99 protein-coding genes, 1 tRNA gene and 3 pseudogenes (1 of these 103 cut by a window edge) are annotated in these 113,304 nt (G+C 69.4%); 56 read left to right on the top strand and 47 right to left on the bottom strand.

Features of this window, described 5'->3' with window-relative positions; all coding sequences use genetic code 11:
• The 4 genes from Aco04nite_RS35725 to bioD form a co-directional block, all read right to left on the bottom strand.
• Positions 1-685: the 5' portion of a diacylglycerol/lipid kinase family protein gene (locus tag Aco04nite_RS35725; protein WP_244876531.1), read on the bottom strand. 212 nt of this gene lie to the left of the window's left edge; 685 of the gene's 897 nt are visible here — the first part of the coding sequence; the start codon lies at positions 683-685; the stop codon falls past the left edge of the window.
• A 36-nt stretch (positions 686-721) separates the two neighbouring features.
• The gene (locus Aco04nite_RS35720) at positions 722-1,300 is read right to left on the bottom strand and encodes a GAF domain-containing protein (protein ID WP_213001642.1); all 579 of its coding nucleotides are present in this window, start codon (positions 1,298-1,300) and stop codon (positions 722-724) included.
• 100 nt (positions 1,301-1,400) lie between these two features.
• Positions 1,401-2,687 (bottom strand): hemolysin family protein, encoded by a 1,287-nt coding sequence (locus tag Aco04nite_RS35715; protein ID WP_213001641.1) that lies wholly within the window; start codon positions 2,685-2,687, stop codon positions 1,401-1,403.
• A gap of 21 nt (positions 2,688-2,708) precedes the next feature.
• Complete coding sequence (bioD, locus tag Aco04nite_RS35710) at positions 2,709-3,542, bottom strand: dethiobiotin synthase (RefSeq protein ID WP_438874973.1); 834 nt, start codon at positions 3,540-3,542, stop codon at positions 2,709-2,711.
• 870 nt (positions 3,543-4,412) lie between these two features.
• On the opposite strand from bioD, the gene Aco04nite_RS35705 reads away from it, so the two are divergent.
• Complete coding sequence (locus tag Aco04nite_RS35705; protein ID WP_244876530.1) at positions 4,413-4,970, top strand: GNAT family N-acetyltransferase; 558 nt, start codon at positions 4,413-4,415, stop codon at positions 4,968-4,970.
• Here Aco04nite_RS35705 and Aco04nite_RS50095 read toward each other — a convergent pair.
• From Aco04nite_RS50095 to Aco04nite_RS35680, 5 genes and pseudogenes are all read right to left on the bottom strand, one after another.
• Positions 4,936-5,064: pseudogene (locus Aco04nite_RS50095) on the bottom strand (DUF2716 domain-containing protein); the annotation flags it as partial. The gene Aco04nite_RS35705 and the pseudogene Aco04nite_RS50095 overlap by 35 nt on opposite strands.
• 3 nt (positions 5,065-5,067) lie before the next feature.
• Positions 5,068-5,238 (bottom strand): hypothetical protein, encoded by a 171-nt coding sequence (locus Aco04nite_RS35695; protein WP_213001640.1) that lies wholly within the window; start codon positions 5,236-5,238, stop codon positions 5,068-5,070.
• Between the two features lie 165 nt (positions 5,239-5,403).
• Positions 5,404-6,471, bottom strand: coding sequence for a GNAT family N-acetyltransferase (locus tag Aco04nite_RS35690; RefSeq protein WP_213001639.1), 1,068 nt, complete (start codon positions 6,469-6,471; stop codon positions 5,404-5,406).
• A 94-nt stretch (positions 6,472-6,565) separates the two neighbouring features.
• On the bottom strand, positions 6,566-7,324 hold the full coding sequence (locus Aco04nite_RS35685; protein ID WP_213001638.1) for an ACT domain-containing protein: 759 nt from the start codon (positions 7,322-7,324) through the stop codon (positions 6,566-6,568).
• Positions 7,325-7,471: 147 nt separating this feature from the next.
• Positions 7,472-8,488, bottom strand: coding sequence for a LacI family DNA-binding transcriptional regulator (locus tag Aco04nite_RS35680; protein WP_213001637.1), 1,017 nt, complete (start codon positions 8,486-8,488; stop codon positions 7,472-7,474).
• A gap of 70 nt (positions 8,489-8,558) precedes the next feature.
• On the opposite strand from Aco04nite_RS35680, the gene Aco04nite_RS35675 reads away from it, so the two are divergent.
• From Aco04nite_RS35675 to Aco04nite_RS35655, 5 genes are all read left to right on the top strand, one after another.
• Positions 8,559-9,326, top strand: coding sequence for a pyrimidine reductase family protein (locus Aco04nite_RS35675; RefSeq protein ID WP_438874969.1), 768 nt, complete (start codon positions 8,559-8,561; stop codon positions 9,324-9,326).
• A gap of 96 nt (positions 9,327-9,422) precedes the next feature.
• Positions 9,423-11,183, top strand: a complete 1,761-nt coding sequence (locus Aco04nite_RS35670; protein ID WP_438874819.1) for an ATP-binding protein — start codon at positions 9,423-9,425, stop codon at positions 11,181-11,183.
• Between the two features lie 9 nt (positions 11,184-11,192).
• On the top strand, positions 11,193-12,344 hold the full coding sequence (locus Aco04nite_RS35665) for an exonuclease SbcCD subunit D (RefSeq protein ID WP_213001636.1): 1,152 nt from the start codon (positions 11,193-11,195) through the stop codon (positions 12,342-12,344).
• Complete coding sequence (locus tag Aco04nite_RS35660) at positions 12,341-14,830, top strand: AAA family ATPase (RefSeq protein WP_213001635.1); 2,490 nt, start codon at positions 12,341-12,343, stop codon at positions 14,828-14,830. Before Aco04nite_RS35665 ends, Aco04nite_RS35660 begins: the two co-directional genes overlap by 4 nt.
• Positions 14,827-15,798, top strand: coding sequence for a hypothetical protein (locus tag Aco04nite_RS35655; RefSeq protein ID WP_213001634.1), 972 nt, complete (start codon positions 14,827-14,829; stop codon positions 15,796-15,798). The genes Aco04nite_RS35660 and Aco04nite_RS35655 overlap by 4 nt, the downstream gene beginning before the upstream one ends.
• Before the next feature lie 106 nt (positions 15,799-15,904).
• Here Aco04nite_RS35655 and Aco04nite_RS35650 read toward each other — a convergent pair whose 3' ends face one another.
• Positions 15,905-16,807 (bottom strand): aldo/keto reductase, encoded by a 903-nt coding sequence (locus Aco04nite_RS35650; RefSeq protein WP_213001633.1) that lies wholly within the window; start codon positions 16,805-16,807, stop codon positions 15,905-15,907.
• Between the two features lie 87 nt (positions 16,808-16,894).
• Here Aco04nite_RS35650 and Aco04nite_RS35645 point away from each other — a divergent pair, with 87 nt between their 5' ends.
• The 9 genes from Aco04nite_RS35645 (at position 16,895) to Aco04nite_RS35605 (ending at position 25,883) form a co-directional block, all read left to right on the top strand.
• Positions 16,895-17,596: a TetR/AcrR family transcriptional regulator gene (locus Aco04nite_RS35645; protein WP_213001632.1), complete on the top strand. Its 702-nt coding sequence runs from the start codon at positions 16,895-16,897 to the stop codon at positions 17,594-17,596.
• Between the two features lie 938 nt (positions 17,597-18,534).
• Positions 18,535-19,212 (top strand): sigma-70 family RNA polymerase sigma factor, encoded by a 678-nt coding sequence (locus Aco04nite_RS35640; protein WP_203838873.1) that lies wholly within the window; start codon positions 18,535-18,537, stop codon positions 19,210-19,212.
• Positions 19,212-19,988, top strand: a complete 777-nt coding sequence (locus Aco04nite_RS35635) for an anti-sigma factor family protein (RefSeq protein WP_213001631.1) — start codon at positions 19,212-19,214, stop codon at positions 19,986-19,988. Before Aco04nite_RS35640 ends, Aco04nite_RS35635 begins: the two co-directional genes overlap by 1 nt.
• 279 nt (positions 19,989-20,267) lie before the next feature.
• Positions 20,268-20,984 carry a COG4315 family predicted lipoprotein gene (locus tag Aco04nite_RS35630; RefSeq protein WP_308161712.1) on the top strand — a complete coding sequence of 239 codons (717 nt, stop codon included), beginning with the start codon at positions 20,268-20,270 and terminating at the stop codon, positions 20,982-20,984.
• Positions 20,985-21,152: 168 nt separating this feature from the next.
• Positions 21,153-21,941 (top strand): DUF4142 domain-containing protein, encoded by a 789-nt coding sequence (locus tag Aco04nite_RS35625; RefSeq protein ID WP_213001629.1) that lies wholly within the window; start codon positions 21,153-21,155, stop codon positions 21,939-21,941.
• Between the two features lie 118 nt (positions 21,942-22,059).
• Complete coding sequence (locus Aco04nite_RS35620; protein ID WP_213001628.1) at positions 22,060-23,157, top strand: Pecanex-like protein 1; 1,098 nt, start codon at positions 22,060-22,062, stop codon at positions 23,155-23,157.
• Positions 23,158-23,477: 320 nt separating this feature from the next.
• Positions 23,478-24,383: a DNA-3-methyladenine glycosylase family protein gene (locus Aco04nite_RS35615; protein ID WP_438874968.1), complete on the top strand. Its 906-nt coding sequence runs from the start codon at positions 23,478-23,480 to the stop codon at positions 24,381-24,383.
• Between the two features lie 22 nt (positions 24,384-24,405).
• Positions 24,406-25,158 (top strand): ROK family protein, encoded by a 753-nt coding sequence (locus Aco04nite_RS35610; protein WP_213001627.1) that lies wholly within the window; start codon positions 24,406-24,408, stop codon positions 25,156-25,158.
• Positions 25,158-25,883 carry an HAD-IA family hydrolase gene (locus Aco04nite_RS35605; protein WP_244876542.1) on the top strand — a complete coding sequence of 242 codons (726 nt, stop codon included), beginning with the start codon at positions 25,158-25,160 and terminating at the stop codon, positions 25,881-25,883. The genes Aco04nite_RS35610 and Aco04nite_RS35605 overlap by 1 nt, the downstream gene beginning before the upstream one ends.
• A 575-nt stretch (positions 25,884-26,458) precedes the next feature.
• Here Aco04nite_RS35605 and Aco04nite_RS35600 read toward each other — a convergent pair.
• From Aco04nite_RS35600 to Aco04nite_RS35570, 7 genes and pseudogenes are all read right to left on the bottom strand, one after another.
• Positions 26,459-26,593 (bottom strand): annotated as a pseudogene (locus Aco04nite_RS35600) (IS481 family transposase); the annotation flags it as partial.
• Positions 26,594-26,725: 132 nt separating this feature from the next.
• Positions 26,726-27,367 carry a GntR family transcriptional regulator gene (locus Aco04nite_RS35595; protein ID WP_213001626.1) on the bottom strand — a complete coding sequence of 214 codons (642 nt, stop codon included), beginning with the start codon at positions 27,365-27,367 and terminating at the stop codon, positions 26,726-26,728.
• A gap of 34 nt (positions 27,368-27,401) precedes the next feature.
• Entirely contained in the window at positions 27,402-28,256 is an 855-nt protein-coding gene (locus Aco04nite_RS35590) for a 5-oxoprolinase subunit C family protein (RefSeq protein ID WP_244876541.1), read from the bottom strand.
• A gap of 2 nt (positions 28,257-28,258) precedes the next feature.
• Entirely contained in the window at positions 28,259-28,870 is a 612-nt protein-coding gene (locus Aco04nite_RS35585; RefSeq protein ID WP_213001624.1) for a 5-oxoprolinase subunit B family protein, read from the bottom strand.
• A complete protein-coding gene (locus tag Aco04nite_RS35580; RefSeq protein WP_213001623.1) occupies positions 28,867-29,628 on the bottom strand; it encodes a LamB/YcsF family protein in 762 nt (253 codons plus the stop codon). Before Aco04nite_RS35580 ends, Aco04nite_RS35585 begins: the two co-directional genes overlap by 4 nt.
• Before the next feature lie 4 nt (positions 29,629-29,632).
• The gene (locus Aco04nite_RS35575; protein ID WP_213001622.1) at positions 29,633-30,883 is read right to left on the bottom strand and encodes an NRAMP family divalent metal transporter; all 1,251 of its coding nucleotides are present in this window, start codon (positions 30,881-30,883) and stop codon (positions 29,633-29,635) included.
• 94 nt (positions 30,884-30,977) lie between these two features.
• The gene (locus Aco04nite_RS35570) at positions 30,978-31,631 is read right to left on the bottom strand and encodes a class I SAM-dependent methyltransferase (RefSeq protein WP_203838884.1); all 654 of its coding nucleotides are present in this window, start codon (positions 31,629-31,631) and stop codon (positions 30,978-30,980) included.
• Positions 31,632-31,709: 78 nt separating this feature from the next.
• Between Aco04nite_RS35570 and Aco04nite_RS35565 the strand changes: the two genes are divergently transcribed.
• Positions 31,710-34,775 carry a putative bifunctional diguanylate cyclase/phosphodiesterase gene (locus Aco04nite_RS35565; protein WP_213001621.1) on the top strand — a complete coding sequence of 1,022 codons (3,066 nt, stop codon included), beginning with the start codon at positions 31,710-31,712 and terminating at the stop codon, positions 34,773-34,775.
• 49 nt (positions 34,776-34,824) lie between these two features.
• On the opposite strand, the gene Aco04nite_RS35560 is transcribed toward Aco04nite_RS35565, so the two are convergent.
• A complete protein-coding gene (locus Aco04nite_RS35560; RefSeq protein WP_213001620.1) occupies positions 34,825-34,977 on the bottom strand; it encodes a hypothetical protein in 153 nt (50 codons plus the stop codon).
• A gap of 70 nt (positions 34,978-35,047) precedes the next feature.
• On the opposite strand from Aco04nite_RS35560, the gene Aco04nite_RS35555 reads away from it, so the two are divergent.
• From Aco04nite_RS35555 to Aco04nite_RS35535, 5 genes are all read left to right on the top strand, one after another.
• On the top strand, positions 35,048-35,812 hold the full coding sequence (locus tag Aco04nite_RS35555) for a DUF6338 family protein (protein WP_213001619.1): 765 nt from the start codon (positions 35,048-35,050) through the stop codon (positions 35,810-35,812).
• Positions 35,809-39,291, top strand: coding sequence for a CHAT domain-containing tetratricopeptide repeat protein (locus tag Aco04nite_RS35550; RefSeq protein ID WP_213001618.1), 3,483 nt, complete (start codon positions 35,809-35,811; stop codon positions 39,289-39,291). Before Aco04nite_RS35555 ends, Aco04nite_RS35550 begins: the two co-directional genes overlap by 4 nt.
• Before the next feature lie 102 nt (positions 39,292-39,393).
• A complete protein-coding gene (locus tag Aco04nite_RS35545; protein WP_213001617.1) occupies positions 39,394-40,368 on the top strand; it encodes a hypothetical protein in 975 nt (324 codons plus the stop codon).
• A 21-nt stretch (positions 40,369-40,389) separates the two neighbouring features.
• The gene (locus tag Aco04nite_RS35540) at positions 40,390-42,021 is read left to right on the top strand and encodes a GMC oxidoreductase (RefSeq protein ID WP_213001616.1); all 1,632 of its coding nucleotides are present in this window, start codon (positions 40,390-40,392) and stop codon (positions 42,019-42,021) included.
• Between the two features lie 222 nt (positions 42,022-42,243).
• Complete coding sequence (locus Aco04nite_RS35535; protein WP_203838887.1) at positions 42,244-42,591, top strand: histone-like nucleoid-structuring protein Lsr2; 348 nt, start codon at positions 42,244-42,246, stop codon at positions 42,589-42,591.
• A 51-nt stretch (positions 42,592-42,642) separates the two neighbouring features.
• Here Aco04nite_RS35535 and Aco04nite_RS35530 read toward each other — a convergent pair whose 3' ends face one another.
• The 3 genes from Aco04nite_RS35530 to Aco04nite_RS35520 are packed head-to-tail and all read right to left on the bottom strand — an operon-like array spanning position 42,643 to position 46,138.
• Positions 42,643-44,697 (bottom strand): xanthine dehydrogenase family protein molybdopterin-binding subunit, encoded by a 2,055-nt coding sequence (locus Aco04nite_RS35530; protein ID WP_213001615.1) that lies wholly within the window; start codon positions 44,695-44,697, stop codon positions 42,643-42,645.
• Positions 44,694-45,671, bottom strand: coding sequence for an FAD binding domain-containing protein (locus Aco04nite_RS35525; RefSeq protein WP_213001614.1), 978 nt, complete (start codon positions 45,669-45,671; stop codon positions 44,694-44,696). Before Aco04nite_RS35525 ends, Aco04nite_RS35530 begins: the two co-directional genes overlap by 4 nt.
• Positions 45,668-46,138: a 2Fe-2S iron-sulfur cluster-binding protein gene (locus tag Aco04nite_RS35520; protein WP_213001613.1), complete on the bottom strand. Its 471-nt coding sequence runs from the start codon at positions 46,136-46,138 to the stop codon at positions 45,668-45,670. The genes Aco04nite_RS35525 and Aco04nite_RS35520 overlap by 4 nt, the downstream gene beginning before the upstream one ends.
• 59 nt (positions 46,139-46,197) lie before the next feature.
• Between Aco04nite_RS35520 and Aco04nite_RS35515 the strand changes: the two genes are divergently transcribed.
• The gene (locus Aco04nite_RS35515; RefSeq protein WP_213001727.1) at positions 46,198-47,277 is read left to right on the top strand and encodes an NAD-dependent epimerase/dehydratase family protein; all 1,080 of its coding nucleotides are present in this window, start codon (positions 46,198-46,200) and stop codon (positions 47,275-47,277) included.
• Here Aco04nite_RS35515 and Aco04nite_RS35510 read toward each other — a convergent pair.
• The 5 genes from Aco04nite_RS35510 to Aco04nite_RS35490 all read right to left on the bottom strand — a co-directional run bounded on the left by Aco04nite_RS35510 (position 47,271) and on the right by Aco04nite_RS35490 (position 51,101).
• Positions 47,271-48,182, bottom strand: a complete 912-nt coding sequence (locus Aco04nite_RS35510; protein ID WP_213001612.1) for a pyridoxamine 5'-phosphate oxidase family protein — start codon at positions 48,180-48,182, stop codon at positions 47,271-47,273. The genes Aco04nite_RS35515 and Aco04nite_RS35510 overlap by 7 nt on opposite strands.
• Before the next feature lies 1 nt (position 48,183).
• Entirely contained in the window at positions 48,184-48,741 is a 558-nt protein-coding gene (locus Aco04nite_RS35505) for a TetR/AcrR family transcriptional regulator (RefSeq protein ID WP_213001611.1), read from the bottom strand.
• A gap of 31 nt (positions 48,742-48,772) precedes the next feature.
• Positions 48,773-49,372 (bottom strand): hypothetical protein, encoded by a 600-nt coding sequence (locus Aco04nite_RS35500; RefSeq protein WP_244876529.1) that lies wholly within the window; start codon positions 49,370-49,372, stop codon positions 48,773-48,775.
• A gap of 28 nt (positions 49,373-49,400) precedes the next feature.
• The gene (locus tag Aco04nite_RS35495) at positions 49,401-50,123 is read right to left on the bottom strand and encodes an SDR family oxidoreductase (RefSeq protein ID WP_213001610.1); all 723 of its coding nucleotides are present in this window, start codon (positions 50,121-50,123) and stop codon (positions 49,401-49,403) included.
• A 66-nt stretch (positions 50,124-50,189) separates the two neighbouring features.
• Positions 50,190-51,101, bottom strand: a complete 912-nt coding sequence (locus tag Aco04nite_RS35490; RefSeq protein ID WP_213001609.1) for a LysR family transcriptional regulator — start codon at positions 51,099-51,101, stop codon at positions 50,190-50,192.
• Between the two features lie 161 nt (positions 51,102-51,262).
• On the opposite strand from Aco04nite_RS35490, the gene Aco04nite_RS35485 reads away from it, so the two are divergent.
• Positions 51,263-51,634: an ankyrin repeat domain-containing protein gene (locus Aco04nite_RS35485; RefSeq protein WP_244876528.1), complete on the top strand. Its 372-nt coding sequence runs from the start codon at positions 51,263-51,265 to the stop codon at positions 51,632-51,634.
• Here the strand turns inward: Aco04nite_RS35485 and Aco04nite_RS35480 are convergent.
• Positions 51,601-53,208 (bottom strand): AMP-binding protein, encoded by a 1,608-nt coding sequence (locus Aco04nite_RS35480; protein ID WP_213001607.1) that lies wholly within the window; start codon positions 53,206-53,208, stop codon positions 51,601-51,603. The genes Aco04nite_RS35485 and Aco04nite_RS35480 overlap by 34 nt on opposite strands.
• Positions 53,209-53,255: 47 nt before the next feature.
• Between Aco04nite_RS35480 and Aco04nite_RS35475 the strand changes: the two genes are divergently transcribed.
• Positions 53,256-54,269 (top strand): zinc-dependent alcohol dehydrogenase, encoded by a 1,014-nt coding sequence (locus Aco04nite_RS35475; protein ID WP_213001606.1) that lies wholly within the window; start codon positions 53,256-53,258, stop codon positions 54,267-54,269.
• Here the strand turns inward: Aco04nite_RS35475 and Aco04nite_RS35470 are convergent.
• Both Aco04nite_RS35470 and Aco04nite_RS35465 read right to left on the bottom strand, forming a co-directional pair.
• Positions 54,256-54,654, bottom strand: a complete 399-nt coding sequence (locus tag Aco04nite_RS35470; RefSeq protein WP_213001605.1) for a peptidase inhibitor family I36 protein — start codon at positions 54,652-54,654, stop codon at positions 54,256-54,258. The two genes, Aco04nite_RS35475 and Aco04nite_RS35470, sit on opposite strands and share 14 nt — an antisense overlap.
• A gap of 83 nt (positions 54,655-54,737) precedes the next feature.
• A complete protein-coding gene (locus Aco04nite_RS35465; protein WP_213001604.1) occupies positions 54,738-55,349 on the bottom strand; it encodes a TetR/AcrR family transcriptional regulator in 612 nt (203 codons plus the stop codon).
• A gap of 100 nt (positions 55,350-55,449) precedes the next feature.
• Here Aco04nite_RS35465 and Aco04nite_RS35460 point away from each other — a divergent pair, with 100 nt between their 5' ends.
• On the top strand, positions 55,450-56,187 hold the full coding sequence (locus tag Aco04nite_RS35460; RefSeq protein ID WP_213001603.1) for an SDR family NAD(P)-dependent oxidoreductase: 738 nt from the start codon (positions 55,450-55,452) through the stop codon (positions 56,185-56,187).
• A gap of 4 nt (positions 56,188-56,191) precedes the next feature.
• Here Aco04nite_RS35460 and Aco04nite_RS35455 read toward each other — a convergent pair whose 3' ends face one another.
• Positions 56,192-56,488, bottom strand: coding sequence for a DUF1905 domain-containing protein (locus Aco04nite_RS35455; protein WP_213001602.1), 297 nt, complete (start codon positions 56,486-56,488; stop codon positions 56,192-56,194).
• A 220-nt stretch (positions 56,489-56,708) separates the two neighbouring features.
• Between Aco04nite_RS35455 and Aco04nite_RS35450 the strand changes: the two genes are divergently transcribed.
• The 6 genes from Aco04nite_RS35450 to Aco04nite_RS35425 all read left to right on the top strand — a co-directional run bounded on the left by Aco04nite_RS35450 (position 56,709) and on the right by Aco04nite_RS35425 (position 62,101).
• A complete protein-coding gene (locus Aco04nite_RS35450) occupies positions 56,709-57,626 on the top strand; it encodes a MurR/RpiR family transcriptional regulator (RefSeq protein WP_213001601.1) in 918 nt (305 codons plus the stop codon).
• The gene (locus Aco04nite_RS35445; RefSeq protein ID WP_213001600.1) at positions 57,623-58,372 is read left to right on the top strand and encodes a sugar isomerase domain-containing protein; all 750 of its coding nucleotides are present in this window, start codon (positions 57,623-57,625) and stop codon (positions 58,370-58,372) included. Before Aco04nite_RS35450 ends, Aco04nite_RS35445 begins: the two co-directional genes overlap by 4 nt.
• Positions 58,373-58,548: 176 nt before the next feature.
• The gene (locus tag Aco04nite_RS35440; RefSeq protein ID WP_213001599.1) at positions 58,549-59,724 is read left to right on the top strand and encodes a glycosyl hydrolase; all 1,176 of its coding nucleotides are present in this window, start codon (positions 58,549-58,551) and stop codon (positions 59,722-59,724) included.
• A 90-nt stretch (positions 59,725-59,814) separates the two neighbouring features.
• A complete protein-coding gene (locus Aco04nite_RS35435) occupies positions 59,815-60,333 on the top strand; it encodes a hypothetical protein (RefSeq protein WP_213001598.1) in 519 nt (172 codons plus the stop codon).
• Complete coding sequence (locus tag Aco04nite_RS35430) at positions 60,330-61,451, top strand: sensor histidine kinase (RefSeq protein WP_213001597.1); 1,122 nt, start codon at positions 60,330-60,332, stop codon at positions 61,449-61,451. The genes Aco04nite_RS35435 and Aco04nite_RS35430 overlap by 4 nt, the downstream gene beginning before the upstream one ends.
• The gene (locus Aco04nite_RS35425) at positions 61,448-62,101 is read left to right on the top strand and encodes a response regulator (RefSeq protein WP_213001596.1); all 654 of its coding nucleotides are present in this window, start codon (positions 61,448-61,450) and stop codon (positions 62,099-62,101) included. The genes Aco04nite_RS35430 and Aco04nite_RS35425 overlap by 4 nt, the downstream gene beginning before the upstream one ends.
• A gap of 52 nt (positions 62,102-62,153) precedes the next feature.
• Here the strand turns inward: Aco04nite_RS35425 and Aco04nite_RS35420 are convergent, their stop codons facing one another.
• From Aco04nite_RS35420 to Aco04nite_RS35405, 4 genes are read right to left on the bottom strand one after another with little or no spacing between them, the layout of a single operon-like run.
• Positions 62,154-62,471: a YrhB domain-containing protein gene (locus Aco04nite_RS35420; RefSeq protein ID WP_213001595.1), complete on the bottom strand. Its 318-nt coding sequence runs from the start codon at positions 62,469-62,471 to the stop codon at positions 62,154-62,156.
• A gap of 17 nt (positions 62,472-62,488) precedes the next feature.
• A complete protein-coding gene (locus Aco04nite_RS35415; protein WP_213001594.1) occupies positions 62,489-65,227 on the bottom strand; it encodes a toxin glutamine deamidase domain-containing protein in 2,739 nt (912 codons plus the stop codon).
• Positions 65,228-65,255: 28 nt separating this feature from the next.
• Complete coding sequence (locus Aco04nite_RS35410) at positions 65,256-65,738, bottom strand: type VII secretion system-associated protein (RefSeq protein ID WP_244876527.1); 483 nt, start codon at positions 65,736-65,738, stop codon at positions 65,256-65,258.
• Positions 65,739-65,748: 10 nt separating this feature from the next.
• On the bottom strand, positions 65,749-70,209 hold the full coding sequence (locus tag Aco04nite_RS35405) for a DUF6531 domain-containing protein (protein ID WP_213001593.1): 4,461 nt from the start codon (positions 70,207-70,209) through the stop codon (positions 65,749-65,751).
• Between the two features lie 192 nt (positions 70,210-70,401).
• Between Aco04nite_RS35405 and Aco04nite_RS35400 the strand changes: the two genes are divergently transcribed.
• The 3 genes from Aco04nite_RS35400 to Aco04nite_RS35390 all read left to right on the top strand — a co-directional run bounded on the left by Aco04nite_RS35400 (position 70,402) and on the right by Aco04nite_RS35390 (position 71,602).
• Positions 70,402-70,623, top strand: a complete 222-nt coding sequence (locus Aco04nite_RS35400; protein WP_244876526.1) for a hypothetical protein — start codon at positions 70,402-70,404, stop codon at positions 70,621-70,623.
• 4 nt (positions 70,624-70,627) lie between these two features.
• On the top strand, positions 70,628-71,239 hold the full coding sequence (locus Aco04nite_RS35395) for a hypothetical protein (protein ID WP_203839334.1): 612 nt from the start codon (positions 70,628-70,630) through the stop codon (positions 71,237-71,239).
• A 66-nt stretch (positions 71,240-71,305) separates the two neighbouring features.
• Positions 71,306-71,602 carry a WXG100 family type VII secretion target gene (locus Aco04nite_RS35390; protein WP_203839333.1) on the top strand — a complete coding sequence of 99 codons (297 nt, stop codon included), beginning with the start codon at positions 71,306-71,308 and terminating at the stop codon, positions 71,600-71,602.
• Positions 71,603-71,650: 48 nt separating this feature from the next.
• Here the strand turns inward: Aco04nite_RS35390 and Aco04nite_RS35385 are convergent, their stop codons facing one another.
• Positions 71,651-76,027, bottom strand: a complete 4,377-nt coding sequence (locus tag Aco04nite_RS35385) for an FtsK/SpoIIIE domain-containing protein (protein WP_213001592.1) — start codon at positions 76,025-76,027, stop codon at positions 71,651-71,653.
• 152 nt (positions 76,028-76,179) lie between these two features.
• On the opposite strand from Aco04nite_RS35385, the gene Aco04nite_RS35380 reads away from it, so the two are divergent.
• The 3 genes and pseudogenes from Aco04nite_RS35380 to Aco04nite_RS50295 all read left to right on the top strand — a co-directional run.
• Positions 76,180-77,685: a LysM peptidoglycan-binding domain-containing protein gene (locus Aco04nite_RS35380; RefSeq protein ID WP_213001591.1), complete on the top strand. Its 1,506-nt coding sequence runs from the start codon at positions 76,180-76,182 to the stop codon at positions 77,683-77,685.
• 3 nt (positions 77,686-77,688) lie between these two features.
• Entirely contained in the window at positions 77,689-78,126 is a 438-nt protein-coding gene (locus Aco04nite_RS35375; protein WP_213001590.1) for a hypothetical protein, read from the top strand.
• A 377-nt stretch (positions 78,127-78,503) separates the two neighbouring features.
• A pseudogene (locus tag Aco04nite_RS50295) lies at positions 78,504-78,601 on the top strand (IS481 family transposase); the annotation flags it as partial.
• Positions 78,602-78,666: 65 nt separating this feature from the next.
• Here Aco04nite_RS50295 and Aco04nite_RS35370 read toward each other — a convergent pair.
• Genes Aco04nite_RS35370 through Aco04nite_RS35360 form a run of 3 tightly spaced genes read right to left on the bottom strand, consistent with a single transcriptional unit; the run spans position 78,667 to position 81,841 of the window.
• On the bottom strand, positions 78,667-79,485 hold the full coding sequence (locus Aco04nite_RS35370; protein ID WP_213001589.1) for a hypothetical protein: 819 nt from the start codon (positions 79,483-79,485) through the stop codon (positions 78,667-78,669).
• Entirely contained in the window at positions 79,482-80,054 is a 573-nt protein-coding gene (locus Aco04nite_RS35365) for an RNA polymerase sigma factor (protein WP_244876525.1), read from the bottom strand. Before Aco04nite_RS35365 ends, Aco04nite_RS35370 begins: the two co-directional genes overlap by 4 nt.
• Before the next feature lie 44 nt (positions 80,055-80,098).
• Entirely contained in the window at positions 80,099-81,841 is a 1,743-nt protein-coding gene (locus Aco04nite_RS35360; RefSeq protein ID WP_213001587.1) for a pyruvate dehydrogenase, read from the bottom strand.
• 265 nt (positions 81,842-82,106) lie between these two features.
• Here Aco04nite_RS35360 and Aco04nite_RS35355 point away from each other — a divergent pair, with 265 nt between their 5' ends.
• Complete coding sequence (locus Aco04nite_RS35355) at positions 82,107-82,295, top strand: hypothetical protein (protein ID WP_213001586.1); 189 nt, start codon at positions 82,107-82,109, stop codon at positions 82,293-82,295.
• On the opposite strand, the gene Aco04nite_RS35350 is transcribed toward Aco04nite_RS35355, so the two are convergent.
• A complete protein-coding gene (locus Aco04nite_RS35350) occupies positions 82,273-83,007 on the bottom strand; it encodes a dienelactone hydrolase family protein (RefSeq protein WP_213001585.1) in 735 nt (244 codons plus the stop codon). The two genes, Aco04nite_RS35355 and Aco04nite_RS35350, sit on opposite strands and share 23 nt — an antisense overlap.
• Before the next feature lie 117 nt (positions 83,008-83,124).
• Here Aco04nite_RS35350 and yiaA point away from each other — a divergent pair, with 117 nt between their 5' ends.
• Positions 83,125-83,574 carry an inner membrane protein YiaA gene (gene yiaA / locus Aco04nite_RS35345; protein WP_213001584.1) on the top strand — a complete coding sequence of 150 codons (450 nt, stop codon included), beginning with the start codon at positions 83,125-83,127 and terminating at the stop codon, positions 83,572-83,574.
• Here yiaA and Aco04nite_RS35340 read toward each other — a convergent pair.
• Together Aco04nite_RS35340 and Aco04nite_RS35335 are read right to left on the bottom strand one after the other, a co-directional pair.
• Positions 83,571-84,569, bottom strand: coding sequence for a TAXI family TRAP transporter solute-binding subunit (locus Aco04nite_RS35340; protein WP_213001583.1), 999 nt, complete (start codon positions 84,567-84,569; stop codon positions 83,571-83,573). The two genes, yiaA and Aco04nite_RS35340, sit on opposite strands and share 4 nt — an antisense overlap.
• On the bottom strand, positions 84,538-86,529 hold the full coding sequence (locus Aco04nite_RS35335; RefSeq protein ID WP_213001582.1) for a TRAP transporter permease: 1,992 nt from the start codon (positions 86,527-86,529) through the stop codon (positions 84,538-84,540). Before Aco04nite_RS35335 ends, Aco04nite_RS35340 begins: the two co-directional genes overlap by 32 nt.
• Positions 86,530-86,625: 96 nt before the next feature.
• On the opposite strand from Aco04nite_RS35335, the gene Aco04nite_RS35330 reads away from it, so the two are divergent.
• The 8 genes from Aco04nite_RS35330 (at position 86,626) to Aco04nite_RS35295 (ending at position 92,951) form a co-directional block, all read left to right on the top strand.
• Positions 86,626-87,474 carry a CDP-alcohol phosphatidyltransferase family protein gene (locus tag Aco04nite_RS35330; RefSeq protein WP_213001581.1) on the top strand — a complete coding sequence of 283 codons (849 nt, stop codon included), beginning with the start codon at positions 86,626-86,628 and terminating at the stop codon, positions 87,472-87,474.
• A gap of 53 nt (positions 87,475-87,527) precedes the next feature.
• Positions 87,528-89,204 (top strand): AMP-binding protein, encoded by a 1,677-nt coding sequence (locus Aco04nite_RS35325; RefSeq protein WP_213001580.1) that lies wholly within the window; start codon positions 87,528-87,530, stop codon positions 89,202-89,204.
• A gap of 51 nt (positions 89,205-89,255) precedes the next feature.
• Entirely contained in the window at positions 89,256-89,909 is a 654-nt protein-coding gene (locus tag Aco04nite_RS35320) for a TetR/AcrR family transcriptional regulator C-terminal domain-containing protein (protein ID WP_213001579.1), read from the top strand.
• 63 nt (positions 89,910-89,972) lie between these two features.
• Complete coding sequence (locus Aco04nite_RS35315; protein ID WP_213001578.1) at positions 89,973-91,094, top strand: FAD-dependent oxidoreductase; 1,122 nt, start codon at positions 89,973-89,975, stop codon at positions 91,092-91,094.
• Positions 91,095-91,167: 73 nt separating this feature from the next.
• Positions 91,168-91,638, top strand: a complete 471-nt coding sequence (locus Aco04nite_RS35310; protein WP_213001577.1) for a hypothetical protein — start codon at positions 91,168-91,170, stop codon at positions 91,636-91,638.
• Between the two features lie 9 nt (positions 91,639-91,647).
• On the top strand, positions 91,648-92,091 hold the full coding sequence (locus Aco04nite_RS35305) for a hypothetical protein (RefSeq protein ID WP_213001576.1): 444 nt from the start codon (positions 91,648-91,650) through the stop codon (positions 92,089-92,091).
• Positions 92,092-92,352: 261 nt separating this feature from the next.
• Positions 92,353-92,425: transfer RNA gene (locus Aco04nite_RS35300), tRNA-Lys, on the top strand.
• 88 nt (positions 92,426-92,513) lie between these two features.
• Entirely contained in the window at positions 92,514-92,951 is a 438-nt protein-coding gene (locus Aco04nite_RS35295; RefSeq protein WP_213001575.1) for a hypothetical protein, read from the top strand.
• Here the strand turns inward: Aco04nite_RS35295 and Aco04nite_RS35290 are convergent.
• On the bottom strand, positions 92,920-93,960 hold the full coding sequence (locus tag Aco04nite_RS35290) for a fatty acid desaturase family protein (RefSeq protein ID WP_213001574.1): 1,041 nt from the start codon (positions 93,958-93,960) through the stop codon (positions 92,920-92,922). The two genes, Aco04nite_RS35295 and Aco04nite_RS35290, sit on opposite strands and share 32 nt — an antisense overlap.
• Positions 93,961-94,069: 109 nt before the next feature.
• Here Aco04nite_RS35290 and Aco04nite_RS35285 point away from each other — a divergent pair, with 109 nt between their 5' ends.
• A complete protein-coding gene (locus Aco04nite_RS35285) occupies positions 94,070-95,356 on the top strand; it encodes a sensor histidine kinase (RefSeq protein WP_213001573.1) in 1,287 nt (428 codons plus the stop codon).
• Complete coding sequence (locus tag Aco04nite_RS35280; protein WP_203839313.1) at positions 95,308-95,943, top strand: LuxR C-terminal-related transcriptional regulator; 636 nt, start codon at positions 95,308-95,310, stop codon at positions 95,941-95,943. Before Aco04nite_RS35285 ends, Aco04nite_RS35280 begins: the two co-directional genes overlap by 49 nt.
• A 284-nt stretch (positions 95,944-96,227) precedes the next feature.
• On the opposite strand, the gene Aco04nite_RS35275 is transcribed toward Aco04nite_RS35280, so the two are convergent.
• Together Aco04nite_RS35275 and Aco04nite_RS35270 are read right to left on the bottom strand one after the other, a co-directional pair.
• Positions 96,228-96,959 (bottom strand): hypothetical protein, encoded by a 732-nt coding sequence (locus tag Aco04nite_RS35275; protein WP_213001572.1) that lies wholly within the window; start codon positions 96,957-96,959, stop codon positions 96,228-96,230.
• Positions 96,952-98,004 carry a WD40/YVTN/BNR-like repeat-containing protein gene (locus Aco04nite_RS35270; RefSeq protein WP_244876524.1) on the bottom strand — a complete coding sequence of 351 codons (1,053 nt, stop codon included), beginning with the start codon at positions 98,002-98,004 and terminating at the stop codon, positions 96,952-96,954. The genes Aco04nite_RS35275 and Aco04nite_RS35270 overlap by 8 nt, the downstream gene beginning before the upstream one ends.
• On the opposite strand from Aco04nite_RS35270, the gene Aco04nite_RS50090 reads away from it, so the two are divergent.
• Together Aco04nite_RS50090 and Aco04nite_RS35260 are read left to right on the top strand one after the other, a co-directional pair.
• On the top strand, positions 98,003-98,575 hold the full coding sequence (locus Aco04nite_RS50090) for a nuclear transport factor 2 family protein (RefSeq protein WP_369076662.1): 573 nt from the start codon (positions 98,003-98,005) through the stop codon (positions 98,573-98,575). The two genes, Aco04nite_RS35270 and Aco04nite_RS50090, sit on opposite strands and share 2 nt — an antisense overlap.
• A 99-nt stretch (positions 98,576-98,674) precedes the next feature.
• Positions 98,675-99,265 (top strand): antibiotic biosynthesis monooxygenase, encoded by a 591-nt coding sequence (locus Aco04nite_RS35260; protein WP_213001570.1) that lies wholly within the window; start codon positions 98,675-98,677, stop codon positions 99,263-99,265.
• 70 nt (positions 99,266-99,335) lie between these two features.
• Here the strand turns inward: Aco04nite_RS35260 and Aco04nite_RS35255 are convergent, their stop codons facing one another.
• Complete coding sequence (locus Aco04nite_RS35255) at positions 99,336-100,277, bottom strand: MerR family transcriptional regulator (protein WP_213001569.1); 942 nt, start codon at positions 100,275-100,277, stop codon at positions 99,336-99,338.
• 92 nt (positions 100,278-100,369) lie between these two features.
• On the opposite strand from Aco04nite_RS35255, the gene Aco04nite_RS35250 reads away from it, so the two are divergent.
• The 5 genes from Aco04nite_RS35250 (at position 100,370) to Aco04nite_RS35230 (ending at position 111,259) form a co-directional block, all read left to right on the top strand.
• Positions 100,370-101,668, top strand: coding sequence for an MFS transporter (locus Aco04nite_RS35250; protein WP_244876523.1), 1,299 nt, complete (start codon positions 100,370-100,372; stop codon positions 101,666-101,668).
• 136 nt (positions 101,669-101,804) lie between these two features.
• Positions 101,805-104,996: a diguanylate cyclase domain-containing protein gene (locus Aco04nite_RS35245; protein ID WP_213001568.1), complete on the top strand. Its 3,192-nt coding sequence runs from the start codon at positions 101,805-101,807 to the stop codon at positions 104,994-104,996.
• Positions 104,997-105,218: 222 nt separating this feature from the next.
• Positions 105,219-106,187, top strand: a complete 969-nt coding sequence (gene ligD / locus Aco04nite_RS35240; protein WP_213001567.1) for a non-homologous end-joining DNA ligase — start codon at positions 105,219-105,221, stop codon at positions 106,185-106,187.
• Between the two features lie 657 nt (positions 106,188-106,844).
• Positions 106,845-110,336, top strand: coding sequence for a S8 family peptidase (locus Aco04nite_RS35235; RefSeq protein ID WP_213001566.1), 3,492 nt, complete (start codon positions 106,845-106,847; stop codon positions 110,334-110,336).
• 179 nt (positions 110,337-110,515) lie between these two features.
• The gene (locus Aco04nite_RS35230; protein WP_213001565.1) at positions 110,516-111,259 is read left to right on the top strand and encodes an SDR family NAD(P)-dependent oxidoreductase; all 744 of its coding nucleotides are present in this window, start codon (positions 110,516-110,518) and stop codon (positions 111,257-111,259) included.
• Positions 111,260-111,268: 9 nt separating this feature from the next.
• Here Aco04nite_RS35230 and Aco04nite_RS35225 read toward each other — a convergent pair whose 3' ends face one another.
• Positions 111,269-112,249, bottom strand: coding sequence for a helix-turn-helix transcriptional regulator (locus tag Aco04nite_RS35225; RefSeq protein WP_213001564.1), 981 nt, complete (start codon positions 112,247-112,249; stop codon positions 111,269-111,271).
• Positions 112,250-112,272: 23 nt separating this feature from the next.
• The gene (locus Aco04nite_RS35220; protein WP_213001563.1) at positions 112,273-113,256 is read right to left on the bottom strand and encodes a helix-turn-helix domain-containing protein; all 984 of its coding nucleotides are present in this window, start codon (positions 113,254-113,256) and stop codon (positions 112,273-112,275) included.
• Between the last annotated feature and the right edge of the window lie 48 nt (positions 113,257-113,304).

Here is a 113,304-nt window from a genome sequence, read left to right as displayed (position 1 = left end):
TGCGCGCCCACTGAGCGGCACCCCGCGCGGTCGCCACCCCGACGTCCAGCCAGCCGTCGTCCGGCTTAGCGTCGTCGAAAGCGTGGATGCCGCCGGTCACCGTGCCCACGTTGCCGACCAGCACGCAGCTGGCCTCCTCGTCGAACCAGGCGGTGCCGTCCACCTTGATCTTCGCCCGCGGGGACTCGCCGTTGACGTTGCGCAGGCCGGTCCAGACGTACGCCAGCTTGCCCATCCGGTCCTTCAGCTTCCCGTCCGCGTCGTGGATCATGGCCCCGTCGAAGCCGATGCCCGCCATCACCGCGAAGTGCTCGCCGTTGAGAACACCCAGGTCGAGCTTGTGCCGCTCGCCGTGGAACGCGTTGTCGACCGCACCCGGCAGATCCGCCGGCACGTGCAGGTTGGTGGCGAGCAAATTCGCGGTGCCGGCGGGGATGATGCCGACCGGGATCTTCGCCTTGGCGCCCGCGATCGCGTCGAGGCTGCGCTGGACCATCCCGTCCCCGCCCCACACGATCAGCAGGTCGGGCTCCTTCTTGATCGCCTTGCGCACCTGCTTCGGGGCGTACTTGCTCTTCGGCACCTCGTACCAGAACAGGTCCTCGACGCCCTGGTCAGTGATGAGCCGGCGCAGCTCGTCGAGGCCGCCGCCGAGGGTCTTGCGCTGATGGGCGATCACAGCCACTTTCCGGGGGGTCCGCATGGGACGCCGACTTACCCGTTAGTTGACGCTCTCACGCATGCGCTGCTCGGCGGCGGCGCTGCGAATGACCATCAGCCGCAGCTCCAGCTCGTCGGAGACCATCGATGCGAGATGCTCCAGGGCGGTGAGCTGGCGCTTCGTCGCCTCGCGGGGCTTGTTGTCGATCACGTTGACCGTGCCGAGCCGATAGCCGTCGTGCGTGCGGATCGGGGCGGCGGCGTAGAAGCGCAGGCCCAGCTCGCCGCGGACCAGGGGATGCTCCAGCGTGCGCGGGTCCACCGCCGCGTTGTTGATCACGTAGACGTCGTCCTGGGCGATCACCGACGCGCACAACCCGGGCTCCTTGCCGACCTGGCGGATGCCGTCGAGCCCCTGACACGCGGCCAGCCAGACCCGGTCCTGTTCGACCAGCGACACGGTGGAGATGGGAGTGTCGAAGATGGCGCCGGCGACGAAGGCGATCCGGTCGTACGCGTCCTCGCCGGGCTGGTCCACCAGCCGGTAGCGCCGCACGGCGTCCAGGCGCCGCCGCTCCTCGGGGCTGACGTTGTCGAGGTACTCGTAGGCCCCGCCGGACACCGGGTTGCTGTTGGTCATATTTAGACCCTAGTGAAACTTCCGGGGGTCTCCGCAATGGTGCGACGCGCCAATCTCGCTCCGGGGGTGTCCCGGCGCGGGAATGTCGCACAAGCTGTGCTCATTCCGAGGGTTCCCGCTCGCCGGCCAGCGCCCGTAGCCGTACCCGTGTGATCGCCCGGCCGGTCACCTCGACCACCTCCGCGGTGAACTCCGGCAGCGTCACCACCTCACCCGGAGCCGTCGGGATGTGCCCCAGCGACGCCAGCACCTTCCCGGCGATCGTGGTGTAGTCGCCGTCGTCGTGCCCGTTGCCGTCGAACCCGATGTCCGGCAGGTCATGGATCGGGAACGAACCCGGCATCAGCAGCGCGCCGTCCGGCTCGTGCACCACGGACTGCACGTCCCGGTCGGTCTCGTCGTAGATCTCCCCGACGATCTCCTCGACCAGATCCTCCATCGTGACGATGCCGTCGATCGCGCCGCGCTCATCCACGACCAGGGCCAGCTGCGCGCGTTCCAGCCGCAGCTGGCGCATCGCGTCGGAGACCCGCAGCGTCTCGGGCAGGAACAACCCCGGCCGGGCGAACCCGTCCACCGGTCCCTGCGCGTTGACCAGCTCCCGCAGATGGACCACGCCGACCACGTCGTCCAGCCCGGCCGGCCCGACAACCGGCGCCCGTGAGTGGCCGCCCGCGATCAGCTGGGTCAGTGCCTCGCTCGCCGGCAACCCCGTCGCCAGCGTCAACACGTCCCGGCGCGGCACCAGGATCTCCCGCAGGATCCGGTCGGCGATCTCGAATGCCCCGGAGATGATGGTGCGCTGCTCCGCCGAGAAGTCCTGCTGCGCGGCGACCATGTCGCGGATCTCCTCGGTGGAGACCTCCTCACGCTGTGCTTTCGGATCCACCCCGGCGAGCCGCACCACCATGTCGGTGGACTTGCTCAACAGCCAGATCGCCGGGCGCGAGATAGTCGAGAGCAGGTCCAGCGGGCGGGCCACGAGCAGGGCCCATCCCTCCGTACGCTGCATGGCGATCCGTTTCGGCGCCAGCTCACCGATCACCAGCGTGATGAACGTCAGCGCGATCGTCACCAGCACGATCGAGACCGGCTCCGCGGCTGCCCCCAGAAACCCGAGCGGCTCGACCAGCGGCTTCGACAACGACACGGCGGCCGCGGCGGAAGCCAGGAACCCGGCCAGCGTGATGCCGATCTGGATCGTGGCGAGAAACCTGTTCGGGTCCCTCGTCAGCCGGCCCAGCACCGGACCCGCCCTCGTGCTGCGCTCCAGCTTGTGCACCTGGCTGTCCCGCAACGAGACCAGCGCCATCTCACTGCCGGAAAAGGCCGCGTTCACCAGCACCAGGACCAGCACGAGCACAATTTGCCCGCCTATGCCATCCACGCCCAGCCTCGCTCCGTGATGTCAGCCGGCCTCTTCGGCCCAGACCCGCCAATCATCCAGTACGCCGTAGAGCGCGGGCGTGAGCCACCCCGGCGCCGACCGGTGAAATACCCCCGGATCCATCCGGCCGGCATCAGCGGGCAGCGCCCCGATCAGATTCGGCACCAGCTCGGTCAGGTTCGCCCAGTGCACGAGCTGCGGCTCGGCCGGCCACGCCCCGAGCACCACCTTCGTCGCGACACCCCGGCGGGCCAGCGCCTCCAGGGTCAGCGCGGTGTGATTCAACGTCCCCTGCCCGGCGTGGGTCACCACGATCGTCGGCGCCCCCAGGCTCGTCGCGAGATCCGCCATCGTCCAGGCATCACCCGACGGCCGTACGCCCATCGGCACCAGCAACCCGCCGGCCCCCTCGACCAGCACCAGGTCGTGCTTCTCCGCCTCGGCCCGGACGGCGTCAACCACCTCGTAGAGCTCCAACGGCTCCACCCCGGCGATCCGCGCCGCGGTCAACGGCGCCAGCGACTCCGGATAGGACGCCATCGTCCGGCAGGTGTGCGGAGCCGCCAGCCGGGTGATCAGCTCGGTATCGGTGAGGCCGCCCTGAGCCGTACCCGTCTGACCCGGCTTGACCACCGCCACCCGCAGCCCGGCCGCCTGCGCCGCCACCACGATGGCCGACGTCACCACCGACTTGCCGACCTCGACATCGGTCCCGGTGATCAGCACGATCCCGCGCCACTCCCCGGCTTCCGCGGGCCGGGCCGTCGGACGCGCCGCCGGGGTGGCTCCAGCTTCTGCCGCCGACGCGGGCTTGCCAGTCGTCTCAGCCGCTGTGGAGCCGGGCCTGTCGGGCATCTCGGCCGGTGTTGCGCCGGGCCTGTCGGGCGTCTCGCCCGGTGTTGCGCCGGGCTTGCCGGGCATCTCGGCCGGTGTGGAGCCGGGCTTGTCGGGCATGGAGCCGGGCTCGCTGGGTGCAGGGTCTGGTTCGTTCGGCGTCGGGTTGGGGTCGGTCCGCCAAGGTTCGCTCGGCGTCGGGTTGGGGTTGGCCGGCCAAGGTTCGTCCGGCGAGGGGGAGACCGGGATGGGGCCGCCCGGGCCGGAGGGTGTGGGTTCTTCCACCGGGTCTGGCTCCGGTTCGCCCAGCGACCACGCCGGGGTCTGTGCGTGGGAGTGCGGGCGGGGTTCCGGTCGCGGCCAGTCGGTGTCAGCTCGGGACCAGGCGGCTTCGGCCCTGGCCCGCGCGGTTCCGGCCCGAAGCGGTGCGGTGCCGGTCCTGGGCAGGGCGGTGCCGGTCCTGGGCAGGGCGGTGCCGGTCCTGGGCGGGGCGATATCGGTCCGGGGTGGCGCGGTATCGGCTTTCGGGCGGGGAGGTGGGGAGAGGAGCTGGAAGGTGGGGTCGGGCTGGGCTTCTGGTTGGAACCAGACGTCGGGCCGGGCGGGGGTGGTCCGGTCGGTTGTCACGGTGCGTACTCCACGATCACGTTCGAGGCGCGCCCGAGGCCGCGGGCCGGGGTGCCCGGGCTCGAGAGTTGGGGATGGTCCGGCCGGTTGCGGGCGTGGGGCCCGGGCGTCGCGTGCCAGCCCGTCACCGCACCCTCGCAATCAAGACACCGAACCGTTTCGCGGGCGAAACTACCACTCCCCGATGAGTAGGGTACGGGTACGGCGGCGCTGCCCCTCGGCGCCCGGATCGACCTCGCCGGGGCGCGACCACGATGGAGCGACATGCCGGAAATCTCACCGACCGGGCTGCTGCGCGGAGCCCAGGTAATGCTGCGTCCCGCTACGCAGAGCGACGTCCCGGCTCTCGCCGCCATCCGCGCTACCCCCGAGGTCCGCGCCCGGTGGCGTGGCGACGATGACACCGCGCCGGAGATCCACGCCGCGATCGGGGACGCCGGGCTGCAGCTCCTGACCATCCTGCTCGGCGAGCGGGTGGTCGGCGCGATCCAGTGGTCCGCCGAGGAGGATCCGGAATACCGGCACGCGAGCATCGACATCTTTGTGGACCCCGGTGTGCACGGTCGTGGGGTCGGCACGGATGCGGTGCGGGCGCTCACGGCGTACCTGACAGAGGTTGAAGGTTTTCATCGTCTGGTGATCGACCCGGCGGCGGACAACGCTGCCGCGATCCGGTGTTACACCAAGGTCGGCTTCCGGCCGGTCGGCATCATGCGCCAGTACGAACGGTCCGCCGACGGCACCTGGCACGACGGCCTGCTGATGGACCTGCTCGCCACCGAATTCGTCAGCCTGCCGCCGGATGGTCATTCACCCGTCTGACCGGCAGCCAACCGGTCAGCATCGGCACCAGGACGGGCATCAGCCGCGCGCCGAAAACGCACAGCGTCTGCTCCCAGGGATGGCCGAACGTGCCCTCTCAGTCCAGGACGAGCAGGCGCTCGCTGGGTGGGAAGGTCTGGGTCATCGCGTAGAGGGCGATGGCGTTGACCGCTGAGTGCCCGGCGGCGAACCTCGGGCCCGGGTTGGTGAAGAGCGGGCTGAGATCGATCGTGACCGAGGGCGTGGGTTCGATGATGGCCCGGCGCACTGCGGCGAATGGGCCGGATACCCATCGGCGACGGTGGACCCGGGCGGGGTCCACCGTCGCCGCTCTCACCCGTCACCCGAAGGTGGCAGGAGCGTGTCGCCGTCGCCCTCAGAGCGACGGCAGTCTGTCACCGCCGCCCAAGGAGGCGGCGGAAGTTTGTGGTCGTCAGCCGGACGTGGCGCGGGTTGTTCTGGTCGCCGGGTGGCGTTCGGTGACGGGGAGGGTGACGCTCAGCAGGTTGCCGTCGCGGTCGCCCTGGGCGGCGCCGAAGCGGCGCAGGGTGCGTAGGGCGGCGACGTTGTCGGCGGCGATGTGGGCGACGATGGCTTCGAGGTCGGCGCGGCGGGCCCAGGCCAGGACGCGGCGGAGCAGGGCCGTGCCGATGCCGCGGCGTTGCCAGTCGTCGCCGACGAGGAGGGCTGTCTCGCCGAGGTCGCCTTCGGTGAGGAGGTTGGCCATGGCGGCGACTCGTTCCTCGCCGGTGGCCGGGTCGAGGTGCATGGCCAGCAGGGTGAGGCCGGTGGCGGGCTCGAGGAGGCGGCGCAGGCGGGCGTCGGCCGGGACCGTGAGGCCGGTGAGGTAGCGGCGCTGGCGGGACTGGTCGGAGCTGTCGGCGTGGAGGCGGCGGACGCCGTCGAGGTCGTCGGCGGTGGCCTCGCGGATGAGGAGCTCGCTGCCGTCGGGGAGCAGCAGGGTGGCCTGCTCGGCGCCGCGGCGCAGGACCGCGCTGCCGACCTCGACCAGGGCCTGGGCGCGGGCGTATTCGGCCGGGGTGAAGGCGGGGGCCGGGCGGATGACCTCGTAGGTGCCGCCGGCCGGGTCGATCAGCGTCATGTGCTGCTCGTCGTAGCCGTGCAGCACCACCGTGCCGGCCGGGCGCCAGCGGACCTCGGCCGCGTCGAGCAGGGCGACCAGGGTCTCGCCGAGCGAATCCGGGTCGTGGACCAGGCGGCCGGCCAGCGCGAGTGCGCGCGTGGGCTGGTCGGCCAGGCCCTGGGCCTCGGCGCGGGTGACGAAGGCCTCGCGGCCGCGGCCGCGGGCGATGGCGGCCTGCAGCTCGTGCTCCGACATGGTGTCGGGGGCGTCGACGAGGAAGTCGTCGACGGCACCCTCCTCGGTGGTGTGCACCTGGACGGCAAGGATGTTGACCGATCGCAGGGCGAGGCTCGCTGTCAGCACCGACAGGTAGCCCGGCCGGTCATCGACTGTTGCCCTGATCCGCCACAACGCCATGCGTGGGCACTCCCCTCCGGATCGAGACGCTCCCTTGAATCGAACTTAAGCGTCTCTCGCCGGTGTTACCTGCACATTGCCTGAGCTGCGGGAACTATGAGGGGTCAATCACAGCCGATGCGACCGGAGGCACACCGGCCCGGTCGAGGCGGTCGCCGAGGATCACGGCGGCGGCACGGACCAGCTGCGCGACCCGGTCGACCTCGGTGATGTGGAACGCCGCGGCGGGCAGTCCGTCGTCGTCCGAGCGGGCGAGCACCAGGACCAGGCCGGCCCGGCCGAACGGCGCCACGGCGTACTTGGTGGTGTCGGGGCCGAGCATCGGGCGGGCGCGCAGCGGGGTGACCTCGGGCAGGTGCAGCGGGGACGGGGCGCGCCAGCTCGCATACGCCACCGCGGGCTCGCTGTCCATGTGCATCCGCAGCGACGGCTCGTCGGCGGGCGGCCGGGGCGCGGCGGAGCGTGCGGCCCAGTCGGCCGGGACCACGGCGGCCGCGGCCCAGTCGGCTGCCAGCAGACCCGGGACGGCGTCGATCAGGGTGGCCAGGCCGTCCGCGGGGTTCGCGGCGACCTGGGCGAGCAGTTCGGCGTCGTGGCCGCCGGAGACCGGGGCGCCGATCGCCTTCCAGACGCCGTCGACCTGGACGCCGGGGATCGCCGCGAGGCCGGCGAGGAGCCGCTCGACGCGGGACGCCCCCGGCCAGACGACGGTGAAGTCGTCGACGGCCCGGCCGCCGAGCCGCTCCAGCACCACGACCTGGACGATGTCGGCTCCGGCGACGCCAAGCGTGCGCGCCACCTGGCCGAGCGCGCCAGGACGGTCCGGCAGAGTGACCCGTACCCGCAGCAACATGCAGCTCCTCCCGTCTGGAAGACGGCACGGCGGTGCCGTCCGAGATGCGCCCAGCTTGCCGGGGTGGCATTTCGCGCCGGTTGCGCCGCCATGTCTCGGCCGTCAAGACGCATAGATATGCGCTGAATCACATTCAGCCTAAGACAGTCAGGCAGTGCCGCGACGCACCAGGTGGGTGTCGAGCAGAACGTGAGAATTCTCCACCGGCTCGCGGCGGATGCGGCTGACCAGGAGCTCTGCCATGCGCCGGCCCATGTCCTCGACGGGCTGGTGCACCGTGGTGAGCGGGGGCTGGGTCTGGCGGGCGACGGGCGCGTCCTCGAAACCGACGACCTGCACGTCCTGCGGCACCAGCCGGCCGGCGTCACGCAGAGCGCGCATGGCACCGCTGGCCATGAGGTCGGAGGCGGCGAAGACCGCGTCGAGGCCCGGCTCGCGATCGAGCAGGGCCCGCATCGCGCTCGCGCCGCCCTCCTCGCTGAAGTCGCCGACCTCGATCAGCTCGCCGCCGCGCACGGCCGCGCGGTATCCGGCGAGCCTGCCCCGGCCGACCTCCATGTCCTGCGGACCGGCCACCGTGGCGATCCGCGAGGCGCCGTTCGCCTGCAGAAACTCGACCGCCTGGCGGGCGCCGGAGACGTTGTCGACGTCGACGAAGAAGTCCTCGGGGTGCGGGTCCACGGGCCGCCCGCCGAGCACGAAGGGCATGCCGCGGTCGCGCAGGATCCCCGGCAGCGGGTCCTCGTCGTGCAGCGACAGCAGCAGTACGCCGTCCACGTGGTGACCCGTCAAGTGATTCACGACACGTTCACGCTGCTCGGGCGAGGCGGCCATCGCGAGCCACAGCTGCAATGGCGTCTCCATCAGGGCGGAGTTGATGCCACGGAGCACGCCGGCGAAGAAGGGCTCGCCGAAGAGCCGCTCCTGAGACTCCGAGACGACGAGCGCCACCGAGTCGGTGCGCTGGGTCACGAGGGAGCGGGCGGCGCGGTTGGGCACGTAGCCCAGCTCCACGATGGCGGCCTCCACAGCGGCCTTCGCCTGCGGGCTGACCTGCGAAGAGCCGTTGAGGACGCGGGAGGCTGTGCCCCGGCCCACCCCGGCTCGAGCCGCGACGGCGTCGAGCGTCGGGCGTCCCGCGGAGCGGACAGGCTGCCTGGTCATGGGCGCATTATTCTCCAGCCGAACGTCGTGTGTCTGCCCGGTCCGCGTACGTACCGAATAGGGTTGGTCCATGATCTGTCCTGCCTGCCGGGAGCTGCGGCACGAGGACTGCCGGGGTGGTTCCTGGTGCGACTGTCAGCACCGGACCGGCCTCGCCATGATCCCTGATCACCTCGCGGACCGCTACCCACGGATGGCGTCCCCGACACTGCGGGTCAACTTCATCAGCAGCGTGGACGGGGCGGCGACGGTCGACGGCAAGTCCGGCGCGCTGGGTGGCCCGGGGGACAAGAAGATCTTCGACACGCTGCGGATGGTCTGCGACGCGCTGGTCGTCGCGGCCGGCACGGTGCGCGCGGAGAACTACGACGGGCTGCGCCTGAACGAGCACAGCCGTACCTGGCGCAAGGGCCAAGGTCTGCCCGAGTTCCCCCTCATGGTGATCGTCTCGGGCAGCCTCGATCTCGATCCGAAGCAGTTGGTCTTCGCCGACGCGCCGGTCCGCCCCCTCGTTTTCACCCGCGCGGGCGCCGAGCCACCGCCGGGCCTCGCCGAGGCCGCCGAGATCATCGTGCTGACCGATCTCGCCGGGATGATCGCCGAGCTGCACAAACGTGGGGCCACGCAGATTCTGTGCGAGGGCGGGCCGCACCTGTTCGGGGCCCTTCTCGCGGAGGACCTGGTCGACGAGCTCTGCCTGACAATCGCTCCGATGCTCGCCGGCGGCAGCGCAGGCCGCATAGCAACGGGAGAAGACGGCCCGCCGCGCAAGATGTCACTGCTCAGCTCGCTCTCCGAGGACGACTATCTTTTTCTTCGGTACGCCCGGAGCCGCTAGAAGTTGTGGATAAGTCTGTGGATGACCCCCATAACTTGTGGACAACGCATGCCAACCGACGTGCCGTCCGTCAACTTGTCAGACCCCTGGTGCAACATGATCGGCGTGTCTGACGAAGTTGAACTGGCAAATGACCCCGTGGGCCGCGTCCTGGGCACCGCCGACGCGACCCCGTTGCAGTTCTGGACGGCCGTGACACCTGGCAGCTACCTGCAGCTCGACGACGTGGTCGTGACCAAGCGTGACCTGCCCGACCGCGAGCCGGTGACGATCGCCGGCGTGGTCACCCAGGTCCGGGCCCGCCACGAGGGCGCCCAGTTCGACTCGGACGTGTTCGCCATCGCCGAGGGCACCCTGCCCGCGCTGGTGCAGGAGGCAGCCGAGATCACCACCACCCGCGTCGACCCGGAGCTCTACGTGCCGCCGGCCCCGGGCGCCGTGGTGCACCGCGCGACCGGTGCGGCCCGCGACGCCGCGCTGCACTTCGACCGGATGGAGCGCCGGGTGCCGATGGGCACCGGCCGCGACGGCGTGCCCGTCTTCCTCAACGCCGACTTCCTCGACGGCACCCGCGGCGCGCACGTGTCGATCTCCGGCATCTCCGGGGTGGCGACCAAGACGAGCTTCGCGACGTTCCTGCTCTACTCGGTGTTCCGTTCCGGGCAGCTCGGCGCCGACGGCACCAACGCGCGGGCGCTGATCTTCAACGTCAAGGGCGAGGACCTGCTCTTCCTCGATCACCCCAACACCAAACTCGACGATCGGACGCGGGCCGCGTACAAACTGCTCGATCTGCCTGCGACGCCCTTCCCGGACGTCCGGGTCTATGCGCCGCCGCGGGCCAACGACTCCTCGGGTGCGCCCGACGTCGCGAGCCGGCTGACCGGGGTCGACAGCTTCTACTGGACGATCGAGGAGTTCTGCGAGAAGCGGCTGCTGCCGTATGTCTTCGCGGACGCCGACGACGAGCGCCAGCAGTACACGATGGTCGTCCACTCCGTCACCGCCCACCTGGCCCGGCACGCGGTCCCCGCCGAGGGCGGCATCAGCATCGACGGGCGCCGTCTCGGGTCCTACGGCGACATGGTCGACCACATCGTCGATCAGCTCACCGACGACGAGACCCGCTCCACCTGGGCCGGCAGCGCGGTCAACATGGGCACGGTCAACGCGTTCGCGCGCCGGCTGATCGGCAGCAAGCGCGACCTCTCCCGGCTGATCCGCGGTGACCTCGCCGCCCGCCGCCCGCACCAGATCAAGACCGCGGAGAGCGCCCAGGTCACCGTCGTCGACCTGCACAACCTGCCCGACCGGGCGCAGCGCTTCGTGGTCGGTGTCACCCTCAAGACGGAATTCGAGGACAAGGAGAAGGCGGGCACCGGTCGCCCGCTGCTCTTCGTGGTGCTCGACGAGCTCAACAAGTACGCCCCTCGCGAGGGCTCCTCGCCGATCAAGGAGGTGCTGCTCGACATCGCCGAGCGGGGCCGCTCCCTCGGCGTGATCCTGATCGGCGCCCAGCAGACCGCCAGCGAGGTCGAGCGCCGCATCGTCACCAACTCGGCGATCCGCGTGGTGGGCCGGCTCGACCCGGCGGAGGCCTCCCGCCCCGAATACGGCTTCCTGCCACCGGCGATGCGCCAGCGCGCCCTGCTGGCCCGGCCCGGCACGATGTTCGTCAACCAGCCCGACATCCCGGTGCCGCTGTGCGTGGAATTCCCGTTCCCGGCCTGGGCCACCCGAAAGTCCGAGTCCGGGCCGCCGCCGGCCGAAACGATGCGCTCGATCGTGCAGGGCGTCGACCCGTTCGCGGTCGTGGGCGGCCGCAGCGGCTCCTCGGACGACGACATTCCGTTCTAAGGTTCTGCGATGCGCATCCTGCACACCTCCGACTGGCACGTCGGGAAGGTCCTCAAGGGACGCACCCGGCACGAGGAACACATCCGGGTCCTGGGCCAGGTCGTCGACGTCGCCCGCGCCGAGCGGCCCGACCTCGTCATCGTGGCCGGTGACCTCTACGACACCGCCGCGCCCTCGCCCGACGCGACCCGCGTGGTCACCCGGGCGCTGTCGGCGCTGCGCCAGACCGGGGCCCGGGTCGTGGCCATCGGCGGCAACCACGACAACGGCCAGGCCCTCGACGCGCTGCGGCCCTGGGCCGACGCTGCCGGCATCGAGCTGCGCGGTTCCGTCCGCGACAAGCCCGAGGACCTGATCCTCAAGGGCGAGACCGAGGGCGGCGAGAAGTGGCAGCTCGCTGCCCTGCCGTTCCTCTCCCAGCGGTACGCGATCCGCGCCGTCGAGATGTACGACCTGACCGCCGCCGAGGCCAACCAGACGTATGCGGATCACATCGCGCGCCTGATCGCGCGGCTGAGCGAGGGCTTCTCCGAGCCCGGCGTGGTCAACCTGCTCACGGCCCACCTGACCGTGGTCGGGGCCAGCGCGGGCGGCGGCGAGCGCGAGGCGCACACCATCATGGGGTACGCCGTCCCGCCGACCGTCTTCCCGCAGAACGCGCACTATGTCGCCCTCGGTCACCTGCACCGTTCCCAGCGGGTCATCGGCCCGGGCCCGGTGCGTTACAGCGGCAGCCCGCTCGCGATCGACTTCGGCGAGGAGGAGAACGTCTGCTCCGTGGCGATCGTGGACGTCGGCGTCGACAAGGCGGCCCAGACCCGCGACGTGCCCATCACCTCGGCAAAGTCGCTCCGCACGGTGCGCGGCACCATCGAACAGCTCGCCACGGTGAACCTTCCGGATGCCTGGCTCCGTGTCTTCGTCCGTGAGACGCCCCGGGTCGGCCTGCGCGAGGACGTGCAGGAGTTGCTGCCCAACGCGCTCGAGGTGCGGATCGATCCCGACATGATCCCCGACAAGTCCGGCGAGCGGATGGCCCAGCGCGCCGGGCGGTCCCCCCGTGAGCTCTTCGGCGACTACCTCGACAACAAGGGCACCGCCGAGGAAGGCGTCCGGGAACTCTTCGACGAGCTCTACGACGAGGTGAGCAGCACCAAATGAGGCCTTTGCGGCTCGACATGGCCGGGTTCACCGTCTTCCGGGACGAGACCACCGTCGACTTCACCGACGCCGACTACTTCGCGCTGGTCGGGCCGACCGGCTCGGGCAAGTCGACCGTGCTCGACGCGATCATCTTCGCCCTCTACGGCACCGTCCCGCGCTGGGGCGGCAGCCGGGGGATCGTCAACGCACTCGCGCCCTCGTCCACCGAGGCGCGGGTCCGGCTCGTCTTCGAGTCCGCCGGCTCGCGTTACGTCGCCACCCGGGTGGTGCGCCGCGACGGCCGGGGCAACGTCAAGACCGCCGGCGCCGGCCTGCAGCTGATGCCGCCCGGCTTCGACGTGACCCGGCTCGACACCGGGATGAGCCTGGACGACCTCGGCGACGTGCTGGCCGGCACCCCCGCCGAGATGGACTCCGCCGTCGTCGAGGCGGTCGGCCTGCCCTACGAGCAGTTCACCAGCTGCGTGGTGCTCCCGCAGGGCCAGTTCGCCGACTTCCTGCACGCCAAGCCGGCCACTCGCCAGCAGATCCTGGTCAACCTCCTCGGGCTGCACGTCTACGAGGAGGTGCAGGCGCGGTCGACGGCGCGGGCGAGCAAGGCCGAGGCGCAGCTGCAGGTCGTCGACGGGGCGCTCGCCAACCTCGCCGACGCCGACGACGAGGCAGTCGAGGTGGCTGCGACGAGGCTGGCCGCCATGCGGGAGCTGACCGCCGCGGTGGAGCAGGCCGTGCCGCGGCTCAAGGCGGTCCGCGATCGGGAGGCCGAGCTCGCGGCCGCCCGGGATGCCGTCGCTCAGGAGCTCGCTCTCCTGGGCCGCGTGCGTACCCCGGAAGGAAGCGCACAGATCTCACGAGCCGCAGCCGAGGCGCGGGTTGCTGCCGAGAAGGCGGTCGCCGGCGTGCGGTCGGCCGAAGAGCTCGAGGAGAAAGTACGCGGTGAGCTCGCGGCCGCGGGTGACGCGGGCTCGCTCGGGCTGATGCTCGACCGGCACATCGAGTTCGACCGCCTCACCGACCAGGCCGAATGGTTCGCGGGGCAGGTCTCCGTCGCCGAGGTCGAGTGCAAGGACGCCGTGGCCTCCGCCGAGCTGGCCCACCACGCCAAGCTCGGCGCCGAGCAGCTGCTGGAGCAGGCGCGCCTCGACTACGCCGAGGCGCAGGCGCTCGACCGGGCCGCCGCGCTGCGCGCCCACCTCACCGCCGGCCATGAATGCCCGGTCTGCGAGCAGCAGGTGACCACCGTGCCGCCGATGCCGGCCGGTTCCGCGGTCCAGACCGCCGAGCAGCAGGGCAAGGCCGCCCGATCGGCCTCCGACGTCGCCGCCAACGCCTGGAAACAGCGCGACGCCGTGGCCCGCGAGCTGGAGCGCGGCCTCGACCGCAAGCGCGCCCAGTTCGAGCATCACAAGTCGCGCCTCGCCGAGGTCAAGGTCGCGCTGGCCGACTCGCCGGGCCAGGACGCGCTCAAGACCCGGCTCGCGGAGCTGACCAAGCTCCAGCGCAAGCTCGACAACGCCGGCGCGGACGTGCGTACGACCCGGGAGGCCCAGCGCCGCGCCCAGGCCGCGGTCGCCGCAGCCGAGGAGCAGCAGCGCACGGCCTGGCGGTCCTTCGACGCGGTCCGCGACGCGGTCGCCCGGTTCGCGCCCCCGCCGGCCGACCGCGACGACCTGGCCGCCGCCTGGGCGACGCTGGTCGAGTGGGCCCGGCAGTCCGCCAAGGAGCGCGAGGTGGCCCGGGGCGAGGCCGCCACCGCGGTCGAGGCAGCCAACGCCGAGACCCGGCGCGCCCGCACCGAGGTGGTCGCCCTCTTCACCGACGCGGAGCTCCCGGCGCCCGCCGGTGGCGCCGACGCGGACCTGATCCGGGCAGCGGCGGTTGCGGCGGAGCGGGCAGAAGCCGCGTGGCAGCGGCTCAGCGACCGGCGCGAGGAAGCCCAGGCCTACGCCGAGCAGCGCGCCGGTCTGGTCCGCGACAACCGGGTCGCCAAGGCCCTCGCCGGTCACCTGCGCGCCAACAACTTCGAGCGCTGGCTGCTCGAAGAAGCGCTGGACCTGCTCGTCGACGGCGCCTCGCGGATCCTGCGCGAGCTCACCGGTGGCCAGTACGACCTCATGCACGACAAGGGCGAGTTCTACGTCGTCGACCATCACGACGCGGGCCTGCGCCGGGCCGTGCGCACGCTGTCCGGCGGCGAGACGTTCCAGGCCTCCCTCGCGCTCGCCCTGGCCCTCTCCGAGCAGCTCGCCGGCATGTCGACCACGGCGGCCAGCCTGGAGTCGATCGTGCTGGACGAGGGCTTCGGCACCCTGGACGCCGCCACGCTCGACGTGGTCGCGGCCACCCTGGAGAACCTGGCGGCCCGCGGTGACCGCATGGTCGGCGTGGTCACCCACGTGCACGCCCTCGCGGAACGGGTCCCGGTCCGCTTCGAGGTGCACAAGGACGCCCGTACGGCACACGTGGAGAGGCTTGGCCTTTGACCAGAATGTTCGTCGACGCGTGGGACCCGTCCTACGGAGCCTCCTTCGAAGGCGGCGACGCAGCGGACGGCCCCGGCTCACCCAGCAGCGCCCAGGTCAACACCGACGTCGAGGTCCCCGCCGACCAGTGGGCCCCCGTCGACGTCCCGGCCCGCCTGAAACCCCCGGACGTCGTCTTCCTGGTCGACGGTGTGCGCCGCAACGACGCGGGCCTCTGGACAGCCGAGGAGGACGGCCAGTCCTACGCGGGCCTGGCCGCCTCCTACGCCGCCGGCGTGGTCCGCTGCGACCTCCACAACGGCCGCGCCGAGCTGGCCGGCGCCCGCGTCGCCCGCGGCCTCTTCACCGCCAGCCCCTCAGCGGAGGACGTCACCGCGGGCTCGGTCCGCTACGAGGTCCACCGCGTCAGCGGCACGGGCGAGGCCAGCAAACTCCCCGCGGCCGTCCAGCCCCCGCTGACCGCCCTGGAGATCGACATCTCCAGCGAAGCCCGCAACCACGGCTCCGACGGCGCGGACCTCCTGGTGGTCGACGGCCCGCTGCGCAACCGGCGCCAGCTGCCCCGCACGATCGGCTACATCAAGACCCAGCAGAAGCAGTACCTCTCGGCGGCCCTGACCACGGTCGTCACCTCCCTCAAACCGGCCCAGCGCACCCCGGTCTTCGGCATGGGCACGGTCTGGGGCGGCTGGTCCTGGTACCTCCGCCTCCCCGGAGCCTCGGGCGCACCCTGGGCCGGCATCGTCCGCATCGAATGCTCCCCGGACCTCACCCCGGACCAGGCCATCGAGCTGGCAGAGCTCTCGGCAGCCACCCTGCCCCGCTTCGCCTCCTCGGCCTACAAGGACCCCCGCGCCCCGCAGAACCTCGTCCCCATCGCCGGCCTCGAACGCCGCCTCCGCGGCATGCTCGGCGACTCCCGCGTCCTCCACCGAGCCCTCACAACAGCCACCTCGCGCCTCCGATAGCGCCCGGCTTGTCACCGCTTTGGTAGCGCCGTCGCTAGCCGCTTGCCTTTGGTAGCTCTGGGCAAGCGGTCTGGGCCGTCGGCCGCTGCCTTTCCTCGCCCTCTGGTCAGCTCGTGCCGAGGGTGGCTGTCCGGAGGATGGTGAGGGTGGACTGGTCGGGGCGGTCGAGGGCGGCCTGGGATTCGTCGGCGATGGCGGTCAGCTGGGTGACCTCGGCGTCGGTCAGGTCGGCGGCGATGTCGGCTGCGGTGAGGTTGGCGCGCAGGTGGGCCGGGTCGGCTGTGCCGGGGATGAGGACGATGGCGGGGGAGCGGCGCAGGAGCCAGGCCAGGGCGATCTGGGCCGGTGTCGCGCCGAGGCGCTGGGCGGGGGCGGTCAGCGCGGCGTGATCGGTGAGCTGACCGGAGGCCAGCGGGTAGTACGGCACGAACATGATGTCCTGGGCCTCGCAGTCGGCGAGGACCTGGACGCCGCTGCGGTCGAGCAGGTTGAAGCGGTTCTGCACTGCGGCGATCGGGGTCAGCTTCTGCGCTCGGGCGAGCATCTCCGGGGACGCGCCGGACAGTCCGATCCGGCGGATGAGGCCCTGGTCGCGCAGCTCGACGAGGACGCCGAGTGACTCCTCCAGCGGCACGTCGCTTTCGAGGCCGCCGTAGTCGCCGCTCAGCCGCAGGTAGGTCAGGTCGCTCACGTCCGTACCCAGATCGGTCAGGGACTCGTGGACCTGCTGCCGGATCGTGTCCGGGTGATCGGTGACGATCCACGATCCGCCGGGGCCGCGGCCCGCGCCGACCTTGTTGCCGATGATGACGTCCTCGGGGAAGGGGCGCAGAGCCTCCCCGATCAGCTGGTTCACGGTCCGGGGCCCGTAGGCGTTCGCGGTGTCGAAGAACGTGACTCCCAGCTCGACCGCCAGGCGCAGCACCCGCCGCGCCGAACCGGGGTCCTCCGGCAGGCCCAGGACGTTGGGGCCGGCGAGCTGCATGGCGCCGTATCCGACTCGGTTCATCGTTCACTCCCTGCTCGTATCAGTGCCACGCCGAATCGCGTATCACTGTCTGAGTCAGTGATACGCCAACTGGCGTAGCATTGCAACGTGGATGACGCGAAGACCCGTACCCGGCGGCAGATCCTCGAGGTGGCGGCCGGGATCCTGGAGCGGGAGGGGGCCCAGGCGGTCTCGACCCGCTCGGTCGCCGCCGCGGCCGGCATCCGGGCCGCGTCGCTCTACCAGCTGTTCGGCGACAAGGACGGGCTGCTGGCGGCCCTGGCGATCCACGCCTTCGACCTCTACCTGGCCGAGAAGAGCACGCTGGCGCCCAGCGGCGATCCGGTTGACGACATGCGCCGCGGCTGGGACAGCCACGTCGATTTCGGGCTGCGCCACCCGGCGTTCTACCTGCTGATGTTCGGCACCGACCGGCCCGGTCGCCGCCCGCCCGCCGGCGAGGAGGCCAACCGCCTCCTCCTGAGGTTCATCGGCCGGATCGCCGACGCGGGCCGGCTCCGGGTCCCGGTCCCGCTGGCCGCGAGCCTCTCCCAGGCGGCCGTCATCGGCGTGACGCTGTCCCTGATCGGTGCCCCGGCCGGCGAGCGTGACCCGGACGTCTCCATCCGGATGCGCGACACTCTCATCGACTCCCTCATCACCGACCCGTCCCCGATCGTGGACGCCACCGTCGCCGCGCGAGCCCTTGCCCTCGACGCGGCCCTTGCCGCCGCGGGCGACCCGGCCCTTCCCCTCCGCCCGACCGAGGCAGCCCTCCTGCGCGACTGGCTCCAGCAACTCGCTCGATAACGGCGCACCGCCCCGCCGTGCCTGGATGGGGCGGCGCGGTCCCCTGGCCGTGTCTGCACTTGGGTGGTGCGGTGCCCTGGCTGAGTCTGGATGGGCGGCGCGGTGGCTCTGGCTGTGCCCGGATCGGGGCTGTGAGGCGTCCCCCTCATGCCCGGATCGCCGCTGTGAGGCCTCCCCCTCATGCCCGAATTGGGGCTGTGGACCTCCCCGTTATGACCGGATTGGGTGGCGTGGTGCCCTTGTCATGCCCGGGCTGAGTGGTGCGGCGCGCTCGCTGATCCGGATCGGGTGACGGTGCGGTCGGATTGGGCCGCGCGGCGTGCCCGGTGGGGCTTACAGGGGGGTGGTGCGGCGCGCCGTGGGATCGATCGGAAGGCGCGGCGCGCCCGGGATGACCGCGCTGGGCTGCTTGTGTTGATGACTATCCAGATTGCGCGGTGCGGGGGTTAGCGGATCGGATGGTGGTGACTCTCCGAAACGGATCATCTCGGGGATTGTGGCTTTCGCACCTTTTGGCGGTGGGTGGGGGGACCTGCTCAGGGTGGCTTTTGGATTACTCAGTGATGACGCCGGAGGGGCTTTTGCGACGCACTGTAAAGAGTGCGTAACGGGCTGCTGATGCGGCATCGTCCGAGCGTGTGGGATGCGCACTGCGCGTCTGTCGTTGCAGCCGTTTCGCTGAGTATTATTCGCGTGCCCCGGGGGTCGTATCGGCTCCCATGGATGTAGCGCCCCCTGTTGCGCGTCCTGGACAGCCCGTGTTCGGCGGGTTGACCGGTCGTGCCCATACGCGCTTTGAACCGGAGGAATCTCTTGCGACTGCGCGTCCATGCTCCCGCGCCTCCGCACTGCCCGGAAATTTTCCCGATCGCTTTGATCCCGGCGGGCCCGCTGGCCCGTACTAGGGGCGACGGGGAAAGCACCGGCAGGAGGAATCGATGCATGCGACGGTCATGGAGCGGCTCGCGCCGGAACGGGTGGGCGTCATGACACAGCAGCGTTCCGGAGGCCGGTGGCAGGCTCTCGACGGAGGCCGTAGTGCTGGCAATGATGACGGCGTGATGCCGCGGCAGGCCCGCCATGAGGCCGGGTCCGCGACCGCGAGTCACGAGGACACGCTTGTCCGGATGCTCTACGAGGAGCACGCGGGACCGCTGTTGATGTTTGTTCTGCGCCTCACCGGCGGGGACAGGCAGCGGGCCGAGGACATCGTTCAGGAGACGCTGCTGCGGGCGTGGCGCAATGCCCACCGGCTCGGCGCCCAGGGGCAGCAGTCGCTGCGGCCCTGGCTGGTGACGGTGGCCCGGCGGATCGCGATCGACGACCACCGCAGCGTCAGTGCCCGCCCGCCGGAGACGTACGACCGCGAGCTGGAGAGTTTCCCCAGCACGGCCGACGACACCGACCGGGTGCTGCAGTTGATGACGGTGACCGACGCGCTCAAGACGCTCAGCCAGTCGCACCGCGAGATCCTTGTTGAAACGTACTTCCGGGGCAAGACGGTCCCGGAGGCCGCGGATGTGCTCGGCCTGCCTCTCGGCACGGCCAAGTCGCGGGTGTACTACGCCCTGCGGGCCCTGCGTACGGCTCTGCAGCAGCGGGGGGTGACCGAGTAATGACGCAGGAACAGCACTTCGACGTCGCCGCGTACGCCTTGGGCGTGCTCGACGAGCGTGACGCGGAACGGTTCGAGGATCATCTGATCGACTGCCCGGCCTGTGCGATCGAGCTGGAGTCGCTGCTGCCGGTGGTGGACATCCTCAGCGATGTCGACGCCGACGCACTGGTGGCCACCGAGCAGTCGCGCAAGGACGGCCTGGTCCTCAAGCAGATGATCGGCGAGGTCCGCACGGAGCGGCGCAGGGCGAACAGCCGGCGGCTCTACACGCTGGCCGCCGCGGTTGTCGTCTTCGCGATGCTGTCGGTCGGCGCGCTCTTCGCCGGTGGCCAGTGGTTCGCCCCCGAGAAGTCGAGCGGTACGACGGTGGCGGAGGGGTCGAGCAAGACGCTGGACCCGCTGCCCGATCCCGGAGACGGCATCGGTGTCGGTGGCCCGGACCTCAAGGGTGAACTGGTCGGTGGCCAGGATCCCCGCACCGGCGTGAAGCTCCAGGTGGCGTATGAGGAGAAGGACTGGGGCACCCAGGTCTCCTTCGCGGTCGCCAACATCTCCGGGCCGAAGGCGTGCCGGCTCGTCGCCGTGCGCCAGGACGGCACCACCGAGGTCCTCTCCACCTGGACCGTGGGGGAGAAGGGCTGGGGCACCGCCGCGCAGAAGGAGCCCCTGCTCCTGCAGGCTGCCACGGCTCTGCCGAAGAGCGACATCGCGCATGTCCAGGTGCAGGAAGTCGACTCGAAGGGCGATGCGGAGACACTGGTCCGCGTTCCCTGATCCAGCACTGAAACAAGCCCAGCACTGCAACAGGCCCGGTCACCCGAAAAGGTGGCCGGGCTTTTGTGTTCCCCCGAATGGGACGCAGCGAAATCAGGCAATTACAGCCCGCGACGAAAGCTGTGGAAGTCCAATCAATTACGGATCGCGGCGGCGAAGGGTTCAAAGAAAAAACTGGGAAATTGATCGGTGGATTTCTTCAACCATGGCGGCACCGGCGCCGTACTACAGCGCGGACACGGAGATGAATGATCACAGTGGAGGGCTCTCGTGGTACCGGTGAAGCGAAAGTTGATCGTCGTCAGCGCTGCGATCGCGGCGGCGTTCGCGCTGCCCGGTTGTGCCCCGGCCGGATATGGCGGCGGGGACACCGCCGCCGCTGACTATGGCGCGGAGCCCGCGGCGAACGCCGTGGCTGCCACCCCCGGCGCGACCGAGGGGGCCACCCCCGGCGCCACCGCCTCACCCGGTGCGGAGACGGAGGAAGGCGCGGACGAGTCCGGCGCCCCCGAGCTCAGCGACGACGAGGTCACCTCCACGCTCAAGGCCACGTCGGTCAAGCGGATGGGCGAGACGGTCCAGAACCAGGACGGCTTCGTTCTCTACCGCTTCGACAAGGACAAGGCGAAGCCCGAGGCGGTCTCCAATTGCAAGGGTGACTGCGAAAAGGTGTGGCCGGCCGCCGTGATCAACAAGGGCGAGACGCCCAAACTGGAGGGTGTGGACGCGAAGCTCGTCGGCACCGTCGAGCGCGAGGACGGCACGCTGCAGCTGACCCTGGACAACTGGCCCCTCTACACCTACATCGGTGACAAGGAGCCGGGCCAGTGGAAGGGCCAGAACGTCGCGGCCGCCTGGTTCGTCATCACCCCCGAAGGCAAGAAGAACCTGACCTGTCTGCCGGCCGTCTCGAAGGCCGTTGCGCCGCCGAAGGAAGAGGCCGCGGACACCAGCGGTGACGCCGGTTCTGACAGCGGGTCCGACTACAGCTACTGAGTGCTCGCGCACTCGTGAGTGCATCGAATCAGCGCTCATAAGTCTTCTTTAAATCGGCTCGGCACCAGCCTTGTTCCATTGCGACACAGCACTGATTGCTCCTAGCGTTTCCAGCGTTCCGCACGTTCGCCGGAATCGTTTCCCCATCCGTTGTCGGAGGTGTAAAAGATGATTGCCGCCCGCTCCTCACGCCGGCTTCGCCGCTCGTCTGTGGGCGTACTGGCAATGGCCCTGGCGTTCGTGCTGGCTCCCGCCGGCGTCGCCCGGGCTGCCGACGGTGTCCCGGTCCCGCCCAACACCGGGCTGACCGACGACGGTGCGGGAACGGTCTCCGCGGCCGACAAGGACTTCGTCATCAAGGTCCGGCTCGCCGGGCTCTGGGAGATCCCCGCCGGGAACATGGCCCAGGAGAAGTCGGACGACGAGAATCTCCGGAAGTTCAGCAAGTCGATCTCCGAACAGCACGTGATTCTCGACAAGTTCGACATCGCGGTCGCCAAGAAGCTCGGGATCGAGCTTCCGAACGTGCCGAACAATGACCAGCAGGGCTGGCTCGACGAGATGGCAGCGGCGAAGACCAGCAAGCAGTTCGACCAGATCTACGTCGATCGGCTGCGCGCTGCTCACGGCAAGATCTTCCCTGCCATCGGAACGATCCGGGCAAGTACCCGCAACGACTCGGTCCGCAAGCTGGCGCAGCAGGCCAACCAGTTCGTCATGACGCACATGACGCTGCTGGAGAGCAGCGGGATCGTCGACTACGGCGCACTGCCGACGGCGGCCGCCCCGGCCGTCACGGGCAAGGGCCCGGTCCCGGTCGACAACGCGATGCTGGCGGCGGCGAGCAGCTCGGGCGGCGTACCCGGAGTGAGCACCTCGGTCATTCTCCTTGTCCTCGCCGGAGCTCTCGTGGCCGGCGTAGTGACCACGATGCGCATCTTCCGGCGCGGCAGCTAGAGCAGCTGGAGCAACGAGCAAGTCGCAGTTCCCGATCCGGTCAACACAGACCTGGTCAAAGGCATAACCCCCGGCGGCTCCACCGTCCGCCACCTGTGGACACAGAAAGGTGTCAGCAATGCGAAGGTCGCACTACCGGAGCGAATCCAGGTTCCCCGCATGGTTCACCGGTCGGCGCCGGATCATCGCCGCCGTTGCCACCGTGGTTGCTTTCGGCAGCATCGTCACCGTCACGCAGGTGTCGGACGCGAGCACCAAGAGCCGTAACCAGCAGCGCGCTCTCGCCGCCTGTAACAACATTCAGGCGCCGAAGAAGTCGAAGCTGTCGACGGAGACGAAGACCGGCACGTACACCACCGGAAACGGCAAGGTGACCCAGCACGCCGACGATGGTGCGGGCGACGTGCCCACCACCGAGACGCTGCGCAAGCGTTGCCGCGACTGGATGAACGGCAACACGGGCGGCAACAACGGCGGCAACAACGGCGGCGCTGCGAGCCCCGCCCCCTCCGGCAGCACGGCAGCCGGTGGCGGCAACAACGGTGGCGGCAACAACAACGGCGGTGGCAACAACGGCGGTGGCGCGACCACGGCCCCGACCACCCCGGCCACCCCGCCGCCCGGTGCCGGCCTCGGCATCCTGACCAACAGCTGCGACACGAGCAACCTCGACGCGCACACCGGTTTCCAGGACGGCAACCGCTGTGTCTCCACCGAGTTCGGTGAGGTCGGCGTCGCCGCGAACAACCCGTCGCTGCTGATCACCGAGATTCCGACCAACGTCGCCGTCGGTCAGGCGTTCACCATCAAGGTGAGCACCCGCAACCTGATCCGTGACCGCTTCCTCGCGGCCGGCCAGGGTGGCTACTACGTCGAGTCGTCGGTGCTGCAGAACGGTCTCGTCCGCGGTCACTTCCACACCGCCTGCCGCGTGCTGGACAGCACCGACGAGGCTCCGGACCCGGAGCCCGTGCCCGCGTTCTTCGTCGCCACCGAGGACAGCAAGGGTGGTGCCGCCCCCGACGTGGTGAACATCCAGGTTCCCGGCCTGCCGACCGAGGGCACCTTCCAGTGCTCCTCGTGGGCCGGTGACGGCTCGCACCGTATCCCGATGATGCAGCGCGCCAACGAGACCCCGGCCTTCGACTCCGCCCGGGTCCAGGTCGGCGGCAACGGCGGCGGCGACAACGCTGACGGCGGGAACAACAACAACTGAGTACGGAGCCCTTCCGCTATCCGGGTAACCGACCCCCTCGGGGCGCGCCAGTTCTGACATGGCGCAGCCCCGGCGGGGACCCCCCATCGGGAACCGGGCGTCGTCCATCCCCCTGAGGACGGCACCAGCGGCAGGCGATCCGAGTGCGGAAACGGCTGACGAAAGGAGGCGCGGGACCGGCTCGGATCGAGATTCCAGCTCCAACACTGGGTGATGCGCGGACCGACTCGGGTGTCCGTGTCCACCCACCCCGATGGCCCTGACCGGGAGCGCGGTCAGGGCCATCGGCATTTCCGCGTCCCGGTCGTATAGTGGCGCAGGTGAAGACGGTGGTCAGGCGGCTGAGAGCGCCGGAGCACTACCACTTCACCCGAACCCTGCGAACGCTGCTCGTCGTGTCGTACGACCCCTGCGGGAAGCTGGCCGACGGCGAATTCCGGCTCTCCGCGCGTACCCCACAGGGCCCTGGATCTCTGCACCTCAGCAGAGCGGGCGCGGAGCTGACCGCGACCACGCACGGCCCCGGCGCCGACTGGCTGGCCGAACACGCCGACGCGATCGCCGGGCTCCGGGACGACCTGGGTGACTTCCCCGGGCTGGCCGCCGCCCATCCGCTGGTCGCCAGGCTGGCCCGCACGTTCTCCGGGCTGCGGTTCCCGGCGACGTTCCAGGTGTTTCCCCGGCTGATCCGGGCGGTGCTGGAGCAGAAGGTCACCGGCATCGAGGCGCACCGCGCCTACCGGGCCATGGTCAAGCATTTCGGCGAGCCCGCACCCGGCCCGGGCGGGCTGCTGCTCCCGCCGGACCCCGCGGCGGTCGCGGCCACCGCCTACTGGGTCTTCCACCCGTTCGGCGTCGAGCAGCGCCGCACCCAGGCCCTGCTGCGTTGCGCTGCCGAGGCGGCCCGGCTGGAACGCTGCACCGACAGCGCCGAGGCGACCCGCAGACTCGTCGCCATCCCCGGGATCGGCCCCTGGACGGCGGCCGAGACGGTCCGCACGGCCTACGGCGACGCGGACGCCGTCAGCGTCGGCGATTTTCACATCCCCAACACGGTGGCGTGGGCGCTGGCGGGGGAGGCCCGCGGCACCGACGCGCGGATGCTCGAGCTGCTGGCGCCGTTCGCCGGGCATCGTGGCCGGGTCTGCGAGCTGCTCGCCGCCGGCGGCATCATGGCACCTAAATTCGGTCCGCGGATGCCCATCCGGAGCTTTGCCCGCTTCTGAGAAAAAAGGCAGACTGCTAGGCGTGGCTTTCACGTTGACGATCGACTGCGGTGGCGGCGGCATCAAAGGCTCGGTTCTGGATGACGCCGGCACGATGCGCGCGCAGCCGCTACGCGTGCCTACGCCGTACCCGTTGCATCCCGATCTTTTTGTCAAGACGCTCCTCGCGCTCGGGGAGCAGCTCCCCACTGCCGACCGGGTGACCGTGGGCATGCCGGGGATGCTGCGGCACGGGGTGGTGGTGGCGACCCCGCACTACATCACGCGCAGCGGGCCGCGTACCAAAATCGATCCTGACCTGCAGGAAGCGTGGTTCGGCTTCGACGCGCGCACCGCCCTGGCCGAGGCTTTCGGCCTGCCCACCCTGGTCCTCAACGACGCCGAGGTGCACGGCGCCGGGGTGGTCGCCGGCACCGGCTGCGAGCTGGTCCTGACGCTGGGCACGGGCCTGGGCTGCGCGTTGTTCGACGGCGGTCAGCTGGCACCGCACCTGGAGATGTCGCAGGCGCCGGTCCGCTGGGGGATGAGCTACGACACCTACATCGGCGAGCACGAGCGGCGCCGGCTGGGTGACGCGCTCTGGTCCCGCCGGGTCCGCAACGTGATCGAGGGACTGCGCCCGGTCTTCCTCTGGGACCGCGTGTATCTCGGCGGCGGCAACTCCCGGCTGATCACCCCGGCCCAGCTCGCCCGGATGGGTGACGACGTCGTGGTCGTCCCGAACACCGCCGGCATCGTCGGCGGCGTCCGGGCCTGGACCCTCAACGCCAAGTGATCACGCCCGCCGCGTTGCTGCTCGACTTCGGTGGGGTGCTGGCCGACTCGCCGTCACCGGGTGCCGCCCCGCCGGAGCTGGTGCTGCGGCTCTACAACCTGACCGAGGGCAGGCTCACCCCGGGTGAGATCAGCCGGGCGCTGACGGCGGGCTCCGACGCGTACGCTGCCTGGCGCGACCTCGACGAGCCGGCAGAGCTCGGCCATGAGGAGGTCTGGTCCCGCTTCGTCACACCGTCATGGCCGCTCGCCGCGCAGGAAGCCGTCCGGCTCAACGCCACCCGGCTGAGCTACGACTGGACCTGGCGCTCGACGTGGGCGCTGCGCCCCGGCATCCCCGAGGCGTTACACGCGGCCCGGGCGATCGGCCTGCCCCTGGCGGTCGTGAGCAACACCCTCTGCGGCGCCGCCCACCGCGACTTCCTCGCCAACGCCGGCGTCGGCAGCCTCTTCACCACGCAGATCTACAGCGACGAGGCCGGCGTCCGCAAACCCAACCCCGAGATGATCTGGCACGCGGTCCGCACTCTCTCCGTCCCGACCGAAGCCTGCTGGTACGTCGGCGACAGCTACCGCCGCGACATCGCCTGCGCCCGCCGCGCGGGAGCGGGCGCCGCCATCCTCTTCCGCTCACCCCGCACCGCCAAGGAGATCCCCGCCGACCACCCCGAACCGGACGCCATCGTCGACGACGGGTTCGGCCTGCGCGACCTGCTCCCGGTCTGACAAGGCCACCTCACCACCACCGGCGTGCGCTCCGGCCGAGGTCACCCATACCGACCTCCGGGACACCGGCGGCGGCTGGGCGGCTGGGCCGCTGGGCCGCTGGGGCAACTGGGTGGCTGGGTGGCTGGGCTAGATGTTGCGCTGGGTGCCGGGATGCCGCAATTTCATGCGGTGTTGTTGGTCAGGTCTGGGCAATCGTTTCTGAGCACAGAACCGTATGTTCTCTGGCCAGACGTGATCGGCCCACGCTTGACAACCAACGCCGCAGAAGGTTTCGCCATCGCGGGTTTCCGCGCAACTTCGTGCCATCAGTGAACTGCCGACGGACATTGGTGACAGCGCACTCCACACGGATGATCTTGCGGGTTGGCACGGAACGAGGTGAGGCCCTCGGGCTCGATGTGGATTGCGACGTCCCACCGACCTGCCCGGGCGCCCTCATGACCCACCGTAATGTCCCGTGTCCGATACCGGCGGGCTGCGGCCGGCTCAGGGGTGCCGTCGAGCGGGGCCGGCCGTTACACCGGGCCGCGGATCGTTTCCAGGTATCGGTCACCACAGCGCAGCTACCTCACCCGGCGCAGGACCCGGACCTTGACGATCCGGTGTTCGGGGCGGGTCGGAGTCCGGGCCGGGCTGTGCAGTGGGCGCGAGGATGGATCGGTCATACCTGCTTCGCCGTCGGTGCGGTGACGGCCGGCCCATCGCGGTCCCGCACGCATTGCGTCCCTGCTCGGGTTGACCCCCCTGCCACCGTCCACCGCGTCCTGACCCGCTACCAACTCGCGAAGCTGACCCACCGCACCCGCCGCCCGCGTTCCCAGCCTCACGGGACAGGACACCTAGGGAAGGTTCCCGAGGACAACGCGTTCGGAGGTCAGCAGGTAGTCGCGGAGCATGTCGGCGGCCCGGTTCGCGTCGCCGGCCTCGTACGTGCTGGTGATGGCGTCGTTCATTGCGACGAACGGGCGGTGGAGCGCTTCCGGGTCCGGTGCGGCGACGAAGGCGAGCCGTAGCTCGGCGGTCAGCTGGCGCATCCAGGAGTCGAGGCGGGGGCTGCCGGCCAGCGCGACGATCTGCTCGTGGAAGTGCATGTTGGCCGTGCCCACGGCGCGCCAGTCACCCGCGGATGCCGCCCGGCCTGCGTCGTCGACCGCGGTGCGCAGGCCCGCTGCCCGCGGCGGGTCGGTGGGTGCCTGGCTGAGGGCAGAACATTCCAGCAGCACCCGTACGCGATAGATGTCCGCGATCTGCGCCGGGCTCAGCGACGCCACGAACACCCCGCGATGCGGCTGCCGGACTAGCAGCCCCTCCTCGATCAGCGTGGAGAAGGCCTCGCGGAGTGTGTTGCGGGAAACCTTCAGGGGGCCGGTCAGCGAGGTCTCCGAGAGCCGCGTGCCGGGCGCCAGCTCGCCGTTGATCATCGCGTTGCGCAGCTGCTCCACGGCCCGTGCGGCGGACCCCGGCTTCTCCACGGTCGTCACGCACCCCAGTCAACCAGTCCGGCCCGCGGGCGGGTCAGGCGGGAGCGCGGACGAATCGGACGCGGGCGCCGGGCCGGGCCTGGGCAGCGCGGTCGGCGGATTCCGGGGTGAGTACGGCGATGACCGGGTAGCCGCCGGTCACCGGGTGGTCCGCCTGGAAGATGATCGGTCTGCCGTCCGGCGGGACCTGCACCGAGCCGCGTACGACGCCTTCGCTGGGCAGCTCGTCGGTGATCGCGCGGGTCAGGGCGGGACCGTCGAGACGCAGGCCGACCGAGTCGCTCGCCGGGGTGATCACGAACTCGCTGCTCAGGAACGCCTCGATCGCCTCGGCCGTGAACCAGTCATCCCGCGGCCCGAGATCAACCTCGAGCGGCCCCTCGGAAAGCCGCGACAACGAGGAGTCGAGCGAGGCGGTGTCCGGCTCGTGATCAGAACCCGGTGAGCCGATGGGTAGGACAGCGTCGACGCTCACCGCGAACCCGATTCCGGCGAGCCGATCCGTCGACCGTGACCCCAGCACGGGCGGCACGTCGAAGCCACCCCGCACGGCGAGGTAGCTTCGCAGCCCCCGCTTGGGCATGCCGACCGAGACGACCGCCCCGGCGGCGACAGACACGATCTCCTCCGGCGAGGCCCTGACGCCGTCCACGGTGAGCACCGCGTCCGTCCCGGTCAGGACGATCATCGCGGGCGAATCGAAGCTCACCCGCAGCCCACCGAGCGTGCACTCCAGCACCGCGGCCCCCGGCGGGTTACTGACCAGCGCATTCGCCCGTGCGTACGCCCCCCGGTCGACAGCCCCGGAAGGCGCCACCCCCAGATGGGTGTGCCCGAACCGCCCCTCGTCCTTGATTACCGTCAGCGGCCCGGTCCGCACGATCCGCATGCTCACGACTCCACCGCCGTGAAGGTCACCTGCACGCCCGGGACGAGCAGTGCCGGCTCCGGCCGGTCGAGGTCCCACATGCGGATGGTCGTGGTGCCGATCAACTGCCAGCCTCCCGGGCTGTCGTGCGGGTAGACGCCGGAGAAGCGCCCGGCGAGGCCCACCGAGCCGGCCGGGATCCGGGTCCGCGGCGAGTCGCGCCGGGGCACGTCGAGATCCGGCCCGGTGAGGTAGCCGAAGCCGGGTGCGAAGCCCGAGAATGCCACTGTCCATTGGGCGGACGTGTGCAGCTTGATCACCTCGGCGGGCGTGACACCGAGGTGGGCGGCCACGTCGGGCAGGTCGGGGCCGTTGTAGGTGACGGGGATCTCGACACTTCCCGCGTACCCGCGGCTTGGTCCTCTGAGTGGCAGCGCCGAGGCCGCCTCCCGCACCTCGGCGGGTGAGGTGATCGCGGGATCGAGCCGGATGAGCACGGTCCGGGCCGCCGGGACGAGATCGATCACCCCCGGCAGCCGCGCCTCGCGCAACGCCGCGTACAACCCGAGCGCCGCGTCGAGATCATCAACCTCGACAAGCAAGGCCTCCCGCCCACAGCTGAGAAATCTGGTCACTGTCCGCTTCCCGCAAAAGCATTGATAGATACGCCCGAAGCAGCCAATTTCTCAGCGACAGCGCGCGCCATGGCCACTGCCCCGGGCGAGTCGCCGTGCACACAGAGCGAGTCCGCCTCGATCTTGATGACGGACCCGTCGACGGCCACCAGGGTGTGCTCGGTGACCAGCCTCAGCATCCGCTCGGCGACCTCGTCGGGGTCGTGCAGCAGCGCCCCGGGCAGCCGCCGCGGGACGAGCGTGCCGTCCGCGTGGTAACCCCGGTCGGCGAACGCCTCACGCACGGTGCGCAGTCCCGCGTCCTCGGCCAGCTCCAGGAACACCGAGCCGGGCAGCCCGAGCACCGGCAGATCCGGGTCGTAGCGCCGGACAGCGTCGACGACGGCCGCCGCCTGCTGCTCATGGTGCACGATCGTGTTGTAGAGCGCGCCGTGCGGCTTGACGTAGAGCACCCGGTCACCGGCCGCCCGGGCCAGCCCGTCGAGCGCCCCGAGCTGATAGATCAGATCGGCGACGAGGTCATCGGTCTCGTAGTCGATGAACCGCCGCCCGAACCCGGCCAGGTCCCGGTACCCGACCTGAGCACCGATCACCACACCCCGCTCGACCGCCCGTTCACAGGTGGCCAGCAGACTCCGCGGATCACCGGCATGAAATCCACAGGCGACGTTGGCACTACTGACGACGTCGAGCATCGCTTCGTCGTCCCCGAGCGTCCAGGCCCCGAACCCCTCACCCAGATCACTGTTGAGATCCACCCCGTCACCCCGCCAGATAGTCGAAGATCGTCCGCGCCGAAACAACGCCCATATACCAGGTCAACGCCGCCACGACCCCACCCAGCACCAGCAACCACACCGGATACTTGTACCCCCGCAGCAGCTCCCGCCTGCGCCAGGCGGCGTACAGCAAGATGGTGAACCCGATCGGCAGGATGAGGCCGTTGAAGCCCCCCGCGAAGACCAGCAGAGCCGACGGCGCGGTCCCGATCAGCAGATAGATGACCGTAGACAAGGCGATAAACCCAACGGTTGCCCAGGACATGAACCGATCCTCTGAGCGAACGGCCCGCCGAGCGAAGCGAGGCCAGAAACACAGCAAGAATGAGACCGAGGTGTACGCGGCCCCGATGACCGACGTGATCGCAGCGGCCCAGAGCACCACCCCGAACGCCCGCATCCCGAACTCACCCGCCGCAGACTCGAACGCCTGCGCCGTGGAGTTGCCGCTGGTGTCGAGCACGACGCCGCCCGCGACCACGCCCAGGATGGCGAGGAAGAGCAGATACCGCATCAACCCGGTGACCGCGATGCCGGTCAGCGCGCCCCGGGTGACCTCGCGGATGTGCTCAGGACCCGTGGTGCCGCTGTCGAGCAGCCGGTGTGCGCCGGAGTAGGTGATGTAGCCGCCGACCGTGCCGCCGATGATCGTGGTGATCGCGGCGAAGTCGATGTCGTCGGGCAGGACCGTCTGGGTGAGCGCGTCACCGACCGGCGGCCCCGACACGATCGCGACGTAGAGCGTGAGCGCGATCATCAGCAGGCCGAGCACGATCAGCAGCCGGTCCATCGCCAGCCCGGCCCGTTTGATGACGAAGATCGAGATGGCGAGGACCGCGCTGATCAGCCCGCCGAGCTTGGGGTTGAGCCCGAGCGCGGCGTTGAGGCCGAGCCCCGAGCCGGCGACGTTACCGATGTTGAAGACCAGGCCGCCGATGATGACCAGCGCGGCCAGCAGGTAGCCGGCGCCCGGGACCACCGCGTTGGCGATCTCGTGGGCCCGTTTCCCGCTGACCGAGATGATCCGCCAGATGTTCATCTGGACGACGAAGTCCACGAGGATCGACATCAGGATGCCGAAGGCGAACGCCGCGCCCAGCTTCGCGGTGAACGTGGTGGTCTGGGTGATGAAACCGGGGCCGATGGCGCTGGTGGCCATCAGGAAAATTGCCCCGATCAGGGCGGTACGGCGGCTCCGGGCAGCTGTCGGCTGAGTGGTCTCGGTCTTCGACATGGGCTCTCCTGAATCGTGAACGTTCGATGGGAGGCGCACGTCTGACGCTAGGGATTGTTCAACGATTACACAAGAGTTGTTGAACAATCTGCGGTTACCGGTATGTAAAAACCACCTGCCACACGCTCGTGCGGCGCATGGGAACGCTTTCCAGTGCCTCGACCACGGGTACGTCGTACGTGTGCCGCAGCACCATCCCCTCGCCCGGCAGGTACGCCCGGCCCGGATCGCCGACCAGCACCAACGCGCCCCGGCCCGCTGCCTGTCGCAGGAACGGCAGCACCTGAGCGGCCATCTCGCGGCTGTAGAAGACATCTCCGGCCAGGATCACGCCGGCTTCGGCGTACCCCTCGGAAAGAAGGTCTCCCTCGTAGAGCTGGATCTTGACGTCGTTGGCCTCGGCGTTGGCCCGGGTGGCAGCCAGCGAGAACGGGTCGATGTCGTTGGCGAGCACGGACCGCGCCCCGGCCTTGGCCGCCGCGACCGCGACCAGACCGCTGCCGGTCGCCAGGTCGAGCACGTCACGACCGGCCACCAGCTCCGGCTCGTCGAGCACGCAGCGGGCGAGCGCCTGACCGCCCGCCCAGGCGAAGGCCCAGAACGGCGGCGGCTGCTCACCACCGGCCGCCTCGGTGCGCTCCCAGAGCTCGATCGGCTCCTCGGCCTGGTGCAGTACCAGTTCGGGGAGGAAGGGTACGGGCGCGACGCGGGTGTTCGCGCGGACGAAGTCGGTTGCAGTGTCGGACACAGTGCGATTCTGCTCAGTTGACCCGGCAAGTAACCGATCAGGGGGGCGTCGCCTGCACGAGCCCGGAAAGGGGGCACCATGCCGACACGGCTGGTTGCTGCCCTTTTCGGGGGCTGGATGGTCGTTCTCGGCATCCTCTTCGCGTCGGTGGACGCCCTGCAGATGCCCGTCCGCGTGCTCGCCGGCGGGTCCGCGCTCGCCGTCATCATCCTCGCCCTGCGCCGCTACACCCCGGACCGCCGTGGCCCGTGGCAGCTGCTCGCCGCGACCGTCGTGGTCTCCTCGGTCGGCGCGATCAGCTACAACGCGGAGAGCGACTCGGTTCCCGCACTGACCGTGATCGCCACGGTGCTGCTGATCGCGGTCTACCCGATGCTGGCCGCCGCGCTGGCCCTCTTCGCGCGGCACCGCACCAGCGGGCGCCGGGACCGCGGCGGGCTGCTCGACGCGCTCACCCTGACCTCCGGCGTGGCCCTGCTCGCCTGGACGTTCGTGATCGGCCCGCACATCCGCGACCCCGGCATGTCGACCGGCGACATCTGGCTGGCGATCGTGTTCCCGATCTGCGACCTGGTCTGCCTGGCCGTGCTCGCCCGGCTGCTCATCGCGTCCGGCCGGCCACCGTTCGCCGCGGCCTGGCTCGCCGCCGGCATCCTCGCCATGCTCGCCGCGGACATGGTCAACAGCGTGGTCGCCTCGCACAGCACACCCACGTTCCTCGCCAGCTTCGGGCGCATCCCGTTCTACGCCGCACTGGGCCTCGCCGCGCTCGACCCCACGATGACGGCGATGACCCGCCCGACGCTGGTCGGCCCGAGTGAGCTCGGCCGGGTGCGGCTCGCCCTGCTCACCCTCGCCTCCCTGGTCGCCCCGGCCGTGCTGGTCTTCCAGGTGGGCCTCAACGGCGAAGTACCCGACATCTACGTCATCGCGGCGCTGAGCGCGCTGACGTTCCTGCTCGTGCTGGCCCGGATGGCCGGCGTGATGGCGAGCAACCGGCTCGCCGTCACCCGCGAGCGGGGCCTGCGTGAGGCCTCCGCGGCGCTGGTCTCGGCCGCCGACTCGGACGAGGTGGCCGACGCCGTACGCCGATCCGTCGCCGCACTGCTGCCCGCGGAGACCCCGCACCGGGTGGTCCTCGCGATGGCGTTCACGGGCCCCGACGCCCAGGTCTCGCAGGAAGCCGCCGTGCAGAACGCCGCCGACCGGATGGCCGGCACCGCGGCCCGGCTCGTGGCTGTCCGTGACGTCGACTGGGCGGTGGCGACGCGGCTCAACCAGTTCGCCATGGTGCTGCGCTGCCCCCTGGTGCTCGCCGACCGCCCCGGTGGTGACCCGCTCGTCGGTGTCCTGCACGTCGGCGCCCCCACCTGGGCGCTGCTCGACCTGCAGCAGGCGCTCGAGGTGCTCGCCACCCAGGTCGCCCTCGCGCTGGAACGGATCGTGCTCAGCCAGGAGGTCATCCGGCGCAACAGCGAGGCGTACTTCCGGACCCTCGTGATGAACACGTCCGACGTCATCCTCATCGTCGACGACGAGAACAAGGTCCGGTACGCGAGCCCGTCCGCCGTCCACGTGCTCGGCACCGACCCGGCGGGCCTGCTCCTGCCCGAGCTCATCCACCCCGGCGACCGGCAGCGGCTCGACGAGGTGCTCGCGACCGTACGCGTCGGCGACTCCCCGGCCGAGGGGCTCGACTTCCGGGCGCTGGGCCGGCGGCGTACCGAGGTCCTGCTCGAAATGCACTGCCGTGACCTGCGTACCGACCCGACCGTCGCCGGCATGGTCGTGACCCTGCGCGACGTCACCGAGCGCCGCCGCCTGGAACGCGAACTGATCCACCAGGCGTTCCACGACTCGCTCACCGGTCTGGCCAACCGCACCCTCTTCGCCGACCGCCTCCAGCACGCCCTGGCCCGCGGCGCCCGGGACGGCTCGGTCGTCGGTGTCCTCTTCATCGACCTCGACGATTTCAAGATCGTCAACGACACCCTCGGCCACGCCGTCGGCGACCAGCTGCTCATCGCGGTCGCCGAACGCATCTCCGCGGCCCTGCGCGCCGACGACACCGCGGCCCGGCTCGGCGGTGACGAGTTCGCCGCGCTCGTCGAGAACGTCCAGGACCCGGGCGCTGTCGAGGAGACCGCGACCCGCATCCTCGCCGCCCTGGCCGAACCGATCATCGTCGACGGCGCGACCCTGCAGGCCAACGCGAGCGTCGGCATCACCACCACCCCCGAGGCGGACAACGCCGACGAACTGCTGCGCCAGGCCGACCTCGCGCTCTACGTCGCCAAGGGGGCCGGAAAGAACCGCTGGCGCCGATACCAGAACCACCTGCACAGCGCGATGGTCGAACGCCTCGAGCTGCGTTCCGCCCTGGACCACGCGGTCAACGAGGGCCATTTCATCCTGCACTACCAGCCTATCGTCAAACTGGCCGGCGACGACGTGGTCGGCTTCGAGGCCCTCGTCCGCTGGCACCACCCGACCCGCGGCATCATCGCCCCCGACCAGTTCATCGAGGTCGCCGAGGAGAGCGGCCTGATCGTCCCGATGGGCCGCTGGGTCCTCGACCAGGCCCTGCACACGGTCGCCCAGTGGTGGCGGATCCTGCCCCGCGTGCGCCGCCCGTACGTCAGCGTGAACGTCTCCGTCCGGCAGTTCCGCCAGCAGGGCTTCGTCGACCAGGTGCGCACGTCGCTCGAATTCGCGGGCGTCCCCCCGCACGCCCTGATGCTCGAGATCACCGAGACCCTGCTCATGGGTGACGACGAGAAGATCTGGACCGACCTGGCCACCCTCCGCGAGCTGGGCGTCAAGATCGCCATCGACGATTTCGGTACGGGCTACAGCTCCCTCGGCTACCTGCGCCAGCGCCCCATCGACGTCCTGAAGATCGACAAGATGTTCATCGACGACATGCTCGGCGACACCCAGCAGCTCGCCCTCGTCAGCGGCATCGTCAGCCTCGCCCAGTCCCTCGGCCTGACCGTCGTCGCCGAGGGCATCGAGGACGCCCGGCACAAACGCATCCTCACCCGTCTGGGCTGCCCCCTCGGTCAGGGCTACTTCTACTCCGAACCCATGGAAGCCACTGAAGCCCTCTCCTGGCTCCGCAACCCCATCCCCGTGGCGGCCTGACCCGGCCTGGAGATGTCGCAGTCCGGGTCCCGTGTTCTCTGATACGACCTCAGGAGGACTTTTTGGGCGGTGCTGGGGGCGGCGCCTCGCCTGTGGTCAGTGGCGGCTTCTCGTCCTGATCGAGTAGCACTTGACCGCGAAAAATGTCTGGCGGGTCCTCGTCGGACGGCACCCGGTCATCGGTCTCGTCGCCCTTGGTCATCGCGACCGCCTTCTGCGCTCCGTGTTGCTGATATGACGCAAATGCCTACTGTCGTTGACAATATCTCGCCGTGGAGGTCGCGCCCTTGAGTGTGCCGGTCACTTTTCTCGGTTTGCTGTTGTTCGTAGTGCTGCTATGGCCTGGCTTTCTCTACTCGTCCATCCAGGCCAGGGTCCGTCCGGAACGCCAGCTCACACCGCTGCGCGAGGTAGTCGGCATCGTCTCCGTCAGTTTGACGGCCGATGCGATCGCCCTGCTGGTCTTCCTTCTGGCGAGGGTCCTGCTTCCGGGTGACACACCAGTCATCGGGGACATGATCAAAACCCCTGCACAATACGCGTCCGAGCACTACCGCTTGCTCATCGCTTGGGGTCTGGGGTTGCTCGTGTTCGCCCTCCTGGTCGCCGCTGTGATGGCGGCCCCGCGGTTGCGCCGCCGGTTGGCCCGGACATCCCACCTCGGCCGAATGGTCAAAACACGGCCGCACCCGTCGGCAATGTCCGCGTGGTGGTTGGCATTCACCGAGTACCCACCGGAGGTAGCCCGGTGTCACCTTGGCGCGGTGCTGACTGATGGCTCCTTCTACTCCGGCTGGCTGCACTCCTTCTCGCAAGCGGGTGGCGACGGCCCGGACCGGGAACTCACCCTTCGGGCGCCGATCGGTTACCGGGCGCCGGGCACCGACACTGTCGAGGTCCTCGACGGTGTCGGTATGGTCGTCCTCAGTGCCCGGCAGATGAGCAGCCTTCTGGTCAGTTATCGCGCACGTGAACCGCGGCCGTCCCCGGCTGCGGTGAGCCAATCGGCCGACCCGGCTGAGGTCGTTGCACCGTGACCGGCGATCCGCTCGAGCGATTGAGCGATGCCGCTGCCGACCTGTACGAGCAATACCGTGCGACCCGCGACGAAGCGCCACTGTGGCAGGCAGTGGATCTGCTGCGCCACGTCACCACTGCGGAGCCGGATCCCGAGGTGGCGCGGCCCTACCTGTCGAATCTTGGCGCGGTTCTGATTGAGGCTTACGTCCTTTCAGGCAGGGGCGCTCTGCAGGACGAAGCCGCGACGGCATTGCGTGCAGCCGTTGCCGGCGCGACCACGCCGAGTGGGCCGGCTCTGGTCAACCTGGCTTCTCTGCTGCTCAACGTCGGACGACGCACCGGCGCCCTGGAGTCGTTACTCGAGGCGGTGACAGTGGCTCGGCGCGCGGCCGAGGTGCCCGGTGACGACCGGCGAGCCGGACTCGACACCCTTGCTAACTGCCTGATGGAGATCTACCAGCAGACAGGCGATGAGAATTCTCTGCGCGAATCGGTTGGCCTGTCCCGAGCTGTGATTGCGTTGCTGCGCAATACCGATCCTTCCTATGTCATCGCTCGGCTGTTGAACAATCTGGCGGTATCGCTCGGAATGCTGGCTCAGCACGACGTGGGCCATGCCGCGCTGGACGAAGCCGAGAGTTTGATGCGCAGGGCCGTGGCAATCGAGCCGGTGTCGCACGTCGACATGGCAGCTCGGCAGGGCCAGCTAGCGCTGCTGTTGATGCAGCGTCACGATCAGACGGGTGATGTGGCGGCCCTGGCCGAGGCAGTCCAGCTGTACAGGGAATGCGAGCGGCGCAGCGGCGACCACGAGCGTCTCCAGGCGACCGTTGATCTGGCTCTGGCACTCCTGACCGACTACCGGAGAACCAGCACTCTCGCCACCCTTGATGAGGCGATCGCGCTGCTGGAGGCCGCGGACGATACTGTTTCCGGCGGGCGCAGTCGGGCTGGACGAGCCCTGGGTACTCTGCTTGCAGTGCGCTACCAGCACACGGGGGAATCGGAAACGCTGCAGCGTGCACTTGCGATGTTCCGCGCCAGCGAGCCGGATAAAAGCACGGCTGGCACCGGTGACGCCGCAGTGATGGATTTCAATACCCATGGCGCGGCTCTGATCGAGGCATACGAACGCACCGGCGATACCTTTTTGCTTGATCAGGCGGTCGACTTGCTGGCACATGCGGTAGCGATCGCAGGCAGCCGAAGAACGACCGTCGTCCAGCATGCGATGGCGAACCTCGGTGCGGCCGACCTCGCCCACCACCACCGCCTAGCTGATCAGGAATCGCTGGACCGTGCAATACGAATGTTCGAATCCGTCTTGGGGATCTCCGCAGCAGGCGATCCCTCCCGCCCGGGACGGTTGCTGAACGGTGCTGTCGCCTACGTGGCCCGGTACGAGCTGCTCAGGCAGAATGCCGATCTTGTCAAGGCCGAACAGTTGTCCCGGGAAGCCATTGTCTCCGGTCATGATGCATACATTTCAAATGCGGCCCGGTCGGCCCTGGGCGAAGTCCTTCGCCTGCGCTCCGAGGAGCCGGCCCTCAACACCGGCGTTCGGCTCGGTCTACTGAACGAGGCAATAGCACAGTGGCGGGAGGCTCTGCTTCTGGTCGTTGACGAGCCGCTGACCACAGCCCGCTACCTGAACAATCTCGGCAGCGGGCTCCTGGACCGCTACGGTTTCGACGGCATGCCGCCGACGCTGCAGGAAGCCCTGACCGCCCTGCGGGAAGCGGTCGAACTGCTTCCTTCCGACCATCCCAGCCGAGTGGTCTACCTGTCCAACCTGGCGTCGGCGTTGTTCACCACTGCGGATTCTCCTGAGTCGCCAGTCATCGTCGACGCGATTGATCGATTGCGCGCCGCAGAAGCCATTTCTTCGGGGGCGCCGCAGCACCGGCTGTGGGCTGCTTACACCTGGGCGAAGCTTGCCGCTCGCTACGGTGATCTGAACTTGGCCCTCGACGGATTTGACGCTGGATTCGCAGTTCTCCCAAGGCTGACCGGTAGCGATCTCGACCGCCGTGACCGCGAGCAGCGTTTGGCCGAGCTCTCCGACCTGGCACGAGACGCCGCAGCTTGCGCCCTGCAGCGCGGCACGCCGGGCGACGCCCGACGTGCTCTCGACTACCTGGAACAGGGTCGCGGCGTACTGCTCCGGGAGGCACTGGCCGGACAGATCGAGCGCGGATTGCTGGAGCGGCACCGTCCCGACATGGCGACTCGGTTCGATGAGCTGTTCGGCTCACCGGACGTCGCCGATCGAGGTCGGCTGGCATTACCGACTCCCGGCGAATCGGCTCTTAGGCGAGCCCGCGTTCGACAACGGGAAGCTTTGGTTCGCGAGATCCGCGACAGCGGCGTCCCGGAACTGGCATCTTTACTTACTCCCCCGCGACCGGATGATCTGGCGACGTCCTTGAATCATGAAGCGGTCGTCTTCATCAACGTCAGCGGATACCGCTGCGACGCGTTGGTGGTCACCATGCACGGTGTACGAGCGGTGTACTGCCCGAAACTAGATGCTACCGACATACACGATCGGACTACTACATTTCGCAAGGCAATGTCGCAGTACCTGGTCCTGGCGGCAACCGCTTCACCACATCTGCGGGATGCCTGGCGGGAGCTCCGCCGCCAGTTCACCGAGATCGCCAAATGGCTGTGGGATGCAGGGATCGGCAAGATTCTCGACGTTGTCGACGGCCGGGTGCCTGGTTGCGAACGCATCACCTGGATTCCGACCGGACCGCTGGCGGGCTTTCCGCTGCATGCCGCCGGTCGCCACGGGAGTGGCGACACTGTCTTCGACCGGGTGATTTCGTCCTACGCTCCTACCCTCGATGCACTGGCCCGGTCGCGGTTGGCGAGAGGTCGGCCTCTAGCGGCACCCAGTCTCGTGGTTGCCGTGCCTCAAGGCCATCACATTGACCAGGCGCACATGCTGCCGCAAGCGCTCGTCGAAGCCGAGTTCGCTGCCGAACACCTGCCGCAGGCTCTGCCGCTCAACGGATCTAACGCGACGGTCGCGGATGTTGCCGGCAAGCTGGCCGTCAGCGAGGCCGTCCACTTGGCCTGTCACGCTGTCGATGTGCCGGCGGATCCATCCGCCAGCCACCTGGTGCTTCACGACGGAGTGCTCACCGTCGCCCAACTCGGCCAGCTGTCCGCCCGCAGCCGTCGGCTTGCGTTCCTGTCGGCTTGTGGAACGGCCGCAGCCTCGGAACACGTCCCGGACGAATCGATCAACCTGGCGGCTGCCTTCCACGCCCTCGGATATGAACACGTCATCGCCAGTATCTGGCCAGTGCCTGACGCGACCGCCGTGATGGTCACCCGCGGCTGGTACGAGCATCTCAGTCGATCTGACCAGGGAGCCGGCCCGGATCCGGATGCCGCTGCCCACTGCCTGCACGAAGCAGTACGCAGCCTTGTTGAGCGTGACCCCACTAACCCGTTCCCTTGGTCCTTCATACACACCGGCCGCTGAGTGGAGTTGTGCTGGAGCGGCCGGGTGACGATGCGGTGGATTTCTTGAGCGGGGGCGGGGGATGCCGATACATGCGGTATGTCGTCGCAGACGCTTGTGAGCTTGCCGGATCGGGTGGCCGGGGCCAGGCCGCACGGCTTTGAGCTGTGGGATGTTTCCGGGTTGCATTCGATCGCGCATCTGGTGCCGAGGTCGAAGGGGCGATGCGGGATCTATGTGGCCGGGTTCCGCAACGGGGACCGGTACGTAGGACAGGCGCTGGATGTCGCCGCGCGGTTCCGGGCGCTGCGGCTGCGGTTCGGGGATGAGCTGGCGTCGCTGGCTTTCCGGCGGGTGGCGGCTGACGAGCTCGACGGTGTGCAGCGGGAGGCCGTCAGGCGCCTGGAGTCGCTCGGGGTGGTGTTGCGGAACGTCGTGCATGCGGGTGGGCGGCTGGATGCCGGTGATTTCGAGCTGCTGGTGAGCCCGGCTGAGCAGCGGCTGTTTCTCGCGGCGCCGCGGGGCGGGGTGCGGACCGCTGACCGGCGGGTGGAGCAGTCCGAGCAGCGGGAGCGGTTCGCGGAGAGATTCCGGCGGCTGAGCGCCGATCCACGGTTCGCGGCTTATCAGGAGACGCTGCGGCGCTACGTCAACGGCGCGGTGCCTTTCCCGGTGCGGACGGAGTTGGCGTACTGGTCGCTCAGTGCGATGCCGTCGACGAACGCGGCGTCGTACCCGCGGCTCTTCACCCTTTCCGTCAACTCGCTCGAGACGCTTTTCCTCTACGCGCCGAAGGGCGAGCCGGAGCGGCCGGAGCTCTGCCTCAACGTGGATCTGGGGACCCTGCTGGAGAAGTGGGGCAGCCTGGAACAGTTGATGGCACGCCTGCCGGGAGTCGACGCCGGCGAGGCGGACTACGCGACGCGGCCGCAGGTCGCCACGCTCACCGCCTTCGGTGCCCGGTCGGCTGCGCGCCTGCTCGGCAGCCGGGGTGTGCTCGCCGCGGCCCGGAAGCTGAACCTGGATCTGATGCGTAAGGGCCCAACCATGCACTGGCGCAGTCACTGTTTCGACCTCGCCGATCTGGCCGTTGCCTGAGCGGTCGTTTAGGTTGCAGGGATGGACTACGACGTGGTGGTCGTGGGCAGCGGGTTCGGTGGGAGTGTGACCGCGCTGCGGCTGACCGAGAAGGGTTACCGGGTCGGCGTGCTCGAGGCGGGCCGGCGCTGGGATGCGGCGAGCCTGCCGAAGACCTCGTGGGATCTGCGCGGATTCCTGTGGGCACCCGCGTTGGGGCTGCGCGGCATTCAGCGGATCACCCTACTCAAGGATGTCGTTGTGCTCTCGGCCGCGGGGGTCGGCGGCGGGTCGCTGGTCTACGCGAACACGCTGTACCGGCCGCCCGCCGCATTCTTCGCCGACGAGCGCTGGGCCGGGATCACCGACTGGGGCGCCGAATTGGCGCCGCACTACGACCAGGCCTCGCGGATGCTCGGGGTCACCGTCCAGCCGACCATGACGCCGTCGGACCGGGTCATCAAGGCGGTCGCGGACGAGATGGGCGTGGGCGGCACGTTCCGGCGTACCCCGGTGGGAGTTTTCTTCGGTGAGCCCGGCAGGACCGTGCCCGATCCGTATTTCGGGGGTGCCGGGCCGGAACGGACGGGGTGCACCGAGTGCGGCAACTGCATGATCGGGTGCCGGGTCGGCGCCAAGAACCGCCTCGACCTCAACTATCTGTACCTCGCGGAGAAGAACGGCGCGGTCGTGCATCCCGACACCGAGGTGACCGGGCTGCGGCCGGTGCACGGCGGCTGGCGGGTGGAGACACCACGCCGGGTTTTCACCGCCGAGCAGGTGGTGCTGTCGGCCGGGGCGCTCGGCACGCAACGATTGCTGCACGCCATGAAAGGGACTCTGCCGGCGCTTTCCGATCGGCTCGGGGCGCTGACCCGGACCAATTCGGAGGCTCTGCTCGGCGCGCAGACCAAAGGGGTTCCCGGGGAACCGTTCTCCCGCGGCGTCGCGATCACGTCGTCGTTCCATCCTGACGCCGACACCCACATCGAGCCGGTGCGTTACGGGCCGGGCAGTAACGCGATGGGCCTGCTGACCACGCTCCTGGTCGACGGCGGCGGCCGGTTGCCGCGACCGCTGCGCTTTCTCGCTCAGGCGCTGCGCCATCCCGGGCTGCTGGCCCGGTCGCTGTCGAACCGGCGCTGGAGCGATCGCACGATCATCGCGCTGGTCATGCAGACCCGGGACAATTCTCTTACCGTACGCAGAAAGCGCAGTGGACGCCTCACCACCGGCCCCGGACACGGCCCCGCCAATCCGACCTGGATCCCGGTCGGCCACGACGCCGTACGCCGGATGGCGAACCGGATCGGCGGGCATCCGGGCGGCTCCATCGGGGACGTGTTCGACATTCCGATGACCGCGCACATTCTCGGCGGCGCGACCGTCGGGGACAGCCCGGCAACCGGCGTGGTCGACGCCTATCAACGCGTTTTCGGGTATCCGGGGCTGCATGTCGCGGACGGCTCGGTGATCCCGGCGAATCTCGGTGTCAATCCGGCGCTGACGATCACCGCGCTCGCCGAACGGGCGATGTCCCTATGGCCCAACAGGGGCGATGCCGATCCGCGTCCGGCGCTCGGCGCCGATTACGAAAGGCTCGCACCCGTGGCCCCACGGTCACCCGCCGTTCCCGCCCATGCACCCGGAGCACTGCATGGCCAGTCGAGGTAGTGCTCAAGAACACATTGATAAGGACCCGTTGTGTTGCGGGTACGTTTCCGGGCATTGTCCCGGCCGCGAACCCATTTTGCCGGGCAGCGCGGCCTGCGGCTAATACCATGGATCGAAACGCGACATGCGCGCCCGACAATTTGCAACGACCGCGGTACACGTACAGTATGAAAGCACTGAAATATCCGACGACAATGGCACCGCCATAGGAGCGACCTCATCATGGCCAAGCAGGTAATCACCCTTCTCACCGACGACCTCGACGGCGGCGAGGCCGACCGCACAGTCGAGTTCGGACTGGACGGGGTGAACTACACGATCGACCTGTCGGAGAAGAACTCCGGCAAACTGCGCAAGGCCCTGGACCCGTACCTGTCGGTGGCGACCCGTGTCGGCCGCAGCACCGTCGAGGCCCGGGCGGCCCGTCGTGGTGCCCCGGTGAGCACGGGCCGGGCCACCCGTGACCAGAATCAGGCCATTCGTGAGTGGGCCGGCAAGAACGGTTACGAGGTCTCCGAGCGCGGCCGCATCCCGAGCTCGATCGTCGAGGCGTACCACAGCAAGCGCTGATTTTCCGGCAGTAATTCGGCGCCGCTCGGCCGGGCGGCGCCGAAAACGCTTTCAGAGCCCGGCAGTGAGTAGTTTGTCCAGGCGTACGGGCAGGTCGCGAACGCGGATCCCGGTCGCGTGCCAGACCGCGTTGACAATGGCCGCCGGGGAACCCACGATCCCGATCTCACCGATGCCCTTGCTCCCCATCGGGTTGAGGTCGTCGTCCCGCTCGTCGAGCCACGCCGCCTCGACGGATTCGATGTCGGCGTGCACCGGGATGTGATATTCGGCCAGGTCGTGGTTGACCCAGTCGCCGGTCGCCGGGTCGAGGACGCCCTCCTCGTGCAACGCCATGCCCATGCCCATCGTCATGGCGCCGATGAACTGGCTGCGGGCGGTGCGCGGGTTCAGGATGCGGCCGGCGGCGTACATGCCGAACAGCCGCGTCACCCGGACCTCACCCGTGTCGGCGTCGACCCGGACCTCGGCGAAGTGGGCGCCGTACGCGTGCTTCCCGTCCGTCTCCTGCTTCTTCACCAGGTCGGTGCTGTCGAAGACCGCCTCGTCCTTGCCGGACCTGCGCAGCTCCCGGCACGCGCCGGTGACCGCCCAGCCCCACGATGCGCTGCCCGACGAACCGCCGGCGACCGACGCCTTCGGCAGGGTGCTGTCACCGAGGCGGACCCGGACGCGTTCCACGGGGAGGTCCAGCTCGTCGGCGGCGATCTGGGTGAGGATCGTGCGGGCGCCCGTACCTATGTCGGAAGCGCCGATGGCCACCTCGGCCGAGCCGTCCGGGGTGATCCGCACGCGGGCGACCGACGGCTGGACCATCGCCGGGTAGGTCGCTCCCGCCATCCCGGTGCCGATCAGCCAGTTGCCCTCGCGGCGCAGGCGCGGCTTGTGCTCACGCCCCGCCCAGCCGAACCGCTCGGCCCCCTCGCGCAGGCAGGCGACATAGTGCCGGCTGCTGAACGGCACACCGCTCTCCGGCTCAGCCGCGGGCTCGTTGCGGATACGCAGCTCGATCGGGTCGAGGCCCAGCTGCTCGGCCAGCTCGTCCATCGCGCATTCCAGGCCGACCATGCCCGGGGCCTCTCCCGGCGCGCGCATCCAGCGCGGGGTCGGCATGTCGAGGCGTACGAGCTCATGTCCGGTGTAACGGTTGGCCGCCGCATACATGTGCCGGGTGACCACCGTGGTCTGCTCCGCGAACTCGAAGATCCGGGAGGACTGCTCCACCGCCTCGTGCCCGATCGCCGTCAGCGTGCCGTCCCGTTCGGCGCCGAGCCGGATGCGCTGCAACGTTGGGGTGCGATAGCCGACCATGCTGAACATCGCCTGCCGCGGCAGGGCCAGCTTGACCGGGCGGCCGACCACCTTCGCGGCCATCGCGGCCAGCACGGCGTTGGGCCGGGCCGTGCCCTTGGACCCGAAACCACCGCCGACATGCTCCGCGATCACGTGTACGCGTTCCGCCGGCAACCCGAAGACCTCCCCGAGCGTGGCGGCGACGCCAGGCGGGTGCTGGTTCGAGTCGTACAGGACGAGGTCGTCGCCCTCCCACAGCGCGATCGTCGCGTGCGGCTCCATCGGGTTGTTGTGCAACGCCGGCGTCTCGTAGCGCACGTCCACGGTGACCGGCGCGGCAGCGTACGCGGCGTCGAAGTCACCCTTGCGGCTCACCGGAGGAAAGGCCGGGTTGACCGTCTCGGGGGTGTAGCGCCCCGGGTGGTCCGCGGTGAGGAGCGCGTCGTGCGGTTCCTCGTCGATCTCCAGGCTGATCACCTGGGCGGCGCGACGCGCGGCTTCGAGCGTCGTGGCCACCACCAGCGCGATCGCCTGCCCGCGATAGCCGATCCGGTCGGACTGCAGCACGGCGAGCTCGGGGTCGTCCACCTTCTCGATCGCGGGCGCGTTGCCGTGCCACAGGACTGCCAGCGTGCCGTCGGCCGTTCCCACGCTCTTCAAGGTGCCACGGGCGACGGGCGACTGGACGACCCACGCGTACACGACATCTTTGACCGGATATTCCGCCGCGTAGGTCGCTTCGCCGGAGACCTTCGCGGGCCCCTCGATCCGCCCGATCGGCTGCCCGACAGCCCGGTGCGCCGTGCTCGTCATGCCGTCACCAGCCGTTCCAGCGTCGAAGCCACCAGATTGCGGATCAGCGTCACCTTGTACGCGTTGTCCCGCAACGGTTCCGCCTCCGTCAGCTCAGCATCGGCCGCAGCCAGGAAGGATTCCCTGGTTGCCCTACCGTTGCGCAATGCTTCCTCGGCTCGGTAGGCCCGCCAGGGTTTGGCGGCCACCGCCCCGAAGGCCAGCCGTACGTCGCGCACCACGCCGTCCTCGACATCCAGCGCCGCCGCCACCGAACCAACGGCAAAGGCATAAGAAGCACGATCCCGAGCCTTCCGGTACGCGGAAACGCGCGCGAACGCCAACGCCGGCACCTCGACGGCGGTGATGAGCTCCCCGTGCCGCAGCACCGAGTCGAGCTGAGGGGCGTCCCCGGGCAGCCTGTGCAGCTCGGTCACCGGCACCTCCCGATCCCCGTCCGGCCCGGTGATGAGCACGACGGCGTCCAGGGCGGCGAGCGCGACGGCCATGTCCGAAGGATGCGTGGCGACACAATGCTCAGAGGCGCCGAGGATCGCCAGATTGCGGTGATCACCCTCGCGCGCCGGGCACCCCGACCCGGGCTCGTGCTTGTTGCACGGCTTCGTCATGTCGGTGAAGTAGCGGCACCGGGTGCGCTGCAGGAGATTCCCGCCGGTGGTGGCCATGTTGCGCAGCTGCCCGGAAGCGCCGTTGAGCAGAGCCTCGCTCAGCACAGGGAAGTCGCTGCGCACCCGCGGATGGGCGGCCAGGTCGCTGTTGCGCACCCCGGCCCCGATCCGCAGCCCGCCACCGGGCAGCTCCTCGATCTCGTGCAGCGGCAGCTTGTTGATGTCGACCAGCACGTCCGGGGTGGCGACGCCGAGCTTCATCAGGTCGACGAGGTTCGTGCCCCCGGCCAGGAACGCGGCGCCCTCGGGGAACGCGCCGACCGCGGACCGGACATCCGTGACGGCGGTGTACTCGAAGGTCTTCATCGCGCGTCCACGATTGCCGGAACGATATTGGCGTACGCCCCGCACCGGCACAGGTTCCCGCTCATCCGCTCCCGGATCTGGGCCTCCAGGTCGTCGTCCGCGACCGCGCTCGGCCAGCCCTGCTTCAGCTCGTCGAGCATCCCGACCGCGGAACAGATCTGACCCGGTGTGCAGTAGCCGCACTGGTATCCGTCGTGCTCCAGGAACGCCCGCTGCACCGGGTGCGGCTGCCCGCCCTCGGCGAGCCCCTCGACGGTGGTGACCTCCGCGTCCTGCTGACTGATCGCCAGCACCAGGCAGCTGTTCACGCGGCGCCCGTCCAGCAGCACCGTGCAGGCGCCGCACTGGCCGTGATCGCAGCCCTTCTTGGCGCCGGTCAGATGCAGATGCTCGCGGAGCGCGTCCAGCAGCGTGGTCCGCGGATCGATGTCGAGCGCCTGCCCGACCCCGTTGACGACCAGGTTCATGCCCGATTCGTACCCCCTCCCGAAGGGTTCAATCCCGAACCCGGGGGTAACGCGTGAGCATGCGAGTGGTGATCATCGGAGCGACCGGTAACGCCGGCACAGCCCTGCTGCGCCGGCTGCGCAACGAGCCCGGCATCGACCTGGCCGGTGTGGTGCGGCGGGTGCCACCGGGGACGTCCCAGCCGTACGACACGGTTGAATGGCATTCCTGCGACATAGCCGCACCGGGCGCACAGACCCGGCTCACCGAGATCTTCCGCGGCGCCGACGCCGTGGTGCACCTCGGGTGGCAGATCCAGCCGAGCCACGACCAGCGCCGTCTCTTCGAGGCCAACGTGCTCGGCAGCAGCGCGGTCGTCGAGGGGGTCCTGCGCGCCGGGGTCCCCACGCTGGTCTTCGCCTCGTCGGTGGGCGTCTACGCGCCGGGGCCCAAGAACGCGTACGTGACGGAAGCCTTCCCCCGCACCGGAGTGCCCGGATCGTCGTACAGCCGGCACAAGGTCCTCGTCGAGAATCTCCTCGACCGCGTCGAATCCGACCACCCGACCCTCCGCGTCGTCCGCCTGCGCCCGGGGCTGATCTTCCAGCGCGACGTCGGCGCTGAGCTCGCCCGCTACTTCGCCGGCCCGCTGCTCCCCGCCCGCCTCCTGCGCTACGGCCGCATCCCCGTCATCCCCACCCACCCCGGCCTGCGCATGCAGGCGGTCCACGCGGACGATCTCGCTGACGCGTACGCCCGGGTGCTCACCTCCGACGTCCGCGGCGCCTTCAACGTGGCGGCCGGCCCGGTCCTGGACCCGTCGGTAGCGGCCAGGACCTTCCACGGCGTCGAGGTCCCGATCCCCGGAGCCGTCCTGCGCGGAGCGGCCGACGCGACGTGGCGGCTCAGACTGCAGCCGGTCGACGTGGGGTGGGTGAAACTCGCGCTCAAGGCGCCGCTGATGTCGTGCGACCGGATCGCCGAGGAGCTGGGCTGGCGTCCGATGACCAACTCCGTCCACGCCCTCAAGGAGGTCATCACCGGCATGGCCTACCGGGCCCACACCGACGCCCCGCCGCTCTCGGACGACAAGGATCTGCCGGGCCGGCTCGGCGGCGTCCTCCGCGGCCGCCTCCCCGGCACCGGCAACCCCTACTGACTCAGAGTCCGGGCGGGTGGGTTGGCGGGGGAGTAGGCCTGGAGGGTCCAGCGCAGGGAGCTGGCCCGGTCGATCTGGACGACCCGGTCGATGGTGAATTCGACGACCCGCAGGGCGCCCGGGTACGCCTCGGCGCTCGCCGGATCCCAGTCGATCTTCGCCGTGCCGGTCAGTTGCAGCGTGTGCCCGTGCTCCCAGTCGAGGAACAGCAGGCCGGCGGCGGGGTTGAGGTGCAGGTTGCCCAGGGTCATGTAGAACTGGTTGCCGGTGTAGTCGGGCCAGCGCAGCGTGCGCGGCCCTGTGACCGTGACGAAGCCCGGCATGCCGCCGCGGTGGGACGAGTCGGCGCCGTGTTCCGGGGAGCGGCTGGCGATGAAGAACGTGTCGGACTCCTCGATCCAGCGTTGCTGGGTGCCGGTGAGCTCGTTGCCGGTGACGGCTTCCCCGGCCGTTTCCTCGTCGGCGATTCCGGTGACGACGCGGGTCTGCAGGTATTTGGGGCAGTTGCCGAGGACCTGTTGGGTACGCATCAGCAGGCCGTCGCCGTCGCGTTTGGCGATCCCGTTGGCCCTGATCCGGCGGCGGCTCTGCGGTTGCAGGGCGAGCACGCCGATGTCGCGCTCCTCCTCGAAGGCCCGGCGTAGTGGGTCACCGGGGGCGGGCAGCCCGGCGATGGCGATGGTCCGGTCGTCGAGCGGGCGGGTGAAGCCGGGCCACCCGGAGACGATCGTCGACCAGACCGCGCCTGCGTCGTCGGCCGCGCCGACTATCAGCATGGGCTGGGCGCGCAGGAACGGGTAGTAGCCTTTCGGGATCTCCGGGCCGAACATCGGTGATCCCCAGCCGGGGCCACCCTCGTGCGCCCGCTGCTGGATCGCCTGTTCACCGGCGTGGTCGAGGGACATGTCAGGCTCCCAGCAGGTCGGGCAGCTCGGCGAGGGTCTGCGCGAAAACGGACGGATCATCGAGGACGCGGGCCACAACCAGGGCGCCCTCGATGCGTACGAGCGCCGCGCGCGCCCGGCCGGCCGCGTCGGATTCGGTGGCCCCCGCCCGGACTGCCGCGGCGGTCATGGCCTGGAGCCAGGTCCGGGCGAGCCGGGCGGCGTGGGCCTTGATGTCGTCGGGCGCGCCCATCAGGGTCATCGTGTCCAGCACGCAGGACATGCGGCCGTCGCGGTAGCCGATCGCGAGCCGCCGGGCCATCTCCGCGACACCGGCGGCGACGTCGGGCTCCGACACGAGCGGCTCGAGGGTTGCGGCGAGGTCAGCCTCCAGGCTGGTGAGGACGGCTGTCGCCATGCCCGGTTTCCCGTCGGGAAAGCGGTGATAGAGGCTCGCCCGTTGCAGTCCCACCGCTTCCGACAGTGCGGACAGCGACGCGCCCGCGTAGCCGCTGGTCCGGAACACCGCGGCCAGCCGGGTGTGGATCGCGTGGTCGTCGACGCTCGAGGTACGGCCCATGCGAATACTTTACCGAACGTTCGGCAAAATACTAGACGCAATCCCAGCAGAACCGGCCCTCGAGCCCGTCGTCGCTCAGGAACGCGAAGCCGGTGCCACCACCGAAATTCAGGGCGTACGCCTCGTCCGGCGCCCCGTCAGCCCCGTCGAGCTGGAAGAAGAAGCGTCCGAGGGGTCGTGTCGACGGCTGCCAGAAGTGCGGTTCGCCGCCGAAGTAGCTGTCGCCTCCACCCGGCGGGACGGTGTCTATGCGCAGCTCGACGGGAACGCGGTCTGTCCATGACTCCCCGCGCCGCCACAGGGTCGGACCCGTGCGCGCGGACGTGCCGGTGAGGAACGGCGGCACGCGGCCGCCCGGCTGGACGATCAGGGCGTTGTCCCCGTCCTCCGGCTCGTAGGTCGAGCCGGTGCCGTACCCGTCCTCGGCCATGAAGAGAAAGGCCAGGCGCGAGTGCGGGCCCGGCATCGGGAACTGGCCGATGAACATCATCGGGGTGCCGAAGCCCGCCGAGGTCGGCCAGAACGGTTCGTCCAGCCAGAACGGCTGACCGCCGAGCTTGGCCACCGGCGCCTCGATCGGCCCGTTAGCGGTCCGCCACACCATGTCCCGCCGCGTCTGGATGTCGGTCATGCACCACCGTCTTCATCGTGCCCAGCCGCTATTTCAGCACGCTGCCGCTGTCGACGAGCACGACCGTGCCGGTGGTGGAGTTCTGGTCCATGAGGTGCAGGTAGGTCTTGGCTACGTCGTCCAGCTCCGCGATCCGGCCGAGCAGCGTGTGCGTCCCGGCCGTGGCGAAGAGGGCTTCCTGCTCCTGTTCCGGCATGCCTGCCCAGAGCGCGGTGCGGACCACGCCAGGAGCGACAACATTGACGCGTACGGGTGAGAGCTCCGCGGCCAGCGACCGCCCCGCCGAGATCATCGCGCCGGACACCGTGGCGCCGAGCAGCATGCCCGCGCCGCCGCGGAAGGCAGCTGCGCCGCTCGTCAACGTGATCGAGCCGGTGGTGCGGAGCGTGGGCAGCGCCGCGCGTACCGAATCGAGGGCCCGGAAGAGCCGGATGTCGAAGAACCGCTGGGCCTGGTCCGGGGTGTAGTCGCTGATCGGCATGCGGACCAGGTCGTCGCCGGCGGTGTAGACGAGATGGTCGAACTCGCCGGCCCGGGCGAAGAACGACGTCAGCGACTCGGGGGACGTGACGTCGACCGTGTGGCCCTTGGTGTTGCCGGGCAGCTGGGCGAGTGCCCGCTCGACGGACTGTGCCGAGCGGGAACCGATGACGACGTCGGCGCCGGTGGCGGCGGCCGCCGTGGCTACTGCCAGGCCGATACCGCTGGTGCCACCGACGATGACGACGCGGGAGTTCGGGGCGAGGGACATGGGATCTTCCTTCCGGAGGGAACATCCCCAGCCTGCGTGCGCGGCCGTGTCGCCGTCCAAGACCGATCAGGTAGCAACTGATGCCGCATCGGCATCAGCGACCTGCCCGCCCTCGGCGGCCTGCCCGGAAAAGTTGCCGGGCGGCACGGTGCGGGCGATACGCACCAGATCGCGCAGCACCGGTGACTCGCGCCGGGTCTCGATCGCGAGGCAGACCGTGGTGTCCGCGAGATCGATCACCCGCGCGTACGTGACGTCTGGCCGGTGGTAGTAGCGCGTGGTCGACGCGGGCAGGATGACGATCCCGCGCCCGGCGGCGATGAGCTCCAGCTTCTCCTCCACGGTCGGCGAGGTCGTGGGAGGCTCGGACGCCCCGCGCCATTCCGGGATGAACCCGGGCGGCTGCAGCAGCAGGTCGCCGGCCAGGTCGGCCAGCAGCACCCCGCCCGCACCGGCCCGGGGATGATCGATCGGCAGCACGGCGACGCGTGGCTCGGCGTACAGGTCGATGACGGTCAGGCCCTCGTCGTCGAAGGGGCGCCGGGCGAAGCTCGCGTCGAAACGGCCGTCGCGCAGGGCCTCGATCTGCTCGGTCCACGACGTGCGCAGGACGTCCACCCGCAACCCCGGCCACCGCTCCTCCAGCCGGCGCACCACCGGCGTCACGATCAGGCCGGGCATGAAACCGACCCGGAGGCTGCGGCCCTCCCGGTCGGCGAGCCGGACCCGCCGTTGCAGCGTCTCGGCCGCGTGCAGCAGCTCCCGCGCATCATCACGCAGCAGCTCACCCGCGGCGGCCAGGCGCGTCCCCGACCGGGACCGTTCGAACAGCGTGACGCCGAGCTCCCGTTCGAGGGCGGCGATCGAGCGGCTCAGCGCCGGTTGCGCGATCCGCAGGGCATCCGCGGCCCGGCCGTAGTTCAGCTCCTCGGCGAGCACCAGGAAATACCGCAGCCGCCGCAGATCGAGGTCCCCCATGCCCCCATCAAACCACCGGCGCCGGCCGGGAGACCGGGCCGGATCAAACGGCTGGCGTCGGCTGGGAGATCGGGCCGGATCAAACGGCTGGCGTCGGCTGGGAGATCGGGCCGGATCAAACGGCTGGCGTCGGCTGGGAGACTGGGCCGGTGAATCGGCGGATGCGGAAGAAGCTGCAGGCGAAGCTGGCCGACGCGCTCTACTGCGATGACCCGGAGCGACTAGCGGCGCTGTTGCGCGCCGGCGCCGACCCGCTCGTGCACAGGGACGGTGAGACGGCGCTGTACCGGGCCAGTGTCCAGGGTGCCGCCGGTAACGTCCGGGTGCTGCTGGAGGCGGGCGCGCCACCGAACGAGGAGTGCGACGCGGGCCTGCCGCTGTGTGGCGCCGCCTGCTGGGGTCACGATGACGCGGTGCGGGAGCTGCTGGCCGCCGGCGCGGATCCGCTGCTGAAGGAGCACGGCACCCTGAGCGCCCTCGAATGGGCCGAACGTGGCGGCTACGACTCGACCGTCGCGTTGTTGCGGGGCTGACCTCCGAGGATCTCCACGGCCTGCGTGCGCATCTCCACCTTGCGGACCTTGCCCGTCACCGTCATCGGGAAGCCGTCCACCACGTGCACGTAACGCGGCACCTTGAAGTGCGCGAGCCGGCCCGTGCAGAAGTCCCGCACCGCCGCCGCGGTCAACGGCGTGGCGCCCGGGCGCATCACCACCCAGGCCATCAGCTCCTCGCCGTACCTGTCGTCGGGGACACCGATCACCTGCACATCCGCTATGTCCGGGTGGGCATAGAGGAATTCCTCGACCTCGCGCGGATAGATGTTCTCGCCGCCCCGGATCACCAGGTCCTTGATGCGCCCGACGATGCTCACGTAGCCGTCGCTGTCCATCGTGGCCAGGTCGCCGGTGTGCATCCATCGGGCGGCATCGATCGCCTCGGCGGTCGCCGCGGGCTGGTTCCAGTAGCCGAGCATGACCGAGTAGCCGCGCGTGCAGAGCTCACCAGGCTCGCCGGGCGGCACCACCAGCCCGGTCGCCGGATCCACGACCTTCGACTCCAGGTGCGGCAACACCCGGCCGACCGTCTCGGTACGCCGGGCAAGGCTGTCGTCCCGCCGCGTCATCGTGGACACCGGCGAGGTCTCCGTCATCCCGTAACAGATGGCGACCTCGTTCATGTTCATCTCCGCGACCACCCGTTTCATCACCTCGACCGGGCACGGGGAGCCGGCCATGATGCCCGTACGCAGCGACGTCAGGTCGTACGCCGCGAAGTCGGCCAGCCCCAGCTCGGCGATGAACATCGTCGGGACGCCGTAGAGGGACGTGCACTTCTCCGCGGCGACAGCGCGCAGCGACGCCGCCGGGTCGAAGCCGGGCGCCGGCAGCACGATGGTCGCGCCGTGCGTGGTCGCCGCGAGGTTGCCCATCACCATGCCGAAGCAGTGGTAGAGCGGCACCGGGATGCAGATCCGGTCCTCCGGCGTGTAGCCGAGCAGCTCGCCGATGAAGTAGCCGTTGTTGAGGATGTTGTGGTGCGAGAGCGTGGCGCCCTTGGGGAACCCTGTGGTCCCGGACGTGTACTGGATGTTGATCGGGTCGTCGAACGAGAGCTCGGGGAACGGCAGATCGGTGTGCGCTGAGGTGAGAGCGGACCAGTCCTGCGTACCGATGAAAATGGTCTGTTCGAAGCCGATCTCGGCGATCATCGCCCGGTAGTCGCTGGTCTTGAACGCGACCGCGCTGATCAGCAGGCGGAGCCCGGACTGCTCGACCACGTAGGCGAGCTCGTGGGTGCGGTAGGCGGGGTTGACGTTGACCAGGATCGCGCCGGCCTTCGCCGTGGCGTACTGGACGATCACCCATTCGGCGCAGTTCGGGGCCCAGATGCCGACCCGGTCGCCCTTGGCGATGCCGCGGGCCAGCAGACCCCGCGCGACCTCGTCGATGGCGGCGTTGAACTCCGCATACGTCCACCGACGGCCGGAGGCGACGTCGACCAGTGCTTCCCGATCGCCGTGCGCGGCGGCGGTGCGGTCTAGGTTCGCGCCGATCGTCTCACCCAGCAGTGCCACGCCGGATGTCCCGCTCGCGTAGGAGGCCATCTTCGCAGCATGAACCAGGTCGCCGATTTTTCCCATAGTCTCGCGGGATGCGCAGGGTGATCGTCGAACAGGATTCCGTCCGGGTCGAGCAGGCCGCGGAGCCGGTGCCGGGCCCCGGTGAGGTGCTGGTCCGCACGTCGGTCTCCGGCATCTGCGGCTCCGACACGCACGCCCTGCGCGGCCTGCACCCCCACGTGCACCCGCCGTACGCCCCCGGCCACGAGGTGGTCGGCGTGGTCGAGCAGGTCGCGCCCGACGTGACCGGTGTGCGACCCGGCACCCGGGTGACCGTGGAACCGGACCTACCGTGCTGGTCGTGCAAACAGTGCCTGTCGGGTCGGCAGAACCTGTGTGAGAACTTGGGATTCTTCGGCTGCGGCTCCGAGCAGGGCGGCATGGCCGACCTCTTCACGATCGACGCGCGCCGCCTGCACGAGGTCCCCGCGGACTTCGACGACCGCACCGCCGCGCTGATCGAGCCGCTGTCCACTCCCGTGCACGCACTGCGCCTGGCCGGCCCGGTCGAGGGTAAGGCGGTGGCCATCCTGGGCGCCGGCACGATCGGCCTGCTCACGCTCCGGCTCGCCCAGGCCCAGGGCGCGAAACGCGTGGTGATGACGGCCCGCTCGGCGCGGAGCAGAGAAAGGGCCAAGGCCTTCGGTGCGGACGCTGTGGTCGACGCGTCAGCTCCGGACGCCATCGATTCAGTACGCGCAGAGCTCGGCGAAAGCGCGGACTACGTCTTCGACTGCGTAGCCGAGGAATCGACGCTGCTCCAGGCGCTGGCGATCGCGAACAAGGGCGGCACGGTCATGGTGGTCGGCGTGCCGCCGGGCGACGTACGCCTGCCGCTCGCTCTCGTCCAGGACAGCCAGCTCCGCATCCAGGGCAGCGCGACCTACCTCCCCGAGGACTACGCCGTCGCCATGTCCCTGCTGCGCGCCGGCGTGGTGAGCGCCGAGGACTTCGTCACGGCCGTCCACTCCCTGGACGACGCCGCCGCGGCGTTCGCCGACGCCGAGAGCGGCGCTCACCTCAAGGTCCTGCTCAGCCCACTCTGATGTACGACATCACATCGTTCGGGAGCTCGAACTTCTGTTCCCGTCCCTTGAAGTTCATCTGCGAATGCGCCTTGATGGTGGCGTTGTAATAGCCTTTTCCGTCGAAGTCCTCGCTGACGAAAACGCCCCGGCCGGTGTTGTTGATGATGGACGACGCGTTGTCGTTGACGGCCAGGCCGTTGAAGAAATGCCAGTTGCTGGTGAAGTTGTGCGCCCCGCTGTAGACGACCAGCACGGTTCCCCTGAGGTCGTAGTCCGAGAAGATGCAGACCTCGTTGTTCTGGCAGGTGTACGCGGCCTGGGCGGCCGTCGGCATCACCGCCATGCTTCCGGCGATCGCCAGAACCGCACCGAGGGCACTGCCGAGAATCGTGCGCTTCTTCATTTTTTCTCCTGTTTCCGAACGCTTGCTCCGCTACCAACGTAGGGCGCCGGACTGAACAGGGAGTTCCCATTTACTGGAGCGGTTCAGCCGCTCATTCCCGGCGCCGTTCCGGGGCTGGCGAGGCGCCGGGCGGCCTCGACCACGAAGGCGCGGCGGCGGGCGCGTTCGGCGAGGTCGTCACCACCGGCGCCGGTGATCATCTCGGCGAGCTGCGGGACGGTCTGCCACCACGCGGCGAGGGCGATGAGGGCGAAGCACAGGTGGCCGGGGTCCAGGCCGGGGGCGAGCAGCCCGTCGCGCTGGGCCTGGGCGAAGCGTTCGACCTTCTCCCGGTAGTGCGCGGATCGGCGGGCCGCGTCTGCGGCGGGGGAGCGGGTCAGGCCCTCCCACTGCAGCAGCCGGCCGAGCTCGGGGTGGGCGGCGTGGTAATCGTAGGTGGCGCCGGCGAAGTCGCCGATGTCGTCGAGGCCCGCGCCGGTCAGGGCGACGGCGGAGGCCAGCTTGTCCAGCTCGTCGGTGAGGACCACGGCCCACAGCGCATTCTTGTCGCCGTAGTAGCTGTAGAGCCGCTCCTTGTTGATCCCCGCGCGGGTGGCGATGCGGGTCATCGTCGTGCCGTCGAGCCCGCGCTCGGCGAACTCGGCCGTCGCGGCCTCCCTGAGCCGTCGCCGCGTTCCTTCGGTGTCCCACGCCATACGCCCACGGTAACCAATTCCAACGCCATCGTTGCAGTTCGGTCGGCGGCCTCCTATCGTGGAAACTCCAACGGATGCGTTGGAATTTGAGGAGGCAGTCATGTACGCACTGGTCACCGGCGCCAACAGTGGCATCGGCAAGGAGATCGCCCGTCAGCTGCTGGCCGCCGGTCACACGGTCCACGTCGGCGCCCGCGACGCGGCACGGGGTCGGGCCGCCGTCGACGAGCTCGGCGGTGACGCGCGGCTGCTCGTGCTCGACGTGACCGACGAGCAGTCGATCGCGGCCGCCGCTGCGCAGGTCACCGAGCTCGACGTGCTCGTCAACAACGCGGGCATCAACAACGGCGGCGCGCCCGTCAGCGAGATCGACCTCGGTGCGATGCGGTTGGCGTACGAAACAAATGTCTTCGGTGTTGTTGCGGTGACGAACGCGTTCCTGCCGGCGCTGCGCCGCTCCGCCGGCCCGCGCATCGTCAACATCTCCAGCGGCACCGCATCGCTGGGGTGGAGCACCGGGCCCAACCCGCAGTTCGACCATCGGCGGGGCAGCTACGCCGCGGCCTACCGTTCGTCGAAGACGGCATTGAACGCGCTCACGGTCTTCTACGCCCAGGATCTGGCCGGCGCCGGCTTCAAGGTCAATGCCCTGGCCCCGGGGTTGCGTGCCACGAACCTGGTTCCCGCGATGGCCGGCATGAGCCCCGAGGCGCGGGCGGCCGCGGGAATCGGCGATCCCGCGGAGGCTGCCGCTGAAGCTGTGCGGCTCGCCCTGCTCGACAAGGACGGCCCGACCGGCGGCTTCTTCTCCTACGACGGCAGCATCGCGCCGTGGTGAAGCTCTACGACGACAGCATTGCGCTCTGGCGGGCGATGTCCGGTTCGACGTCGATGTCATAGTGCCGGGCTGCGGTGATCCGCGCGGCGGCTCGGTGCCAGGGGCTGACACCGAGCCAGTTTCCGCGAGGGGTGCGGAGGATCGTGCCGCGGAAGCGGTGCCCGTTGACCGTGGCCACAACCCGCGGCCGCCCGCCGCCGAGCTGGGTCAGCACGTCGTCGGGCACGTCGAACCCGGCCGCGAATCCGGCGCCGCGGCATAGTTCGGCGCGGAATCGCGTACCCGCCTGGAAGGGGTTCATGATCGGATCATGGCCCGCCCGCCCCGCCCGGCGGGATGTTTCGGGGGTGCCGCAGAGCGGACATGGCATCAAGTGGACAGCCGCGGGTGTGCCGCCGCCTCCACAGTGGCCCACTGCGGGCATCATGTCGCTGATCGAACCATGGAAACTGGTTGTTGACCAGAGCTCCAAGTGGTCGTAATTTTCATCGCTAAGCGACATTATGAAAAGGAAGTTCGCCGTGACGGGTGAGAGTGGTGGGCTGCTGGGGCGGCTGCGCATCGAGGGGCCGACCATGCCGGAGGCACTGGCGAAGATCGCCGAGGCGATCCTCGACGACCCGGAGACGGCCGCGCACGCCAGCATCATCGACCTGGCCGAGCGGTCCGGGACCTCGACGGCGACGGTCACCCGCTTCTCGCGGGCACTGGGCTTCAAGGGATACGCGAACCTGCGCGTAGCCGTCGCCACCGAGACCGGGCGGGCCGAGCAGGCACGCTGGGAGACCGACATCAGCGGCGACATCAACCCCGAGGACCAGCTCGACAAGGTGCTCGACATCATCACCGCCGCCGACAGCCGGGCGATCCAGGCCACCGCGTCCGGGTTGGACACCGACGCGGTCGAGCGGGTCGCCACGGCCATCGCGACGGCCGGCCGGGTGGAGATCTTCGGGCTGGGCAGCAGCGGGACGGCGGGCAGCGAGATGGCGTTCCGGCTGGAGCGGATCCGGGTCCCGGTGCGTTACCGGGCGGACACGCACACCGCGCTGACCAACGCCGCGCTGCTCGGGCCGGGCGACGTCGCGATCGCGCTGTCCCATTCGGGGCGGACGCGGGAGGCGATCGAGACGCTGGCCGAGGCCTCCGACCACGGCGCGCTGACCGTCGCGGTGACCTCGTTCGGCCGGTCCCCGCTGGCCGAGGTCGCGGATGTCGTCTTCACCACCTCGGTGCACGAGACCACGTTCCGGCTCGCCGCGCTGTCCGCTCTGCACTCCCAGCTGCTCATCCTCGACCTGATCTACGTCGCCGTCGCGCAGCGCACGTTCGAGCGCACCGCCGAGGCGCTCGAGCTCACCGTCCGCGCGGTCGACGCCCACCGCGTTCCGGACCCTTCGGCCACCCGCAAACGAGGACGGAAGGACAAGCCCCAATGACGATCTCCAGCGCCGCGTACGTTGCCGCGATCCAGGAAGCGATCGACCGGGTCGGCACCGAGCAGGGTGACCTCGTGGCGGGCGCCGCCGACCTGCTGACCGCGACGCTGCAGGCCGGCGGGGTGATCCAGGCCTTCGGCTGCGGGCACTCCGAGGCGCTGGCCATGGAGATCGCGGGGCGCGCCGGCGGCCTGGTGCCGACGAGCAAAATCGCACTACGAGACATCGTTCTGTACGGAGGGGAGCCCACCAGCGCCCTCACCGACCCGGAGCTCGAGCGGACCCCGAGCGTCGCCCACCGCCTCTACGAGCTCGCCCCCGTCCAGCCCGGCGACGCGTTCGTGATCGCCAGCAACTCCGGGGTCAACGGCGCGATCGTCGAGATGGCCCAGCTCGTCAAGCAGCGCGGGCACGCACTCATCGCGATCACCTCGCTCACCCACTCGGCGCGCGTGCCGTCGCGGCACCCGAGCGGGCTCAAACTCACCGACCTCGCCGACGTCGTCCTCGACAACGGCGCACCGTACGGCGACGCCACCCTCCCCTACGACGGTGGCGCGACCGGCGCGGTCTCGTCGATCACCGCCGCGTTGCTGGCGCAGCAGATCGTCGCCGAAGTGGTGGCGCGGCTGCTGGCGCTCGGGGTGACCCCACCGGTCTACCTGTCCGACAACGTGCCGGGCGGCCGTGAGCACAACCACGAGCTCGAAGCGCGCTACGCCGGCCGGATCCGCCGCGGCGCGTAGGCCGTGTCCGGCCGGTCACGACGGTCGGACGCAGCCCGGATCCACCCAGACGGCGGTACGTCCCGGCGCAGGGCCTGGCCTCCCTGTCGGTCAGCCGGGGTCACCGCAGCGCAAATGCCATATCCGTGCCGGGATGACCACCGGCGCGGCCAAGTAACCCCCAACTTGGAGGATCCATGCGCCAATCCCTGGCTCTGGCAGGGGCGGTCACACTGCTCGGCACGCTGGCGGTCTTCGCCGGAGCACCGAGTGCCTCGGCCGCGGACTGCGGTCAGCTCTTCGACGACTTCTCCTACAACTCGTCCTCGGACGCCGCCCTGACCGCCCACGGCTGGACTCCCCGCAGCTACTCCGGCGGCCCCGGCGTTCCCGGTGCCACCTGGTCCCCGAACAACATCACCTTCCCCACCGCCGACGGCCAGAAGGTCATGCAGCTCACCGTATCGACCGACGGCACCGGCGCCGGCACCAACCACGCGGAGCTCTACAGCACCCAGAAACGGTACTTCGAGGGAACGTACGCAAGCCGCGTCCGCTTCACCGACACCCCGACCGGCGGCGCGGACGGCGACCACATCAACGAGACGTTCTTCACGATCAGCCCGCTGAACGGCGACCTGGACCCGACGTACAGCGAACTGGACATCTCCGAGTACCTGCCCAACGGCGGCTGGGGCGAGACCGGCCCGATCAACTACCAGACCACCTGGTACACCTACCGCAACGAGCCGTGGTACGCCGACAACACGCACTCCGAGCAGCGCAGCTCGCTGAACGGGTGGCACGACCTGGTCGCCACCGTGGCGAACGGGCACGTCATCTACTACATCGACGGCGTCCGGGTGGGCGACCACTCGGGCCACGTCTACCCGCGCCAGACGATGACCATCAACTGGAACCTGTGGTTCATCGACACCGCGGCGCACAGCGGCGGGCTCTCGACGTACGTCCAGCAGGTCGACTGGGTGCTGTTCGCCAAGAACCGCGTCCTGACACCCGCGCAGGTGAGCTCCTCGGCGGCGGCGTACCGGTCGGGTGGCACCACCTTCACCGACACGGTCGACGCCACCGGCGGCTGCACCAGCCCCCCGACCACACCACCTACCACGACGCCACCGACATCACCGTCCACGACGCCGCCGGCGAACCCCGGAAACTGCTCGTCCGCGGCGGAGTGGGCGTTCGCGACGGCGTACACGGGTGGCCAGACGGTCATCCACGAGAAGAGCAGGTACGGCGACCCCAGCGGCCCGCCGTTGGGTGACGGCAAGCACCTCTGGAAGGCGAAGTACTGGACGCAGGGCTCCGAGCCCGGCTGGACCCAGCAGTGGGAGGACCTCGGCCGCTGCTGACCCGGATGTCCCGTCTCCACCTACGGGTGGAGGCGGGAACTCCATCCCTGCGCGGATTCGGATCAGCGCGAAGTTCGCGATCGTTGACGCATGACGAACTACGTGATCAGCCTCAGCATCCTCGCTCTCATGCTCTTCACGGGTCTCGGCACCCACGAGCTCACCCGGTCGCGGATCATCCGGCCGCTGATCATCGTGGCGGTGGTCGCGGCCATCTACCTCAAGTCCTTCCCGACCGAGGGCAACGACGTCCCGCTGGTGGTGATCGGCGGCGCTGCGGGCGTACTCCTCGGGGTGTTCTCGGGGTTGCTCGTCAAGGTCCACCGTGACCCGTCCACCGGGAAGATCCTGACCACCGCGGGGTTCGGTTTCGCCGCCCTCTGGATCGCGGTCACCGCCGCCCGGCTCGCGTTCATCTACGGCGCCGACCACTGGTTCACCGCCGGGCTCGTCACGTTCTCCCGCACCCACCTGATCACCGGAGCGGACGCCTGGACCGCCGCCTTCATCGTGATGTCGCTGGCCATGGTCGGCGCCCGGCTCGCCATGACCAGCATCTTCGCCTCCCGTGCCCCGCGCCCGGTCGCTTCCTGGACAATGGCCGGGTGAACGCTCGCACCGGATTGCGGATCATGGTCTGGGCCAGCACCGCGGTCATCGCGATCGACAGTGTGCTGGCCGGATTCCCCGCCTCGCAGGCCGCGCGGATCGCCGTCCCGATCATCACCGCCGCCGGGCTCGCGCTCTGGCTGGCCGGCACCGCCTCGAAGATCACCGACATCCGGATCGTGACTCTCTGCTTCACCGCCGCCGGGCTCTGCGGGGCGGTGCTCGACCGGATCCAGATCGCCGGGCCCGGCTACATCCTCGGCTTCATGGCGCTGGCGGGCATGGGTCTGCGGCTTCCCCGGCGGATCGCCCTGATCAGTGGCGGGATCGTGGTGGTGAGCCTCGCGGTCGCTGAGGCGTACACATCGCAGCAGGGTTTGCAGGCTTTTCTGAACCTCGGCATCGGTGGCTGTTTCCTCTTCCTGTCCTCGGCCTTCGCCGGCGCCAACCGCCTGGCCCGGGAGGCCGCGGAAGCCCAGCTCGCCGAGGAGGCCGCGGCCCGCGAGGCCCGGGAGGAGGCAGCCCGGCTCGCCGAACGCGGCCGGATGGCCCGCGAGCTGCACGACGTCCTCGCCCACACGCTGTCCGGCCTCGCCGTGCATCTCGAAGGCGCGCGGCTGCTCGCGGAGAAGACATCAGCCGACCCGCGCCTGGTGGCCCAGCTGACCGACGCCCACGGGCTCGCCCGCGACGGGCTGGCCGGGGCCCGGCGGGTGGTGGAAACCCTGCGCGGTGACCCGTTGCCCGGCCCGGCACACATTCCGGAGCTGGCCGGTAAGGCGGGGGCCACGTTCGCCGTCACCGGCGTTCCGCAGCCGCTGCCGGGGGAGGCGGGGCTGGCGCTCTACCGTACGGTTCAGGAAGCCCTGACCAACACCGCCAAGCACGCCGGCCCGCTCGCCCGCGCCGACGTCGTGCTCGCCTGGACCCCCACGGAGGTGGCAGTGACAGTCACCGACAGCGGGGGAGTGCCCGACCCGGACTCGGTGCTGCCCTCCGGCGGTTTCGGGCTGACCGGCCTGGCCGAGCGGGCAGCGCTCGCCGGCGGCCATCTCGAAGCCGGCCCGTCCGGCGCCGGCTGGCGCGTCAACCTCACCCTGCCCCTGGGAAGCCGATGACCACCGTCACCGTCCTGATCGCCGACGACCAGAAAGTGGTCCGCGACGGGCTCGCCATGATGCTCGGCCTGCTCGACGGCATCGAGGTCGTCGGCACCGCCATCGACGGCGCCGACGCGCTACGTCAGGCCGCCGGCGCCGATCCGGACGTCATCCTGATGGACCTGAACATGCCGACCGTGGACGGCATCGCCGCGACGGCCAAGCTCACGGCGTCCGGCAGCCGGGCACGCGTCGTGGTGCTCACGACGTACGCGGATGACAGCTCGGTCTTTCGTGCCCTGCAGGCCGGTGCCCGGGGCTACCTGACCAAGGACGCCGGCGCCGAAGAGATCCGCCAGGCGATCACCACGGTCGCCGCAGGCGAGGCCCTGCTCGACCCGAGCGTCCAGCGCCGCCTGCTGGAAGCCCTCGCCGCCGGCTCACCGTTCGCGGTGCCCACCCAGGCCGAGGCCGACGGCCTCACCGCCCGCGAGGACGAAGTCCTGCGAGAGATCGCCCAGGGCCGCACCAACCCGGAGATCGCCACCCGCCTCCACGTCTCCGAGGCCACGGTGAAAACCCACGTCAACCACCTGCTCGCCAAAACCGGCTGCCGCGACCGCGCTGCCCTGGTCGCCCACGCCTTCCGAACCGGCCGCGCCGCTTAGGACCTGTTCATGACTGAGGCCGGGCTGCGGCGGGCCCAGTCATGAACAGACCCTAAAAAGCTGAACGCGTCGGCGGCAGCGGCACGAGGGGATAGCCGTGCTCCTCGGCGTATTGGTTGAGCCACCTCTCGAGGGGTGCGGCGGAACCCGCCACCCAGATGTCGCTGCCGTCCTTGTTGACGACGATCGGGCCGCTCGGGGCGCTGTCGCTGAACTGCCGGGTCTCGAAGTAGCGGGCCGTGTTGAACGGGAAGTACCACGCCCAGGGGATCTCGGTCGCGTACTGATCGTTGAGCTGCAGCGGGGCGTCGGGGGTCTCGAGCTCGCGCAGCTTCGCCTCGGCCAGCGTCCGTGCCTCGGTCAGATCCATGGGGCTGTCCTCGCTGATCATTTGAGAGTGGTGAAGTGCAGCTCGTCGAGTTTCGGGTCCAGCCAGGGCAGGTCACCCAGCTTGCCGCTCTGGGCATCGACGAACGCGACCCGGCCGTCGACCTTGATCACGTTCATGACGTGGCCGCCGCCCGAGCCGTTCTTGAGGTAGCCGATGATACCGACCGTGTTGTCGGGCATGGCCGCCATCTTGTCCACGACGGTCGCGTAGTCGGCGTTGGGGATCTGCTGGAACGTGACGCTCTTGGCGGCCTCGATGTCGCTCAACGGCCGGATGGTCGGGATCTTCTGCGCCACCGTGACGGTGTCGGTCTTGATGTAGTCGTCGAAGCGCTGCACACAGACCGTGCAGTTGACGTCGGAGGCGAGGTTCTTGTTCGGGTTGATGTCGTCGAGCTTGGCCCAGTTCTTGTCGACCACCGTGCCCAGGTCGGCGACGTCCGCGCCGTTGTTGCCGAACAGCACCTTGACGTTCCCGCTCGACGTCTTGATGTCGATACCGGTGCTGTCGAGCATTTCGCCGCGCAGGTTGTGGTCGAGGTTGACGAAGTGGCTGTCGATGTTGCCCTGGGCGTGGGCGATGTCGACGTTGGCCAGCCCGTCGAACTTGGCCTGGGCGGTGGAGATGTCGGCGAGTTCGAGCTTGTTGAAGTCGGCGGTGGCGACGTTGACGTCAGCGGTCATGTCGCCGGTGAGCTTGGCGTCCAGGTTGTTGAGCTCGTTGGTCTTGATCTCGGTGAGCTTGACGTCGGCCTTCTCGATGTCGACCTTGGCCAGGTCGGTGAAGTTCGTCTCGGCGGCCTTGATGTCGGCGGCCTTGAGGTTGTCCAGGTCGCCGAGGTTCTTCGCCAGGTCCGCGTCGTAGAGCTTCTGGGATTGGCCCGGCAGATCGGCGACGCCCTTGTCGAAGTCCGCCTTGAACTCCGCCGTCAGCTCCTGCTCCTTCGCCGGGCGCAGGTTGGTGAAGTACTCGGTGTTGAAGTTCTGCGCGGAGACAGGGTCCAGGGTGTCGAAGTGCGCCTTCGCAGCCTGGTCGAACTGGTCCATCTGCGCGGGCAACCCGTTCTGCTTACCGGCGTGGATCTGGGTCAGATCGTTGAGCTTCACGTTGTGGTCGGCCAGGTGCAGCTGCTGCAGCTCAGTGGTCTTGGTGGCCTTGAGCTGGTCGTACTTGACGTCGAGCTTGCCCTTCTCGAGGTCGAGCTGCTTGCCGTAGTCCAGCTTGATCTCGTTGGTCTTGCTCGCGAGATCGTCGGTGTACTTCTTCTCGATCGGTAGCTTCCCGGCGTCGAACTTGGCCTGGTAATCGACCTTGAGCTGGTCGGTCTTGACCTTCAGCTGGTCGGCGTAGTTCTTCTGGATCGAGGTCTTCTCGGTCTGGAACTTGGCGTCGAAGTCGGCCTTGATCTTGCTGAACTCGGTGCTCTCCGTGCTGCTCTTCAGCGTCGTGAGGTCGTTGAAGCGCTGCGCGAACTTCTGCCCGCCCGCGGCAGCCGGCAGCGTCGGCAGGGTGAGCACACCGAACCCGTCCTCCCCGCCCCGCGGCGGCGGGATGTCGCGGATCGCTTTCGGGGAGCCGCCCGGGAACAGGTCACCGAGCTTGGCGGCGCCGACGCTGACGGCATCGCCGACGATCTCACCCGCGGACTTGACCGAGCTGAGGACGGAGGCGGAGCTGTCGCCGAGCTTCTTGACGATGGTCAGCGCGCCGGTCCCGGCCGCCTTGACCAGCCCGACCATGTCCTTGGCCATGGTCTTCATGCCGGTCAGGGCCGCCTTGGCGATCTCCTTGAGGCCGCCGGCCTTGTAGAGCGCGGACAGCTTCGACAGCGAGGTCAGGCCCTTGACGCCCGGGATGATGCCGAGGACGCCCATGACGAGGTCGAGTACGGAGCCCTTGCCCTGGGCGAAGTCCACAATGGCTTTGACGAGCAGGATCGCTCCGGCGGCGAGGGCGATCCAGGCGAGGGGGCCGCCGAGGATCATGCCGATGATGCCCGCGACGAGGGCCACCCATTTGGCGACCTCGCAGATGATGTTCCAGAGCTCTTTGAGGGCGTCGCCGAGTTTCTGCCAGAACGACCGTGGCTGGATGCCGGCGTCGGAGGCGTCCTCGATCTCCCGCTTGCAGACCTGGGCGGCGCCGTCGCGCATCTGTTTCGCCTGGTCGGCGAGTTGTTTGGCGAGGTCGAGCTCCTGCTGGGCGCCGTTGACCGCGCTCTGGGCGCCGCTGACCTTGGCTTTCGCGGCGTCGGCGTCCTTGACGGCCTGCTTGACCTGGTCGGGGTCCGGTGCCTGGGTTTCTGCCTGGGCTTTTTCGGCTGCCTGGGATGCGCCGGTGAAGTCGGTTTGGGCGGTGGACAGGGCGCCCTGCAACGATTTCAGCTTCTCGGCGGCGACCCGGCCGTCGGCGAGGGCGCGGTCGGCCTGGGCCTGCGCGGTCTCCAGGGTCGGGGCGTACACGTCGAGGGCGTCGCCGACCATGAGGTGTGACTGGTAGAGCTTGTTGACCTGATTGGGGAAGTCGCCGAACTGCTCGCGGAACGCGTCGCCGGACAGACCCACCCAGGTCAGGACGGCGCCGTCGCCCTGCAGTGATTCGACCGCGACCTTCGCGCGGTGCGCGGTCTCGGCGAAGTCGTGGAACCGTGACGCGAGCTGCCGCACCCGGGTGGGATCACCGGGGGTGGGGTCGCCGCCGAGATCGAGGACGTCCCAGTCCATCGGTCGTGACATCGGCGTTCCCTTTCCTGGTGAAATCGACTTACGTAAGGGTCCCGAGACTAGCCGCCGGAAGCTTCGCTTCCATGTCGGTGCCCGGATTGAGCAACAATGCCCGATCATTCAGTACGCCGGCCAGGTCGGCCACCGGGGCCCGCTCCCAGTCCCGGCGCACCTCGGGGCCGGGCAGATACCGGTCGGACGTCCACGCCCGTAGCTCGGGCCCCTCCGGCGCTCCCGGCTCCACGAAGAGCGTGGCGGCGCCGAGCGCGACGCGGACGTCCTCGTCGGTGCCGTACCCGGTGGCCGCCCGCTGGATCGCGTCCTCCAGGTCGTTGGCAGGGGCGGGCAGTCCGAGCACCCGCGGCGACGGCCGGTAGTTCGGGTTCGGGATCAGCTCGTCGCCGACCACGCCGTTCTCGTCGACGGCGTACGCCCCGGAGATCGCGAACGGTGGCACGTCCTCGGTGCCGCCGTATGCGGGGTCGATGGCGTACACCCAGGTGCCGGGTGGATAGGGCTGCATCTCAGGCTCCTCAGGGTACGTAGTGCGGGTTGTCGATGAATTCCTTGATCGGTACGCCCACGGGGAACTTCACCTTGCCGCCCTGCGCCGCGACGTCGTACGGACCGTCGATCTTCCAGGCCTGGATGATGTCCTTGCCCGGGATGTGGTCCAGCGCCGCCCATTCCTTCTGCGACACCTTGGAGATGTCCTGGTTCACCTGCGTGGTCAGGTCGATGAACGGCTGCCGGTCCGACTTCACGAGGTAGATGTAGCCGAAGTGGAAGTCGTAGTTGAACTTCCCGATCTTCTGCGTCGTCTGCACGCCGTCGAGCGACAGATTCTGCAAGCGGAACGCGATGTCCTTGGAGCGCACGAAGTTCAGCGCCACCTCGGTGTCGGACGTGGTGGAGATGAAACCGCTGTACGCGCCGCCGTCCCGGATCTTCGAGCTGCTCTGCTGGTGCAGCTTGATGTCGTAGTGCGACGGGGCGCCCTTGAACTCGGCGAACGACTTTAGGCCCTGCTCGAAGATGACGTTCGGGGGCACATCCGAACCGTGGTAGAGCACGTCGGGCAGCTTGCCGTTCTCGCTGAGCGTCTGCGTGACGCTGACCGGGTGACCGTCGAACGCGCCGGGCTTGATGTCGTTCGCCTCGTCGAGCGCCTTCACGATGCCCGGGTTGTCAGCGGCGCCGGGGGTGACGGGCGGGACCTTCGAGCCGCTGGGACCGCTGCACATCAGGCCGAGCGGGTCGGCGACGAGCAGCGGGTTGGCGGCGTACCCGCCGGGGTCCGCAGCCGGTGCCAGACCCAGCGGGTCCTGGCTGAGGTAGCGGCCGGTCATCGGGTCGTAGTAGCGGTAGACGTTGTAGTGCAGGCCGGTCTCGTCATCCCTGTACTGCCCCGGGAAACCCAGCGCGACTCCGGACGGGCCGGCGTCGCCCCAGAGCGTCGACTCGTTGCGCCACAGCAGGGAGCCGTCGGCGGCGAGCAGCTCGGTCGCGGTGCCGATGCGGTCGGTGACCACGGTGGCGAAGTCGACGCCGGATCCGGTGTGGACGGTCTGCGCGATCGGGCGGCCGTCGACCGGGTCGTGCTCCCAGGTCGTCAACCGCAGCGTGCCGTCCGCCGCGGTGTGCGCCTGCTCGATCAGCGAACTGCCGGACCAGGCGAACTCGTAGCGCTCCGCGATCTCGGTGCCGGTCATGCGGTGTTTCGCCACGCGCCGGCCGAGCGGGTCGTAGACGTACGTCCAGACCTCGCCGCGCGGTGTGCGTACCGAGCTGAGCTGATCCTCGGTGTTCCATGTGAAGTGCCAGGTGCCGGAGCCCGCGACGGTACGGGTGGTCATCCGCCCGTGCGCGTCGTAGGTGCAGGACACGGCACCCGAGGCGGTCAGGAGCGTGCCTTCGTACGCCGCGGCGAGGCGCCCGTCCGCGTACCCGTAGGTCTCGTCGCGGCCCGGACCCTCGACCCGGGTGACCCGACCGGCCGCGTCCAGGGTGAACGCGCTGCGCCCGGTCCAGTCCTCGATGCCGACCACGCCGCCGTCGGCCCGGTGCTCGAACAGCCGTCGTCCCACGCCGGGAAGGTGCTGCTCTACCAGCTCGTCACCGGTGCCGTGCCGCTGCTCCAGCACCAGCTCGCCGTCGAGGAACCGGCGCTGCTCGCGGCCCCGCTCGTCGTGGCGGACCAGCATCTCGTGACCACCGGCCGACAGGGAATACGGCATGCCGAACGGGTCGCTGGTCCACTCGCTGGTCACGCCGCCCGGGGTACGCCGGCGCCGGGTGCCCCGCTCGTCGTCGTACTCGAAACCGACGGTCCGCCCGTCGACGGTCTCCGAGAGGACGCGGCCGAAACCGTCGTACTCGACGGCCAGGCTCGTCGTACCGGTGTCCGCCGTGAGGATGCGGCCCTGCTTGTCGTACGAGTACCGCGTGCTGCCCGTAGCCGTCCGGCGCTCCACGACGTTGCCGAGCGCGTCCCGCACGTACTCCGTGACCTCGCCCAGCCCGTTCGTCGACGTGGCGAGCCGCCCGGCCGCGTCGTACCCGTAGGCCCGGACCCGCCCGTTGAAGTCCGACTCCTCGACCATGTTCCCGGTCGCGTCGTACGTGTAGCGCCAGACGAGCCCGGCCGGATCGGTGACCGAGGTGATCCGCAACTCGGTGTCATGGGTGTACGCGGTTCGCAGCCCGTCCGCGTCGAAGCTCGCCAGCACGATCCCGAACGGCCCGTACTCGGTGCGCCGGACCGTGCCGAGCGCGTCGATCCGTTCGGCGGGGTAGCCCTCGTCGTCGTACCGGATGATCTCCCGGTCCTGCAGCACCTGCCAACCGGCCAGCGCCGAAACGCGCTCGCCCCGCGGCCCGCGCATCTTCTCCACATCGAACGGCTTCGCGAGACCCGACCCCGCCTCGTCCCCGGTGACCCGGTTACCGAGCGGGTCGATGGTCTCGAGCAGTTCGTTGTAGCGGCCCCACACGTAGCGGGTCGTGTTGCCGAGCGGGTCGGTGGTGCTGGTCCGGTGGTGCCACTCGTCGAACGTGTAGACGCTGGTGTTGCCGAGCGAGTCGGTGAACGTCGTGCGCTCCGGCTCGTACGTCAGGGTTGCGCTGAGGTATCCGTCCTCGCCGACCGTGCCGACGCAGCGGCCCTGCTCGTCGTAGGTGTAGCGGTAGCCGAAGTTGTTCCGGTCGATCCACTGCACGATCCGCCCGGCGTCGTCGTAGCGGAACGTCGCCGGCCGCTCCGACGCGTTCGCCGCCCGGACCAGGTGGCCGTCCTCGTACTCGAACGCGGCGATCCGGGTCTCGGGGCCGCCCGTGGCACCGGTCAGCGCGATCTCGGTGATCCGGCCGTCGGTGGTGCCGAAGCGGACCCGGCGCCCGGAGGGGTGCTGCAATCCGGTCGGCGCTCCGGTGGCGTCGCGCTCGACCCGCAGGCGGTTGCCATCGTGGTCCTCGACCGTGCCGAGCCGGCCCTCGCGGTCGAAGCCGAGCACCTGCGTGCCGGTGTCGAGCCGCGCGGTGCCGTCCTCGGCGATCGTCAACGGCCAGCGGGGTCCCTCGTACGGCAGGACCGCAGTGCCGGGCTTGCCGATCGGGTAGGCCAGCACCATCGCGTCGGGGGCGAAGTACAGCGACGCCCGCCCGTCGGTCTCGATCCGCTGGTCCAGCGTCGACGCCCAGGTCGCCCCGAACCAGCCGCCACCGCGGTACGACGAGAGGTGCGTGCGCTCGAGCTTGAACGGCAACGGCGCGGGCAGCTCCAGGTCGAGCTCGGGGAGCACCATCTCGCCGGTCGCGACGTCGATGGGGTCGGTGACGCAGTCGCGGATGTCGAACGTGCGCGAGACGTCCTTGGGGACGATGGGTGCCTTGCCGTGGAACAGGTCACCGAGCTTGTCGAGACCGGTCTTGCCCGCGCCGCCGAGGTTCTTGAGGATCGTCAGCGCGCTGGAGCCGGCGTTCTTGATCAGGTCGACCATGCCCTTGGCCATGTCCTTCATGCCGGTCAGGGCCGCCTTGGCGATCTCCTTCACGCCGCCGGCCTTGTAGAGCGCCGACAATTTCGACAGCGAAGTCAGCCCTTTCACGCCAGGAATGATGCCCAGAACACCCATGACGAGGTCGAGTACGGAGCCCTTGCCCTGCGCGAAGTCGACGATCGCCTTCACCAGCAGGATCGCTCCGGCGGCCAGCGCGATCCAGGCGAGCGGGCCGCCGAGGATCATGCCGATGATGCCCGCGACCAGGGCCACCCACTTGGCGACCTCGCAGATGATGTTCCACAGCTCTTTGAGGGCGTCGCCCAGTTTCTGCCAGAACGACCGTGGCTGGATGCCCGCGTCGGAGGCGTCCTCGATCTCCCGCTTGCAGACCTGGGCGGCGCCGTCGCGCATCTGCCTGGCCTGCTCGGCGAGCTGTTTGGCGAGGTCGAGCTCCTGCTGGGCGCCGTTCACCGCGCTCTGAGCGCCACTGACCTTGGCCTTCGCGGCGTCGGCGTCCTTGACGGCCTGCTTGACCTGATCGGGGTCCGGTGCCTGGGTTTCCGCCTGCGCCTTTTCGGCTGCCTGGGACGCGCCGGTGAAGTCGGTCTGAGCCGTGGAAAGGGCGCCCTGCAACGACTTCAGCTTCTCCGCGGCGACCCGACCGTCGGCGAGGGCGCGGTCCGCTTGCGACTGCGCGGTCTCCAACGTCGGGGCGTACGTCTCCAGTGCGTCGCCCACCATCAGGTGTGACTGGTAGAGCTTGTTGACCTGGTTGGGGAAGTCGCCGAACTGCTCGCGGAACGCGTCGCCGGAGAGCCCGACCCAGGTCAGGACGGCGCCGTCGCCCTGCAGCGAGTCCACGGCCAGTTTCGCGCGGTGGGCGGTCTCGGCGAAGTCGTGGAACCGCGACGCGAGTTGCCGGACCCGGGAAGGGTCACCAGGAGTGGGGTCGCCGTCCATGTCGAGGACGTCCCAGTCAGTCGGCCGAGCCATCACCACTCCTGTCTATGCATGTGCCCGACGGAGTCTACGCAGGTAGTTACAGAGGGTTTTGATCCGTCGTAGTACTCTCCAATCGACGGTGGGCGTACGCAGAGGCGGGTATGAATGGCTTCCGACCGGTTAACGGTGAATTTGGACGGCTTGGCGGACTTCGCCACGCAGTTGGAGACCATTCGTAGTGGTATGGACTCCGCCAGGTCCTGGATGAACGAGTTCTCCGGTGACCTGGGCGGGCCCGATGTCGACGGCGCGATCAGTCACTTTGAGTCACATTGGCGCGACGGTCGCGGACAGGTCGACAAGAACTGTGACGCCCTGATCAAGATGGCGAAGCAAGCGGTCGAGAGTCTGCGCAAGGCCGACGACGACCTCACCAAGCAGCTACGTGAGAGCGCCGAGGCCTGATCCGATGACCGCACCGACCACCGCCACCGGATTTTCGATCACCGTTCCGGATTCCTGGTTCGAGATCGAGCTGCACCCCGACGCCCGCAACGCCGCCATCAACACCCTGGTCTCCGAGCGGCTCAAGGAGGTTCCGGAGCTCTATGAGCACCGGGCCGACCTCGCCCGGGTGCTGCGGGAGACGGCGCGGCGGGCGTACGACAGCGGGGCCCGGTTCTGCGGGACCCTGGTCGCCGGTCTCGGCGGGGCCGTGATGACCGCCACAGTGACCGTGACCATAGTCGACGCGCCCAATGAGGAGGGTGCGGCCGACGCGATCGCGTCCTTCCTCACCACGGTGCCGAAACGAGGCGCCGACTCCATCTGGCGTCAGGTCGAGTCGGTGGAGATCCCGGAGGCCGGCCGCGTGCCGCGCACCCGGGGCATCGACGACGTCACGCTGCCGGACGGCGCCGGCTGGATCCGGTCGCTGATCATGCAGACCTTTGTGCCTTTCCCCGGGCCCAACCCCACGCGGGTGGCCCTGATCACCGGTAGTTCCCCGTTGCTGGCGCTGGAGTCGGAATTCTTCGACGTCTTCGACGCCATCACCGGCACGTTCCGATTCATCGGCTGACCGGCCGACTTCTCAACACCGTGCCGTGCTTCGATTCCAAGCCGGCAGTAACCAGGGAGGCAAGACATGGCTAACGTCAATGTGACGTACCAGGAGATGCGTGACGCGGCCAACCGCCTCACGCGTGGCAAGGAAGACATCCTCAGCAAGCTCCACGAGCTGCAGAGCATGGTCAGCAACCTGGTCAACGGTGGCTACGTCACCGACTCGTCCAGCAAGCAGTTCGACGAGTCGTACCGTGAGTTCAACGACGGTGCCAGCAAGATGGCCGAGGGCCTCGAGGGCATGGGCAAGTACCTGACGGCTGCCGCGGACACGTTCCAGCAGGCCGACGAGGAGCTCGCCAAGGCTCTCAACAAGTAAGGCTTCAAAAAAGGGCGACCCCGCGGGGTCGCCCTTTTTCATGTCCGACTACTCGGGGACCTGCACGGTCAGCGGTTCGCCGTCGCCGAGGTGCAGCATGGCGCGGCCCGGTCGCACCGGCTGGCCCACCGCCGTGCGCTGCAGCCGCAGGCCGACCAGGTCGCCGTCGGTGCGGTTCTGCGGCGAGAGCAGCGCACCCCGCCGGCTGCGCCGCGCGTCGACCAGCCAGCCGCTGAAGCCGACGCTGAGGTCCTCCGGCTCGCCGGCGAAGATCACGGCGAGCTGGCGGGCCTCACCGTTGCGGATGACGTCGCGCAGCTCGCTCGACGCGGCGACGTCCCGCAGCGCCGACGCGTCGTCGACCACGATCAGCGCCCGGCCGGTCACCTGGGCCAGCGCCTCGTTCAGCTCCTCCGGCGTCACGTCGGTGCCGGTGAAGACCGTGATGACACCCGGGCGCCCGGCGAGATCCCGCAGCGGCGACGTACGCGGTGCCATCGCGATGACCTGCTGGCCGTTGTCCAATGCGGACCGTGCCATGGCGACCAGCATGGTGCTGCGCCCCGACTTGGCCGGGCCGCCGATGCCGAAGGACGGCACCCCGGCGGACAGATCCGGACCGTACGCGGTGAGCTGGTCCCCGCCCACGCCGGCCAGCACCCAGCCCTTGCCCACGCCCGCGCGGGGCAGCGTGGCCGCCTGGTCGTACGAGATCTGGCTGGGCAGCTCGCCCAGCCGGAACGGCCGCAGCTGCGCGGGCACCCCGGCGTCGCGCTGTGCGGACCAGCGCCCGATCTCAGCGAGCGCGGCCGCCTGCGCCGCACCGCTCGCGTCCGGCACGAGCAGGGCGACCTGCAGCTCGATGCCGCTCTCGGCCCGGAACGCGCGGCCGGGGGCGATCTCCTCCGGCAGGTTGCGCGGGTGCAGGCCGATCATCGACATGTCGCCGCGGTCGGCCAGCCGGAACGAGATCTTGTCCTCGGTGAGGGTGGCGACCCGGCCGCTGAGCACCGAACGGTCGCCGGTGATGATCACGTGGACGCCGACGCTGGCGCCCTCCCGCAGGAACGTGAAGATCTGGTCGGTGAGCGTGCCGGCGTCCAGCTCGCCCAATGTGGACAGGAAGCCTTCCCAGCGGTCGAGCAGCAGGAAGATGTGCGACAGCTTGTTCTCCGGCGCGGACGCCGTGCGCTGCTCGGTGACGTCGGCGAACCCGCCCGCGGCGAGCACGGCCTGCCGGCGGCGGATCTCCTCGCCGAGCTTCGTGATCATGCGGACGGCCCGGTCGACCTCAGTGCGGGTGACGACCGCGCCGCAGTGCGGCAGCCCGTTGAGCGGCAGCAGCGCGCCGTTGCCGCAGTCCAGGCCGTAGAGGTGCACGTCGGCGCTGGAGTGCACGCGGGCCAGCGAACCGGCGATCGTGCGCAGCAGCTGGGACCGGCCGGTGCGGGGCGCGCCCGCGGCGATCAGGTGACCGAACCGCTCCAGCTCCAGCACCGCCGTACGTTGCGCCTGCTGCGCCGGGAGGTCCTCGATGCCGAACGGCACCGTGGCCAGCTTGTGCGGCACCACCGGCGTCGCGGCCAGGTCATCGATGATCACCGTGTCGGGCAGCGCCGCGAGCCATGGGCTGTGCTGAGCCGGCACCTGGGCGATCTCGGCGGCCTTGCGCAGCGCCTCGACCAGCACCTGCAGGTCGGTGATCTCCTCCTGGTCGACCGTACGGGCCACCTTGGCGACCTCGATCGGGCGGGCCAGATCGGCCCAGTCCAGGATCCGCAGGTCCGGCGGGGCGGCCTCGCCACCGCCGCTGCCCGGGCGGCGGCCACCGACCCGGCCGGCCTGGAACGGCACCAGAGAGGCATGCCCGAGCCGCACGTACGCACGACCCGGCGTGCTCTTCGAGATGCGTGCCGAGTCGGGGGCGTTGAGCACGTCCTGGCTCTCCGCCGCGTCGGTGACCCGCAGCGCGATCCGCAGGTTGGTGTTGGCCCGGATCTCGGGGGAGACCACGCCGCTCGGGCGCTGGGTGGCGAGCAGCAGGTGGATGCCGAGCGACCGGCCCCGCTGCGCGATGTTGACCAGGCCGGTGACGAAGTCGGGCAGCTCCCGGGCCATCGACGCGAACTCGTCGATGACGATCAGCAGCCGGGGGAGCTTGAGGCTGCCCGGCTGCCGGTCGGCGACCCGGGTGTAGTCCTCGATGTCCTTGGCGCCCGCCGCGGCCAGCACGTGCTCGCGCCGCCGGAGCTCCGCGGAGAGCGACTCCAGGGCTCGGCGCACGAGGTGCTCGTCGAGGTCGGTGACCATGCCGACGGTGTGCGGCAGGCGCACACAGTCGCCGAACGCGCTGCCGCCCTTGTAGTCGACCAGCACGAACGTCATGGCGTCCGGCCGGTTGGCGGCCGCGAGCGAGGCCACGATGGTCTGCAGCAGCTCGGACTTGCCGGAGCCGGTGGTGCCGGCGATCAGGCCGTGCGGCCCGTCGCGGCGCAGGTCGATCTCGAACGGGCCGTCGAACGACTCGCCGACCACCGCGGTCGTGGTGGCGCCCCGGACCGCCCAGCGCGACACGATCGTCTCGGCCTGCGGGGGCTCCAGCGACAGCACGTCCAGCAGCCGGCTCGAGCCGGGCAGCGCGGCGTCCTCCTCGTCATCGCTGACGTCGCGGATCGGGGCCAGCGACCGGGCCACCCGCGCGCACCACGCGGGGGACAGGACGTCGGGGCGGATCCCGGTCAGCTCGTCGGCGCCGGTGCGCGAGATCCGCAGGGAGCCGCCCTCGGCCACGGCCACCGCCTGGCACTCGGCCGGCAGCAGGCGCTCGTCGGCGTCGAGGCAGATGGCGTAGACGCCGACGGACGGGCCGTCACGCAGCAGCTGGAGGACGCCGGGCAGCGACCGCAGCCGCCGTGAGCCGTCCAGGACCACGATCATGTCGGGCTCGCGGAAGCCGGCCGAGCCGGTCTCCTGGCGCACGGCGAGCCGCGCGTCGATCATCTCGAGCAGCGCGGCCACCCGGCGGCCCACCGACTCGGCGTCGACACCGATCATCACGGCCGGGGCGTTCGGGTTGTTCGACCGGGAGTGCGGCAGCCAGCGAACCCAGTTCCAGCTCTCCTTGCCGGCCGGTTCGGTCAGCACGCTGATCTGGACGTCGTTGGGGCTCTGCAGCACCGCGGCCTGGATCACCGCCCACCGGCCCAGCGCGCGGGCGCTGTCACCGGGCCCGGCGAAGCCGATGACGCCGTGGTCCTTCAGCGGCAGGGTGACCGGAACGTCCGGGATGCTCCAGTGCACCGTACGCCGGTGCTCGTCCTGCTCCGGGTCGTCCAGCGCGACCTCGGCGGGCAACTCGCCGCTGCCGACCCGCAGCAGCAGGTGGTCCTCGTCGCGGCGGCGGCGCTCCCACAACCGCCGGCGCGGCCCGGTGGCGATCACCGAGATCAGCGCGGGGTCGGGGCAGCCCGCCCGGCGCTCGACCTTCTCGACCTCGAGCGCGTCCTGCGCGTCCTTCTCGATCCGTGCCTTGCGCTCCTGGTACTCCCGGCGCAGCTCGGCGTAGGAACGTTTGCCCTGGCGGCGCTGCATCACGTAGTTGCCCATCACGGACAGCGGCGAGAGCAGGGCCAGGAACAGCATCGTCTTGTTGCCGGTCAGGAACATCAGCGCCAGTGCGCCGACCAGCGGCAGCAGCGCCACCAGCCAGGGCAGCGGGTTGCGCTGCGGCTCCTTCGGCGGCGCGGGCAGCCGGAAACGGGTCTGGTGCCGGGGCGCCCGGATCCGCGGCGGCCGGTTGTAGTCCAGCCCCGTGCCGTCCGAGGACGGCTCCAGCGCCGCGTCGGGGCGGGTGTATTCGGCGAGTTCCAGTAACGAGTCGCCGACCTTGAGTAGTTGACCGGGGAGCCACATGAACCGCTCGGTCACGGTTTCGCCATCAATTTCCAGCGGCACCCCGCCCTCGGGCTCCACGAAGCACCGGGCCTGGACGTCGACACTGATCACCGCGGCGACGGGTGGGACGGCCGGATCGCCGACCGGCACCCAGCAGTGCTGGTCGTTACCGAGGTCGCCGATGCCGGCACCGAGCCGGGCAACGGCACCCGTCGAGGCGCCCGCGATCGTGCGTACCTCGAGTAACCCGGACTGTTCCGGAACGGGCCAGCCGGCGGGGCCGTCGAGGCCGATGACGGAGCCGTCCCGCACGGCCGAACCGTCGAGCGTAAGCGCCGGGTGCAGCGGTTTGCCATTGATATAGAGGGTGGCCGCGCCGGTCGCGCCGCCGGTACGCCGATTCGCATCGCGAAGAAGTCGTTGCGCTGTGTAGCCGAGCGCATCCACAGTGGTGTGTCCCGCGGCGGTGAGCGCCACGTCAGCGGAGTCGCCCGTTCTGGGATCGACGATTGTCAGTAAGAGCTGCACCATGCCTCCGGGCCGAGGTGTTCCGCACGATCGCGGTCCTTCATCGGAGAGGGGCGAGGCGTGGCGACAGCGCGCGGACAGTGGGCCCAACGCTATCGCACCCCGTAAATGTAGGGTGGCCGCGTATCGGTGATCTGTATGCGAGGAAGTTGGCCATGGCCCGTCGAACATTCCGTCGAGCCAGCACCCTGGTGCTGGGTCTGATGCTCGCCGTGACGGTGGGTGCCGGGTCACCGGCTCTGGCGTCACCGTCGTCGTCACTCCCAGGTCTGCACGGCTCTTCTCTGGCCGAAAAAAGGGCAGACCCCAAGTGGTACGTCGTGCAGTCCAGCTACAAGGGCCAGCCCGAGTTCCTGTTCGAGATCGCCGAGCGCTTCCTCGGTGACGGCAACCGCAACCTGGAGATCTTCGAGCTCAACAAGGGCCGGCTCCAGTTCGACGGCAAGCGCGTCCAGACGGCCGAGGCGATCGAGCCCGGCTGGATCCTCGTGCTGCCCGACGACGCGAAGGGCGACGGCGTCAACATCGGCCCACTGCCGCCGCTCCCCGAGGATCCCGACGCCTCGGGCGCACCCAGCGCGGCAGCCTCGGAGTCCCCGGACACCGACCCCACGGCCGCCGCTCCCGGCGCCGCCGACTCGACGAGCAACGGATCGCCGCTGCTGGTGATCCTGCTGATCGTCGGCGTCGTCCTGATCCTCGCCGGCCTGGTGATCGGCTTCCTGCTGATCCGCCGTCGCCGCAACGCCGCCGACAAATCCGCGCCTGCCGCCACCCCCGGCTTGCCCTACGCGTCCCCGGCCCCGAAGGCACCCAAGCCCCCGAAGACGACAAAGCCGCGCCGCAAGGGCAAATCCGCCCCCGGGATGTCGGCCCGCACGTTCGACACCGCCGCGGCCTGGACCGTCGACCGCGCCCTGCGCGTCCTGGTCACCGGCAGCGAGGCAGCCGGCCGCCCGGTCCCGCCGGTCTACGGCGTCTCCCTCGACGACACCCGCATCTCGCTGCGCCTCGCCGTCCCCGGCGGCGACCCCACCGAGCCGTGGGAAGCCGTCGAGAGCGGCCGCGTCTGGCAGTCCTCCCTGCGCGACCTGCAGGCCCTGCCCGCCCGCAACGACGTGGTCAGCCCGACCCCGCGCCTCGTCACCCTCGGCACCACCGGCGTCACCCGCGAGCTCGTCGACCTCGGCCAGGCCACCGGCGTGATCAGCATCGAAGGCGACGGCTCCGTCGCCCGCGAGCTCGTCGGCGCCTGGGTCGAGGAGCTCATCCGCAGCCCCTGGGCCGACGACGTCCGCGTCATCGCCGGCGACGTCCGCCCCCACCTGCCGGAAATGGAACGCCTCTCCTCCCTCGGCAGCATCCGCGACGCCCTCACCACCGCCGAGGGCGACGTCGCCGAAGGCGCCTACGCCCTGCGCAACGGCGGCAGCGGCGCCGGCCTCGGCGTCCTGATCCTCGGCTCACCCCCCGGCGCCCGAGACATGGAACGCGTCCAGAACCTCGTCAACCGCCCCGACGCCGCCTGGGTCGTCATCGTCGTCGGCCAGACCCGCCAGGGCCGCTGGCGCTTCACCGTCCACCCCGACGGCCGCCTCGACACCGGCGCCCTCGGCCTCAACGTCTACACCGGCCGCGTCCCCGCCGGCCAGGGCAACTAACGATTGTTCGACCTGGTCTTCCGCGACTTCCAGCCCGGCCGGAAGCCGTTCCCGCTGTCACCTTCGGGACGCGCCTGGTTCCTGCTCGACGGAACGGCGTTCCCGGAGGTGGGCTGGTCGGACCTCCCACTCTCCATGCTCGGCGCCGCCGCCACGGCGTACAAGGAGCTGCGGCACGGAGCCGGCGAAGCGCGCTCTTTCTGCTTCGACGGCAGCTTTGATCTGGTTTATCAGAGGGCCGCTGAGCGGGACCTGATCCTGATCAGGGGGATGCAGGACGGGGACGAGTGCCTGGGTACGACGTCGGTGCCGCTGGCCGTGCTGCGCACTGCGCTGCTCGGGGCGGCGGAGAAGATGCTGGCCGCGCTCTCCGATGTGGAGGAGAGCGGCGGCCGGAATTCCATGATCCTCAGGAAAATCCTGGTCGACCTGGCGTCCTGAGTCTTCGATTCATTGGCAGCAGATGGCAGGGCTCTGGTCGCGGGGCACGAAGTTGCGTCGAAACCCGCGCTACCGCAACATTCTGCGGCGTCAGTCGTCAAGCGTGGGCCATTCATGTCTGGCCAGGAAACATATGATTTGTGCCGAGGCATTATTGTCCGGATTTGACGAGCTACACCGCATGAAGTTGTCGCATCCTGATGCTCAGCGCAACATCTAACCGTTCTGACCACGGACGTTTGGTAACAGCGCGGATTGCCTGGCACGGATGAGGACCTCTGGGTGAAGCGGAGCTGGCCGCTACGCAGAGCCGTGGAACGCTTCCAGGCCAGCCCCCACCACCGCGAAACGCTGGGCCGACCGGACGCAAGTCCCTGCACGACCTTCCAGGCGATCTGATCCACGTCGACACCAGGAAACTCGGCAACATCCCACCGGCGGCGGGCATCGCACCCGAGGCCGCCACCAAGGCCAGCTGCGGGGGCCGAGGGCACTGTCCCCCTGACTGCAAGCGCATCAGGGGCTCGGGACGCCGGCTGGTCAGGGGGTCCAGGGGTCGGCGGGTAGGCAGGCGGGGCCGGGGGTGCCGTAGATGACGGTGCCGGTCGGGTCGGTGTAGCAGTGTGGGTAGTTCTGCGAGTAGGTGAAGAGGGGCCGGCGGTCGATCTCGGTGCCTGTGGCGTCGTAGCTGACCAGTTGGGCGTTCTTGCGGACGTCTTCGGTGAGGGAGATGAGGCCGAAGGCGCCGTTGTTGATCCGGGCGGTGGTGGTGCGGCCGTTGCCGTGTTCGAGGATCAGGCGGTCGACCCGGGCGCTGACCCGGCCGAGGACCGACACCGAGCCGCCGTCGGCTTCTGTCGAGGTGAGGCTGAGGCGCTGGACGGGGCCGGGGAGGTAGTCGCGGTGGGGCCAGGCTTCGCCGCCCACGCTGCTCGACTGGAGTTTGCCGAATTTCATGTGCATGTCGCAGGCCATGTAGCCGTCCTGGGTGAGGAACAGCACGGCGATCCAGGGGCCGCGCCGGGACGCGATGGTGACGTCTGCCGGCGCGACGGGCACGAACTCCAGCGGCGGGCCTCCGTCGTCGCGCGGTTTCATCTGTTCCAGGCAGTCGCGGACTGCGCGACGCAGCGACGGGTCAAGTTCCGCGCTGCTCATCGCGAGGATCTGGGTGCGGCCGGTGTCCAGCTTGACCACGGCGACCCCCGCGATCAGGGCGAGCACCGCCGCCGTCGCGACCAGCAGCCGCCGCCGGTGAACTCGCGGGCCCCGGGCGACGGTCATCAGCTCCGTACGCATCCGGGCGGCGCGGGCCGGCGGCAGGTGCCGGTCGGCGGGGGGCTTGAGCACGTCGTTCATCGCTGTTCCTCCGTGAGAGTGGCGCCGAGCAGGGTGCTGAGCCGGGCCCGGGCCCGGCTCACGCGGGAGCGGACCGCGACCTCGGTGATGCCCAGAGCGGCAGCGGCCTCCGGGTAGCCGACACCCGACCACAGGCACAGCGCGACGGCTTCCCGTTCAGCGCGAGGCAGCCGGCGTACGGCTGCAAGGACCGTGCCCATCGAGCGTTCGTCGTCGAGGCGACCGGCGACGTCGTCGGCGGGGTCGGGGTCGTGCTCGGCGGGCAGCCGGCCGAGCAGGGCCCGCAACCGCCGCGCCGACCGCCATTCCGTCCGCGCACAGTTGCCCGCCACCACCAGCAGCCACGGCAGCGCCGTGTCGAGCGCGAGCTGCACCGTCCCGCGCTTGCGCCACGCGGCCAGGAACGTCGCCTGGGTGATGTCCTCGGCGACGCTCCACGAGCCGCAGAGCCGGAAGGCATGGTTGTAGACCGCCCGCGAATGCCGGTCGAACAGCGTGCCGAAGGCGGCCTCGTCCCCGGCGGCCACCGCGGTCCAGAGGTCCTGGTCGGTCGGCCCCGTCTGCGTCATCACATCCAGCTATGGCCGCCAGGCCCGGAGATGTTGCGGATTTCTCAACGCGGGATGTTGCGGATGTTGGTGCGGGCCAGGTGGAGCATCGAGCCGACCCCGCCGCCCAGCACCGTCTTGCCGATGGAGAGCGCGAAGCCCTTCGCCTCCTCGGCGGTGATGTGCGACGGGACCGACAACGCGTCCGGGTCGGTCACCACGTCGAGCAGGGCAGGGCCGTCGTGGTCGAGGACCGAGCGCAGGGCGCTGCGGAGTTCGTCCGGCTTTTCGACGCGTACGGCGTGGAAGCCCGCGGCCCGGGCGATCGCGGCGAAGTCGACGGCGTCGTGGTCGGTCTCGAAGGGTGGCTCGCCGTCGACCATCATCTCCAGGCGGACCATGCCGAGGCTGGAGTTGTTGAAGACGACGACCTTGACCGGCAGGGCGTGCGTCTTCGCGGTCAGCAGCTCGCCCAGGAGCATCGCCAGGCCGCCGTCGCCGGACATCGAGATGACCTGCCGGCCGCGGTCGACCATCTGGGCGCCGATCGCCTGCGGCAGCGCGTTGGCCATCGTGCCGTGCACCCAGGAGCCCATCAGCCGTCGGCGGCCGTTCGGGTTGATGTAGCGGGCGATCCAGGTGCAGCACATGCCGGTGTCCGCGGTGAATACGGCGTCGTCCGCGGCTTCCTCGTCGAGGACCGTGGCGACGTACTCGGGGTGCAGCGGCGTCAGGTGCTCGATGTCGTGCGTGTACGCCTCGACGGTCTGCTCCAGCTTCTCGCCGTGCTTCTTCAGCATCTTGTGCAGGAAGTCGGCGTCCTCGCGCGGGTTCAGCAGCGGCAGCAGCGCCCGGATCGTGGCGCCGACGTCACCCGCGATGCCCATGTCCAGCACCGTTCGCCGGCCCAGCCGGGACGGGTCGATGTCGACCTGGATCGTGTTCTGCTGCGGCAGGAAGGCGCGGTACGGGAAGTCGGTGCCCAGCAGCAGCAACACATCCGCTTCGTTGCACGCCTCGTAGCAGGACCCATAACCGAGCAGACCGGACATGCCGACGTCGTACGGGTTGTCGTACTGAAGAATCTCCTTGCCCCTGAGGCTGTGCCCGACGGGCGCGTTCAACGCGGCAGCCAGGGCGAGCACCTCCTCGCGCGCGCCGGCGCAGCCGATCCCCCCGAAGATCGCGACCTTGGGGGAGCCGTTGAGCCGGTCGGCGAGCTCCTGCAGCACCTCGGCCGGCGGCGTCGGCAGCGCGCGCCCCACCGCGGCGGCGGTCTCCCCGGTCGCGTTCACGGCCTCGCCCTGCAGCACGTCACCCGGCACGACGATCACCGCGGCGCCCTGCTTGCCGACCGCCTCCTGGATGCCCACCCGGAGCATCCGTGGCATCTGCGCCGGGCTGGAGAGCACCTCGGTCCAGTGGCTGGCCTGCTCGAACAGTCGCTTCGGGTCGGTCTCCTGGAAGAAGCCCGTGCCGATCTCGCCCGAGGCGATCTGCGAGGCGATGGCGAGCACGGGTACGCCCGACCGGTGCGCATCGAACACGCCCTGGATCAGATGCGTGTTACCCGGCCCGCAACTGCCCGCACACACCGCGAGCTTCCCGGTGAGCTGAGCCTCCGCCGAAGCCGCGAACGCCGCGGCCTCCTCGTTGCGCACATGCACCCACTGGATCTCACCGCTGCGCCGGATGGCATCGCTGAGCGCGTTCAAACTGTCCCCGACGATGCCGTAGATCCGTGTGACACCCGCTTGGACCAACACCTCGACGAACTGGTCGGCGACTGTCTGCTTGTTCCCGAACACATTGACTCCCCGGGGCCGGTGCGACTGTGCCCTATTCGTTACCCCGTACGCGGGACTACGAACAGAGGCTCACTGGATCTTCAGGTCACAGACAGTGTGTCGGCTGTCACGAGCAGCAGTGGCGGAATCGTGGGGCCGGTGGCGTGGCCGGGGTGGGAGCTCGAGCTCTGGGACGACGATCCCGCCCAGCAGATCGCCCGCGCCGGGATCCTCAGCCTGCCGCCGGTCGACCTCGACGATCCGCTGCGCACCCCTCGCCGACCGGGTGGACAGTTTCACCCCGGTCGAGGAGACGCTGCGGAGTCGCCGGGTCGACTTCGAGAACTTCTACGCGAACAACTACGGCATCACCCGCGCGATCCTCGACATCCACCTCACCCCGGCGGACGTCGCGTCGGTGACCACGGCGATCCTGAGCAGCCCGGAAAGAATCAGCGGCCCTGGAAGAAGGTGACGGCTTCGGTGAGGGCGAGGTCGGTCAGGACCGGGTCGTGGCGTACGCCGATGTCGCGCATGAAGGCGTGCTCGCCTCCGCGGTAGATGTGCAGTTCGAGATCGTCGAGGCCGGCGGCGTACAACTCGGAGATGATCTGGATCCTGGCATCGGCCGGGACGTGCGGGTCCTGCGAGCCGAAGACGATGAGCAGCGGGCCCCGGATGTCGGCGGCCCGGGCGAGTGAGCCCGCGTCGGCGTCGGCTCCGAGCGCGCCGTTGTGCAGGCCGGTCGGGTAGAAACACACCGTCGCCGCGACCCGGGGGTCGAACGCCGCGCGGAAGGCGAGGTGGCCGCCGATGCAGAAGCCCGTCGCGAGCAGGGTTGTCGTGTCGCTGCGGTTCTCCAGGTAGTCCAGGACCGCGACCCGGTCGGCGTCGAAGTCGGCAATGGAGGTGGCGGCGGCGCCGGCCATCCCGGCCTGCTTGCCGGCGTCGTCGAACTCCAGGGCTACGCCGGCCAGGTCGCCGTGCGGGTAGATCTCGGGGACGCACACGATGAAGCCGTACGACGCGAGCCGCCGCGCGGTCCGCAGGGTCGACTCGGTGAGCTGGAAGATGTCGGTGTAGAGCAGCACGCCCGGCCAGGGCCCCTGCCCGACCGGGGTGATCACCACCGACCGGATCTCGTCCGCGGCCGACGGCACCATGACTACGTTTTCAAGCAACTTCATGCCGAGTGACATTACTGGCGCCATTGCAACCAACCGTTGAGTACCACTACTCACGATTGTGTGACGGGGTTCGCGCAGGCTGTGCCTATCAGTTCCTACCCCCGTTCGGAGAGTCCCGTGGTCAACCAGCCTTCTTCCGCCAGCAAGCCCACCGCCGCGTTCGTCGGTGCCTCGTGGGCCGTTCTCTTCATCGGTTTCCTGTCGTTCGCGGTGGGGCTGTGGAACGCCACGATGACCAAGAGCGAGAAGGGTTTCTACGCCGCGGTTCTGGTGCTGGGTGTGTTCGCCGCCGTGTCGCTGCAGAAGTCGGTGCGCGATCGGGCGGACGGGCTGCCGGTCTCCGCGTTGTATCTGGGGCTGTCGTGGGCTGTGGTGGCTCTGGGCGTACTGATGCTGGTGGTGGGTCTGTGGAACAGCGGGATGGCGCTCAGCGAGAAGGGTTTCTACGGTCTCGCGTTCGCCATGACGCTGTTCGCCGCGGTGGCGGTGCAGAAGAACGTTCGCGACACCCTGCAGTTCAAGGCTCCGGCCCCCGTTCCGGCGCACGCTCCGATCGTCAACTACTAGGCGGGTGCGCCAAGGTCGTCGAGGGCCTTGGTGGCGCCGCGGTGCAGGCCGATCGGGTCGGTGCGGCGGGCGGTGGACAGGTCGATCTCCTTGGCCGCCGCGTTGGCCTGCTGCAGCTCGGCCTTACGGTCGAAAAGAGCCTTTGTCAGTACGCACGCCACGTCCGCGTCGAGGTCCTGACGCACGAGCAGCAAATTGGGCACCACGACGGTCTTGATGTCCGCCGCGGTCCGGTAGGTGGCCGCGGGGATGGTGCCCTGTTCGTAGACCGGATTGATCGTCTTGAGGGCCGCGAGCTGCGGCGTGATGTCGAGGAACTGGACCTGGTCGCCCGACGTGGTCAGCAGGTCGGTGATGCCGGGGGTGGGCAGCCCGCCCGACCAGAAGAGCGCGTCGATCGAGCCGTCCTTCATCCCGTCGACCGTCTTCGTGAGGTCGAGACGCTGAGCCTTGATGTCCTTGGCCGGGTCCAGGCCCGCCGCGGTGAGAACGCGGTTGGCGATGACCTCGGTGCCCGACTTCGGGGAGCCGGTGGAGACGCGCTTGCCGGTCATCGACTTCACGTCGGTGATGCCGGCCGCCTTGCGGACGATGACCTGGGTGTAGTTGGTGTGGATGCGGGCCAGTGCCGACACCGGCTGGCGGGCCGTGAAGCTGCCGGACCCGTTGACCGCGTCGGCGGCGCTGTCCGCGAGGGAGAACGCGACGTCGAACTTCCCGGCCACGAGCTGCTGGATGTTCTGCACGGAGGCGCCGGTCTCGGAGGCCGTCGCCTTGACCTTCCCGCCGGCGGTGGTGCCGATCTGCTGCGCGTACGCGTTCCCGAGCGCGAAGTAGACCCCGGTCGCGTTGCCGGTGGCGATGCCGATCCGGGTCTCCTCGGCGACCTCGCACGTGACGGTGTCGCCGGTGTCGGTCCGGACGGCGTCCTGTTTCCCGCCGCACCCGGTCAGTATGAGTGCGCTAGTCGCCGTTAGTGCCAACACTTTCCGCATGGTTCTTCCTCCTGAGGATGAGAGCGAGCCCGAGCGCGACCACGCCGAGTGCGATCGTCACCGGGGCGAGGTAGAGCAGGAGTACGCCGGCGAGGCCACCCAGGACTCGGCTCGGCACGCCGGCCGCTCCGATGCCGGGCACCCAGCCGCCGGTGGCGATCGCGAGCCCGCCGACGGCGAGTGCGGCCACCGCGGTGGTCCAGAGGATGTCGATGAACGAGCCGCGGCCGAGCAGGTGCTCGCCCGGGCCGGTCAGCACGAACGCGATCGGGGCGAGGAATGCCGGGAGGGCGTACTTGAGGGCCTGCCACATGGTCGGGACGGTCCTGCCGCCGGTGATCGCGCTGGCCCCGACGGCGGCCAGTGCGGTCGGCGGTGTCACCTCGGAGAGCACCGAGTAGTAGAAGACGAACATCGCGGCGGCCGGCGCGGAGACGCCGAGCCCGAGCAGCGCCGGGCCGATGATCACCCAGCCGATGATGAAGCTCGCGGTCACCGGGACCGCCAGCCCGAGGACCGCCAGCGCCACCGCGGCCAGGACGACGGTCAGCGCGAGCACCGCCGTCGGGTTGTCGGTGACCGCCCGCGCACCGCTGACCAGCAGCGACGCGAGTTGCGCGCCGAGGCCGGTCTTCGTCGTGGTCGCGGTGATGATGCCCGCCGCGGTGCAGACCGCCACCACGGCGAGCACACCTCGTACGCCGGCGGCGAGCGCGGTGAACAGGCGCCGGGGCGTCAGCCACGAGCGCCGGTCGAGAAAGGACAGCGCGACGGCGGCCAGCGTCGCGTACACCACCGCGCGGGTGGCGCTCTGGCCCACGGCGAGCAGCACGACGATGAGCACCAGGGACGAGAAGTGGTAGCCGGAGCGGAGCAGCAGGTGCCGCGCGCTGGTGTCGGGGGCCTCGACCGGGCGTACGCCGAACCGCCGCGAATCGATCTCGACCGCGAGCACGATCCCCAGGTAGTAGAGCAGCGTGGGGATCATCGCCCAGCCGAGCACCGTGAGGTAGGAGACGTCGAGGTACTCGGCGACGATGAACGCGGCCGCGCCGAGCGTGGGCGGGGAGAGGATCGCGCCGACCCCCGCCGCCGCGAGCATCCCGCCCGCCTGTTCCGGTGGGTATCCGGCGCGGCGCAGCAACGGCCACGTGACGGCGCCGACGCTGACCGCCGTCGCCGTGCCCGAGCCGGAGACCGTGCCCAGCAGGAAACCGGCGGCGACGGCGGTGCGCCCGGCCGCGCTACGGGACCTGCGGAACGCCGCCACCGACAGGTCGACGAAGAACCGGCTCGCACCGGAGAGGTCGAGCACCGCGCCGTAGATGGTGAACAGCACGATGTAGCTGGCGGCGACGTCGAGCGGGGTGCCGTAGAAGCCGCTGCCCGAGTTGTAGAGCGCGTCGACGATCTGGGCGAAGTCGAGACCGGAGTGGGCGATGCTCCAGTTCTGGGGGAGCAGGCCGCCGTAGTACGCGTACCCGAGAAAGGCCAGACAGACGATCGGAAGCGCGAGGCCCGTGGTTCTCCGGCAGGCCTCCACGACCAGGAGCAGCATGACCGACCCGGCGATGACGTCCGGGGTGTCGAGCAGTCCCTGCCGGTCGAGGAACCCGTCGTACCCCCCGGTGAAGGGATCGACCGGGTAGAGGCAGACCAGCAGCGTGAGAACGGCCAGCCCCCAGTCGGCGGGCGTGGGCCGGTCGCGGGCCGAACCGGGCAGACCGCTGCGGTAGCCGAGGAACACCAGCGGGAGGGTGCCCGCCAGGAAAATGATCAGGTAGAACTGGCTCCCCTGGGCGAGCGGCCGGAAGACCTGGAACAGCACCAGCAGGGCGACGACGAAGGCGACGATCGACACACCGAGACCGATCGGGCCGGTGAGCGTACGCGAGGGCAGCTCTTCGTCGTCGTAATGGACCGGGGCCGGGTCTGGGTCAAGAGATCGACCGACATCCATCAACGGACTTTACTATGCCCGGTGCTCGTTGCGGCCTGACAAATTCAGGACTACCGGTAACCTGACAAAAGGTACATCACGCGCGTTGAGAGGGCTATGGTGCGACGATCATCGCTGCGGGAGATCCGTGAGCAGACCTACAAGGTCCGGGATGCCTGGTGGACGGTCCTGCTCGTGGACCCGGTGGCTGCGCGGCTCGTGTGGCTCGTCGCCCCTTACCGGTGGATCACGCCGAACGTGCTCACCGCCGTGGCCACGCTGCTCGGGCTCGGGTCCGCGGCGTGCTTCCTGCTGCAGGACCGCTGGTGGGTCGTGGCGGGGGCGCTGCTGTTCCACGTCAGCTTCATCGTCGACTGCATGGACGGCAAGATCGCCCGGTTGAACGGGACGGGGTCGATGTTCGGGACCTGGCTCGACTTCATGTTCGACCGGGTGCGCGTCTTCATCTGCGCGTGCGCGCTGTTCGGCGGGCAGTACGCGAGAACGGGCTCGGTCGCGTACCTGTGGGTCATGCTCGGGGTCATCTTCCTTGATCTCTTCCGCTACCTGAACGGCCAGCAGATGGCCAAGGTGCGCACCACGATGCGCGAGCAGATCCTCGAGGCTCGTGGCGGGCCTGTTCCAACAGTGGCCACAGTCCCGCGTGGGCCTCGTGCGCGGGTGAGGCAGTTTCTCGCTGAACGTCGGATCCGCACCCATTTGTTCAGCGGCATCGAGTACGAGATGACGGTCTTCATCATCGGCCCGCTCACCGGATGGATCCTGCAGTTCGCGGTGGTGGCCGGCGTGCTGCTGCTGATCTTCGAGCTCCGGCTCATCCACGGGCTGTGGAGGTCGACCCGGGCGTTCCCGGTCGCCCTGGCCCGCGCGCAGGCGGAGGGTGCGGTGCTCCCGCAGCGGGAGTCGCCGTCCCGCGAGATGAACGCGCCGGTGACCGCCGATTGAGTAAACGATTTCACAGTTAGGCTGCTGAGCAGGCACCGGCTGAGGAGACGAACATGGCGGCTGAGGGTACGACGGCGTTCCGCGCCGCCCGCGACTTCCTGGTCGAGCACCGCGAGAACTACGCCGACGCGTACGAGCGGTTCCGCTGGCCGGAGCTCGGCGATTTCAACTGGGCGCTCGACTGGTTCGACGTCATCGCCGAGGGCAACGACAACCCGGCGCTCTGGATCGTCGAGGAGGACGGCTCCGAGCAGAAGTTCTCCTTCGCCGAGCTGTCCCGGCGTTCCGACCAGGTCGCCAACTGGCTGCGCGGACAGGGCGTGGCGCGTGGCGACCGGGTCGTGCTCATGCTCGGCAACCAGGTCGAGCTCTGGGAGACCATCCTCGCCGTCATGAAGCTCGGCGCCGTCCTGATCCCCGCGACCCCGCTGCTGGCCGAGGCCGACGTGCGCAACCGGGTCACCCGCGGCGGAGCCCAGCACGTGGTCGCGCTCGCGTCGGCCGCTCCCCGCTTCGCGGGCGTTGACCCGGCCGTCACGCGGATCAGCGTGGGGGAGCCGGTTCCGGGTTGGCAGACCTATTCCGACGCGTACGCGCAGAGCACGCACTTTGCTCCCGACGCCGCCACCCACTCCACGGACACCCTGCTGCTCTACTTCACGTCGGGCACCACCGCGCGCCCGAAACTGGTCGAGCACACGCACGCCTCGTACCCCGTGGGTCACCTGTCGACCATGTACTGGATCGGTCTGCGGCCCGGCGACGTACACCTCAACATCTCCTCGCCGGGCTGGGCCAAGCACGCCTGGAGCAACGTCTTCGCCCCCTGGAACGCCCAGGCCTGCGTCTTCATCCACAACTACACGCGCTTCGACGCCGCCCGGCTGCTGCGCGAGATGCAGCGCTGCGGCGTGACCAGTTTCTGCGCGCCGCCGACCGTGTGGCGGATGCTGATCCAGTCCGACCTGAGCGCGCTGAGCACCCCGCCGCGGGTGGTCGTCGGCGCCGGTGAACCGCTCAACCCCGAGGTCATCGATCGGGTGCACAAGGCCTGGGGCGTGACCATCCGGGACGGCTTCGGCCAGACCGAGACCACCGTGCAGATCGCCAACACGCCAGGCCAGCCGGTGCGCCCGGGTTCGATGGGCCGGCCGGTCCCCGGGTACAGGGTCGCGCTGATCGACCCGAACTCCGGCGAGCCGGCCGACGAGGGCGAGATCTGCCTGGAGCTCGACCCCCGGCCGCTGGGGCTCATGGTCGGCTATCACGGCGACGAGGAGCTGACGGCCACGGCGATGGCAGGCGGTTACTACCACACCGGCGATATCGGTTCCCGGGACGAGGACGGCTACATCACGTACGTCGGGCGTACCGATGACGTGTTCAAGGCATCCGACTACCGCATCTCGCCGTTCGAGTTGGAGAGCGTGCTGATCGAGCACGAGGCGGTGGTCGAGGCCGCGGTCGTGCCGTCGCCCGATCCGTTACGGCTCAACGTGCCCAAGGCGTACGTCGTGCTCGCCGAGGGGTGGGCCGCCGACGCCGAGACCGCGCAGGCGATCTTCGCGCACTCCCGGGCGCAGTTGTCGCCCTACCAGCGGATCCGCCGCCTCGAGTTCGCCGACCTGCCCAAGACGATCTCCGGCAAGATCCGCCGGGTCGAGCTGCGCGCGGCTGAGCAGGCAAAACAGACCTCTACGGGTACGCCGTCCGGAGAGTTCCGCGACTGATTTCCGCTGCGGCCTTGCCGGCCGACGAACATGTTCGTTACGATCGTGTTCATGGCAGCTCGCAGAGAACCCGTCAGCCGGCGTGACCGGCCCGCGAAGGACCCGCTCAGCCGGGCCGTCGTGGTCGCCGCCGCGGTGCGGGTGATGCGGGCCGAGGGGCTCGAGCGCGTCACCATGCGCCGGCTCGCCGGCGAGCTGGACACCGGCCCGGCATCGCTCTACGTCTACGTCGACAACATGGCCGAGCTGCACGGTGCTGTGCTCGATGAGCTGCTCGCGGAGCTCGACTTCTCGGGGACCGACCTCGTCGAGCTGCTCAGCCGGTACACGCAGGTGCTGTTCGAGTATCCGAGTCTGGCCCGGTCCGTGCTCACGTTGCGGCCGTCGGGGGCCAACTATCTTCGGCTGATCGATGCGGTGCTGGGATTGCTGGACGCTTCGGGTGTACCCGTGTCCCGGGCTGCCTGGGGTGTTGATCTGTTGTTGCAGCATGCGACGGCGACGGCCGCGGAGCACGGGACCCGCTCGGAGTCGGGTCTGCATGACGCCTCGGTGCAGGAGGCCGCGCTCGTCGCCATGGACGCCGATCGCTATCCGCACGTTGCCGGGGTCGGCGATCTGCTCTGGTCCGGGTCCGGTGAGCAGCGGTTGCGCTGGGGATTCGCCGTCCTGATCGCCGGGATCGCGGCTACGGCTGTCCCGTAGTCCGCTTTTTGTATAGTTGACGAACATGTTCGCTACGAACACGTTTTATCTAAGGGGTTTCATATGACTTCCATCGTCATCGTGGGCGCCGGACTGGGTGGGCTCACCCTCGCGCGCGTCCTGCACATCAACGGCATCGCCGCCACCATCTACGAGGCCGAGGCGTCCGCGACCGCTCGCACCCAGGGCGGCATGCTCGACATCCACGCCAACAACGGACAAATTGCTCTGCGTACGGCGCACCTGTACGACGAATTCCGAAAGATCATCCACGAGGGTGGCGAAGCCATGCGCATCCTCGACAAACACGGCACGGTGTTCGCCGACGAGACCGACGACGGCGACGGCGACCGCCCGGAAGTCGACCGCGGCCAGCTCCGCGATCTCCTGCTCCACTCCCTGCCGCCGGACACCGTCCGCTGGGGCGCCAAGGTCGTCGAAGCCCGCCCCCTGCCCGGCGGCCGCCACGAAGTCGTCTTCGCCGACGGCACCGCGGTCACCGCGGACGTCCTCGTCGGCGCCGACGGTGCCTGGTCCCGCATCCGCCCCCTGCTGTCCCCGGCCACCCCCACCTACACCGGCATGTCGTTCGTAGAGATCGACCTCCACGACGCGGACGTACGCCACCCGCGAGCCGCCCAGGTCGTCGGCGCGGGCATGCTCTTCGCCCTCGGCGCCGGCAAAGGCTTCCTGGCCCACCGCGAAACCGACGGCAGCCTGCACATCTACTGCGCCCTGCGCACCCCGCAGGACTGGATCTCCACAGTCGACTTCACCGACCCGCCCGCCGCCAAGCAGGCCCTGCTCGCCCACTTCCCCGACTGGTCCCCCGACCTCCGCGCCCTCATCGAGGACGCCGACGGCCCCCTGATCCCCCGCACCCTCAACACCCTCCCCACCGACCACCGCTGGCCCCGGACCCCGGGTGTCACCCTGCTCGGCGACGCCGCCCACCTCATGTCCCCCTTCGCCGGCGAAGGCGCCAACCTGGCCATGCTCGACGGCGCACTGCTCGGCCAGGCCCTCGCCGAGCACTCCGGGGACATCGAGGGGGCGCTCACTGCGTACGAAAAAGCCCTCTTCCCGCGAAGCGAGGAATCCTCCTCCGAAGCGGCCGCCAACCTGATCCTCTGCTTCGACGACCAAGCCCCGCAGAGCCTCATCGACCAGTTCGCCGCCCACTGACCGTGGCTCGACCCTTCCCGGTAGCAGGTTCCGAAAAAGTGCGTCATAATCGGTAGCCAGGGAAGGGGGCATGATGACCATCGCAGTCGAGGAACAGCGGGTCCGCAATCTTTTCGAGCGAGTCGAAGCGGTCGAAGACGTCGCCAACAGTCTCCCCGAGACCGACGGGCGCCGCCGCAGACTGCTCGATGTGTCGAACGCCGCGCTTGCCGAAGAGGCCACCATTCGGCCGGTAATTGCCGCCAAGTTGCTCGGTCTCAGCGAGAAGTCCGTGCGAACCTGGGCCGGCGAGGGCGTCCTGGTCGTGAGTCAACGAGCGCCCCGGCTCCTGCTGGACGTCATCAGTGTGCACGAAGTCAGCCACGTGATCCGTGAGTTGCGGGCGCTGGGCAGAGACCGGGATCTGCTCGACGCGGTATGGCACCGCATCAACGACCGCGCACTGGCTGACCGCGACGACTTCCGCGAAAGTCTCCGCCAAATGCGTCGTGGCCAGGGACGGGTACTTCGGCCCCTCCCCGAGCCCGACGCCGATGGGCGGTAATTCCGTTTCGTGCCCACCGAGGTATTAGCGACCCCTCGCGCCGACCAGCAGATCGCGGCACTCAGTCGCAGGGAGAGCACACTCTTCAACGCATTCGTCGATGATCTGGCAGCGCGAGGTTGCGCGGCGCTCTCCTATCGGCTCAGTGGCCCGGTGCCCGTCGACCACGTCTGCGTCAAACACCTACGCGGGGAGCAACGAGTTGTGGTCGGCTTCGAGTCCCCGCAAAGGGCGTGGATTCTGCTTGTCGGCCCGCACCACGACGACGACCAGGAGTTCAATATCTACACCGAGTTGTATCGCCTGCTCGGCGTGGAGCCACCGGCAGCGGCGGGACGCACCAAACCTCCATGTTGTGACGTGGAGGACCAGGCGGCCCCCGTCCTCGGCCCGCAGCTCGACGATGTCATCGCCCGCGCCCAACAGCTACGCCGGTCAAGGCGTCGAGGCTGAGCTCGGTCGCGAGGCCGCTCCTGACCTTCCGGCCTGTCAGCGGCGGCTGCGTAATTGCGTTGATCGCGGCCGTCGCCGTCTTCTACTGTGGTGAGCGTTCCCGGCAAGCGGCCGGGAGCGCTGACCGGAGGGAGGCTTCACATGACGATGAAGGTGAAGATGAAGCGCCCGGGGCCGGGCCGGCGACGCGGCTGATCACCGCGTTTCGCTCGCCGCCGCCCCCGCAGTTCGGGACGGCGGTTTTTTGTTGCACCGCATCACGCGCCACTAGCTCAACAGGTAGAGCAACTGACTCTTAATCAGTGTGTTCGGGGTTCGATTCCCCGGTGGCGCACCCATCATCGGGTACGCAGGCGGAGCGCTGGCTGCTCAGCTGCCCCTCATAAGGGCGGAAAGCCCGGTTCGACACCGGGGCCTGCGACGTGGATCCTCAATGGCTGGCGGCATGGCGGGACGATCTCGACGGTCGGCTGCGGCCGTTCGTCGCGGGCTTCGAACGCGCTCACGGCTATGCGCCGGGTGACAACCGGATCGTGGCGGCGACGTCCGGAGAATCCGGCGCCGCGCTGCCGGATTCCCTGGCCGGCTTCTACCGCGTGATCGAGGAAGTGTCGTTGCCGGATGTCGGTAACGGGTACTTCATCCACTCGGCCGACCACGACTTCTCCGGCGGGGTATTCGCCAGCGACGGCGGTGGGATTCTCTTCGCCGTTCGAGCGGACGGCACTGTCTGGCGATCGGTCACGGCATCACAGGACGGCGATTTCGAGCCCGTGGCCGAGGACCTGGAGGACTTCCTCGACCAGCTGCGCCGTGCCGTGATCCGGTTCATCGAGACGGGGGAGCCGGGGTCACTCTGAGTGGGGCGCCCACGTCGTGCAGGTGGCGCAGGGCGATGGCGTAGGAGTCGATCAAGCCCGTGACCTCGTACGACACGCCTATTTCCCGGCAGTAGGCCTGGACGATCGGCTGGGCCCTGCGCAGGTTCGGGGTGGGCATCGACGGGAACAGGTGATGCTCGATCTGGTAGTTCAGGCCGCCAAGGGCGATGTCGGTGAGCCACCCACCGCGTACGTTCCGGGAAGTCAGCACCTGCTTGCGCAGGAAATCCTCGTCGCCGGTCGGGTGGGGCATGCCCTTGTGGTTCGGGGCGAACGTCATGCCGAGATAGAGGCCGAAGACCGCCTGGTGCACGGCGAAGAACGCGAGAGCCTGCAGCGGGCTGAGCACCAGGAGCAGCGCGGCGAGGTAGCCGATGACGTGCAGCGACAGCAGGGTCGCTTCCCGGGCGCGGTGCTTCACCGGGCCGTTGAACAGGGCGCGGATGCTGTCCTTGCGCAGACTCAGGCTCAGCAGAGTGGTCAGCGGGAAGAACAGCCAGGCCTGGTTGCGGGTCAGCCAGCGGGCGAAGGCGCCCTTCCGCTCGGCGGCCGCGTCCTGGGTCCAGACCAGAACGGCGGGGGTCACATCGGGGTCGAGGTCGTCGTGGTTCGGGTTGGCGTGGTGTTTGGTGTGTTTGTCCTGCCAGTAGCCGTAGCTCATACCGATCAGCAGGTTCGCGGCGATGACGCCGGCGCGGGCACTCGGGGTGCTGGTGCGGAAGACCTGGCGATGCGCGAGATCATGAGTGACCAGCGCCACCTGGGCGAAAACGATGCCCAGGAAGACGGCGATCGCCAGGGTCCACCAGGAGGACCCGAGCACGAAGAACGCCGCCCACCCACCGGCGAGCGTCAGAGCCACGAGGCTGATGCGCAACGCGTAATAGGCGGGTTTGCGGTTCAGCAGGCCCGCCCGGGTGATTCGCCGGCCAAGCTCGGCGAAGTCGCTGCCGGCCGCCGTGTGCGGCCGTTCCGTCGTCGTTGTCATACCGTTCAGGCTCCCGCGCGCGAAAGCCATCGACAGGAGTGTGAGGTCCCCACCCCTGGTAGGGCTAGCACCCCTGTTTCCGCAGGCCCCGGTGGCCGACAATAAGGACATGGAGACGAGATCGTGGGTACGCCAGGGGCTGCGAGCCGTCGCCGTCGGCGTCCTCGAGATCGTGCTGTCCGTCTTCAACGTGCCGCTTCTCGTCTTCTGGCTGGTCGCTCTCGCGCTCACCCCCGCCGCCGGCATCGGCATGTTCGCGCTGCCCCTCATGACCAAGGTCCTGCGGGCCCGCACCGACCTCGTCCGGCGGCTGGCAACCGGCGCCGGCGTGGTCATCGCCCGCCCGTACGCGCCGCAACCGCAGCCGGCGCTGACCGGCGGCTGGCGGCGCTTCAAGTGGATCCTCACCGACCCGGCGACGTGGCGTGACGTGGCGTGGCTGCTGCCCGGCGGGATCATCGGGGCCGCTCTCGGCGTACTCATCCTGCTGCTGCCGGCCTACGGTCTGCAGGGCATCATCCTGCTCCCGCTGTGGCTGCACCTCGGTGATGTCTGGTACGGCTACGGCGTCTACTGGCCGATCGAGAACTTCAGCGAGGGCCTGCTCTCGCTGCCGCAGGGCGCGCTGTTCCTCGCCGCCGGCCTCATCGTCGCCCCGCAGCTGCGCAAGGTCGACGCGCTGTTCGCGAAGCTGTTCCTGGCCCCGACCCGCGCCGCCGAACTGCGCCTCCGGGTCGCCCATCTCACCGTCACCCGCGCCGACACCGTCGACGCCCAGGCCGCCGAGCTGCGCCGCATCGAACGCGACCTGCACGACGGCGCCCAGGCCCGGCTGGTTTCGCTCGGCATGACCATCGGCCTCGCCGAGGAACTGCTCGACCGCGACCCGGCCGCCGCCCGCAAACTGCTCGCCGAGGCCCGCGAGGCCAGCGGCATCGCCCTGGTCGAACTGCGCCACCTGGTCCGCGGCATACATCCACCGGTCCTCGCCGAACGCGGCCTCGACGGCGCCGTGCGAGCCCTCGCGATCAGCATGTCCATGCCCGTCGAGGTCGACATCGACCTCCCGGGCCGCCCCCAGACCCCCGTCGAATCGGCCGCCTACTTCGTCATCGCCGAAGCACTGACCAACGTGGTCCGCCACAGCGGCGCCCAGACCGCCGCCGTCACCATCGTCTACCACGACGGCACCCTCGCCGTCGTCGTCCTGGACGACGGCCACGGCGGCGCCGACCCCGGCAAGGGAACCGGCCTGCGAGGGATGGAACGCAGGCTTGCAGCGTTCGATGGGACGATGACCCTGTCCTCCCCACCGGGAGGCCCGACCGTCGTCACCCTGGAGTTACCGTGCGTGTTGTCCTCGCCGAAGACCTCGCCCTCCTCCGCGACGGACTGACCCGTCTCCTGGAGGCCTTCGACTTCGAGGTCGTCGAAGCGGTCGACAACGGCCCCGCCCTGCTCCCCGCCCTGCTGAAGTACCGCCCGGACGTCGCCGTCGTCGACGTCCGCCTCCCCCCGACCTTCACCGACGAGGGCCTCCAGGCCGCCCTGGCCGCCCGCATCGAAGTCCCCGGCCTCCCCATCCTGGTCCTCTCCCAGCACGTCGAGCCCCTCTACGCCCGCGAACTCCTGAGTGGCTCCGGCGGCGGAGTCGGCTACCTCCTGAAGGACCGAGTCTCCAACGTCGGCCAATTCGTCGACGCCGTCCGCCGAGTAGCCGCCGGCGGCACCGCCATGGACCCCGAAGTCGTCTCCCAACTCCTGGCCCGCCGCGAACCCCTCGCCATCCTCACCGGCCGCGAACGCGAAGTCCTAGCCCAAATGGCCGAAGGCCGCTCCAACGCCGCCATCGCCGCCAAGCTCTACATCACCGAAAAAGCCATCAGCAAGCACATCAACAACATCTTCACCAAACTAGCCATGCCCCCCTCCGACGACGACAACCGCCGAGTCCTCGCCGTCCTCACCTACCTGAACTCCTAACCCCCGAGCTCCCGGCCCCTGTCGTTCCCGGCTCCCGGCCCCTGGCGTTCCCGGCTCCCGGCCCCTGTCGTTCCGGCTCCCGGCCCCGGCCCCTGGCGCTCCCGGCTCCCGGCCCCCGCCCTGGCGCTGCTGGCCTTGGCGCTCTCGGCTCCCGGCCCCGTGCTGCCTGGCCTGGCGTTGCCGGCCCCGGCCCCGGCCCTCGCGCTCCGAGCCCCGGCCCTCGCGCTCCAGGGCCCGGGCCATGCTCGCTTACGTGGGTCGCTCGTGGCCCGCGTCTTTGGGTCCTAGCCTGTGTTTCCCGCTCCCGGTTCGCGTGCTGAACTCCCACCTGGCGTGGTGACCTCTTCAATTGCGAGCTGTGCGGCCCACGCCGCGCGCCGGGCGATGTCCTGGATGTGGCGTGGGCGGACTGGCTCGGCGACCGGGACGATGACGAAGAGCTCCTCGCCGGTGATCGTCCACGGTGGAACCGTGTTGTCGACGTGCACGATCCGCTGGACGTCCCCGATTGTTCCCTTGACCTGGAAGCGCTCGTCGAACGTCTTACCCGTCGCGTCGGGGCGCAGGTGCACTGCCGCCAGGGGCAGCGGCCGGGGCAGACGGACACATGCGAACACCCCGGTCCCGTCGAACTTCCCGGTCAGGTCCCGCAGGCCCATCCCCGACCAGGTGATCACGCCGGCCTTGACCGGGAAACCGTCGGCCCAGCCGGACCACGCAGCGGTCGGCGTGGCCACCGATGTCCGGGCCAGGACCATCGCCCATGGCCACGGCCCGTCCGTGCCGACGTCCTCCCAATCCGTCCATGCCTCCAGCTCACGTTTCGCGCGCCCGGCCTGGACCTTCTGGTACGCCAGAGCCGCTCCCAGTGCGACGACGACCGACGCCCCGATCGCAGGCCAGATGTACGGCGTCTGGTCGAATATCTCCCCGATCGAGGAGAGCACACCGGCCGCACAGCAGATGGCCACCACCGCTGCGGCAATGCCACCGACTGTCTTCGCGGTTTTACCCATGAAGCCTCGCCACACGACCCTGCTCGCCGGACGCCCAGCACGACCCGCCGGCGCAGAGCACCGCGTCGAAGCTGCCCGAGTCGAACTCGTTCCAGCTACGGCCGCCGTCGTAGCTGATATCGCTGCCAGTCGGCCCGACCGCGAGCGCGGTGGTCACGCCGCGCCATGCCGCCCCCGATCGGTACTCACCTGGCTCTGCCCGGGCCGGGGTCCACGTGCGGCCGCCGTCGCGAGTGGTCGCGGCCGCGTCCGGCGCGGTCTCCGGCACCGCATAGTCGCCACCGACTGCGATGCCGTGCCACGGGTCGCGGAACGCCAGGCTGTAGACCCCGGCGCTCGGCCCGCTCGGAATGCCACTGTCGGTCACGCGCCAGGTGCGGCCGCCGTTCGTGGTGGCGAAGATGCGCGCCCGCTCGCCACCCCCGGTCGCGAACCAGGCCCGGCCCGAGCCGAAGTGGTCAGCGGTTACCAGGCAGGTACCACTCGCCGCGAACGCGAACTCGCCGGTCAGCGCGTCGGGCATGCCGGTGCTCGGCTGCACGGCCCAGCTCTTGCCGCCGTCCGACGTGGCGAGGATGCGGAACTTCCCGTTCACCGGGTCGGACAGTGCCAAACCGTGACGCCGGTCGGTGAACGTCACGCAGTCGTAGAACGCCGCCGGGTCGTCGTTGCGGAAGCTCTCCTTCCAGCTACGCCCGCCATCCGCCGTCGCGTACAACCGCGACTGGTCGCCCTCGCCGATCGTCAGCGCGACGGCGTGGTCGGCGTCGAATGCCTCGATGTCCCGGAACTGAAGCTCGGCAGTGCCCGGCGGATCCACCCGCTGCCAGCTCCGAGCGCCGTCCACCGTACGCAGAATGGTCCCGCCGGAACCCGCCACCCACGCCACTTTGTCACTGACCGGAGCAAGCCCCCTGAAGCGTGCCGTGACGCCCGTGTCGGAGAGCCGCCACGACGGTTTCGGGGCGGTCGCGGTGAAGCCACTGGTCGCGGTCAGGGTGACCAGACCGATAGCGGCCATTGAAATCTTTCGAAGCGCCGTCATGGTCGGGAACCTACCTCAGCCACGGAAACGTCGCGGGATGGGAGACACCGGAACCGCTCCGGACGGCACCTCCACCAGGGACTCGATCCAATCCTGGCGATTGGCCGACGAGCACGGGGACGCGCAGGCTGCCGCGGGGTGCCTTGCCCCAGGCGTAGTCCTGATCTCGCCGCTGACTGCCGCGTTCCGATTCGAAGGCGTCGCCCAAGTGACCGACGTGCTGGCGAGCGCCTTCGAGGTCATCCATGACATTCGCTATCACACACAGACCGGCGGCGGGGACACCTGGGCGCTTTTCTACCACGGCCGCACCAGGCGCGAGGCGATCGAGGAAGCCCAGCTGATTCGGCTGGACGACGACGGGCTCATCCGTGAGATCACCCTCTTCGGCCGTCCGCTGCCCGCACTGACCGACGTGTTGGCCGGAATCGGCCCACCACTGCTGCGCCGGCAACGCCAGCCCGCTCTGGCCCGCCTCGTGGGCTTCGCAACCGCCCCACTGAACGCCCTGACCCGGCTGGGCGAACGCACGATTCTGCCCCGTACCAAACCCAACGTTCACAAGGACTGACCTTCCTGCTCGCACCGGCCTGCTCGCACCGGATGTATTGGATGTCTCGGTTCAGGAGGTTGCCGCACGCCAGAAACACTGGCGTCGCACTATGTGGGAATGGAGACCGCACCGCACGAGCTCGCCGTCACCGTGGCGATCACCCGCAAGGCCGATCCGTCCAGAAATGCGGAGATGCTCGCGTGGGTCCGCGCCGGAACGACGCTGGCTGAGGACTTCCCCGGATTTCTCGGGGTCGGCTGGGTCCGTCCGGCGCAGGGCTCCACGGAGTGGCACATGCTGTACCGGTTCTCCGACGCGGCTGCCCTGCACGGCTGGGAGGAATCGCCCCAGCGCCAGTGGTGGCTCAGCTCCGCCCAAGGCATGGTTGAACACACCCGGGTCGAGAAGCGCACCGGAATCGAAGGCTGGTTCGATCCACCGCAGGAACATTCGATCGACGACCTGACCCCGGCCCCGACGCCACCGCCTCGCTGGAAGCAGGCGGTGACGATCTGGGTGGGCTTCTTCCCGCTGAGCCTGCTGGCCGCCGTGACCATCGGACACCTCCTCGCGGACATCAATGTTGTTCTCCGAACGCTGGTTTCCACGCTCTGCCTGACCCCTCTGATGACGTACTTCGTGCTGCCCCGCGTCACCCAGTCACTGCAGTGGTGGCTCCAAGGCCAACGCGCGCCCTGGCGCCGCTGACCGATCACCGCCTCACCGCCTCACCGCCTCACCGCCTCACCGCCTCACCGCCTCACCGTGATCCCAGCTCCTATGCGGCGGGTTCACGGATGCGGAGGGCCTGGATGAACCAGTTGAGCGACGGAGCGAGGTCTTCCGGCGGAGCCCAGCCGTTGATGACGGAGAGGTGCTGGATGTATCGCTCGCGACGAGGGTCGTTGGCGGCTTCCAGCCGGGTGAGCAGGCGCCGCCGCAGGTCTGCGTCGTCCGGATGTCCGCAGGCGAACGAGTAGTGCTGCGTTACCGCCCTGATGACGCTGTCGGCACGGGGGGACGCCGGGTCGAGACCGGCCTCCACAGCCGGGCCGGCGAGATCGCGGACCGTGGCCACGGGATCTCGGTGAACACCGGGTGCTCCGCCGGCGCGGTCGGCGGCGTGGTGCTCGGCCATGCGGCGCACCCCCGCTCGAAAATCTGGGTCCTGAGCCAGCTCCGCGAGCTCGACCCATGCTTCGACCTGGTCCGCGTCGGGATTGTCCGGAAGCTCAGCCGGGGTCATCGTGCGGGCTATGCCCTCCAGCTCGGGGTGGGCTTCCATGTCCCCGAACGCGGCATCGATGAATTCGTTGATCATGCGTTGACGCTCGGTCTCGGAGAGTTTGATCAGTTTCTGCATGACGTCCAGCTCCTCTGGCGTGGATCCTCGTCGGGCAACCGCGGTGAACACTGCACGGCGTAGCCTCAGCGTCTTGATCTGGACGGCCAGCGCGTCGGCGTGGGCTCTGGCTACGTCGGGCAGCGCGATCTCCCGGTCCACGACCTTCTTGACGGTGTGAAGGTCCAGGCCGAGGTCACGAAGAGTGCGCACGAGATCCAGACGTGCGACAGCGTCCACGCTGTAGCGCCGATAGCCTCGTGGGTTGCGTTCCGTGGGCGGCACGATGCCGTTGTCGGAATAGAACCTGATGGTTTTGATCGACAGGCCTGTGCGCCGGGCCAGGTCTCCGATCGAGTAGTGCGTCTCGCCGTCCATGCGTCCACCATGGCGTCTCCCCTTAGGGGAGATGCAAGTGTGGCGTGGCTGACAGTTGACTCTCCACCAAGTGGAGACGGCACGGTCATGTCGTGAGCAGATACGGAGCATGGCTGGCGGCGACCACGTTGTCGCTGGTGGGGACCCAGGTGATGGGCTTCGCCATGGCATGGACGGCGGCGGGCCACGGAGCAACATGGGCGGGTCTCGTCCTGACCGCGATAAATCTCCCTCGTGCTTTGTTTCTCCTGTTCGGTGGTGCGGTGGCTGATCGGGTCGGCGCTTGGCGGGTGATGATCTCCGCAGATGTCGCCATGACCGCGGTGACGCTCACCCTCGCCGCCCTCACCCGGCAGATGTCCGACAGGCCTCTTCTGCTCGTCATGGTGGCGTTTGCCATCGGCTTTGCGGATGCCTTCTACCTCCCGAGCTCCGGCTCGATGCCGCGCCTGCTCGTGCCGACCGCCTCCCTTGCGCGGGCAACCTCCGCCCGCCAGATCGCGGGCCAATCGGCCGCTTTCACCGGCCCTGCCCTCGGTGGTTTGCTCCTCGCCACCTTCGGTTTGGCAGTTACTGCCATAGCGAACGCTGCGACCTTCGCCATCATGGCGGCAGTGCTCATCGCCCTTCGCCCACGACCGGCCCGGCTGATCCATCGACCACCCGCGCATGCCGGCGTCTCAGCCGCGGCGGGTTCGGGCTCCGACGACCGGCGATGGCCGATGTCGGGGTGGGGCAGGCAGACGTTCGACGGGTTGCGCGTTGGGTTCACCAACCCGGTGCTACGGCCGCATTTGTTGATGACGGCTACCGCGGCGGGACTGCTGCTTCCATGCGCAGGATTGCTGGTTCCCGTGCTCGCTCGCCAGCTGGGATGGCCTCCCGCATCGGCGGGGGCGGTGGCGGCAACGATCGCATTGGGGTCCGGGGCGGTCGCGGCCGTGGTTCTGGTCCGCGGTGCCCTGCCCAACCCGCGGCGAATGGCGTCAAGGGGCCTTTTCGTCGCCTCTGGGGGAGTAGCTTTCCTCGCTTTGGTCGGCTTGGCAGATCGGTCCACCTCGTTTGGCCCGGGGCAGTTGCCGTTACCTGCGGCGTTGACTGCGGCTGCTCTGATCGGGGTCGGGATGGGGATGTTCGGCACGAGCGTCGCACCGCTGGTGCTGGGAGCTACGCCTGAGACTCATCTGGCCCGTGTGCAGGCGGTTCTCGTCTTCGCGCAGAGTGTCCCGCTGCTCGTCACGAACAATCTGCTGGGAGCTTTCGCCGACGTGGTGCCTGCCGGGTTCGTGCTTCTGACCTGCGCGGGCTTGCTCGCTGCAAGTGTCGGTGTCATCGGACTCCACGAGTCCGGGAATGGCAGCCGAGCGACGGTTCGTGGAGCGGTCCCGTGAGCGCCACCGAGCTGACGCCGTGCTTGATGGTGCAGCTACTGGTGGGACTACTGCTCACTGCGGGGCGGATGTGACGGGAACCGTTTTCTTCAGATCCGGCGGATTCTGCCCGATGGGACCGGTGAGGAGGCAATCGATGCGGCTGCGCAACTGGATCGCCGTGGTCGTCAGCGTTCTGCTGCTGGTGGCCGTCGGCATCGTCGGTGTGCTGGTGAACAGGTCGGCGCTGCGGGCGGCCGACACCGTGCACCGCGCCGATACACAGGCGCTCGCCGTCAACAACGCCACGCTTGCGGGGCAGATGCAGCTGCTTTCTGCCAAGGATCTTGCCGCGTTCGCGGACAGCTATCCGTTCAATCTCGGCGCCGGGGTCTCGAGCGACAGGGATGCCCTCAAGGAGTACGTCCGCAAGTCGTCACTGTTCTCATATGGTGCGGCGATCACCACGCTGACCGGCGCGGTGCTCAACGCCACCACGAGCAACGCGCTGCCTGTCGCGTCCGATCCCGGGTATGCGGCCATGCGTAAGCTGCTGCTCGCCGGTCAGGCCGGGTTCTCGCCCGTGATGCTGGTGCCGAGCAGCGACAACAAGCCGATCGCGGTGCAGGCCGTTGCCGTCCCCATCAAGGTTTCCGGTGCTGCGACGGCCGTGCTCATCGGGTTCAGTGAGTTGGCCCGGACCACGCTCCAGGCGTACACAGCGAAGCTCAAGAGTTCTGCGCACGTCACCTTGATCCTCGACAGCGCCGGAGTGGTCGGCTACAGCAGCGAGGCCGGCACGATCGGCACCGCAGTCGACGCGTCGATCATCGCGGCGATCAAGGCGAACCCCGACGGGCCCAGCTTCACGGAGTATTCCTCCGGCGGCGCCGACCGGATCGCCTCCGTCGTGACCGGCGACGTCCTTCCGGGCGGATGGGCATATGTGCGGACCCAGACGCTGGCTTCGTTCGACGGCGCGGTGCACAGCCGCAGCCAGACCATCAACATCACGCTGCTCGCCATGCTGCTCATCGGCGCGGTCGGCATCTCGATCCTGGGCTACCGCACACAGATCCAGCGGCGCCGCGCGGACGAGAAGTTCCAGGCATTGTTCCAGCACGCGCCCGACATGGTGGCTGTGCTCGACGCTGAGGGCCGCGTGGAGTATTCGAGCCCCAGCGCTGCGTCCGTGCTTCACTTCGCCGCCGGATCCAAGCAGGGCAGCAGTGTCTTCGATCTGGTCCACCCCGACGACCGGCAGAACATGATGGGTGCGTTCGCCAGTCTGATGCAGCAGCGCGATGGGGTGCTGCGCTTGCAGACCCGCATCCTCAACGCTGAGGGAGCGGCGACGTGGTTCGAGTTCACCGCCTCCAACCAGATGCACAACCCGGCCCTGAACGGCATCGTCATCAACGCACGTGACGTCTCCGAGAACAGGGCTTTCCAAGAACGGCTCACGTACGAGGCACAACACGATGCGCTGACGGGACTGCCGAACCGGCGCAGGCTGCAGGACGCACTCGACTCGTCGCTGCGGAGCGATTCGGTGGCGGTGCTCTTCGTCGACCTGGACGGCTTCAAACCCGTCAACGACGCCTACGGCCACGAAGCCGGCGACGAATTGTTGCGGCAGGTGGCTGACCGCCTTTCCGCATGCGTACGCGAAGAGGACGTCCTCGCCCGGGTCGGCGGCGACGAGTTCGTGGTCCTGATGCCCGGCATCGTGGCCGGACCGGACGCCGAGGCGATGAGTAGCCGGGTGCGCGCCGAGGTGGAGCATCCCTTCCTGGTCCTGGGCCACGAGGTCCGGATCACCGCAAGCGTCGGCGTCCACCTCGCCGATCCTTCGGACGACCCGGACCAGGCCCTGCGCGCGGCCGACCACGCGATGTACACGGTGAAACGCCACACCAGCGGGGGCCGCAGCGGCGTCGTCCCGATGACACCCGCGACTCCTCCGTCAGAGCCGCAGACAGGCCCACGTCAAGCTGCTCTGACAGAACCAGCGTGGTCCACGATGCCCGAGCCGTACCCGACGATGCTGGTAGACCCGCTCGGATATTCGGTGTCAGGCACGCCCCGTGCGACCGGAATCGGTTCGGTGGAGCCACAGTTGCCCACCGAGGTGGACCCGTTCGCAGCTACGGCTCCGCAGCCGAACCTGTCGCTCATGACGGAACCGTTCATGACGGAATCGCGCATGCCGGACGTCATGGAGACTTACGAACCCGTAACGCCGGACCTGGGTCTGTACCAGGAGACTCAGCCCGACCCGAAGTCGAAGTCCCGGTGGTTCGCGGTGTCTTCGACCGCACAGGGCCGGGCCTCGGTGCCGGTGGTCGACGCTCCTTGGGAAGCAAAGGTCGGCTCGGAATTATCGACGGATTCGCAGTGGAGCGCGCCGCCGGCGTCCGAAGGCTCCCCTTGGGAAACGCTGCCCGGGGCCGGTAGCTCCAGCGAGTCGCAGTGGAATGCTGTCTCGGGGCCGGTGGCGACGCCGGATGCACCGCGGTGGGCTGTCGCACCGCCCACGAACCCGCAAAGATTCGTGCCGCCGCCGCCCGATCCGGGACGGTCCAACGCCCCGAGAGTGGAGCAGTGGGCAGGAGGTTCGACGGATGAGCCGCGTCGGGCCAATGAGACAAGATTCGACCCGCAGCAGGCCGGCCACTTTGACGTTGGATATCAGCTGCCCGGCGCGCCGTCTACCGGCCAGCAGTGGTCGGGCAGCGCGAATGCTGGTCAGCAGTGGTCGGGCAGCGCGAATGCTGGTCAGCGATGGGGTGGCGATTCGAACGCCTGGCAACAGCGGCCTACCGGGGCGAACGGTGGGCAGCAGTTGGCTGGCGGGGCGAATGCTGCGCAGCAGTGGCCGGGTGGCGCGAATGCCGGACAGGGATGGGTGAGTGGATCGGGCGCTGGTCAGGAGCGTGCAAGGGCGTCCAGCACCGATCAGTCGTGGACCGGCGGGTACCCGCCGGAGCAGCAATGGACTGCCACGCCGGGCAGTGGGCAGTCAGGGGTTGTTACGTCACGCGGCGGCCAGCAGTGGCCTGGCGGGGCGAACGCTGGGCAGCAGTGGGCCGGCGAGCCGAACGCCGGCCAGCAGTGGGCTGGCGGGTCGGGCGGTGCGCGGCGGGGTGCTGTTGCGTCGGGCGGTGGGCAGCAGGGGGTTGTTGCTCCGGACGGTGGGCAGGGGCGGGTGGTCACGCCGAGCAATGAGCAGCAGCGGGTGAATGCCCTGCAGGCTGGGCAGCAGTGGGGTGGGGGGACACCGCATGCCGAGCATCGGTGGGCTGAGTACAGCGAGGCGGAACAGTCCGGGCGGCATCGTGCTCGGTGAGGAGCAGGGTGGGGCGGGCGTGGGAAGGGCGCGGGCTTGGCTGGGCAGGGCGTGGCAGGGACGGCCGGGGCAAGCAGTCCAGGACAACGCAGGCCGGGGCAAGGGGGCCAGGAAACGCAGGCCGGGGCAAGGGGGGCCGGGGCAAGGCGGGGCAAGGCGGGTCGGGGCGGGTAAAGGTGTGAGGGGGAGCGGGAGGTGGGCTGAGCAGCTACGTTGTGATTCATGGCTACTAAGTCGCCTGCTGTTGAGGTTGAGGCGGGGGAGCACACTGTTCGGATCTCGAATCCGGATCGGGTGTATTTTCCTGAGCTCGGGCTGACCAAGATTGACCTTGCCAACTACTACCTGAGCGTTGGCGACGGGATTGTGCGGGCTTTGCGGGAGCGGCCCTGCATGTTGCACCGGTTCCCGGAGGGGTTGGCGGGGGACAAGGTCCATCAGAAGCGGGTGCCTCATGGGGCTCCGCCCTGGTTGCAGACCGTGCGGGTTACTTTTCCCCGGTACAACCGGCATGCCGATGAGCTTTGTGTGGGTGGGCTCGGGGAGGTTGTCTGGGCTGTGCAGATGTCGACCGTTGAGTTTCATCCGTGGAACTCGCGGCGGGCTGATGTGGAGAAGCCGGACGAGTGGCGGATCGATCTTGATCCGATGCCTGAGTGTGGCTTCGGGACCGTGCGGCGGGTGGCGAATGTTGCCCATGAGGTGCTCGACGAGTTGGGGATTGCCGGTTATCCGAAGACGTCGGGTGGGCGGGGGCTGCACATCTACGTGCGGATCAAGCCTGACCACGGGTTCGGTGACGTGCGGCGGGCGGCGCTGGCCTTTGCCCGGGAAGTCGAGCGGCGGGCGCCCGATGAGGTGACGACGACGTGGTGGCGCAAGGACCGGGACCCGCGAGCGTTGTTCGTCGACTACAACCAGAACGCGCGGGACCACACCATCGCGAGCGCCTACTCGGTGCGCGGCAACCAGCGGGGCACGGTGTCCACGCCGATCCGGTGGGACGAGGTCGACACCGTGGAACCGGACGACTTCACCCTGCTCACCGTGCCGGCGCGGTTCGCGGAGCTCGGCGATCTGCATGCGGGCATCGACGACGTAGCGCACGATCTGCGGCCGCTGCTCGAATGGGCCGAACGCGACGAGAGGACCGGCCTCGAAGGACCCGCCGACCCCGACGCCGGCACATAGATTTAGGAGGAGATCACCGCTGAGACGGGGGCACCTGCTGCGAACTGCCCATCGAGCGTGAGATGGAGCGTCGGGCGCGAGGCGGAGCGGTGGCGTGAGATGGAGCGTCGGGCGCGAGGCGGAGCGGTGGCGTGAGGTCGGGCGTCGGGCGTCGGGCGTCGGGCGTGGGGCGTGGGGCGTGGGTTGAGCGGTGGCGGGGGTCGAGCGTCGGGCACGAGGTGGAACGCCAGGGCGTGAGGTGGAACGCCAGGGTGAGAGGACGCCCGGGTGAGAGGTGGGACGCCGGGGTGGGAGGTGGAACGCCAGGGTGAGAGGACGCCCGGGTGAGAGGTGGGACGCCGGGGTGGGAGGTGGGACGCCGGGGTGGGAGGCGTGCGACGCGGGGGACGGGCTGCGCATGGGGGCTGGGTGCGGCTGGGGTGGAGGCAAAAGGGTGGGAAGTGGTGGTGAGGGCAGGAAAGTTGTTTGGGGTGGGTGCGGTGGGCGGGAGATAAGGCTGGGTATGGCGCCGGGGGCAGGAAAGGCCGGGGTCAGGGGTGGGGCGGTGGGCTGGTGTCCACTTGGTGCCATGTCGACTGTGCGGCAGGGGTTGGAAACATTCTCGTGAATATAGGGATCCGATGATGCGTGGAGTGAACAACGCATTAAGGAGTTCCCATGCTCGGTCGACTGCTAGCCGGCGTCCTGATCGGAGCCGCGGCGATACCTGTGCCTGCGGTCGCGGCTGGACCATCAGCTGCCGTAGGGAAAGAGAAAGGTAGCGAGCAAGCGCAGAGCATCACCCTGATCACCGGGGATGTTGTGCGGCTGGCGCCCGTCGAGGGCGGGAAGTTTGCTGCCTCGGTGACGCCTGCGGCCGGGCGGGAGCGGGTCAGCTTTCATACGTTCGAGGGTGATGGCGGGATCCGGGTTGTTCCGTCGGACGCGGTGCCGTTGATTGCGGATGGCCGGGTTGATGCGGAGCTGTTCGATGTTGAGCATCTGGTTGCTGAGGGGTATGGCGATGCTGACTCGGCGAGTTTGCCGCTGATCGTCAAGGGTGGCACCGCGGGGTTGCGGACAGCGGGGGCCGCGCTGGCGATGACCAGTATCGGGGCGACCGCGGTCAGGCCGGCGAAGAGCAGTTTGGCCGAGTTCTGGAAGAGCCAGGGTGGGCAGGCGCGGTTGAGCGGCGCCACCCAGATTTTCCTGGACGGCAAGGTGAAGGCGGCGCTCGACAAGAGCACCGCGCAGATCGGTGCGCCGACGGCGTGGCAGCAAGGGCTTGACGGGCGGGGCGTGAAGGTGGCCATCTTGGACACCGGGATTGACGCGACCCACCCTGACCTGGCCGGGAAGATTGCCGGGACTGCCAACTTCAGCAGCAGCCCGGATGTGGTTGACCGGTTCGGGCACGGGACGCATGTGGCGTCGACGATTGCAGGGTCCGGGGCTGCTTCCGGGGGGAGTCGCAAGGGTGTCGCGTACGGGTCGGATCTGCTGATCGGCAAGGTGCTCGGTGATGACGGGACGGGGTACGAGTCCGAGATCATCGCCGGGATGCAGTGGGCCGTCGACTCGGGGGCGAAGGTTGTCAACATGAGCCTCGGGGGCGGGGCTACCGACGGGCTCGACCCGATGAGTCTGGCCGTCGACGAGATCAGTGCGGCCAGCGGCGCGCTGTTCGTGGTTGCTGCCGGTAACGAGGGCGCCGATTCGAGTGTCGGGACGCCGGGCGCGGCGACCGATGCGCTGACCGTTGGCGCGGTCGACCGTACCGATCAGATCGCCAGTTTTTCCAGCCGTGGGCCGCGGCTCGGTGACCTGGGGTTGAAGCCGGAGATCACGGCTCCGGGGGTGGACATCGTGGCGGCCCGGGCGGCCGGGACGACCATGGGTGAGCCGGTGGACGAGTTCTACACGGCGGCTTCCGGGACGTCGATGGCGACGCCGCACGTGGCGGGGGCGGCCGCGATCGTGGCTCAGCAGCACCCGGACTGGTCCGGCGCGAAGATCAAGGAAGCCCTGGTCAGCACGGCCAAGACAACAACCGGACCCGATGTGTACGCGCAGGGCGCCGGCCGCGTCGACCTCGCTCGCGTGACGACCCAGGCGGTGACCGGCACCCCGATCGCCGACTACGGCGTGCACACCAAGGGGACGTCGCCGGCCACCGAGTCGAAGACGATCACGTACACCAACTCCGCCGCGACTCCGGTGACCCTGAAGCTCACCGCTCCCACGGCCGTGAAGCTGAGCGCCGCGACGGTGACGGTGCCCGCGAAAGCCACGGCGACGGTGACCGCCACGATCGACTTCGCCGCGCAGAAGCCCGGCAAGATCAGCGGCTGGATCAGCGCCACCGCCACCGGGATCACCGTCACCACCGCGGTCGGTGCGGTGCTGGACGGCCCGAGCCACAAGGTCACCGTCAAGGCGGTGAACCGGTCCGGTCAGCCGACCACCGTTCCCGTGCTGGACCTGCGCGGCGACGACAGCCGGTTCGACACGCTGGGCTGGCTCACCCCGGCCGGCAACACGTACGAGCTGCAGGAAGGCACGTACCTGCTGGACGCGCTCATCGAGGACGGCGCGCCGCTGGACGAGCAGGTCACGTTTGTCACGATCCCCGAGCTGAAGGTCGACAAGGACATCACGGTGCTGGTCGACGCGCGTAAGGGCACGCCGATCACGATCGAGACGCCGAAGCCGGCCGAGCAGCAGACGGTGCTCAGCTACTACATCCACCGCACCACTGGGACGGGCCGCAGCATCGCCCACGGCGTCATGCATTTCAGTACGGTCCAGAAGGTCAACGTGGTGCCGACGAAGAAGGTCGTCGAGGGCAGTTTCGAGTTCTCGTCGCGCTGGCAGCTGGTCGCGCCGCGGGTCCAGACGAAGGTGCCCGGGGTCAGCGAGCCGATCGACGCGAACCTCGTCGGCGAGTCGCCGTGGTTCGACGGCACGAGGAAGTACCAGCTGGTCAAGTGGGGCACCAAGGACGTACGCGGAAAAGCCGTCCTGATCCCGGGCAGCTGGGAGACCGACGAGAACGAGCAGGTCATCGCCGCGGCCAAGGCCGGCGCGGCAGTCGCCCTGGTGGTGCGGCCTGCGGACCATAGCGCGTGGACGGTTTTCAACCCGACGATCGTCGAGCGGTTGCCGATCGTCGCGCTGGCTGTCGCGTACGACGATGGTCAGAGGTTGGTGAAGAAGGCGCCCTCGACACTCGACCTGACTTTGACCACTTCCAGCCCGTACCTCTATGACGTTCTTCAGGTTTCCAAGGACCGGATCCCGGAGAAGGTCGTCTACAAGGTCACCGCGGCCAACAGCATGCGGATCACGTCCAGCTATGCGGACAACGGCGGCTTCGACTGGGTACGCGAGCAGCGCTTCGGCTGGCGCCCCTGGCAGACCGTCGCGTGGAACGACACCTCGCGCCCGGTCAGCACCCCGTCCACCCGCGAGGAGTGGGTCTCGGCCGGCGACTCGGTCTGGCGGCACGCGGTGGCGCACGAATACCCGTGGAACACCGAGGGCCCGCTGCTCGGCGGTTTCCAGGGCGCGACCACGAGCTACAAGGCCGGCGCCAAGTCGGAGAAGTGGGGCGCCGCGGTCGTGCGGCCCGCGAACGTCGGCTCGTACCGCTCCGGCGACGTGCTGCACCTGCAGGTTCCGGAGTTCGTCGACAGCGACGGCCACTACGAGCTCGCCGAGTACGGCGACAACGCCACAGGAACGTTGTCGCGTGACGGCAAGCAGATCGCCGACCTGGCCGGCGGCATCGGGGACGTCACCACCACGGCCGGGCAGGCGACGTACAAGCTGAAGGTCGGCACGGCTCGCAGCAACGAGGACTGGGTGTACGGCACGCGTACCGAATCCGAATGGACCTTCAAATCGAAGTCCGAGGGTGACCTGCCGCTGCTCGGGGTGAACTACACGCCGCAGGCGCTCGGGGTGAACCTCGCCTTCTCCGCGAAGTTGAAGTCGCTCAAGGTCGAGGTGTCCACCAACGACGGCGCCAGCTGGAGTCGCGCTGTTGTCATCGGCACCACCGCGGTTGTTCTGCCGGGGCGGACGCCGGTCTCGCTGCGGGTCACCGCTGAGGACACTGCCGGTAACGCGCTCACCCAGACCGTCATCCGGGCCTACGGGCGCAGCTGAGCGAGAAAGGTTGTGTGCAATTTGGTTGTGCACAATTAAGTTGTGCGCAACTAAATTGCACACAACCTATGCGCCCTGGCGCAAGCGCTGTGCGCCGCAGCGAAAGACCGCGCGCGTCCTGACCGCGAGTGTTGACCGGGCACGGGGTAGGCGCGGATTTCACAAGGGGTGAGTGGCTCGTGGGCGAGAAGATTCTGTCGGACAAGGTGGCGCTGGTGACCGGGGGCAGCCGGGGGATCGGCGCGGCGTCGGCCCGGCGGCTGGCTGCGCTGGGCGCGGATGTGGTCATCACCTATGTCGCACAGGCGGCGAAGGCGAAGACGGTGGTCGAGGAACTGCGGTCGCTGGGCGTGCGCGCCGAGGGCATCCAGGCCGACCAGGCCGACCGGGCACAGGTGACGGCCATGGTGGACGCGGTCGCTCAGCGGTTCGGCGGGATCGACATCCTGGTCAACAGCGCCGGTGTCTTCCGGCCCGGGGAGCTGACCGACGCCGGACGCGATGAGCAGGTCGCGATCAACCTGACCGGTGTCGCCGACACGACCTACCGGGCCGTGCGGCACATGCGCGAGGGCGGCCGGATCGTGAACCTGTCGTCCAGCCTTGCCAGCAAGACCTTCGCAGCCGGCATGTCCGACTATGCGGCGACCAAGGCCGCGGTCACGGCGTACACGCGTGGGTGGGCCCAGGATTTCGCCGCCCGTGGGATCAACGTGAACGTGATCGAGTGCGGCATCATCGACACCGACATGGCCATGTCGAAGGATTCCGAGGGTGGCCAGTTCATGCTTCAGGCGGTCATCCCGATGCACCGGTACGCCGAGGCTGACGAGGTTGCCGGTGTGGTGGCGTTCCTGGCCGGGCCGGACGCCGCGTACATCACCGGCAGCACCGTTCGTGTCGACGGCGGCGCCCTTGCCTGAGGCCTGGCTTCAGGACTCACCGCGGTGGTCGCCGGGGGTTTCGCGGCGCGTGACGTCGAACTCGCGGCGGTCGCCGCGGGTCTCGCGGGGCGTGCCGCCGTACTCGCGGCGGTAGGCGGTGGCGAACGAGGCGTGGCTGGCGAACCCGGACGCGTGCGCGACCTGCGCGATTGACCGGTTGTCCCACGTTGAACTGGCCAACCGGGTCCGGGCCAGCCGCAGCCGCTCCGAGCGGATCAGGTCGCGGGAGGTGGTGCCCGAGGCCTGCAGCACGTCCTGCAGATAGCGCGCCGACCAGCCCAGCGCCCGGGCGATGTCGGTGATGGAGAGGTCGGGGTCGGCAGCGTGACGGCGGACGTACTGCCTCACCTGCGCCTCGACCTCTTTTCGCTGGGCGGCCGGTGCTGAGTCGCCGGCGCCCTCGGCGACCAGGCAGAGCAGGTCCAGCAGCTGGTCGCAGGCGATGTCGAAGGTTGCCTCGGAGAGGTGTTCCCGCTCCTGTTGAAGGGTGAGCACCGTCTGCCGGATCAGCCGGCCGAGTCCCGCGGTGCCGTCGAAGACCTGCGAATCCCGGGCCCCGGCGGGATTGCGGCGGTGGATCGCCTCGCGGGGGAAGATCAGCGCGACCGACTGGAATTCCTCGCCGTGGGCGAAGGTCACCGGGCGGTCCACGTCGCACAACGCGAGAGTGCCCGGCCGGATCTCGCCCGCGGCTGCGGCCTGCTCCACCTGAGCGCTCCCGGCGGTCGGCACCAGCAGCTCGAACATGCCGCGCGGGTCTGTCCGGATGTGCCGCCGCTCCCGTACGAACTCCTCGCGGACGTTGCCGCAGAGCGCGATGCCGTACGACCGGGACCGCTGCCACTCCAGCCGCCCCGCCCAGGGGCCGGCCTCCGTCAGGGTGACCCGGCTCTTCCCGTGCAAGTCGATGAACGCTTCCCGCCAGGCATCGGGCGTCGGTGTCAGACCACGCTCGTTCCAGCGATACATGCCAGAACAGTAGCCAACCTCGATCAGGCCGGCCGCTGGGAGATCGGGGCTGAGAGCCAGCCCCTGCGGGCGGCCTGGAAGGCGAGGCCGGTGCGGGTGTCGACGCCGGCGAGGTCCATGAGGCGGTCGAGGCGGCGCTGGACGGTTCGTTTGCTGACACCGAGGTGGGTGGCGATGGACTTGTCCGGCATTCCGGATACGAAAAGTGACAGCAGCAGGACCTCGGATTGTTGCAGCTCGGCGCGCGGCGTTTCTCCGACGAGGGGCGTCGCGCGTTCCCAGTAGCTTTCGAAGAGGGCGACCAGGGCGTCGAGGAGTTCGCTGGAGCGGATCAGTGCGGCGGTGGGTTCGCCGAAGCCGCGGGACTCGTCGGGCACGAGCGGGCAGATCGCGAGGGAGCGGTCGGCGATTGCCAGGCGTACGGGGAGGGTGGGGAGCGTGCGGGACTCCTCGCCGGCGGCCATTGATTCGAGGATGCTCTGCAGCTCGCCGGGTTTTTCGAGGAGCTCGCGTTCGTAGATCGCGCGGTATTTCACGCCGCGGCCGAGGGCCGAATTTTCCTCGGCGTTCTCGGGTCCGGCCATCGCCAGCGGGTTGGCGCGGCAGAACCAGAGGATCTCCTCCCGCGCGCCGTCCTGCATCGCGCGCAGTCGCTGACGCAGGACCTGCGCGCCGACCACGATCTCGACGAGATGTTCTGAGCTGCGCCGGCGGGTGTGGTTGCGGTAGTCCTCGCTGAGGGCGGCCACGGTCTGGCGCGCGTTCTCGAGCGACTGTTGCCGGCGCAGGAGCACGTCACCGAGGGCGACGTCCGGCGGCAGCGGGTGGTAGATCGGCCCCGCGCCGGCGAGCCCCTTGGAGCGCAGGCCTTCCAGGGCCGCCGCGGCCTCGGCGGGTGACATCGCGTCGTGCGCGGCGAGGTCGTCGGCGCCGGCTCCACCGAGCCGCACGAGCAAGCGGTACGCGTGCTGCTCCGCTGCCGTCAGCACGCCGAGATCGGGCTCCATGCGGCAACTCTACGAACACACCCGCCCGACGATCACATTCTGGTGGCC

The organism is Winogradskya consettensis, assembly GCF_018332715.1.
Lineage (GTDB): Bacteria > Actinomycetota > Actinomycetes > Mycobacteriales > Micromonosporaceae > Actinoplanes > Actinoplanes consettensis.
The sequence above is the reverse complement of the archived record's forward strand: the minus strand, read 5'-3'. Positions and strand labels throughout refer to the sequence as shown.

Coding starts and splice junctions, on each gene's coding strand:
- Aco04nite_RS35720 (WP_213001642.1), bottom strand. CDS start 1,300: ATGACCAACAGCAACCCGGTGTCCGGCGGGGCCTACGAGTACCTCGAC.
- bioD (WP_438874973.1), bottom strand. CDS start 3,542: ATGCCCGACAGGCCCGGCTCCACAGCGGCTGAGACGACTGGCAAGCCC.
- Aco04nite_RS35705 (WP_244876530.1), top strand. CDS start 4,413: ATGCCGGAAATCTCACCGACCGGGCTGCTGCGCGGAGCCCAGGTAATG.
- Aco04nite_RS35690 (WP_213001639.1), bottom strand. CDS start 6,471: ATGGCGTTGTGGCGGATCAGGGCAACAGTCGATGACCGGCCGGGCTAC.
- Aco04nite_RS35685 (WP_213001638.1), bottom strand. CDS start 7,324: ATGTTGCTGCGGGTACGGGTCACTCTGCCGGACCGTCCTGGCGCGCTC.
- Aco04nite_RS35680 (WP_213001637.1), bottom strand. CDS start 8,488: ATGACCAGGCAGCCTGTCCGCTCCGCGGGACGCCCGACGCTCGACGCC.
- Aco04nite_RS35675 (WP_438874969.1), top strand. CDS start 8,559: ATGATCTGTCCTGCCTGCCGGGAGCTGCGGCACGAGGACTGCCGGGGT.
- Aco04nite_RS35670 (WP_438874819.1), top strand. CDS start 9,423: ATGATCGGCGTGTCTGACGAAGTTGAACTGGCAAATGACCCCGTGGGC.
- Aco04nite_RS35665 (WP_213001636.1), top strand. CDS start 11,193: ATGCGCATCCTGCACACCTCCGACTGGCACGTCGGGAAGGTCCTCAAG.
- Aco04nite_RS35660 (WP_213001635.1), top strand. CDS start 12,341: ATGAGGCCTTTGCGGCTCGACATGGCCGGGTTCACCGTCTTCCGGGAC.
- Aco04nite_RS35650 (WP_213001633.1), bottom strand. CDS start 16,807: ATGAACCGAGTCGGATACGGCGCCATGCAGCTCGCCGGCCCCAACGTC.
- Aco04nite_RS35640 (WP_203838873.1), top strand. CDS start 18,535: ATGCATGCGACGGTCATGGAGCGGCTCGCGCCGGAACGGGTGGGCGTC.
- Aco04nite_RS35635 (WP_213001631.1), top strand. CDS start 19,212: ATGACGCAGGAACAGCACTTCGACGTCGCCGCGTACGCCTTGGGCGTG.
- Aco04nite_RS35625 (WP_213001629.1), top strand. CDS start 21,153: ATGATTGCCGCCCGCTCCTCACGCCGGCTTCGCCGCTCGTCTGTGGGC.
- Aco04nite_RS35620 (WP_213001628.1), top strand. CDS start 22,060: ATGCGAAGGTCGCACTACCGGAGCGAATCCAGGTTCCCCGCATGGTTC.
- Aco04nite_RS35590 (WP_244876541.1), bottom strand. CDS start 28,256: ATGCGGATCGTGCGGACCGGGCCGCTGACGGTAATCAAGGACGAGGGG.
- Aco04nite_RS35575 (WP_213001622.1), bottom strand. CDS start 30,883: ATGTCGAAGACCGAGACCACTCAGCCGACAGCTGCCCGGAGCCGCCGT.
- Aco04nite_RS35565 (WP_213001621.1), top strand. CDS start 31,710: ATGCCGACACGGCTGGTTGCTGCCCTTTTCGGGGGCTGGATGGTCGTT.
- Aco04nite_RS35560 (WP_213001620.1), bottom strand. CDS start 34,977: ATGACCAAGGGCGACGAGACCGATGACCGGGTGCCGTCCGACGAGGAC.
- Aco04nite_RS35540 (WP_213001616.1), top strand. CDS start 40,390: ATGGACTACGACGTGGTGGTCGTGGGCAGCGGGTTCGGTGGGAGTGTG.
- Aco04nite_RS35535 (WP_203838887.1), top strand. CDS start 42,244: ATGGCCAAGCAGGTAATCACCCTTCTCACCGACGACCTCGACGGCGGC.
- Aco04nite_RS35530 (WP_213001615.1), bottom strand. CDS start 44,697: ATGACGAGCACGGCGCACCGGGCTGTCGGGCAGCCGATCGGGCGGATC.
- Aco04nite_RS35525 (WP_213001614.1), bottom strand. CDS start 45,671: ATGAAGACCTTCGAGTACACCGCCGTCACGGATGTCCGGTCCGCGGTC.
- Aco04nite_RS35520 (WP_213001613.1), bottom strand. CDS start 46,138: ATGAACCTGGTCGTCAACGGGGTCGGGCAGGCGCTCGACATCGATCCG.
- Aco04nite_RS35515 (WP_213001727.1), top strand. CDS start 46,198: ATGCGAGTGGTGATCATCGGAGCGACCGGTAACGCCGGCACAGCCCTG.
- Aco04nite_RS35510 (WP_213001612.1), bottom strand. CDS start 48,182: ATGTCCCTCGACCACGCCGGTGAACAGGCGATCCAGCAGCGGGCGCAC.
- Aco04nite_RS35505 (WP_213001611.1), bottom strand. CDS start 48,741: ATGGGCCGTACCTCGAGCGTCGACGACCACGCGATCCACACCCGGCTG.
- Aco04nite_RS35500 (WP_244876529.1), bottom strand. CDS start 49,372: ATGACCGACATCCAGACGCGGCGGGACATGGTGTGGCGGACCGCTAAC.
- Aco04nite_RS35495 (WP_213001610.1), bottom strand. CDS start 50,123: ATGTCCCTCGCCCCGAACTCCCGCGTCGTCATCGTCGGTGGCACCAGC.
- Aco04nite_RS35490 (WP_213001609.1), bottom strand. CDS start 51,101: ATGGGGGACCTCGATCTGCGGCGGCTGCGGTATTTCCTGGTGCTCGCC.
- Aco04nite_RS35485 (WP_244876528.1), top strand. CDS start 51,263: ATGCGGAAGAAGCTGCAGGCGAAGCTGGCCGACGCGCTCTACTGCGAT.
- Aco04nite_RS35480 (WP_213001607.1), bottom strand. CDS start 53,208: ATGGCCTCCTACGCGAGCGGGACATCCGGCGTGGCACTGCTGGGTGAG.
- Aco04nite_RS35475 (WP_213001606.1), top strand. CDS start 53,256: ATGCGCAGGGTGATCGTCGAACAGGATTCCGTCCGGGTCGAGCAGGCC.
- Aco04nite_RS35470 (WP_213001605.1), bottom strand. CDS start 54,654: ATGAAGAAGCGCACGATTCTCGGCAGTGCCCTCGGTGCGGTTCTGGCG.
- Aco04nite_RS35465 (WP_213001604.1), bottom strand. CDS start 55,349: ATGGCGTGGGACACCGAAGGAACGCGGCGACGGCTCAGGGAGGCCGCG.
- Aco04nite_RS35460 (WP_213001603.1), top strand. CDS start 55,450: ATGTACGCACTGGTCACCGGCGCCAACAGTGGCATCGGCAAGGAGATC.
- Aco04nite_RS35455 (WP_213001602.1), bottom strand. CDS start 56,488: ATGAACCCCTTCCAGGCGGGTACGCGATTCCGCGCCGAACTATGCCGC.
- Aco04nite_RS35445 (WP_213001600.1), top strand. CDS start 57,623: ATGACGATCTCCAGCGCCGCGTACGTTGCCGCGATCCAGGAAGCGATC.
- Aco04nite_RS35440 (WP_213001599.1), top strand. CDS start 58,549: ATGCGCCAATCCCTGGCTCTGGCAGGGGCGGTCACACTGCTCGGCACG.
- Aco04nite_RS35435 (WP_213001598.1), top strand. CDS start 59,815: ATGACGAACTACGTGATCAGCCTCAGCATCCTCGCTCTCATGCTCTTC.
- Aco04nite_RS35425 (WP_213001596.1), top strand. CDS start 61,448: ATGACCACCGTCACCGTCCTGATCGCCGACGACCAGAAAGTGGTCCGC.
- Aco04nite_RS35420 (WP_213001595.1), bottom strand. CDS start 62,471: ATGGATCTGACCGAGGCACGGACGCTGGCCGAGGCGAAGCTGCGCGAG.
- Aco04nite_RS35415 (WP_213001594.1), bottom strand. CDS start 65,227: ATGTCACGACCGATGGACTGGGACGTCCTCGATCTCGGCGGCGACCCC.
- Aco04nite_RS35410 (WP_244876527.1), bottom strand. CDS start 65,738: ATGCAGCCCTATCCACCCGGCACCTGGGTGTACGCCATCGACCCCGCA.
- Aco04nite_RS35405 (WP_213001593.1), bottom strand. CDS start 70,209: ATGGCTCGGCCGACTGACTGGGACGTCCTCGACATGGACGGCGACCCC.
- Aco04nite_RS35400 (WP_244876526.1), top strand. CDS start 70,402: ATGGACTCCGCCAGGTCCTGGATGAACGAGTTCTCCGGTGACCTGGGC.
- Aco04nite_RS35395 (WP_203839334.1), top strand. CDS start 70,628: ATGACCGCACCGACCACCGCCACCGGATTTTCGATCACCGTTCCGGAT.
- Aco04nite_RS35390 (WP_203839333.1), top strand. CDS start 71,306: ATGGCTAACGTCAATGTGACGTACCAGGAGATGCGTGACGCGGCCAAC.
- Aco04nite_RS35385 (WP_213001592.1), bottom strand. CDS start 76,027: ATGGTGCAGCTCTTACTGACAATCGTCGATCCCAGAACGGGCGACTCC.
- Aco04nite_RS35380 (WP_213001591.1), top strand. CDS start 76,180: ATGGCCCGTCGAACATTCCGTCGAGCCAGCACCCTGGTGCTGGGTCTG.
- Aco04nite_RS35370 (WP_213001589.1), bottom strand. CDS start 79,485: ATGAACGACGTGCTCAAGCCCCCCGCCGACCGGCACCTGCCGCCGGCC.
- Aco04nite_RS35365 (WP_244876525.1), bottom strand. CDS start 80,054: ATGACGCAGACGGGGCCGACCGACCAGGACCTCTGGACCGCGGTGGCC.
- Aco04nite_RS35350 (WP_213001585.1), bottom strand. CDS start 83,007: ATGAAGTTGCTTGAAAACGTAGTCATGGTGCCGTCGGCCGCGGACGAG.
- Aco04nite_RS35340 (WP_213001583.1), bottom strand. CDS start 84,569: ATGCGGAAAGTGTTGGCACTAACGGCGACTAGCGCACTCATACTGACC.
- Aco04nite_RS35335 (WP_213001582.1), bottom strand. CDS start 86,529: ATGGATGTCGGTCGATCTCTTGACCCAGACCCGGCCCCGGTCCATTAC.
- Aco04nite_RS35330 (WP_213001581.1), top strand. CDS start 86,626: ATGGTGCGACGATCATCGCTGCGGGAGATCCGTGAGCAGACCTACAAG.
- Aco04nite_RS35325 (WP_213001580.1), top strand. CDS start 87,528: ATGGCGGCTGAGGGTACGACGGCGTTCCGCGCCGCCCGCGACTTCCTG.
- Aco04nite_RS35320 (WP_213001579.1), top strand. CDS start 89,256: ATGGCAGCTCGCAGAGAACCCGTCAGCCGGCGTGACCGGCCCGCGAAG.
- Aco04nite_RS35315 (WP_213001578.1), top strand. CDS start 89,973: ATGACTTCCATCGTCATCGTGGGCGCCGGACTGGGTGGGCTCACCCTC.
- Aco04nite_RS35310 (WP_213001577.1), top strand. CDS start 91,168: ATGACCATCGCAGTCGAGGAACAGCGGGTCCGCAATCTTTTCGAGCGA.
- Aco04nite_RS35290 (WP_213001574.1), bottom strand. CDS start 93,960: ATGACAACGACGACGGAACGGCCGCACACGGCGGCCGGCAGCGACTTC.
- Aco04nite_RS35285 (WP_213001573.1), top strand. CDS start 94,070: ATGGAGACGAGATCGTGGGTACGCCAGGGGCTGCGAGCCGTCGCCGTC.
- Aco04nite_RS35275 (WP_213001572.1), bottom strand. CDS start 96,959: ATGGGTAAAACCGCGAAGACAGTCGGTGGCATTGCCGCAGCGGTGGTG.
- Aco04nite_RS50090 (WP_369076662.1), top strand. CDS start 98,003: ATGGTCGGGAACCTACCTCAGCCACGGAAACGTCGCGGGATGGGAGAC.
- Aco04nite_RS35270 (WP_244876524.1), bottom strand. CDS start 98,004: ATGACGGCGCTTCGAAAGATTTCAATGGCCGCTATCGGTCTGGTCACC.
- Aco04nite_RS35260 (WP_213001570.1), top strand. CDS start 98,675: ATGGAGACCGCACCGCACGAGCTCGCCGTCACCGTGGCGATCACCCGC.
- Aco04nite_RS35255 (WP_213001569.1), bottom strand. CDS start 100,277: ATGGACGGCGAGACGCACTACTCGATCGGAGACCTGGCCCGGCGCACA.
- Aco04nite_RS35245 (WP_213001568.1), top strand. CDS start 101,805: ATGCGGCTGCGCAACTGGATCGCCGTGGTCGTCAGCGTTCTGCTGCTG.
- ligD (WP_213001567.1), top strand. CDS start 105,219: ATGGCTACTAAGTCGCCTGCTGTTGAGGTTGAGGCGGGGGAGCACACT.
- Aco04nite_RS35235 (WP_213001566.1), top strand. CDS start 106,845: ATGCTCGGTCGACTGCTAGCCGGCGTCCTGATCGGAGCCGCGGCGATA.
- Aco04nite_RS35225 (WP_213001564.1), bottom strand. CDS start 112,249: ATGTATCGCTGGAACGAGCGTGGTCTGACACCGACGCCCGATGCCTGG.
- Aco04nite_RS35220 (WP_213001563.1), bottom strand. CDS start 113,256: ATGGAGCCCGATCTCGGCGTGCTGACGGCAGCGGAGCAGCACGCGTAC.